Annotated in this window: 117 protein-coding genes (2 of these 117 running past the window's edge); 2 read left to right on the top strand and 115 right to left on the bottom strand. The window is 43.1% G+C overall.

The window, feature by feature from the left end; genetic code table 11:
• The 90 genes from NST56_RS09535 to NST56_RS09090 all read right to left on the bottom strand — a co-directional run.
• On the bottom strand, window positions 1–238 hold the beginning of the coding sequence (locus tag NST56_RS09535) for a pitrilysin family protein (RefSeq protein WP_339181497.1). It extends 1049 nt beyond the left edge of the window; only the first 238 of its 1287 coding nucleotides appear in the window; its start codon is at window positions 236–238; its stop codon lies off the left edge, out of view.
• Window positions 235–1512 carry a pitrilysin family protein gene (locus NST56_RS09530; RefSeq protein WP_229150186.1) on the bottom strand — a complete coding sequence of 426 codons (1278 nt, stop codon included), beginning with the start codon at window positions 1510–1512 and terminating at the stop codon, window positions 235–237. The genes NST56_RS09535 and NST56_RS09530 overlap by 4 nt, the downstream gene beginning before the upstream one ends.
• A 255-nt stretch (window positions 1513–1767) precedes the next feature.
• Window positions 1768–2976 (bottom strand): bacillibactin exporter BcbE, encoded by a 1209-nt coding sequence (gene bcbE, locus NST56_RS09525; RefSeq protein WP_229150195.1) that lies wholly within the window; start codon window positions 2974–2976, stop codon window positions 1768–1770.
• Window positions 2977–3109: 133 nt separating this feature from the next.
• The gene (locus tag NST56_RS09520) at window positions 3110–3835 is read right to left on the bottom strand and encodes a GntR family transcriptional regulator (RefSeq protein WP_010334301.1); all 726 of its coding nucleotides are present in this window, start codon (window positions 3833–3835) and stop codon (window positions 3110–3112) included.
• Window positions 3836–3968: 133 nt separating this feature from the next.
• Window positions 3969–6338, bottom strand: coding sequence for a DNA translocase FtsK (locus NST56_RS09515; RefSeq protein WP_339181493.1), 2370 nt, complete (start codon window positions 6336–6338; stop codon window positions 3969–3971).
• Between the two features lie 130 nt (window positions 6339–6468).
• Entirely contained in the window at window positions 6469–6681 is a 213-nt protein-coding gene (gene tepJ / locus NST56_RS09510; RefSeq protein WP_029441271.1) for a TepA modulator TepJ, read from the bottom strand.
• On the bottom strand, window positions 6678–7415 hold the full coding sequence (gene tepA / locus NST56_RS09505) for a translocation-enhancing protein TepA (RefSeq protein ID WP_268446164.1): 738 nt from the start codon (window positions 7413–7415) through the stop codon (window positions 6678–6680). Before tepA ends, tepJ begins: the two co-directional genes overlap by 4 nt.
• 115 nt (window positions 7416–7530) lie before the next feature.
• Window positions 7531–9198, bottom strand: a complete 1668-nt coding sequence (gene rnjB / locus NST56_RS09500) for a ribonuclease J2 (protein ID WP_010334297.1) — start codon at window positions 9196–9198, stop codon at window positions 7531–7533.
• Window positions 9199–9375: 177 nt separating this feature from the next.
• Complete coding sequence (dapA, locus tag NST56_RS09495; protein WP_010334296.1) at window positions 9376–10248, bottom strand: 4-hydroxy-tetrahydrodipicolinate synthase; 873 nt, start codon at window positions 10246–10248, stop codon at window positions 9376–9378.
• Window positions 10249–10278: 30 nt separating this feature from the next.
• The gene (gene dapG / locus NST56_RS09490) at window positions 10279–11493 is read right to left on the bottom strand and encodes an aspartate kinase (protein ID WP_010334295.1); all 1215 of its coding nucleotides are present in this window, start codon (window positions 11491–11493) and stop codon (window positions 10279–10281) included.
• A 91-nt stretch (window positions 11494–11584) separates the two neighbouring features.
• On the bottom strand, window positions 11585–12625 hold the full coding sequence (asd, locus tag NST56_RS09485; protein ID WP_010334294.1) for an aspartate-semialdehyde dehydrogenase: 1041 nt from the start codon (window positions 12623–12625) through the stop codon (window positions 11585–11587).
• A gap of 125 nt (window positions 12626–12750) precedes the next feature.
• Window positions 12751–13353: a dipicolinate synthase subunit B gene (gene dpaB, locus NST56_RS09480; protein WP_029441269.1), complete on the bottom strand. Its 603-nt coding sequence runs from the start codon at window positions 13351–13353 to the stop codon at window positions 12751–12753.
• Window positions 13354–13355: 2 nt separating this feature from the next.
• Window positions 13356–14249 (bottom strand): dipicolinic acid synthetase subunit A, encoded by an 894-nt coding sequence (gene dpaA, locus NST56_RS09475; protein WP_029441268.1) that lies wholly within the window; start codon window positions 14247–14249, stop codon window positions 13356–13358.
• Between the two features lie 191 nt (window positions 14250–14440).
• Window positions 14441–14698, bottom strand: a complete 258-nt coding sequence (locus tag NST56_RS09470) for a YlmC/YmxH family sporulation protein (RefSeq protein ID WP_010334291.1) — start codon at window positions 14696–14698, stop codon at window positions 14441–14443.
• 77 nt (window positions 14699–14775) lie between these two features.
• Window positions 14776–16005, bottom strand: coding sequence for a pitrilysin family protein (locus NST56_RS09465; protein WP_010334290.1), 1230 nt, complete (start codon window positions 16003–16005; stop codon window positions 14776–14778).
• Between the two features lie 38 nt (window positions 16006–16043).
• Window positions 16044–17003: a polysaccharide deacetylase family protein gene (locus tag NST56_RS09460; protein ID WP_326227045.1), complete on the bottom strand. Its 960-nt coding sequence runs from the start codon at window positions 17001–17003 to the stop codon at window positions 16044–16046.
• Between the two features lie 116 nt (window positions 17004–17119).
• A complete protein-coding gene (gene pnp, locus NST56_RS09455; protein ID WP_268505710.1) occupies window positions 17120–19237 on the bottom strand; it encodes a polyribonucleotide nucleotidyltransferase in 2118 nt (705 codons plus the stop codon).
• Between the two features lie 171 nt (window positions 19238–19408).
• Window positions 19409–19678, bottom strand: coding sequence for a 30S ribosomal protein S15 (gene rpsO / locus NST56_RS09450; protein ID WP_003154182.1), 270 nt, complete (start codon window positions 19676–19678; stop codon window positions 19409–19411).
• A gap of 156 nt (window positions 19679–19834) precedes the next feature.
• Window positions 19835–20785 (bottom strand): bifunctional riboflavin kinase/FAD synthetase, encoded by a 951-nt coding sequence (gene ribF, locus NST56_RS09445; RefSeq protein WP_326227044.1) that lies wholly within the window; start codon window positions 20783–20785, stop codon window positions 19835–19837.
• An 18-nt stretch (window positions 20786–20803) separates the two neighbouring features.
• Window positions 20804–21733: a tRNA pseudouridine(55) synthase TruB gene (gene truB / locus NST56_RS09440; RefSeq protein ID WP_326227043.1), complete on the bottom strand. Its 930-nt coding sequence runs from the start codon at window positions 21731–21733 to the stop codon at window positions 20804–20806.
• 84 nt (window positions 21734–21817) lie between these two features.
• Window positions 21818–22171, bottom strand: coding sequence for a 30S ribosome-binding factor RbfA (gene rbfA, locus NST56_RS09435; protein ID WP_010334286.1), 354 nt, complete (start codon window positions 22169–22171; stop codon window positions 21818–21820).
• Window positions 22172–22187: 16 nt separating this feature from the next.
• Complete coding sequence (locus tag NST56_RS09430; protein ID WP_003220950.1) at window positions 22188–22466, bottom strand: DUF503 domain-containing protein; 279 nt, start codon at window positions 22464–22466, stop codon at window positions 22188–22190.
• Window positions 22463–24613: a translation initiation factor IF-2 gene (gene infB / locus NST56_RS09425; RefSeq protein WP_010334285.1), complete on the bottom strand. Its 2151-nt coding sequence runs from the start codon at window positions 24611–24613 to the stop codon at window positions 22463–22465. Before infB ends, NST56_RS09430 begins: the two co-directional genes overlap by 4 nt.
• Window positions 24614–24632: 19 nt before the next feature.
• A complete protein-coding gene (locus NST56_RS09420; RefSeq protein ID WP_010334284.1) occupies window positions 24633–24935 on the bottom strand; it encodes a YlxQ family RNA-binding protein in 303 nt (100 codons plus the stop codon).
• Between the two features lies 1 nt (window position 24936).
• Window positions 24937–25212, bottom strand: coding sequence for a glucose-induced regulator RulR (gene rulR / locus NST56_RS09415; protein WP_010334283.1), 276 nt, complete (start codon window positions 25210–25212; stop codon window positions 24937–24939).
• Window positions 25213–25225: 13 nt separating this feature from the next.
• Window positions 25226–26344 (bottom strand): transcription termination factor NusA, encoded by a 1119-nt coding sequence (gene nusA / locus NST56_RS09410; protein WP_010334282.1) that lies wholly within the window; start codon window positions 26342–26344, stop codon window positions 25226–25228.
• A 33-nt stretch (window positions 26345–26377) separates the two neighbouring features.
• The gene (rimP, locus tag NST56_RS09405) at window positions 26378–26848 is read right to left on the bottom strand and encodes a ribosome maturation factor RimP (protein WP_010334281.1); all 471 of its coding nucleotides are present in this window, start codon (window positions 26846–26848) and stop codon (window positions 26378–26380) included.
• Between the two features lie 332 nt (window positions 26849–27180).
• A complete protein-coding gene (locus NST56_RS09400) occupies window positions 27181–31494 on the bottom strand; it encodes a PolC-type DNA polymerase III (RefSeq protein WP_339181482.1) in 4314 nt (1437 codons plus the stop codon).
• 109 nt (window positions 31495–31603) lie between these two features.
• Entirely contained in the window at window positions 31604–33298 is a 1695-nt protein-coding gene (gene proS / locus NST56_RS09395; RefSeq protein WP_029441266.1) for a proline--tRNA ligase, read from the bottom strand.
• A gap of 32 nt (window positions 33299–33330) precedes the next feature.
• On the bottom strand, window positions 33331–34599 hold the full coding sequence (gene rseP, locus NST56_RS09390; protein ID WP_339181480.1) for an RIP metalloprotease RseP: 1269 nt from the start codon (window positions 34597–34599) through the stop codon (window positions 33331–33333).
• A 6-nt stretch (window positions 34600–34605) separates the two neighbouring features.
• A complete protein-coding gene (gene dxr / locus NST56_RS09385; RefSeq protein WP_010334278.1) occupies window positions 34606–35757 on the bottom strand; it encodes a 1-deoxy-D-xylulose-5-phosphate reductoisomerase in 1152 nt (383 codons plus the stop codon).
• Window positions 35758–35817: 60 nt separating this feature from the next.
• The gene (cdsA, locus tag NST56_RS09380) at window positions 35818–36627 is read right to left on the bottom strand and encodes a phosphatidate cytidylyltransferase (RefSeq protein WP_168747846.1); all 810 of its coding nucleotides are present in this window, start codon (window positions 36625–36627) and stop codon (window positions 35818–35820) included.
• 3 nt (window positions 36628–36630) lie between these two features.
• Window positions 36631–37413, bottom strand: coding sequence for an isoprenyl transferase (locus NST56_RS09375; protein WP_339181476.1), 783 nt, complete (start codon window positions 37411–37413; stop codon window positions 36631–36633).
• Between the two features lie 129 nt (window positions 37414–37542).
• Window positions 37543–38100 (bottom strand): ribosome recycling factor, encoded by a 558-nt coding sequence (frr, locus tag NST56_RS09370; RefSeq protein ID WP_010334276.1) that lies wholly within the window; start codon window positions 38098–38100, stop codon window positions 37543–37545.
• 1 nt (window position 38101) lies between these two features.
• A complete protein-coding gene (gene pyrH / locus NST56_RS09365; RefSeq protein ID WP_010334275.1) occupies window positions 38102–38824 on the bottom strand; it encodes a UMP kinase in 723 nt (240 codons plus the stop codon).
• A 145-nt stretch (window positions 38825–38969) separates the two neighbouring features.
• On the bottom strand, window positions 38970–39851 hold the full coding sequence (tsf, locus tag NST56_RS09360) for a translation elongation factor Ts (protein ID WP_029441263.1): 882 nt from the start codon (window positions 39849–39851) through the stop codon (window positions 38970–38972).
• Window positions 39852–39950: 99 nt separating this feature from the next.
• Window positions 39951–40691, bottom strand: coding sequence for a 30S ribosomal protein S2 (gene rpsB / locus NST56_RS09355; protein ID WP_010334272.1), 741 nt, complete (start codon window positions 40689–40691; stop codon window positions 39951–39953).
• 143 nt (window positions 40692–40834) lie between these two features.
• Entirely contained in the window at window positions 40835–41338 is a 504-nt protein-coding gene (locus NST56_RS09350) for a Swarming motility protein SwrB (protein WP_339181471.1), read from the bottom strand.
• Between the two features lie 29 nt (window positions 41339–41367).
• Complete coding sequence (gene sigD / locus NST56_RS09345) at window positions 41368–42132, bottom strand: RNA polymerase sigma-28 factor SigD (RefSeq protein WP_010334270.1); 765 nt, start codon at window positions 42130–42132, stop codon at window positions 41368–41370.
• Window positions 42133–42154: 22 nt separating this feature from the next.
• The gene (cheD, locus tag NST56_RS09340; RefSeq protein WP_024121416.1) at window positions 42155–42655 is read right to left on the bottom strand and encodes a chemoreceptor glutamine deamidase CheD; all 501 of its coding nucleotides are present in this window, start codon (window positions 42653–42655) and stop codon (window positions 42155–42157) included.
• Window positions 42652–43281 (bottom strand): CheY-P phosphatase CheC, encoded by a 630-nt coding sequence (gene cheC / locus NST56_RS09335; protein WP_024121415.1) that lies wholly within the window; start codon window positions 43279–43281, stop codon window positions 42652–42654. Before cheC ends, cheD begins: the two co-directional genes overlap by 4 nt.
• Before the next feature lie 18 nt (window positions 43282–43299).
• Window positions 43300–43770, bottom strand: a complete 471-nt coding sequence (cheW, locus tag NST56_RS09330; RefSeq protein WP_339181467.1) for a chemotaxis protein CheW — start codon at window positions 43768–43770, stop codon at window positions 43300–43302.
• A gap of 21 nt (window positions 43771–43791) precedes the next feature.
• Window positions 43792–45810, bottom strand: a complete 2019-nt coding sequence (gene cheA, locus NST56_RS09325; RefSeq protein WP_268449590.1) for a chemotaxis protein CheA — start codon at window positions 45808–45810, stop codon at window positions 43792–43794.
• A 5-nt stretch (window positions 45811–45815) separates the two neighbouring features.
• Complete coding sequence (gene cheB, locus NST56_RS09320) at window positions 45816–46889, bottom strand: protein-glutamate O-methylesterase CheB (protein ID WP_339181464.1); 1074 nt, start codon at window positions 46887–46889, stop codon at window positions 45816–45818.
• Between the two features lies 1 nt (window position 46890).
• On the bottom strand, window positions 46891–47787 hold the full coding sequence (locus NST56_RS09315; protein ID WP_339181461.1) for a MinD/ParA family protein: 897 nt from the start codon (window positions 47785–47787) through the stop codon (window positions 46891–46893).
• On the bottom strand, window positions 47778–48875 hold the full coding sequence (locus tag NST56_RS09310; RefSeq protein ID WP_268446184.1) for a flagellar biosynthesis protein FlhF: 1098 nt from the start codon (window positions 48873–48875) through the stop codon (window positions 47778–47780). The genes NST56_RS09315 and NST56_RS09310 overlap by 10 nt, the downstream gene beginning before the upstream one ends.
• Window positions 48875–50908 carry a flagellar biosynthesis protein FlhA gene (flhA, locus tag NST56_RS09305; protein ID WP_268505696.1) on the bottom strand — a complete coding sequence of 678 codons (2034 nt, stop codon included), beginning with the start codon at window positions 50906–50908 and terminating at the stop codon, window positions 48875–48877. Before flhA ends, NST56_RS09310 begins: the two co-directional genes overlap by 1 nt.
• A 32-nt stretch (window positions 50909–50940) precedes the next feature.
• Window positions 50941–52023 (bottom strand): flagellar biosynthesis protein FlhB, encoded by a 1083-nt coding sequence (gene flhB, locus NST56_RS09300; RefSeq protein WP_168747832.1) that lies wholly within the window; start codon window positions 52021–52023, stop codon window positions 50941–50943.
• Window positions 52023–52802: a flagellar biosynthetic protein FliR gene (gene fliR, locus NST56_RS09295; protein WP_168747830.1), complete on the bottom strand. Its 780-nt coding sequence runs from the start codon at window positions 52800–52802 to the stop codon at window positions 52023–52025. The genes flhB and fliR overlap by 1 nt, the downstream gene beginning before the upstream one ends.
• A gap of 7 nt (window positions 52803–52809) precedes the next feature.
• Complete coding sequence (gene fliQ / locus NST56_RS09290) at window positions 52810–53079, bottom strand: flagellar biosynthesis protein FliQ (protein ID WP_010334259.1); 270 nt, start codon at window positions 53077–53079, stop codon at window positions 52810–52812.
• A 14-nt stretch (window positions 53080–53093) separates the two neighbouring features.
• Complete coding sequence (gene fliP / locus NST56_RS09285) at window positions 53094–53759, bottom strand: flagellar type III secretion system pore protein FliP (RefSeq protein WP_010334258.1); 666 nt, start codon at window positions 53757–53759, stop codon at window positions 53094–53096.
• Entirely contained in the window at window positions 53752–54411 is a 660-nt protein-coding gene (gene fliZ / locus NST56_RS09280) for a flagella biosynthesis regulatory protein FliZ (RefSeq protein WP_010334257.1), read from the bottom strand. The genes fliP and fliZ overlap by 8 nt, the downstream gene beginning before the upstream one ends.
• Before the next feature lie 14 nt (window positions 54412–54425).
• Window positions 54426–54788: a chemotaxis protein CheY gene (gene cheY, locus NST56_RS09275; protein WP_010334256.1), complete on the bottom strand. Its 363-nt coding sequence runs from the start codon at window positions 54786–54788 to the stop codon at window positions 54426–54428.
• Window positions 54789–54814: 26 nt separating this feature from the next.
• Entirely contained in the window at window positions 54815–55948 is a 1134-nt protein-coding gene (gene fliY, locus NST56_RS09270) for a flagellar motor switch phosphatase FliY (protein ID WP_339181456.1), read from the bottom strand.
• Window positions 55938–56936 (bottom strand): flagellar motor switch protein FliM, encoded by a 999-nt coding sequence (fliM, locus tag NST56_RS09265; protein ID WP_339181453.1) that lies wholly within the window; start codon window positions 56934–56936, stop codon window positions 55938–55940. Before fliM ends, fliY begins: the two co-directional genes overlap by 11 nt.
• Before the next feature lie 33 nt (window positions 56937–56969).
• A complete protein-coding gene (fliL, locus tag NST56_RS09260) occupies window positions 56970–57392 on the bottom strand; it encodes a flagellar basal body-associated protein FliL (protein ID WP_024121403.1) in 423 nt (140 codons plus the stop codon).
• Window positions 57389–57604: a flagellar FlbD family protein gene (locus NST56_RS09255; protein WP_010334253.1), complete on the bottom strand. Its 216-nt coding sequence runs from the start codon at window positions 57602–57604 to the stop codon at window positions 57389–57391. Before NST56_RS09255 ends, fliL begins: the two co-directional genes overlap by 4 nt.
• 39 nt (window positions 57605–57643) lie before the next feature.
• On the bottom strand, window positions 57644–58438 hold the full coding sequence (gene flgG, locus NST56_RS09250) for a flagellar basal body rod protein FlgG (RefSeq protein ID WP_029441260.1): 795 nt from the start codon (window positions 58436–58438) through the stop codon (window positions 57644–57646).
• A gap of 21 nt (window positions 58439–58459) precedes the next feature.
• Window positions 58460–58885 (bottom strand): flagellar hook assembly protein FlgD, encoded by a 426-nt coding sequence (gene flgD, locus NST56_RS09245; RefSeq protein WP_010334252.1) that lies wholly within the window; start codon window positions 58883–58885, stop codon window positions 58460–58462.
• Window positions 58882–60348, bottom strand: coding sequence for a flagellar hook-length control protein FliK (locus NST56_RS09240; RefSeq protein ID WP_268446189.1), 1467 nt, complete (start codon window positions 60346–60348; stop codon window positions 58882–58884). The genes flgD and NST56_RS09240 overlap by 4 nt, the downstream gene beginning before the upstream one ends.
• A gap of 11 nt (window positions 60349–60359) precedes the next feature.
• Window positions 60360–60974 carry a MotE family protein gene (locus NST56_RS09235; RefSeq protein ID WP_268446190.1) on the bottom strand — a complete coding sequence of 205 codons (615 nt, stop codon included), beginning with the start codon at window positions 60972–60974 and terminating at the stop codon, window positions 60360–60362.
• Between the two features lie 11 nt (window positions 60975–60985).
• Window positions 60986–61429 (bottom strand): flagellar export protein FliJ, encoded by a 444-nt coding sequence (gene fliJ, locus NST56_RS09230; RefSeq protein WP_010334249.1) that lies wholly within the window; start codon window positions 61427–61429, stop codon window positions 60986–60988.
• A gap of 3 nt (window positions 61430–61432) precedes the next feature.
• Window positions 61433–62749, bottom strand: coding sequence for a flagellar protein export ATPase FliI (fliI, locus tag NST56_RS09225; protein ID WP_326217431.1), 1317 nt, complete (start codon window positions 62747–62749; stop codon window positions 61433–61435).
• Window positions 62746–63498, bottom strand: coding sequence for a flagellar assembly protein FliH (fliH, locus tag NST56_RS09220; RefSeq protein ID WP_168747821.1), 753 nt, complete (start codon window positions 63496–63498; stop codon window positions 62746–62748). The genes fliI and fliH overlap by 4 nt, the downstream gene beginning before the upstream one ends.
• Window positions 63491–64507, bottom strand: coding sequence for a flagellar motor switch protein FliG (fliG, locus tag NST56_RS09215; RefSeq protein WP_003231981.1), 1017 nt, complete (start codon window positions 64505–64507; stop codon window positions 63491–63493). Before fliG ends, fliH begins: the two co-directional genes overlap by 8 nt.
• 12 nt (window positions 64508–64519) lie before the next feature.
• Window positions 64520–66130, bottom strand: a complete 1611-nt coding sequence (gene fliF / locus NST56_RS09210; protein ID WP_010334246.1) for a flagellar basal-body MS-ring/collar protein FliF — start codon at window positions 66128–66130, stop codon at window positions 64520–64522.
• Window positions 66131–66175: 45 nt separating this feature from the next.
• Window positions 66176–66496: a flagellar hook-basal body complex protein FliE gene (fliE, locus tag NST56_RS09205; RefSeq protein WP_029441259.1), complete on the bottom strand. Its 321-nt coding sequence runs from the start codon at window positions 66494–66496 to the stop codon at window positions 66176–66178.
• 10 nt (window positions 66497–66506) lie between these two features.
• On the bottom strand, window positions 66507–66959 hold the full coding sequence (gene flgC / locus NST56_RS09200; RefSeq protein ID WP_010334245.1) for a flagellar basal body rod protein FlgC: 453 nt from the start codon (window positions 66957–66959) through the stop codon (window positions 66507–66509).
• Window positions 66959–67348 (bottom strand): flagellar basal body rod protein FlgB, encoded by a 390-nt coding sequence (gene flgB, locus NST56_RS09195; RefSeq protein WP_229150052.1) that lies wholly within the window; start codon window positions 67346–67348, stop codon window positions 66959–66961. The genes flgC and flgB overlap by 1 nt, the downstream gene beginning before the upstream one ends.
• A gap of 382 nt (window positions 67349–67730) precedes the next feature.
• Window positions 67731–68510 (bottom strand): GTP-sensing pleiotropic transcriptional regulator CodY, encoded by a 780-nt coding sequence (gene codY / locus NST56_RS09190; RefSeq protein ID WP_003220850.1) that lies wholly within the window; start codon window positions 68508–68510, stop codon window positions 67731–67733.
• A gap of 38 nt (window positions 68511–68548) precedes the next feature.
• Complete coding sequence (gene hslU / locus NST56_RS09185; RefSeq protein ID WP_339182134.1) at window positions 68549–69961, bottom strand: HslU--HslV peptidase ATPase subunit; 1413 nt, start codon at window positions 69959–69961, stop codon at window positions 68549–68551.
• 7 nt (window positions 69962–69968) lie between these two features.
• The gene (gene clpQ / locus NST56_RS09180) at window positions 69969–70514 is read right to left on the bottom strand and encodes an ATP-dependent protease subunit ClpQ (RefSeq protein ID WP_010334241.1); all 546 of its coding nucleotides are present in this window, start codon (window positions 70512–70514) and stop codon (window positions 69969–69971) included.
• Window positions 70515–70526: 12 nt separating this feature from the next.
• Window positions 70527–71441, bottom strand: a complete 915-nt coding sequence (xerC, locus tag NST56_RS09175; RefSeq protein WP_229150057.1) for a tyrosine recombinase XerC — start codon at window positions 71439–71441, stop codon at window positions 70527–70529.
• Between the two features lie 67 nt (window positions 71442–71508).
• Window positions 71509–72816, bottom strand: a complete 1308-nt coding sequence (trmFO, locus tag NST56_RS09170; RefSeq protein ID WP_010334239.1) for an FADH(2)-oxidizing methylenetetrahydrofolate--tRNA-(uracil(54)-C(5))-methyltransferase TrmFO — start codon at window positions 72814–72816, stop codon at window positions 71509–71511.
• A 75-nt stretch (window positions 72817–72891) separates the two neighbouring features.
• Window positions 72892–74967 (bottom strand): type I DNA topoisomerase, encoded by a 2076-nt coding sequence (gene topA, locus NST56_RS09165; protein WP_029441257.1) that lies wholly within the window; start codon window positions 74965–74967, stop codon window positions 72892–72894.
• 190 nt (window positions 74968–75157) lie between these two features.
• A complete protein-coding gene (gene dprA, locus NST56_RS09160) occupies window positions 75158–76057 on the bottom strand; it encodes a DNA-processing protein DprA (protein WP_268471242.1) in 900 nt (299 codons plus the stop codon).
• Between the two features lie 60 nt (window positions 76058–76117).
• Window positions 76118–77020 (bottom strand): succinate--CoA ligase subunit alpha, encoded by a 903-nt coding sequence (gene sucD / locus NST56_RS09155; protein ID WP_010334236.1) that lies wholly within the window; start codon window positions 77018–77020, stop codon window positions 76118–76120.
• A 28-nt stretch (window positions 77021–77048) separates the two neighbouring features.
• Window positions 77049–78206: an ADP-forming succinate--CoA ligase subunit beta gene (gene sucC / locus NST56_RS09150; RefSeq protein WP_010334235.1), complete on the bottom strand. Its 1158-nt coding sequence runs from the start codon at window positions 78204–78206 to the stop codon at window positions 77049–77051.
• 173 nt (window positions 78207–78379) lie between these two features.
• Window positions 78380–78661 carry a FlhB-like flagellar biosynthesis protein gene (locus tag NST56_RS09145; protein ID WP_010334234.1) on the bottom strand — a complete coding sequence of 94 codons (282 nt, stop codon included), beginning with the start codon at window positions 78659–78661 and terminating at the stop codon, window positions 78380–78382.
• Window positions 78658–80388, bottom strand: coding sequence for a hypothetical protein (locus NST56_RS09140; protein ID WP_339181444.1), 1731 nt, complete (start codon window positions 80386–80388; stop codon window positions 78658–78660). Before NST56_RS09140 ends, NST56_RS09145 begins: the two co-directional genes overlap by 4 nt.
• Window positions 80389–80417: 29 nt before the next feature.
• Window positions 80418–81185 carry a ribonuclease HII gene (locus tag NST56_RS09135; RefSeq protein WP_168747810.1) on the bottom strand — a complete coding sequence of 256 codons (768 nt, stop codon included), beginning with the start codon at window positions 81183–81185 and terminating at the stop codon, window positions 80418–80420.
• A gap of 70 nt (window positions 81186–81255) precedes the next feature.
• Window positions 81256–82104, bottom strand: coding sequence for a ribosome biogenesis GTPase YlqF (gene ylqF / locus NST56_RS09130; protein WP_010334231.1), 849 nt, complete (start codon window positions 82102–82104; stop codon window positions 81256–81258).
• A 144-nt stretch (window positions 82105–82248) separates the two neighbouring features.
• Entirely contained in the window at window positions 82249–82596 is a 348-nt protein-coding gene (rplS, locus tag NST56_RS09125) for a 50S ribosomal protein L19 (RefSeq protein ID WP_010334229.1), read from the bottom strand.
• 139 nt (window positions 82597–82735) lie between these two features.
• Window positions 82736–83467, bottom strand: a complete 732-nt coding sequence (gene trmD, locus NST56_RS09120; RefSeq protein ID WP_010334228.1) for a tRNA (guanosine(37)-N1)-methyltransferase TrmD — start codon at window positions 83465–83467, stop codon at window positions 82736–82738.
• The gene (gene rimM, locus NST56_RS09115; protein WP_010334227.1) at window positions 83464–83988 is read right to left on the bottom strand and encodes a ribosome maturation factor RimM; all 525 of its coding nucleotides are present in this window, start codon (window positions 83986–83988) and stop codon (window positions 83464–83466) included. Before rimM ends, trmD begins: the two co-directional genes overlap by 4 nt.
• A gap of 4 nt (window positions 83989–83992) precedes the next feature.
• Entirely contained in the window at window positions 83993–84379 is a 387-nt protein-coding gene (locus tag NST56_RS09110) for a YlqD family protein (RefSeq protein ID WP_268450196.1), read from the bottom strand.
• A 121-nt stretch (window positions 84380–84500) separates the two neighbouring features.
• Window positions 84501–84746, bottom strand: coding sequence for a KH domain-containing protein (locus NST56_RS09105; RefSeq protein WP_024121381.1), 246 nt, complete (start codon window positions 84744–84746; stop codon window positions 84501–84503).
• Window positions 84746–85018 carry a 30S ribosomal protein S16 gene (gene rpsP, locus NST56_RS09100; RefSeq protein WP_003220815.1) on the bottom strand — a complete coding sequence of 91 codons (273 nt, stop codon included), beginning with the start codon at window positions 85016–85018 and terminating at the stop codon, window positions 84746–84748. The genes NST56_RS09105 and rpsP overlap by 1 nt, the downstream gene beginning before the upstream one ends.
• Before the next feature lie 105 nt (window positions 85019–85123).
• Window positions 85124–86464 (bottom strand): signal recognition particle protein, encoded by a 1341-nt coding sequence (gene ffh, locus NST56_RS09095; protein WP_024121380.1) that lies wholly within the window; start codon window positions 86462–86464, stop codon window positions 85124–85126.
• Window positions 86465–86477: 13 nt separating this feature from the next.
• Window positions 86478–86810, bottom strand: coding sequence for a putative DNA-binding protein (locus NST56_RS09090; protein ID WP_003238590.1), 333 nt, complete (start codon window positions 86808–86810; stop codon window positions 86478–86480).
• 178 nt (window positions 86811–86988) lie between these two features.
• Here NST56_RS09090 and NST56_RS09085 point away from each other — a divergent pair, with 178 nt between their 5' ends.
• Window positions 86989–87474, top strand: coding sequence for an Ig-like domain-containing protein (locus NST56_RS09085; RefSeq protein ID WP_339181439.1), 486 nt, complete (start codon window positions 86989–86991; stop codon window positions 87472–87474).
• 60 nt (window positions 87475–87534) lie between these two features.
• On the opposite strand, the gene ftsY is transcribed toward NST56_RS09085, so the two are convergent.
• The 13 genes from ftsY to NST56_RS09020 all read right to left on the bottom strand — a co-directional run bounded on the left by ftsY (window position 87535) and on the right by NST56_RS09020 (window position 102596).
• Entirely contained in the window at window positions 87535–88524 is a 990-nt protein-coding gene (ftsY, locus tag NST56_RS09080) for a signal recognition particle-docking protein FtsY (RefSeq protein ID WP_044155917.1), read from the bottom strand.
• A 19-nt stretch (window positions 88525–88543) separates the two neighbouring features.
• On the bottom strand, window positions 88544–92104 hold the full coding sequence (gene smc / locus NST56_RS09075; RefSeq protein ID WP_339181435.1) for a chromosome segregation protein SMC: 3561 nt from the start codon (window positions 92102–92104) through the stop codon (window positions 88544–88546).
• A gap of 100 nt (window positions 92105–92204) precedes the next feature.
• The gene (gene rncS, locus NST56_RS09070; RefSeq protein ID WP_010334220.1) at window positions 92205–92954 is read right to left on the bottom strand and encodes a ribonuclease III; all 750 of its coding nucleotides are present in this window, start codon (window positions 92952–92954) and stop codon (window positions 92205–92207) included.
• Between the two features lie 139 nt (window positions 92955–93093).
• Window positions 93094–93327, bottom strand: a complete 234-nt coding sequence (acpP, locus tag NST56_RS09065; RefSeq protein ID WP_003154310.1) for an acyl carrier protein — start codon at window positions 93325–93327, stop codon at window positions 93094–93096.
• 84 nt (window positions 93328–93411) lie between these two features.
• Window positions 93412–94152, bottom strand: a complete 741-nt coding sequence (gene fabG, locus NST56_RS09060) for a 3-oxoacyl-[acyl-carrier-protein] reductase (RefSeq protein WP_339181433.1) — start codon at window positions 94150–94152, stop codon at window positions 93412–93414.
• Window positions 94145–95098, bottom strand: a complete 954-nt coding sequence (gene fabD, locus NST56_RS09055) for an ACP S-malonyltransferase (RefSeq protein WP_339181432.1) — start codon at window positions 95096–95098, stop codon at window positions 94145–94147. The genes fabG and fabD overlap by 8 nt, the downstream gene beginning before the upstream one ends.
• Before the next feature lie 18 nt (window positions 95099–95116).
• On the bottom strand, window positions 95117–96118 hold the full coding sequence (gene plsX, locus NST56_RS09050) for a phosphate acyltransferase PlsX (RefSeq protein WP_168747801.1): 1002 nt from the start codon (window positions 96116–96118) through the stop codon (window positions 95117–95119).
• Between the two features lie 13 nt (window positions 96119–96131).
• Complete coding sequence (fapR, locus tag NST56_RS09045; RefSeq protein ID WP_029441255.1) at window positions 96132–96698, bottom strand: transcription factor FapR; 567 nt, start codon at window positions 96696–96698, stop codon at window positions 96132–96134.
• Window positions 96699–96805: 107 nt separating this feature from the next.
• Window positions 96806–98854, bottom strand: coding sequence for an ATP-dependent DNA helicase RecG (recG, locus tag NST56_RS09040; RefSeq protein WP_010334214.1), 2049 nt, complete (start codon window positions 98852–98854; stop codon window positions 96806–96808).
• Window positions 98832–99734 carry an L-serine ammonia-lyase, iron-sulfur-dependent, subunit alpha gene (gene sdaAA, locus NST56_RS09035; protein ID WP_029441254.1) on the bottom strand — a complete coding sequence of 301 codons (903 nt, stop codon included), beginning with the start codon at window positions 99732–99734 and terminating at the stop codon, window positions 98832–98834. Before sdaAA ends, recG begins: the two co-directional genes overlap by 23 nt.
• A gap of 23 nt (window positions 99735–99757) precedes the next feature.
• Window positions 99758–100420: an L-serine ammonia-lyase, iron-sulfur-dependent subunit beta gene (gene sdaAB / locus NST56_RS09030; protein WP_010334213.1), complete on the bottom strand. Its 663-nt coding sequence runs from the start codon at window positions 100418–100420 to the stop codon at window positions 99758–99760.
• 139 nt (window positions 100421–100559) lie between these two features.
• Window positions 100560–102218: a DAK2 domain-containing protein gene (locus NST56_RS09025; protein WP_339181429.1), complete on the bottom strand. Its 1659-nt coding sequence runs from the start codon at window positions 102216–102218 to the stop codon at window positions 100560–100562.
• 15 nt (window positions 102219–102233) lie between these two features.
• Window positions 102234–102596: an Asp23/Gls24 family envelope stress response protein gene (locus NST56_RS09020; RefSeq protein WP_010334211.1), complete on the bottom strand. Its 363-nt coding sequence runs from the start codon at window positions 102594–102596 to the stop codon at window positions 102234–102236.
• 278 nt (window positions 102597–102874) lie between these two features.
• Here NST56_RS09020 and rpmB point away from each other — a divergent pair, with 278 nt between their 5' ends.
• The gene (rpmB, locus tag NST56_RS09015; protein ID WP_003221548.1) at window positions 102875–103063 is read left to right on the top strand and encodes a 50S ribosomal protein L28; all 189 of its coding nucleotides are present in this window, start codon (window positions 102875–102877) and stop codon (window positions 103061–103063) included.
• Window positions 103064–103135: 72 nt separating this feature from the next.
• On the opposite strand, the gene spoVM is transcribed toward rpmB, so the two are convergent.
• The 12 genes from spoVM to coaBC all read right to left on the bottom strand — a co-directional run.
• A complete protein-coding gene (spoVM, locus tag NST56_RS09010; protein WP_003221545.1) occupies window positions 103136–103216 on the bottom strand; it encodes a stage V sporulation protein SpoVM in 81 nt (26 codons plus the stop codon).
• Between the two features lie 83 nt (window positions 103217–103299).
• Window positions 103300–103944, bottom strand: coding sequence for a thiamine diphosphokinase (locus tag NST56_RS09005; protein WP_268450174.1), 645 nt, complete (start codon window positions 103942–103944; stop codon window positions 103300–103302).
• Between the two features lie 74 nt (window positions 103945–104018).
• Window positions 104019–104672: a ribulose-phosphate 3-epimerase gene (gene rpe / locus NST56_RS09000; RefSeq protein WP_339181425.1), complete on the bottom strand. Its 654-nt coding sequence runs from the start codon at window positions 104670–104672 to the stop codon at window positions 104019–104021.
• Window positions 104673–104675: 3 nt separating this feature from the next.
• Complete coding sequence (gene rsgA, locus NST56_RS08995) at window positions 104676–105578, bottom strand: ribosome small subunit-dependent GTPase A (RefSeq protein WP_339181424.1); 903 nt, start codon at window positions 105576–105578, stop codon at window positions 104676–104678.
• 14 nt (window positions 105579–105592) lie between these two features.
• Window positions 105593–107539 carry a Stk1 family PASTA domain-containing Ser/Thr kinase gene (gene pknB, locus NST56_RS08990; RefSeq protein ID WP_339181423.1) on the bottom strand — a complete coding sequence of 649 codons (1947 nt, stop codon included), beginning with the start codon at window positions 107537–107539 and terminating at the stop codon, window positions 105593–105595.
• Window positions 107533–108297, bottom strand: a complete 765-nt coding sequence (gene prpC / locus NST56_RS08985; RefSeq protein ID WP_010334207.1) for a protein-serine/threonine phosphatase PrpC — start codon at window positions 108295–108297, stop codon at window positions 107533–107535. Before prpC ends, pknB begins: the two co-directional genes overlap by 7 nt.
• Window positions 108298–108303: 6 nt before the next feature.
• Window positions 108304–109395, bottom strand: coding sequence for a 23S rRNA (adenine(2503)-C(2))-methyltransferase RlmN (gene rlmN / locus NST56_RS08980; protein ID WP_339181421.1), 1092 nt, complete (start codon window positions 109393–109395; stop codon window positions 108304–108306).
• A gap of 3 nt (window positions 109396–109398) precedes the next feature.
• On the bottom strand, window positions 109399–110742 hold the full coding sequence (rsmB, locus tag NST56_RS08975) for a 16S rRNA (cytosine(967)-C(5))-methyltransferase RsmB (RefSeq protein WP_339181420.1): 1344 nt from the start codon (window positions 110740–110742) through the stop codon (window positions 109399–109401).
• The gene (gene fmt / locus NST56_RS08970; RefSeq protein WP_268505657.1) at window positions 110729–111682 is read right to left on the bottom strand and encodes a methionyl-tRNA formyltransferase; all 954 of its coding nucleotides are present in this window, start codon (window positions 111680–111682) and stop codon (window positions 110729–110731) included. Before fmt ends, rsmB begins: the two co-directional genes overlap by 14 nt.
• Before the next feature lie 4 nt (window positions 111683–111686).
• Window positions 111687–112169: a peptide deformylase gene (gene def / locus NST56_RS08965; RefSeq protein ID WP_339181418.1), complete on the bottom strand. Its 483-nt coding sequence runs from the start codon at window positions 112167–112169 to the stop codon at window positions 111687–111689.
• A 26-nt stretch (window positions 112170–112195) separates the two neighbouring features.
• Window positions 112196–114613, bottom strand: a complete 2418-nt coding sequence (gene priA / locus NST56_RS08960; protein ID WP_339181416.1) for a primosomal protein N' — start codon at window positions 114611–114613, stop codon at window positions 112196–112198.
• A protein-coding gene (coaBC, locus tag NST56_RS08955; protein ID WP_339181413.1) for a bifunctional phosphopantothenoylcysteine decarboxylase/phosphopantothenate--cysteine ligase CoaBC crosses the window boundary here: on the bottom strand, window positions 114610–115343 show its 3' portion. It continues 487 nt past the right edge of the window; the window shows 734 of its 1221 coding nt (coding positions 488–1221); the start codon falls outside the window, past its right edge; it ends in the stop codon at window positions 114610–114612. The genes priA and coaBC overlap by 4 nt, the downstream gene beginning before the upstream one ends.

Raw genomic sequence — 115343 nt, 5'->3', positions numbered from 1 at the left:
CATCAGCTTTTTCAAACAGCTTATGTTCAAGAAAATGGGCAATCCCATCGGGGACATGAACCATCTCGTCTTTTCCAAGAGGGACAAACTGATTATCGATAGACCCGTACTTTGTTGTGAATACCGCATACGTCTTGTTGAAGCCTTTTTTCGGCAAAACGTATACGTCTAGGCCGTTTGACATTTTTTCATGATACAGCGTCTCCTGAAGCTGTTCAAATTCGATTGGTTTTATCAAGATGCACCCTCCGTCCCTTTTAAGAAGTAAGTCGTATCAAGCTGAATTTTTTCGCCGACTTTTATGATATCCTCTTTTGTCACCCGCTCAATATTGGCAAGGAAATCTTCGATCGGAATATCGACTTGGGCAGCGGCCTGCTGATATAAAAATTCAGATAAACCATACGCAGTATCAATGGTTTCCAGCACCTGATTCCGAATCATGGCTTTCGTCTGAGAGATGTCTTCCTCACTGAACTCCCCGTTTTTCATAGCCTGAAATTGCTCGGCAATAATAGAAACGGCTTGTTTGTAGTTTTTTACTTCTATTCCTGACATCACCATTAATAAGCCTTTAAAGCTATCGATACGGGAGGCTGCGTAATAAGCGAGACTGGCTTTTTCCCGAACATTAATGAAAAGCTTGGAATGAGAAAAGCCGCCGAACATTCCGTTAAAAACTTGTAAAGCTGAATAATCCTGATCCGTAAAAGTAATATTGGTCCGATAGCCAATATTCAGCTTGCCTTGTTTGACGTCTTCTTCATCAATGACTTCTTTAGGCTCAGGTTGTTCAGAATGGTTGTTCACAAATGTTTCCAGAGCGCGTTCCTCTGTGTGAAAATATTGATCAATAGCAGCTTGCACTTGTTTCCTGTCAACATCGCCGACGACATATAGATCAAGCTGGTCTTTTTGGATCGCGTTTCGGTATGTTTCATATAATTGATCGGCCGTAATGGCATCAACATCGTCGATCTCTCCATTAACGTGCAGCGAGTAAGGTTCATTTTTACACATTTCCTGTATAAGCCTTAGATTAGAGTAACGCATTTTATCATCATAAACCGCTTGAATTCTCTGCTTCAGCGTTCGTTTTTCTTGATCCACATATTGCGATTGAAAAACGCCTGCTTCTAAAGCAGGTGAAAAGACGATTTCTGCGAGAAGCTGGAGCCCTTTTTCAAGGAGAGGCGTCTGATCTTTTAAATATTTTTCATTCGGAATTTCAAGTCTGAATGTAATCACATGCTGTTCACCTTTTTTCGAGAGATCAGCCGAAACAGACGTGCCGTACAGTTCATCCAGATAAGAACGTAAATCTGCAGTTTTCGGACGGCTTTCTGTTCCGCGAAGCAGCACATGCGGGAACAGCGCTCTTTTCGTAACTTGCTCCTTTGTTAAGGGCGCCAGCATTTTAAAGATAAGCGAGACGGTTTTAAATTTTTCTGTTTCTACAATATGTGCGGTTAAACCGCCGTGCTTTGTTTTGACTTCATTGACATATGACATGTGAAACCTCCTTCGTTCATTTCTTATTAGTATGTATTATGACCAAATTTCAGCATTCGCAGAAACACTCTTTCATGTAATTATAGCAACTGTAGGATTTATAAGGAAACAATAACCTCTTGCGTATTAATTGTTCTTCCGCTGTTTATGCTGTCATGATCCTTGTTGCCTCTTCATGCTTTTACGAAATGCGAATCAATTACTTGTCTTACACAAGTTTTCTGCCGATTTTTCTCAGCAAAAAAAGACGGTTTGTCAAACCGTCCCTAAGTTTTTTTCTTCTTCACTTTTTTTAGCATCTACATTAAAGAGCACCAGAAATAAAGAAATAATCCCGCAAAACGCAGAGAGAATGAAGATAAGCCAGCTTGCATTAGACATCAATGCCGCAAACACAGGCGGCCCGAGAGCTACTCCAATAAAGCGCATACTATTGTAAAATGAAGAAATTGTTCCGCATTCCTCACTTTCAATCCCTTCCGTTATCAGCGCATCTAAAGCAGGAAGCGCCATTCCGATTCCAATTCCCCCAAAACTTAAAAAGATAAACAAAAAATAAAAACTGTGGTTCCACCACAAGCCGATAAAAGACAGGCTTAACATAATCATCCCTGTAACGACGCAAAATTTCATTCTTCCCTTATCTTTGCCGATCTTTTTACCCGCTATAAAAGAACTGCTGGACAGGAATAAAAGAGGTATCGCCAGCAGCCCGCCTTTGGCCACTCCGTCAATTGTATATTTATTCTCTAGCGTATCTGATAAGTAAAATAATACGCCAAATAATAAAAACATAATGACGCATCCAATAATAAAAACTGTGTAGAGCCAGCGTCCATCCTGTTTAAAGATTTTCCGCACATTCTTGAGGAACTCTGAAATTGTAGGTGCATCCTCATCTTCTTCAGGCTTCTCCACCAAAAACAATACAAGCAAAAAGCTGATCAAACAGAAAAACGGAATAAACCAAAACGGGACGAACCAGTACCAGGATGCAAGTAAAGCGCCCAGTATGGGACTCAGCACTTTTCCCGAGGTGTTAGCGGTTTCAATATCGCCAAGACCGGCACTGACCTTTTCATCATCTCCCTTAAACAGATCGCCGATAAACGGCATGACGATGGGTGCTGCCCCTGCTGATCCGATGCCTTGAAGAACCCGTCCAGCCAAGATCATAGCATAAGGATTGTCTATATATGTCGAAGCAAAAGCAGCCACAGCTCCCCCTATTCCCGCAATAAGAAGGCATGGGAGCAGCACTTTTTTTCTGCCAAATCTATCCGACAGGTACCCCGCGATCGGAATGCAAATGATCGCTACCACCGAATATACAGTGATAATTAATGATACTTGAAATGAATTGACCGACAGCTTTTTCTCCATCATCGGAAGCACGGGAATCAGCATGGAGTTCCCTAATGTCATAACAAGCGGTACGGAAGCCAAAGCAATAATATTTTTCATTCCTATTTTTTCTTTCAACATTTTCACCCATTCACTTTGTCATCCTTTATATCTTGCGTTAACCACATTGAAAGTATGTACAAAGAAACATAAACCAGGCAATAAAAAAACAGACACATCACAGGCGTCTGTTTTAGAATCGTTTACGCAAAACATGGAATCTGAATTTGTCTGCTCTGAAATAATTTAATGAATAAAGCACCGGTTTATCATGCTGATCATAATGCGTTTGTTTTAACAGTAAAAGAGCTGTTTCCGGATCACATTCCAGCACTGGAGAAATCGTATCATGATAGCCGATCGGCTCAATATCGGTTACGGCATAGCTGATGACAGAGCCTGAATTTTTCTCAAGCAGGTCAAACATAGACTCTTGCTGGTGAGAAAAAGAATCCGGCAGTATATCCATCGGAATTTTGTCAATACAATACACAATCGGCTGTCCATTTGCCGTTCTGACACGTTCAAGATAAAAAACTTCCTGGCCTGATGTCAGATGAAATCTCTTGATATCATCATCAGTCGGCATAAGCACTTGAGATGAAAGAAAGATTGTTCCTGGGATCATATTAGCCTGTTCAATCATTTTGGTTACACTGTTCAGCTGTTCAATGCCCGAAAGAAATAACGGCTTAGAATGGACAAAAGTTCCTACACCATGCCTTCTGATAATCACATGCTCTTCTTCCAATATCCGTAGTGCTTCACGCAAAGTTGCCCGGCTGACACCAAGCTTTTTGGAAAGCTCAAATTCTGAAGGGAGCTTTTCTTTCTCAGTGTAGATTCCATTTTTAATATCCTCTTTAATTCGTTCAATCACTTTTAAATACAAGTGCCGATTATCAGCTTTTGTAGACATGTTTCCCCTCCGTAAACCACCTTCAATAAAAATTATTGAACAATTGGGACAACTATATCATGTTTTGTCGAAAAAATAAACAGCAAGGTGTACAGTTTACATAATGTTATTATTGTTACCGAGCTCTCTTCCTCTAAGAAGAGAGCTCATCATGTTTTTCTTTTGATATTAAGACTTCCCTTGGTTTGCTGCCTTCATACGGGCCAACTACGCCGCGTTCTTCCATTGCATCTATCAGACGTGCCGCTCTTGTATACCCGATTCTGAACCGTCTTTGCAGCATCGATACGGATGCAGTCTGCATGCCGACAATTAATTCGACGGCTTCATCATAGAGGTCATCGGTAACCTCAGTATGTGTTTCCGTTATTTCCTCAGGAATCATTTCTTCCTGATATTGAGCTTTTTGCTGCGTAATGACATGATCCACGACCTGCTCTACTTCTTCGTCTGACAAAAATGCTCCTTGTACGCGGACAGGTTTATTAGCCCCTACAGGTAAAAACAGCATATCTCCGCGTCCCAGAAGCTTCTCAGCGCCCCCCATATCCAGAATGGTCCTTGAATCCGTCTGTGAAGAGACACTGAATGCGATTCGTGACGGAATATTTGCCTTGATGACCCCTGTAATGACGTCAACTGACGGGCGCTGTGTCGCAATAATAAGATGGATGCCGGCAGCCCGCGCCATTTGGGACAATCTCGTAATCGAGTCTTCAACATCAGATGAAGCTACCATCATAAGATCAGCTAGCTCGTCCACAATAACCACGATATACGGCAGCTCTGGCTGTTTTGCCTCTCCCTCATTATTGGAGCGTTTAATATAATCATTGTACCCTTCAATATTTCTAGTTCCTGTATGAGAAAACAGTTCGTACCGCCGTTCCATTTCATTGACAACTTTTTTCAAAGCTTGTGAAGCTTTTTTCGGATCAGTTACCACCGGAGCAAGCAAATGCGGAATTCCATTGTACACATTCAGCTCAACCATTTTTGGGTCAATCATCATCATTTTCACTTCATGCGGTTTAGCGCGCATCAAAATACTTGTGATAATGCCGTTGACACAGACACTTTTTCCGCTCCCGGTCGCGCCTGCGACAAGCAAATGAGGCATTTTGTTTAATTCAGCAAGCACGGCTTCGCCCGAAATATTACGGCCAAGTCCGATTAACAGTTTTGCATCAGGTCGGTCATTAAGTTTTGACTCAAGCACTTCCTTCAGCGATACCATAGCCACTTCCGCGTTTGGAACTTCTATCCCAATGGCAGATTTACCTGGAATAGGCGCCTCAATCCTGATGTCTTTTGCAGCTAACGCAAGCGCTAAATCGTCACTTAGGTTGACTATTTTACTGACCTTTACTCCGACATCCGGATACACTTCATATTTCGTGACAGCCGGCCCCAGATGAACCTGTGTCACTTTTGCCTTTACGCCGAAGCTTTGGAAGGTGCGTTCGAGCTTCCTCGCATTTTCATAAATATTTTTTTTATCAGCCTGCTGGCCGGTATGCATTGGATCGGCTAATAAATCTAATGACGGCATCTGATAATCTTTATTTTCAAGTTCTGTAAAGGTCATTGGCGGAGCAACTGCCGTTTCATTATGGTCAGCCTCGGACTGATTTTCCTGAAGCGGTTCTGTGACCGGTTCAATTTGTTTTTCTGCAGCTGCCGGAGCCTCTTCCGATTCATTCCGGTCTGAAAAGCTTGAGATAATCGGCTCTGAATGAATGAGAGGCGATACCATCTCCTGCTCCTCTTCTTCAGCAGTGGGCTCTGGCTCCATTTGCTGTTTTCTGCGAGCCGGCTTTTGTTTTTTGCTGGTATTGGCTTTCGCCTTTTTCGATGATTTCATATTTGTTTTGACTGATTTCATGTCATCAATAAAAGCAAACCATTGTTCTTTGATGAAACGGCCGATCGGGCTCATCCACTTTTTCAGCGTTTCTTGAAGAGAGCGCCCTGTGACCAGAATCAATCCGATCAAAATCATTACAATCGCCATAATTTGAGAACCAGTAGATGCAAACAAAAAGTGTGAAGCCGCAAACAGAAGCGCCCCGATCATCCCCCCGCCTAAATCAGGTGAAGCAGAGCTCCCATTCATGTCCATTAAAAATAATTCCCATGTATTGCGGATCACGCTGGCAGACTCAATAGACCCTCTGTTCGTCAAATTTTTAAACAGCTGCACATGAGAAAGCAGCAATATGCTTGCAATGATGCAGTACAGCCCCGCCTTTCGTCTCGTTAAAAGACTCGGCGTTTTTTTCTTCCAAAATAGTGAAACCCCTAAAACAAACAAGCCTAACAAGCATAAAATAAACCACTCACCAGCGAAAAAACGGAACAAGTAGATAAAGGTTTGTCCCACTACACCAAGCTGCAAAATGGCGATAATTGAGATAGCAATGCACAGCAATCCGTTTAATTCGTATTTTATGTTGAGCTGTTTTGCCTGTTTTTTTCTCGATTTTCTTTTTTTCTTTGCCACACTCATCACCTTACTGCGTTAAAAAATGTAAGTTCATACATAATGAAGAAAGCAGCCGTTAACTGGCTGCATTTTTTCTGTAGGATTCCCCTATTATAGCATATTTTGCCCTTAAAAAAGGGGAGGAATCTTATACGTTTAATTTTAGCTTTTGTCCCGGAGAAATATCCGGATGCAGAAAGTGCATGGGGTTTGTACTCATGACTTGTATAACCTCTGCTTCATTGCCTTTCATCTCGACAAGAAGCGGAACACCCCTATACTCGATTTGCTCGTGAGCACTTGGCTGTTGGTTCTGTTCCGCGAAAACAATTTCCTGCGGCATCACGGTATATAAAATCATTGAATCATCCGTCCTTCTTCTTCTCTCGCTTCCTCGATCAGCTCATTTAATTTATTGATCGCTTGGCCGACTCCGCCGACGTGATCAATCAGGCCATACTCGACGGCATCCTTGCCGACGACATTTGTTCCAATATCGCGTGTTAAGTTTCCTTTTGAAAACATTAGCTCTTTAAACTTATCTTCATTTACATTTGAATGGCTTGTTACAAATTTAACGACTCTTTCTTGCATCTTATCCAAGTACTCAAAGGTTTGAGGCACACCGATCACCAGTCCCGTCAGCCGAACGGGATGAATCGTCATGGTAGCTGTTTCAGCGATATAGCTGTAATCACAAGATACCGCAATTGGCACACCGATGGAATGTCCTCCGCCAAGTACGATGGAGACGGTCGGTTTTGACAAGGATGCGAGCATTTCAGCAATCGCAAGACCTGCTTCCACATCTCCGCCGACTGTATTTAATATAATAAGCAAACCTTCAATTTTTGGATTCTGCTCAATGGCAACGATTTGCGGGATTACATGTTCATATTTTGTTGTTTTGTTTTGCGGAGGCAGCTGAACATGGCCTTCTATTTGTCCGATAATGGTCAGACAATGGATATTTGTATCTTGCGGGAGCTGCGGAAGTGTCGTTTCCCCTAGCTGCTGTATTTTATTCATAATGCTGTCTTTCGCATCATTTTTTTCAGGACGTTCTTCTTGTGTATTTTCCATACGATGATCCATTTCGCTTTCACCCTTTCCGAGTTTCTCTTTGTATTATGAACAAAGATCTTCGATTCAATCCCGGCATAATAGGCAAAAAAATAAAGACCGGAGCAGCTCCGGTCTTACGTTTCCATTAGACTTCCATAATAATTGGGATGATCATCGGTTTACGTTTTGTTTTTTCATATAGGAATTGGTTCAAAGCATCTCGCATTGCCTGCTTAAGCGTTGACCATTCAACATTTGATGTTTCAGTTGCTTCAGTCACGATAGAGCGTACAAGCTCAGTAGCCTGTACGATAAGGCCTTCAGACTCCCTTACATAAACAAACCCGCGTGTGATAATCTCAGGACCTGATACAAGATGTTTCTTTTGTTTATCAAGTGTAATGACAACAATCAGTATGCCGTCTTGTGAAAGTAAGCGGCGGTCTCTCAGCACAATATTTCCGATGTCGCCTACACCTAAACCGTCGATTAAAATATTGCCGTATGGCACTTTATCACCGATCTTTACGTTTTGGCCGCGGAACTCGACAACGTCTCCTTTTTCAATTAAGAAGATATCACTGCGCTTCATACCGATTTCTTCAGCGATTTTTGAATGAGCCTTTTGCATTCTGTATTCGCCGTTTACAGGAATTAAATATTTTGGTTTAAGCAGATTGATCATCAGCTTTAACTCTTCCTGTGAGCCGTGTCCAGATACATGCACACGCTTTTGGGCAAAAATGACTTGTGCGCCGGCTCTGGCAAGCAAATCTACTGTTTTAGAATAAATGAGTTCCTGTCCAGGGATCGGTGTGGATGCAATTACAACTGTATCCCCTTCTTCGATATTCAGCTGCTTGTGGGCTTTGTTTCCCATTCTTGTCAGAGCAGCCAACGGTTCACCATGGCTGCCGGCAGTTACAATAGCTACTTCACGCTTCGGATATTTTTTGACGTCCTGAACCGAAATAAACAGTTCATCATCTGCTTCAATATATCCAAGCTTTCTTGCCAGCTGAAGGATCGATTGAAGGTTTTTTCCGGCAACTGCAATCTTTCTGCCATTTTGAGCCGCTGCATGAATGACTTGCTGAATCCGGTTAATATTGGATGCGAAAACAGCAATGATTACCCGGTTCTCTGAATTGTAAAGCGCGTCTGAAATCTCTCCGCTGACAGCAGCTTCCGAAGGGGTGTAACCCGGACGTTCTGCATTTGCACTGTCAGAAAGCAGAGCAAGTACGCCGCTGTTGCCGATTTTGGCAATCTCGCCAATGTCGCACGATTGATTAAGTGCGGGTGTTTGGTCAAATTTGAAGTCTCCCGTGCATACAATAGATCCAAGTGATGTTTTTAAACTAACGCCTACTGAATCAGGGATACTGTGGATCGTATTAAAGAACGATACCTTTGTTGATTCAAATGTAATGACAGATTTTGAGTGAATTTCTCTTAAATCAGCTTTTCGGTTATGTCCGTATTGCTTTAATTTTTCTCTTAACAGTGCAAGCGTCAGCTTTGTTCCGTATACAGGAACAGACAGCTTGTTTAACAAGTAAAAAACGCCGCCGATATTCTCATCATGCCCATGTGTTAAAAAGATAGCCTTGACGCGGTCAGATCGTTCAATCAAATATGATATGTCAGGAATCACCACATCAATACCAAGCATTTCATTTTCTGGATGCATAAGGCCGGCATCAACGACAAATATGTCTGAATCAATTTCGATGACATAAAGGTTCTTCCCAATTTCTCCGACACCGCCAAGGGCGATAATTCTAACGTTTTCTGTATTTTTCTTTTTCAAAATCTATATCCTCCTAGTCTCATACCCGTCCATCATCACTTGTTCCTATTATAACTGAAAGTAATTTTAGAAAACAAGATAAAGCAGAAGGTTTAGGGAAAACCAATATGTATAAGAAACGGTCAAACTCAGGTGGAATGAGAATGACCGCGTTTGTTTCACTGTATGAAATTTTTCTTACAGTTCGCTGATCGCGCTGCTTAAGCTCAGACGTTCATCTTCGTTTAACGGGATAAGAGGAAGACGCACTGAACCGACATCAAGGCCTTTCAGCTGAAGAGCTGTTTTCACAGGAGCCGGGTTAGGCGCTTTAAACAGTTCCTTCATAATCGGCAGGAGTTTCTGGTGAATCAGTGCCGCGTTAGCTGTTTGCCCATTTGTATAATTTTTGATCATTTGCTGCATATCAGAGCCTACGATATGGCTTGCGACTGAAACGACACCTCTTCCTCCTACTGACAGAACAGGAAGCGTCAAGGCGTCATCCCCAGAATAAACGGAGAAATCTTCAGGCGTTTCCGCAACAATTTTTGTAATCGCCTCGAGGTCTCCGCTCGCTTCTTTAATCGCAACAACATTCGGAACATCTGCCGCCAAACGGATAGTCGTCTCAGGAGCAAGAGAAGCAACGGTGCGGCCCGGCACATTGTACAGCATAACTGGAAGAGACGTTTCAGAAGCAACAGCTTTAAAATGCTGGTACATGCCTTCTTGTGAAGGTTTATTATAATACGGTGTAACGAGCATGACCGCGTCTACGCCCGCTTCCTCAGCTTTTTTTGTGAGCTTAATGGAATCTTTCGTGTTGTTGCTTCCAGTACCCGCAATAACGGGCACTCGGCCGTTCACTTCTTTGACTGTATATTCAAATAGCGCTATTTTTTCTTCTGTTGAAAGGGTTGGAGATTCTCCTGTCGTTCCCGCTACAACTAAAGAATCTGTTCCGTTTTTCAACAAGTAGTCAATCAGTGTAGACAATTTTTGAAAGTCTACATTCCCTTTATTGTCAAAAGGTGTAATCATAGCTGTAGACACATTTCCGAAATTCATTTTTTTCACCTCATCATGATTCAATCACATTTACTTAGAAAGTTCAAACACTTCATGCAAAGCGTTTACAGCAGGAACCATGTCCTTTTCATGGACAAGCACCCAGATGGTCGTGTGGCTGTCCGCCGACTGCAGAATAGGAATCTCTTTCTCTGATAGGGCTGTCACAATTTTAGACGTTACACCCGGGACGCCCATGATACCGGCACCGACTGCCGAAACTTTTGCGCAGTCTCTCGTCACCATCGGGTCATAACCCATATCCATTAAGATGCGCTGAGCTGTTTCCGTCTTGTTCCCAGCCACCGTATAAACAATTTCACTAGGTGTAATGTTAAAGAAATCAACGCTGATTCCTGCATTCGCCATCGCTTTAAAAACTTCAGTCTGAACGTTATACTGACCGAGTTTTGAAGGCACTTTGAACTGTGTGACATCTTTGACATGGGCAATTCCCGTAATCAGCCGTTCAAAAACATCACTGCCGACATTGGAAGAATGATGTGAAGTCACCAATGTGCCTTTATCTTTAGAATATGTTGAGCGGACGCGGATCGGAACCTTAGCCTGCATCGCAATTTCCACAGCTCGCGGATGAATCACTTTCGCTCCCTGGTACGCCAAATTGCAGATTTCCGTATATGTTACCACAGGAAGCGGTTTCGCGTTTTCCACTACTCTCGGATCTGCAGTCATCACACCTTCAACATCTGTGAAAATATCGATGTATTCAGCGTCAATTGCCGCCCCAAGTGCGGCTGCAGACGTATCGCTGCCCCCTCTTCCGATCGTTGTTGTATCGCCCTTTTCAGTAGCGCCTTGGAATCCAGCGACGACTACCGCGTCATGATTCGCAAGCACACTGAACAAACGCTCAGGCTTCATTTCAAGGATTTTTGCATTTGTATGCTGGTCATTTGTTAAGAAGCCGGCCTGAGCCCCAGTCAGCGCAGATGCTTTTACACCGTTATCCAGCAGCATGCTCGTAAAGACGACAGAAGAAATCGTCTCTCCACATGATAAAAGCAAATCCTGCTCTCTTGGGGAAATCGCAGACTGATCGCCGTAAAGCAGTCCCAACAGAGAGTCAGTTGCGTACGGATCACCCTTCCTGCCCATCGCAGAAACGACAACGACAACCTTATATCCTTCACTGATTGCTTCTTTAATGTGCTCTAAAGCCAGTTTACGGCCTTTGTCATCCTTTACAGATGTCCCGCCAAACTTTTGAACAATTATCTTCACTGTTTTCACTCCAAATTATTCGGACGTAACAGAAGAGAGCAGGCGATTTGCGCCTTACTCTCTTCTATTCGCACTTGGGAAATTCTCTCTTTTATACGAGGTTTAGTTTTTTCAGGCTTTCTGCAATTTGAACAGAGTTCCATGCGGCGCCTTTTAATAGGTTATCAGAAACTACCCATAAATGAAAACCGTTTGCTCTGTCCAAGTCTTTGCGGATGCGGCCTACAAACACATCGTTTTTGCCGACTGCATCGGCAGGCATTGGATAAAGCTGCTGGCTCGGGTCGTCCTGAAGTGTAATGCCAGGAGCTTCTTTTAATAGATTTTTAATATCTTCCACAGTAGCGTCATCTCGGTCTACCTCGATGTAAACGGACTCTGAATGGCCGGTTTCAATCGGAAGTCTCACACATGTAGCCGCTACTTGAAGCTCAGGCATGTGCATGATTTTTTTCGTTTCATTTATCATTTTCATTTCCTCAAACGTATAGCCGTTATCTTGGAATTTATCAATTTGCGGAATCGCATTGAAAGCGATTTGATAGTGTTTTTCATCACCTTTTACAGGCATAATCTCTGGTTTGATTTCTTCGTTGTTTAAAATCGCCTCTGTTTGGCTGTGCAGCTCTTTTACAGCTTCATTTCCCGCTCCTGATACCGCTTGGTAAGTTGATACGATAACTTTGTTTAAGCCGTAAGCTTTGCGGATCGGTTCCAGCGCAGCCACCATTTGAATTGTAGAGCAGTTAGGATTGGCAATAATGCCGTTGTGTTCATGCAAGTCCGCCTCGTTGACTTCAGGCACAACAAGCGGCGTATTTTCGTCCATACGGAACGCACTTGTATTATCTATAACAATAGCTCCGCGTTTTACAGCTTCGGGTGCCAATGCCTGCGATACGCTTCCGCCGGCGCTGAACAAAGCAATATCTACTCCTTCAAAGCTCTCGGGAGAAGCTTCCTGTACAGTCAGCTCTTGGCCTTTAAATGTGACTTGGGTACCCGCAGAGCGTTTTGAAGATAGCAATGTAAGTGTATCCATTTCAAAATTTCTGTCTTCAAGTGTTTTAAGCATTTGTTGTCCTACAGCTCCTGTCGCTCCGACAACAGCTACGTGTAAACCTCTTCCCATCTGTAAAACTCCTTCCGCCAATCAGCTTCATTGAATTGATTTGACTATAATTTTACGTTTTATTTTACCATAGAATATGCGGGTGATGACCGAAATTTTTTGTTTAGGAAAGATTTTCTGTATATTTAGTCATTTCCCTGATAATTATCAACGAGAATCGGCTGAAGCTGCTGATGCATCAGGGCCTTTTCAACAGTTTGAGGAAGCAGATCCATTTTGGCAACCATTGAATTCGGTTTTTTGTATGGATCATCTTGCCCAAAAGGAATGAAGAAGATATTTTTGGTAGACATAAGCCTCATTAGGTTGGTGCCATTTAAACCGAGAGCGTCATTTGTTGAGATACCGAGAACGACCGGCCGATTGTTTCTGATTGTTGCTTTTGCAGCCATCAGTACTGGGCTGTCTGTCATGGCGTTGGCCAGCTTGCTCATCGAGTTTCCGGTTAAAGGAGCTATTACCATGCAGTCCAATGGCAGCTTTGGCCCGAGGGGTTCAGCCTTTACAATTGAATCAATTACCTCATATCCGGTAAGATCTTCAATTTTTTTAACCCATTCCGCTCCTTCTCCAAAGCGTGTATCTGTGGATTTTACGGTAAATGTGACAACCGGCCGGACTTCCGCTCCTTCATTGACTAGCGCCTCAATTTGCGGAAACACCGCTTCATATGTGCAATGCGAGCCGGTCAGTCCAAATCCGATTCTTTTCCCTTTTAGTGACGACATTCTTATTTCCCCTCCTCAGCATGTAATTCAGCCAAAAGCTTGCTCAAGACATTGGCGAGGATCTGCCCGGCTGTTTTAGGAGCGACAATCCCCGGCAAACCAGGGGCAAGGAGTGCCTTAATCCCTTGTTTTTCAGCATATTTAAAATCGGTTCCACCGGGACGTGAAGCCAGATCCAATATTAAGGTTTTCGGTGTCATGCAAGAAAGCACAGTTTGATTCAAAATCATGCTCGGTATGGTATTAATACAAATATCTATATCTTTGACATGCTCTTTGAGTTCATCAGTGTGAAACGGGACGAGCCCCATTTCGGTGATGCGCGCCAGATGCGCTGAACTTCTTGCGCCTACCTTTACATTCGCCCCAAGCGCGGCAAATGTACGGGCGATCGTCATTCCGGTACGCCCTAGCCCGAGAACGGCCACCTGAGATCCGTGTATCGTATAATCTGTGTGCTGAATGGCCAGCATAATGGTTCCTTCTACTGTCGGAATAGAATTATATATCGCAATGTCATCCCGCTCAAACAGCTTAACAAGTTTTCTGTTTGCTTGAGCTGCAATGTTTTCTAAATAGGCGTTAGAAATCCCTGAGAAAATGACACAGTGTGCAGGCGTTTGGTCGAGGTGCTCCTGTTTTAAAACAACTTCTTCATTTGAAAATACGGTTGATACGACACCTTCTCCTGTTGTTGCAGACACAGGAAGAATGATACTGTCTATTTGCTGATAAGGAATTTCATCAATGTTGCATTTTACAGCTCCGGTAAAACCGTGATCCAATTGGTCAAAACCGACGAGATAGATGTCAGTCTGCTGTTCAGTGAGCTTTCTAATAATTTCGAGCTGCCTTGCGTCACCGCCGATAACTGCAATTTTCAATCCGGTTAACATGTTAAACGTTCACCTTCTTTGTATATACTGGATCCCTAGTTGTTAAGCTCCCCTTCATCTTATGATCAAAAGGAAATAGCGGTGAATTAAAACATACGCTTTTTTCACACAAAAAAACATCGGCTGAGTCAGCCGATGTTTGGATGTTTTCATGAGAGCCCATAACCTGCAGAGTTGGGCCTTTTCTATAGTTACTCTTGGTGAGGAGAAATCTCCTCAGGGACATCTAAAATGATCATATCTGATCCGATCTTTTGAATATGATTCCAGGGGACACGAATGTCTTGACCGTGTTTTCTCAAACCAAACCATTTGACCGTCGGAATGAGAAGCGCTGTGATCTGACCATCCTGTTCATTGATTTCTAAATCGGTCTGACCCAGTACTCCCAGCCGTTCAGCTCTTTTGATGTCGACAATTTCCTTCCCTGATAATTCACTGAGCCGCATCTCTGTCACCCCCTTGTACTATGTATGATCAAAAGGATAAAAAAATGCCTGCTCCGTTTTGGGGCAGGCATTTCAGTTTATGATGGCATATTGCCGGAAGGGCTGATAAGAGCCAGAGAATAGTCATTCGTAAACATTTGTCTGGCAAGACCGTTGACGCGTTCTAAGTTTACAGCGTTTAATTCATTAATAATTTCGTCTAATGTTTTGTGTTTTCCGAGCAGCAGTTCATTTTTACCGTTTCGGCTCATTTTGCTGTTCGTGCTTTCTAAGCTCAGCATCAAGCTTCCCTTCATTTGCTCCTTGCTGTTTTCCAGCTCTTTCACCGTTATGCCGTCGCGTTTTAATGTCGCAAGGGTTTCTTGAATGGTTTCTGACAGCTGCTGAAGCTGATTTGCACCTGTTCCGCCATAAATGGTGAGCATGCCGCTGTCCTCATATGAGCTGTGATAGCTGTAAACAGAATAAGCGAGTCCTTTATCTTCACGAACATCTTGGAACAGGCGGCTGCTCATGCTGCCTCCGAGCACATTATTAAGGACGATCAAATCATAAATCTTTTCATGACCGACTTCCAGCCCTTTAAATCCTAGACATAAATGGGCTTGTTCTGTTTCTTTTTTTCTTGTGAGTTTTTCTGTATGGAATCCAGGCTTCTGAAGACCTGTCGCTTTGCCTTTTGCCTCGTATGATCCGAACCATTTTTCTACATCTTTTATAAAGCTTTCTGAAATATTACCCGCTACAGAAATAACGACACGGTCCGGCGTATAATAATCATGCATGTATTGTCTGAGAGAGTCGCCGTTAAAGGAATCAAGCGTTTCTTCTGTGCCTAGAATCGGATAGCCTAAAGAATGATTCCCGTACGTGGCTTTGCTCAGTAAATCATGGACAATATCATCGGGCGCGTCTTCGTACATTTTTATTTCTTCGTAAACCACATTTTTTTCTTTTTTCAGCTCGTTTTCATCAAAAGTTGAATGAAAAAACATATCTGCTAATACGTCAAGTGCGTAATTCGCATGCTCATCAAGCACCTTTGCATAATAGCAGGTATATTCCTTTGAGGTAAACGCATTGACCTGACCGCCAATACGATCAAAAGATTCTGCTATCTCACGTGCAGATCTTGTGCTCGTCCCTTTGAAGAACATATGCTCCAAAAAGTGGGAAATCCCATTTATCTCCGGCGTTTCGTGCCGCGAGCCTGTACCAATCCAAACGCCGATCGCAACAGAACGGACTGTCGGGTTATTTTCAAGCACAACTCTTACACCATTTTGACATGTATATCGTTTAATCAAATTTGTTCCTCCTATTCAAAGACTAGCTGCCTGCCCTGTTACTTCAACAGTCTTGTTTCATCCATTAGTTCAGTGACTGTTCCAAGCGCATATCCTTTCTCTTTTATCTTTGTAATCAGCGCTTCAAGACTTTCCGCCGTGGGATCTGTCGGATGCATTAAAATCATGGCACCATTATGTATCTTGCTTAACACCCGTGTTTGAAGTGCAGACGGAGCCGGTTTTTGCCAGTCAATTGTATCAACTGTCCACATCACTGTTCCCATATGTTTGTCAGCTGCAATGTCAACAACCGCTTTTCTGAAACTCCCGCTTGGCGGAGCGAACCATTTTGGCTTGACACCGAGCGTTTTTTCTATCTGCTCATTCGTCTTGTCGAGCTGTTCGGAAATTCTTCCTGTTGTCAGTTTGCTCATATCCGGATGATTGTATGAATGATTTCCGATTTCATGTCCTTCTTCCGCAATCTTTTTAGCCAACTGTTCATTGTGTTTCACCCAATTGCCTTCCAAAAAAAACGTTGCCTTCACTTTATGCTTTTGAAGTACAGGGAGCATTCTTTCCAAATATTCGTTTCCCCATGCCACATTAATTAAAAAAGCCACCATCGGTTTTTCAGGATTCCCTTTGTAAATAGGCTCTGGCTGAAGAGACTCAAGATGAACGCTTGGTTTTACTTGATTGTACACTAAATCGTTTTCCCGAAACTCACCGTGCTTTTTCATTTTTTTATAGGATTTTTCAATATTCACCTTTAAACCATTGTAACCGGGAATGCTTTTCCACACCTTATCTATTCTTGCATTCTGAGGCTTTACTTCATAATCTGGCGCCTTTTGAAGCAATTCTTCATATAACGGGTCTTTGGACGCCGAGACGGTCACCGTATCTTGTTTCATTGCCCCTATATAATCAAGTGTGTGCGGATTTTTCATCATCTCAAATGAAACAAAAAAAAGAAATAGAAAAACGGCAAACGGTACAAATTTTTTGTACATGTTTTGTCCCCCCTCACCTCACATTATGAAGGAGAAGGACAAGGTAGAACCCGCTTGCTTTTTAAAGCGTCAAAATAAAGAAGCCGGGGTCTCCCAGGCTCCTTTTATGTTTTCATTTAAGATTTTTGTTCTTCTTTTTCTTTCTCTTCACGGAGCACAGCTTTACGAGACAAGTTGACCCGTCCTTGCTTATCGATTTCAGTAACTTTCACAAGAATCTCATCTCCGATTTTGACAACATCTTCAACTTTTCCTACGCGGTCAAGCGCAAGCTCTGAAATGTGCACCAAACCGTCTTTTCCGCTGAAAATTTCAACGAACGCACCGAATTTTTCGATTCGTTTTACTTTACCTAAGTAAAGCTGACCGACTTCAACCTCTCTGACGAGGTCTTCGATGATTTTCTTCGCTTTTTGGTTGCTGCTTTCAACTGTCGAAGAAATAAAGATTGTACCATCCTGCTCGATATCAATTTTAACACCGGTCTCTTCGATGATTTTATTGATTTGTTTTCCGCTAGGTCCGATGACATCGCGGATTTTATCAGGATTGATCGCCATTGTTAAAATCTTAGGCGCATATTGGGAAAGCTCTTTTCTTGATTCGCTTAATGTAGCAAGCATACTGTTGAGGATTTCCATTCTTCCTTTTTTCGCCTGCTGAAGCGCTTCTTCAAGAATCTCTCTGGAAAGGCCATCAATTTTAATGTCCATTTGCAGCGCCGTTACACCCTTTGCAGTTCCGGCAACTTTAAAGTCCATGTCTCCAAGCGCATCTTCCATGCCTTGAATATCAGTTAAAACCGTATAGTGTTCGCCTGATTTGACAAGTCCCATTGCAATACCTGCGACTGGTGCTTTGATTGGTACACCGGCATCCATCATTGCAAGTGTGCTTGCGCAAATACTTGCTTGAGACGTAGAACCGTTTGATTCAAGCACTTCTGATACAAGACGGACAGTGTAAGGGAAGTCTTTTTCAGACGGAATAACTGGCTCAAGCGCACGCTCACCCAGTGCTCCGTGTCCGATTTCACGGCGTCCCGGTCCACGCATTGGTCCTGTTTCCCCAACGCTGAATTGCGGGAAGTTGTAATGGTGCATAAACCGTTTCGATTCTTCGACACCTAAACCATCAAGGATCTGCACATCCCCGAGAGCACCTAACGTACAAACGCTGAGAGCCTGAGTCTGTCCTCTTGTGAACAATCCGGAACCGTGTGTTCTCGGCAAGAGGCCGACCTCAGAAGAAAGCGGGCGAATTTGATCGACTCCGCGGCCGTCAGGTCTTACCTTTTCTTCAGTAATCAGGCGGCGCACTTCATTTTTGACAAGCTTGGACAAAATTTGTTTGACTTGCTTGATTGTTTCTTCATCATGCTCATCTTCCTCGAATTTTGCTACCACTGTGTTTTTCACTTCAGTAATTGCATCTTCGCGCGCATGCTTTTCATGAACTTGGATTGCTTTCAGCAGATCTTCTTCTGCTAAAGCCTTTACCTTTTCATTCAGCTCTTCGTCAATTTCATAGAGCTTAATTTCTGACTTTTCTTTGCCGATAGCTGCAACAATTTCTTCTTGGAATGCAATCAGGCGTTTAATCTCATCATGGCCGAACATAATCGCTTCTAGCATCGTTTCCTCAGGAACTTCGTCTGCTCCCGCTTCCACCATGTTAATTGCATCTTTAGTTCCGGCAACGACAAGATTGATATCACTTTTCTCAAGCTGATCAACCGTCGGGTTAATAACAAATTGATTATCAATGCGTCCGACAGTTACCCCTGCAATCGGTCCTTCAAACGGGATGTCCGATACAGAAAGTGCAAGCGATGAACCGAACATAGCAGCCATTTCTGAAGAGCAGTCTTGGTCAACACTCATGACGATGCTGATGACTTGAACTTCATTACGGAATCCATCGGCGAACAAAGGCCGGATCGGACGGTCGATTAAACGGCTCGCCAATACTGCTTTTTCACTTGGACGTCCTTCTCTTTTAATAAACCCGCCAGGTATTTTACCTACCGCATATAGTCTTTCCTCGTAGTTTACAGTAAGCGGGAAGAAATCAAGCGGTTTCGGTTCTTTTGAAGCGGTTGCTGTACTGAGTACTGCTGTGTCGCCGTAGCGGACCATAACAGCACCGTTTGCCTGTTTGGCAAGCTGGCCGGTTTCAACAGTAAGCGTTCTTCCGGCCCAATCTATGGTAAAGACATGTTTTTCTTGTCCCATACGATTACGAACTCCTCTCTTCGTTGTGTGAAATAATCAATTACTCCTATTATGAACGAAATGGATTGAACATATCAATGTCAAAGTAGTATGTAAAAGGATTTCAATGATTGTTATAAAAATTTTCGCTTTAATACGATAAAAAAGCGGGAATCCTCCCGCTTTTTACGATTATCGACGTAAGCCTAGTTTGTTAATTAACTCACGGTAACGAGTTACGTCTTTATTACGCAGATACGTAAGAAGATTACGACGCTTACCTACCATTTTAAGAAGACCGCGACGTGAATGGTGGTCTTTCTTGTGTGTACGTAAATGCTCGTTCAAGTTGTTAATTGAATCAGTTAGGATAGCGATCTGAACTTCTGGAGATCCAGTATCAGATTCGTGTGTTTTAAACTCACTGATGAGTTGGTTTTTACGCTCTTGAGTAATTGCCATCCTGTTTCACCTCCAAATCATATTTAGCCCCAGTTACCTAGCAACCGTCGGTGACTTCGGATTGCCAAGCAAAGGTTTTAAGACTACGAAGACTATCATACTAAAAATCGAGCCTATATGCAAATATTTTAGATTAAAATTTGTGTGCGCTGCATGTTATTTCCGCAAATTGCTGAAATAACGGATCGCTTCCTGCTTATCTTTCTCAATTTGCTCTGTTAGTTCTTGAATGCCGTTGAACTTGCGCTCGCTCCGAATTCGTTTATACCATTCAATTTTTATAGCGGCTCCGTATACATCTTGATCAAAATCAAATAAATTGACCTCAATCGAAGGCTGTTCCGGACGTTTTTCATAAAACGTCGGCTTATAGCCGATATTGCAAACGCCGTTGTAAAGCTCGCCGTTTATTTCCGCCTTGACGGCATATACACCGGTCGGCGGGACAATATAGCTGTTATTTAAGCCGACATTGGCAGTCGGAAACCCGATTGTCCGCCCTCTTTTATCTCCGTGAATGACAATTCCTTTAATAAAGTAGGGCTGTCCAAGCAAAACATTGGCCAGTTCAACGTCTCCGTTTTGAAGTGCATTCCGAATATAGCTGGAACTGATTTTTTTATCCTGCTCCGTCAATTTTTCTACCATCGTACAATCAGCTTTTCCATCTAAATCAAGCGGCATCGTTTCCATTGTTCCTTTGCCGTATTTGCCGTACGTAAAGTCAAAGCCTGCCACTGCATGCTGTACATTAAGGCCTAAAATGTACTGATCAACAAACTGCTTTGGAGTCAGAGAAGCAAACTCTTCATTAAATTTAACGACATACAGAATCTCCGTGCCTAATTGTTCAATTTGGCTGATTTTATCTTCAAGAGGAGTAATCAGATCCTTTGGTTCCTGATCCCTGCCCAGCACATGAGAGGGATGGGGGTGAAAGGTCATCACGGCTAATGTCATATTTCTTTCTTCAGCTATCTGTTTAGCTGTGCCGATTACCTTTTGATGCCCTAGATGAACGCCGTCAAAATAACCTAACGCCATCACAGATTCTGGCTGCTCCTCTTTTATTAAATGATGCGGATGTGTAATATGTATCGTCTTCACAGAACGGTCACCTTTTTTCTATTGTTCGCTTTTTTGCATCAATACTTTTGCCGGCTTTAACAGCCCGTGTTTTGTAGGATGGGGGAAATAAATCGCCAGACAGCTTCCGGATTCCGTATAGACTGCGATACGGTCGTCGCTTGTCAGATCCGAGAATTGTTCAGGTGTTTCAAGCAAAGCCCCATTTTCTACTTTCTTAGCTAATGTATCACTTATGATCCATTTCGGCAAATGATTGAGCGCACGTTCAATAGAGACTGTATGCTCTGTTATAGTTCCGGATTCGGCTTGAGCTTCCAGCTCTTCGAACGTAAAGCATTCATCAAGGGAAAAGTCACCGGACGCCGTACGGATCAAATGAGACATATGAGCCGGATATCCGAGCTTTTCGCCAATCATAACCGCCAGTGTCCGCACATATGTTCCTTTTGAACATGTTACCGTAAACCGGAAACTCGCTGTCTCTCCATTATGTTTAACCCCTGTTGTGAGCGCAATGTCTTCAATGGTAATAAGACGTTTTGGCCGTTCTACTTCAAGTCCCGCTCTTGCATACTCATATAATTTTTTGCCGTTTACCTTTACTGCTGAATACATCGGGGGAATTTGTTCTTGTTTTCCCTTTAAGCTGTTTAACACCTTTTCTACTTTTGCTTCATCAATAGTTTGAACTACTGGCTTTGTATCAACGGGTTCTCCGGTTTGATCCTCTGTCGTCGTTGAAATGCCAAGCGTAATTTCAGCATCATATGTTTTAGATTTCTCAGTTAAATATTCAACAATTTTTGTTGCCCGGCCTACACAAATCGGAAGCACACCTGATACCTCAGGATCGAGCGTTCCCGTGTGTCCGACTTTTTTTGTTTTAAGCAGCTTCCGGATCTTCATGACACAATCATGCGATGTCATGCCTACCGGTTTATGTAAAAGGAGAACTCCGTTAACCATATGCCTTTCACTCCTTCTGTTGTGTAAATTTTCTTTAAAACGCAGAAAAGAGGACAGACGACGAACGCCTATCCTCTTCATTTGTTATTCAGACGGGTTCTCTGAATTCAATTGGTGAATCAATGTTTCGATTCGGTTTCCGTAATCAATTGATTCATCGAACTCAAATTCAATCTCAGGCGTTTTACGAAGTCTGATGCGACTGCCGATTTCAGAGCGTATAAACCCTTTCGCCTTAGCCAGTCCTTTCAGCGCTTCTTCCCGTTTTTTCTCGTCTCCGAGAACGGAAATATACACCTTTGCAATTTGCAAATCACCTGATACACGTACATCTGTTACTGTCAGAAAACCAATTCTCGGATCCTTCAGCTTTCGGCTGATAATATCACCGAGCTCTTTTTTCATTTGCTCGCCAACACGGTTTGCTCTCATACTCAATTCAATCACCTCTAAGTTAAAACCACTCTGTTCTAGTGATCGTCCGTTCAATTTCAGGAAAAGAATCGATAAACGCAAGAACACGCTGCAATTCTTTTTCTGTTTGAACGCGAGAGGAAGAAACAGCGGCGATTCCAAAGCTGGTTCTTTGCCATGTGTCCTGATAGCCAATCTCCGAAATCGAAACATTGAACTTATTTTGAACCCTGGTTAAGATCCGCTTTAGAACGGCACGCTTTTCTTTTAACGATCCTGCATCATAAATGATGCATTCACATTCCGCAAATCCGATCACGTTCTTTCAATTTCTTGCATGACAAACGCTTCAAGGATGTCACCTTCACGAATGTCATTGTATTTCTTAATCGTTATACCACATTCGTAGCCTTGTGAAACTTCTTTCACATCGTCTTTAAAGCGTTTCAGAACGTCCACTTCGCCTTCGAAGATTACGACGCCGTCACGAATTAAACGGAGACCGCTATTGCGCGTGATTGTTCCTTCAGTAACATATCCGCCGGCAATCGTACCGATTTTTGATACTTTGAATGTTTGGCGCACTTCTACTTGACCAATTACTTTTTCTTCATATTCAGGATCAAGCATACCTTTCATAGCTGCTTCAATCTCGTCAATTACTTTGTAAATAATACGGTGAAGACGAATATCTACGTTTTCAGCTTCAGCCGTACTCTTAGCATTACCGTCCGGTCTCACATTAAACCCGATAACAATTGCATTGGAAGCAGATGCTAAAATAATGTCAGATTCTGTGATTGCACCAACGCCTGTGTGGATGATTTTCACTTTAACACCTTCAACTTCAATTTTTTGAAGTGCGGCTGTTAAAGCTTCGGCAGATCCTTGAACGTCAGCTTTTACGATAAGGTTGATGTCTTTTACATCACCTTGTTTAATTTGCTCGAATAAGTCGTCAAGACTCAGCTTTGCTTTATCGCTGCGCTGCTCTTCAAGCTGTTTGGAAGCACGGGCTTCTCCAACAGAACGAGCTGTTTTTTCGTCTTTAAAGACAAGGAATTGATCTCCTGCTTGAGGCACGTCATTTAGACCAGTAATTTCAACCGGTGTAGACGGGCCCGCTGTTTTTACACGGCGTCCGATATCATTGACCATTGCACGGACACGGCCAAATGTATTGCCGACTACGATCGGATCACCGACATGCAGTGTTCCAGTCTGTACGAGCAATGTCGCAACTGACCCTCTGCCTTTATCCAGTTCTGCTTCGATAACAGTTCCTTTTGCCTGGCGGTTCGGGTTCGCTTTCAGTTCCTCTACCTCACTGACAAGCAAAATCATTTCAATAAGTTCATCAATGCCTTTTCCAGTTAAAGCGGAAAGCGGCACAAAAATCGTTTCTCCGCCCCAAGCTTCAGGCACTAGTCCGTATTCCGTCAGTTCTTGCATGACACGGTCAGGGTTCGCAGCTTCTTTATCAATTTTATTTACAGCAACGATGATCGGTACTTCAGCTGCTTTCGCGTGATTGATCGCCTCTACTGTTTGCGGCATTACACCGTCATCCGCAGCAACAACTAGGATCGTAATATCGGTTACTTCCGCACCGCGTGCACGCATGGTTGTAAATGCGGCGTGACCCGGCGTATCCAAGAAAGTGATTTTCTTGCCGTTTTCTTCGATTTGGTAGGCTCCGATATGCTGAGTGATTCCGCCAGCTTCCCCTTCAACAACCTTTGTTTTACGGATGCTGTCAAGAAGCGTTGTTTTCCCATGGTCAACGTGACCCATGATTGTAACGACAGGAGGACGAATTTCAAGATCCTCTTCTTTATCAGGCTCTTCGTATTTCTCTAATTCAGTTTCTTCAAGGACAATAACTTCTTCAGTTTCAACACCGTATTCTGATGCAATCAGTTCGATTGTGTCTTTATCGAGCTCTTGGTTAATGGTCGCCATAACACCAAGAAGCATCAGTTTTTTGATGAGTTCAGAAGGCTCTTTGCCTAGCTCTTCTGCCAGTGCGCCAACTGTTAAAGTGCCTGAGAACGTAATTTTTTCAGGAAGCTCTTTTTTCGGCTTCACAGGCTTTTGCTGATGTTGGTTTCTGTTGTTGTTATTGTTGCGTTTATTTTTTTTGTTGTTGTTATTCTTCTTGTTTTTGTTAAATTGATTATTCTGCACGTCATTCTTCTTTCCGTCTCGAATTTTATTTGGTTGATTTCCAGCAGACTGCTGATTTACCCCTTGCGGCTGTTTGTTTTTGTTCGTTTCCGCAGGCTTTTGAGATTTAACGGCTGCGCCGCCTTTTTTAAATTTGGCATCAAGCTGTTTAATGGCCTTTTCTTCAAGCATGGCCATATGATTATTCACTTCTAAATCCATGTTCTTCAGTGCGGTCAAAATTTCCTTACTTGAAACATTTAACGCTTTTGCATATTCGTATACTCTCATTTTAGCCATTCGTTCACCCCCAAAAATATTAATCGAGCAAGCTGATTAGCTTATTCGCAAAACCTTGGTCAGTGACGGCGACAACGACACGGGATTCTTTACCGATAGAGCGGCCAAGAACCGCGCGATTCGCGACTTTTTTATAAGGAACTTTATAATAATTGCACTTGTCGGTTACTTTCTTTGCTGTGTTAGATGATGCATCCTCTGTAAGCAGGACAAGCTTCGCACGCGCATTCCTGACTTCTTTAATAACCAAGTCTTCGCCTGACACGACCTTACGAGCTCGATTGGCCAGACCCAGCAAGGGAAACCATTCCATTCCAGACATTTTATTTTTTCACCTTTTCCGCCAGTTCCAGCAATTCTTCGAAAATCTGGTCATCGATTTGTGATTGAAATTGATTTTGCAAAGTGTTTTTCTTTTTTGCTGCTAAGATGCACTCTTTATCCAGCGTTAAATAAGCACCCCGCCCGTTCTTTTTCCCGGTCGGATCTACTGAGATTTCGCCTTCTTTTGAACGAACAACTCGGATTAGTTCCTTTTTAGGCTTCATTTCACCAGTCACCACACACTTGCGTAACGGGATTTTTTTGTGTTTATTCACCTAAGGTCACCTCTTATTCATCCGATTCAGCAGTTTCAGGCTCCGTAAAGAGCGGCTCTTCGTCGTCTTCTTCAAGTTCTCTCGGATAGATTCCAAGCTCTCTTGCGTCTGTTTCGCTCTTAATATCAATCTTCCAGCCTGTCAATTTAGCAGCTAAGCGTGCGTTTTGTCCTCTTTTGCCAATCGCCAGAGACAGCTGGTAATCAGGAACAATAACAGTTGTCGCTTTTTCTTCTTCATTCACGATGACATCCAGCACTTTCGAAGGGCTGAGCGCATTCGCGACAAATTCTACAGGGTCATTCGACCAGTTGACAATGTCAATTTTTTCACCTTTTAATTCATTGACAATCGCCTGAACACGCTGGCCTTTAGGACCGACGCAAGAGCCTACCGGATCCACATCAGGATCATCTGTGCGGACAGAAATTTTCGAACGGTCGCCTGCTTCTCTGGCAACAGATTTCAGCTCCACAGTTCCATCATAAATTTCTGGCACTTCGATTTCAAATAAACGCTTTAAGAGGCCTGGGTGTGTTCTTGACACATAAATCTGCGGGCCTTTCGTCGTTTTTTCTACTTTTGTGATATACACCTTAATGCGGTCATGAGGCTTATAGCTTTCATTCGGCATTTGCTCATTAACCGGCAGCAAGGCTTCAATTTTTCCTAAAGACACATAGATAAACTTGTTGTCCAGGCGCTGGACGATACCTGTCATGATGTCTTCTTCACGGTCAATAAACTCAGAATAGATCACACCGCGTTCAGCTTCGCGCACACGCTGTGTCACGACCTGCTTCGCTGTTTGGGCTGCAATGCGTCCGAAATCCTTAGGCGTTACTTCAATCTCTACAACATCGCCCACCATATATTCCGGATGGATGCTTTGCGCCTCTTCGATTGAGATCTCCAGTCTTTGATCATATACCTCATCAACGACATCTTTTCTTGCGAATACACGGATTGAACCTGTTTCACGGTTCAAATCCACCCGTACATTTTGCGCCTGATTAAAATTGCGCTTATAAGCAGAAATTAAAGCAGCTTCGATTGCTTCAATGATAATTTCTTTGCTGATGCCTTTTTCTTTCTCAAGAATGGTGAGAGCATCTAATAATTCACTGCTCATGTTAACGGTCTCCCCCCTTAAAACTTATATTCATTAGAATGTTACAGCTAATCTTGCGTTAGCTATTTTTTCATACGGAATATCGATCCGTTTCTTTCTTGTTTTGATTGTCATCTCAACTGTCACTGTTTGTCCATCAAATTCAGCCAGCTCTCCTTCAAACACTTTTACGCCGTCAATCGGCTCATAGGTCTTAATGTATACATTTTTCCCTAGTGATTTTTCAAAATCGGCTTTTTTCTTTAATGGACGCTCAGCTCCCGGGGATGAAACCTCAAGAAAGTAATTTTGGCTGATTGGGTCTGCCTCATCAAGCTTCTCGCTTAGAGCTTCGCTTACTTTGGCACATTCCTCAATATCCACACCGTCATCGGAATCAATAAACACGCGAAGGAACCAGCTTTGACCCTCTTTGACGAATTCAATGTCAACGAGTTCAAGCTGAAGGCTGTCTACGATTGGCTGAGCCATTTCTTGAACGGTGTCAGTCACTTTTTTGCTCATGTTCTTCCTCCTTGTGCTGTCGATATCATATTCACTCGTCACTCTGCATAAAAACCCTGCTTCAAAAGAGCAGGGGCTTTAAAGTAAACGATGAACATGTCGAGACAAAATTGTCTTGTTCAATACAAAAGAGCGGGTTTCCCCACTCTTTGCCTCGGTAATCGTTAGCATTTCCAATAAAACTATACCATAACCATATTTTTATTGCAAATGGATATACGTTTACCTTTACGCTGTTAAGCTGATCACAGGGGCTCTCATCATACGATTGCACTTTTGCCGCACATGTATGCATAAAAGCAGAATTTCTTAAGAAATTCTGCTTTTATATGCTAAAACAGCGATAATTGGTTTTGATCCGGCAATGACTCCAAACAGCCGTGACGATCTAAATACTCTAAAATCGTTTTTGATACTTTCCCTCTCTTTTGCAAATCTTCTTTTGAGAGAAATTCTCCTTCTTCACGGGCCTTTACAATATTTAGAGCGGCGTTCGTACCTAAACCAGGAATAGAATTAAACGGCGGGATCAGACTGTTGCCGTCAATAATAAATTCCGTTGCACTGGAGCGGTATAAATCGACTTTTTGGAACGAATAGCCTCTTTCACACATTTCCAGCGCTAACTCTAATACTGTGAGAAGGTTTTTTTCCTTCGGTGACGCATCAAGCCCTTTGGAGTTGATATCCTCCATTACAGCTTTGATTGCTGTGGAGCCTTTGATCATCGTATCGATATCAAAGTCGTCTGCACGAACGGTAAAATAAGCCGCATAATACAGTAGCGCGTGATGCACTTTAAAGTAAGCAATGCGGACTGCCATTAATACATAAGCCGCGGCATGGGCTTTCGGGAACATGTATTTAATCTTTTTGCAGGAATCGATATACCAGTCTGGGACATTGTTATTTTTCATTTCTTCTTCCCATTCAGGCGTTAAACCTTTTCCTTTACGCACAAATTCCATGATTTTAAACGCCAGTGACGGCTCGAGGCCTTGATAGATTAAATAAACCATAATGTCATCACGGCAGCCGATCACCTCACTCAGCTCACAAATATTATTGTGAATGAGTTCTTGGGCATTGCCGAGCCATACATCTGTTCCGTGAGACAGCCCTGAAATCTGAACGAGCTCAGAAAATGTTGTCGGCTTTGTGTCTTCAAGCATTTGCCGGACAAAGCGGGTTCCGAATTCAGGGATTCCCAAGGTGCCCGTTTTACATCCTATCTGTTCCTGAGTGACACCGAGTGATTCGGTTCCTTGGAAGATTTTCATTACTTCAGGGTCATCCGTCGGAATCGTTTTCGGATCAATGCCGCTTAAATCTTGGAGCATACGGATTACCGTCGGATCATCGTGCCCCAGAATATCAAGCTTCAGCAGGTTGTCATGAATGGAATGGAAGTCAAAATGCGTCGTTTTCCATTCAGAACCTGTCGCATCTGCCGGAAACTGAATCGGAGAGAAATCATAAATATCCATATAATCAGGAACTACGATAATACCGCCAGGGTGCTGTCCGGTCGTCCGTTTTACACCTGTACAGCCCTGCACAAGCCGGTCGATTTCGGCGCCGCGCATATGGAGATTATTGTCGCCGGCATAGCCTTTTACATAACCGTAGGCTGTTTTTTCTGCAACCGTACCGATCGTTCCGGCACGATATACGTTGTCTTCTCCGAACAATACTTTTGTATAATTGTGGGCCTGCGGCTGATATTCCCCAGAGAAGTTCAAATCGATATCAGGTACTTTATCTCCTTTAAATCCCAGGAACGTTTCAAACGGAATATCGTGCCCGTCTTTTTTCAAAGGCGTTTTGCAATGAGGACACATTTTGTCAGGCAGATCAAAACCTGAGCCGACAGATCCGTCATTAAAGAACTCAGAATGCTGGCATTCAGAACATATATAGTGCGGCGGCAGCGGGTTCACCTCTGTGATCTCAGTAAGTGTCGCAACTAAAGAAGAACCTACCGATCCCCGTGATCCTACCAGATACCCGTCATCTAGAGATCTCTTCACGAGTTTATGAGAGATCAAATAAATAACAGCAAAGCCGTGGCCGATGATACTTTTTAATTCTTTTTCAATACGCGCTTCAACAATTTCAGGGAGCTGCTCTCCGTAAATGCTTCGTGCACGCTGATAGCTCATTTCCCTGATCTCTTCATCAGCGCCTTCGATTTTCGGCGTATATAGGTCATCTTTAATCGGCTTGATGTCTTCGATTAAAGATGCAACCTTTTGTGTGTTGGTTACAACGATTTCCTTCGCTTTTTCTTCCCCTAAGAAGGAAAAAGCTTCAAGCATTTCATCTGTCGTTCTGAAATGCACTTTCGGAAGTTCATGTCTGTTCAGCGGATTCGCGCCGCCCTGTGAGGATACTAAAATCTTTCTGTAAATTTTGTCCTCATCATTCAAATAATGAACATTTCCTGTTGCAACAACAGGTTTATTAAGCTTTTCACCGAGTTTGGTGATATTCGTTATGATTTCTTTCAGCGATTTTTCATCGCGAACCAGTTCTAGCTCAAGCAAGTGGCGGTATACCTCAGGCGGTTGAACCTCGAGATAATCGTAGAATGACGCAACATCTTCCACCTCTTCCGGCGACTTTTGCATCATGCCTTCAAAAACCTCTCCTCTGTCGCAGGCGGAACCGATCAGAAGGCCTTCCCTGTATTTCTCAAGCTGAGATCTCGGAATACGCGGCACTCTGTAAAAATAATGAATATGAGAAAGTGAAACGAGCTTAAATAAGTTTTTCAAGCCTGTGCTGTTCACCGCCAGCACCGTTGCATGATAGGGTCTTGACCTTTGATAAGCGTTGGATTGACCCATATTTTCATTCAGCTGATCATGATACTGAATACCCTTTTCAGCAGCATCCTCCAGCATTTTCATAAGCAAATAAGCGGTCGCCTCGGTATCATAGATCGCACGGTGGTGCTGTGTAAGTTCAATGTTAAACTTTTTACATAGTGTGTTCAGACGGTGATTCTTAAATTCCGGATAAAGGAAACGGCCGAGCTCCAGCGTATCAATGACAGGGTTTTTTGCTTTCTCGACTTGGAGAAGCTTTTTGAAAGCAACGTTTAAAAATCCCATATCGAAGCTTGCATTATGGGCAACGAGAATGTCATCGCCAATCCATTCTCTGAAATCTCTTATCACGTCTATTACATCCGGCGCGTCGACCAGCATATCATCAGTGATGCCTGTCAGTTCAATGATAGTCGCTGAAAGCGGACGATGCGGGTTGGCAAATGACTCAAATTTATCAATGATCTCCCCGCCTTTCACTTTTACAGCCGCCAGTTCAATAATTGTATCGTACACAGCGGATAGTCCGGTTGTCTCGACGTCAAAGACAACATAGGTTTCTTCATCAAGCAAACGGTGTGCGGGATTATAGGCAATCGGCACCCCGTCATCCACGATATTTGCTTCCATTCCATAAATCATTTTAATTCCATGTTTTTGGGCAGCAGAATACGCATCTGGGAAGGATTGAACGACAGCATGGTCAGTCAAAGCGATCGCCTCATGCCCCCATTTTTTCGCCTGTTCGACAAGCTTTCCGATGCCTGTTACAGCATCCATTTGGCTCATTGGGGAATGCAGATGCAACTCTACCCTTTTTTCTCCTTCAGGCGCTGTATCCTCACGGGCTTTTGCTTTTATTTCATTTACATCGTTTGCAATCATGACCAAATCTCGGACAAAGGTGTCGTTTTGAATGCTTCCGCGCGCTTTTACCCACATACCTTTTTTCAGAGACTTCATGAGGGCCGCATCTTCTTTTTCTCTTGCAAACATTTTAATTAAGATACTATTTGTATAGTCAGTAATTTTAAAGATGCACAGCGTGCGCCCGCTTTTCAGTTCTCTGGTTTCCACATCAAACACATAACCCTGAACCGTAATTCTCCGTTCCTCGTCCATTATGCTGTCAAGTGTTCTGATTTCCTCGTTATCTTTAATTTGATAGCCGATGACAAGGGGTCCTGAAGGAACTTGATCTTCATCACTTTCTTTATCTTTCTTTTCCATTTCAATTAACGCCTGCATTGCCCGCTCTTGGTCTTCAGCTAGCTTTTGCTCCCGAAACTTTTGTACTTCTTGATCAGATACAAATATTTCAGCATCAAGCTGAAAATCTGGAAACCCAAATTGACGGTATCCCGCTTGAATCATCGCACTGTATTTGTTCTTAAGAGCAGATGCTTCTGTATCCGTTTTTGTTTTGACAATCAGTTTGTTGCCCTTCAGCTTCGGTTTTTGCTGGCTTAAGAGACTGATAATCGGCGGTGAAATACCTTGCAGCTCTTCAATGCAGCGTGTCCAATAATCCTGCACGAGACCTTCGTCAACCTCGGCATCATGCACTGCGATTGAGGACGTCACTTTTGCAATATGGGCAAACGATTGAGTCAGCCTCATGGTTAACATGTTATATATTTGATAAGGCAGCAAAGTTTTAAATTTAAAATGAAAATGCCAAGACTTAGACGCTTTGTGTATCGTCAGCTTTTCAATCTCGCCATCTTCAAAGTATGTCATGAAGGTATCATCTGTCATATTAATCTGCTGCAGAAGAATTTGAAACTGCCTTCTGTTTACTGATAACTGTTCCATTAAGACAGTATTCCCCCCTTAAAAACATCATAAGTGAAGGTACCTCAGGCAATGAGGTACCTTCTATTATTTCTATTTTAACATGTTTTTTGATAAATCGTTATGGTGTTTACTGCTTGCTGATAAAAGCAGATAACTCATCAACAGAAACTTCTGTTGACTCACCCGTTTTGCGGATTTTAACCTCTACAATTCCTTCATCAGCCCGTTTGCCGACAGTAATACGGATTGGAAGACCGATTAGATCCGAGTCAGCAAATTTTACGCCGGCGCGTTCCGCCCGATCGTCATACAGCACTTCATAGCCTTTCGCTTTTAAATCAGCGTACAGCTTTTCAGCCAATTCTCTTTGCGCATCGTTTTTGATATTCAATGCAAGAATATGAAGATCATACGGCGCCACGCTTTTTGGCCATATTAAACCTTTTTCGTCGTGATGCTGTTCAGCAATGGCAGAAAGGGTTCTGGAAACACCGATTCCGTAACAGCCCATCAGCATTGGCTGCGCTCGTCCGTTTTCATCTAAATATGTCGCATTCATCGCTTCAGAATAACGAGTTCCAAGCTTAAAGACTTGTCCGACTTCGATTCCTTCTGCAAAACGGATCGTGCCTTTACCGTCTGGTGACGGATCGCCTTCCTTAATAAAACGAAGATCTGCAAATTCTTTAATTTGCGCATCCCGGTTTACGTTGACATTTTTATAATGATACTCTTCTTCATTCGCACCGGCAACAGCATTAACCATTGCTTTAACAGCGACATCTGCATAGACGTCAATCTCTTGATTCACACCGATAGGTCCGACAAAGCCTGGCTCTGTTCCAAGCTGCTGAACGACCTCTTCATGAGAAGCAAGTTCCACAACCTCTGCATGCAGGAGATTCTTCACTTTAATATCATTTACTTCGTGATCCCCTCTAACAAGCACCAGAACAAAACGGTCATCCGCTTTAAACAATACCGATTTAATGCAGGCTTCAGCCGAAACCTGTAAAAATGCAGTCAGCTCATCGATCGTTTTCACATTAGGAGTGTGCACTTTTTCTAAAGCGATAGGCTCTTCATTTGAAGGGACTTCCTGATAAAGAACTTCAGCCATTTCGATATTGGCTGCATATTGGGATTCATCAGAGTACGCAATGGTATCCTCTCCGATTTCAGAAAGCGCCATAAACTCATGTGTATCTTTTCCACCCATGGCGCCTGAGTCAGCGATAACAGGTCTTACATTAATGCCGCAGCGGGCGAAAACATTAGAATACGCGTTGTACATTTTTTGATATGTTTCATCCAAGCTCTCTTCGGAAGCATGGAAAGAATAAGCATCCTTCATAATGAATTCGCGGCCTCTTAATAAACCGAAGCGCGGGCGTTTTTCATCCCTGAACTTAGACTGGATTTGGTACAGAGTCAGAGGGAGACGCTTATAGGATTTAACCTCATCGCGAACGAGTGAAGTGATCACTTCTTCATGCGTTGCCCCTAAAGCAAATTCACGGCCGTGACGATCTTTAAGTCTCATCAGTTCAGGACCGTACGTATACCATCTGCCTGATTCCTGCCATGTCTCAGCCTGCTGCAGCGCGGGCATAAGCATTTCTACAGCGTCGATTTTTTCCATTTCCTCACGGACAATCTGCTGAATGTTTTGAATAACCTTATACGCAAGAGGCATATAGCTGTATACCCCGCTCGTATTCTGTCTGATAAATCCTGCTCTTAGAAGAAGCTGATGACTTTTCGCTTCGGCATCAGCTGGTACTTCACGGAGCGTAGGAATAAGCGTCAAGCTTTGTCTCATTTCTTCGCACCTCTGATTGATTTACTTTTCATTTACAAAAACAGCCGCTGGATATCGTTCCATGTAACGACCAGCATAAGAAGCATTAGGAAAGCGACTCCGATAAACACCACAAAGGCTTCTTTATCTCTGTTGATCGGTTTGCCCCGAATCGCTTCTATAAATAGAAACAACAGTCTTCCCCCGTCAAGAGCCGGAATCGGAAGCAGGTTGACGATACCAAGGTTAATACTTAAAAACGCAGCAAACTGGAATAAATTAATGATTCCCGTCTTTGCCACTTGGTCTGTCATATCGTATATGCCGACAGGACCTGAGAGCATATCAATTTTAAATTGTCCTGTCACTAATTTACTGAGATTCGTTAATATCGCTTTTGTAACATCAACAGTTGATGTTGCACCGTAAGCAACGGCTGAGAGAACGCCTTTCTCAGTCGGCGCGTATGAACCAAAGCGGCCGATTGTTTTTTTGTTCTCGTCTTTAACGGCTTCCGGAGTAACTGAAATGTGGAGCGTTTTGTTATCTCTTTTTACCTCAACGTCAATTTCTTTATCCGGGTTTTCTTTTACCGCAGAGACAATGTCGGTCCAGGACCTCATCTTCTCTCCGTTAATGCTTTGAATGTAATCTCCTTCTTTTAGCCCTGCTTCGGCCGCCCGTCCGTTGTCTGTCAGCTGTCCAAGCATAGGCTCATTTGACGGAACACCCTGAATCAGCCCAAGCATCACTAAAATGACATAAGCCAATATGAAATTCATAATCGGACCGGCGGCAATCGCCTTAATTCGCTGCCACACAGGTTTGGAACCAAATTGGCGGTTATACGGCGCGATCTGCACTTCTTCTCCGTCTACAATGAAAAAGGAGGTTTCACTCACAGTAAAGCTGGAAAGCTCATCCTCTTTCCCCTGTTCATAGCCGGTGATCTTCATGTCATGCTCTAGGTCCGCCGTTTCCACCTCGATGATTAAAGCATCCGGGTATTTTTCCTTTTGATTGATGATGACTTTTTCAACCTGATCCTCTTTGTTAAAAAGAAGCCCGATCGTGTAGCCGGGTTTCACCTCAATCATTTCCGGATCCTCTCCGGCCATGCGGACAAATCCGCCGACCGGAAGAAGTCTGATCGTATACACCGTTTCATTTTTTTTGAACGAAAAGATTTTTGGACCAAAGCCGATCGCAAATTCACGGCACAAAATTCCCGCTCTTTGGGCTAACAGCAAATGGCCCAGTTCATGGAAGAAAACGAGCGTTCCGAAAATAATGATAAACGCTATAACTGTATTCACGAACATACCACCTTATGTGAGTATTGAATTGACGTATCCCCGGGTATCTTTGTCCACTTCCTGAATGTCTGCCAAGCTAGGCTTTTGAATAAGCTGATGGCGGTTTAATGCCTTTTCGATACAGTCTTCAATCGCCAAAAACGATATCTTGCCGGCTAAAAAGGCGGCGACAGCCACTTCATTTGCCGCGTTTAGCACAGTCGGCATTGTTCCTCCTATTTTACCTGATTCAAAGGCAAATTGTAAGCAGCGGAACCTGGCAAAGTCAGCTTTCTCAAAATGAAGACTGCCGATTTCCCACAGCTCGAGTCTTTTGGCGTCTGGCAATGGCAATCGGTCGGGATAGGTGAGCGCATATTGAATCGGAACCCTCATATCCGGAGTGCCAAGCTGTGCAATCACACTTTTGTCATGAAACTCTACCATGGAATGGATGATACTCTCCTTATGTAAGACCACATCGATTTGTTCATATGGAATATCGAAAAGCCAATGCGCCTCAATCACCTCTAATCCCTTATTCATCATTGTAGCCGAATCAATCGTGATTTTTGCACCCATTGACCAATTCGGGTGCTGTAATGCATCTTCAATTGTAACTGATTCGAGCTGCTCCCGCGTCTTGTCCCGAAAACTTCCGCCGGATGCCGTAATGATGAGGCGATCAATGTTTTTAGCCTGTTCGCCTTGTAGCGCTTGAAAAATGGCTGAATGCTCACTGTCAACGGGCAGCAGCGGAACATTGTATTTCTTAGCATGTTCTTTAACTATATGCCCGGCAGTGACAAGAGTTTCCTTATTTGCAAGCGCAATTGTTTTTTTCTGTTCGATCGCCTTTAAGGTAGGGATGAGACCGACACTTCCAAGCAAGGCATTGACAACAATATCGACTTCCTCCATAACTGCCGCTTCAATCAGGCCTTCTTCTCCAAGCCCGATTTGGCAATCAAATGCAAAAGAAACTTGTTTTAATTTGTGATATGTATCCAGATCACCGACAGATACAAACTTCGGCTGAAAGGCCTCTATCATCGGCACGGCCTTATCAATATTTTTGCCGAACGACATAGATATCAGCTGAAATTGGTCTTGGTGCGTACGCAATACATCAAGAGTCTGTTCGCCGATTGATCCTGTTGCTCCTAAAAGACAAATATTTTTCAAAGTGCCACTACTCCTATTCTTTTTGCTGCATAATCAGTCTCATATTCATATTAGACTTTTTTATGAAAAAAGGGCAAGCAGAAAGTACAAGAAAGGCATGACAAACAAAAAACTGTCAAAACGGTCTAGCACCCCGCCATGCCCGGGAAGAATCTTCCCAGAATCCTTTACCTCGTAATGTCTTTTCAGAGCGGATTCTACTAAATCCCCAATCTGTCCGAAAACAGACAAAAACAGCGTGATCAAAAGCAGATAGAAATATGGGATCGGCAGGTTTGCGACAAGCTGAAAAATTGTCGAGAGTACAAGTGCAATGACAATTCCGCCTACAAATCCCTCAACTGTTTTATTAGGGCTGATTTCAGGCCACAGTTTTCGTTTACCAAGCGACTTCCCGACAAAATATGCACCGGAATCAGTCGACCAAATCACGACACAGGCATAAAAGATGTATGTCAGCCCGTGCTGATCAAGGTTTCTGATTTCAATAAAATAATGAAAACACATTCCGATGTAAATCGTTGCAAGGGTAATAAAGCCGACTTCATCAAAGGTAAAAGTGTTCTTTACCAATACTGTGTACGTCAATAAAATAAGTACTGCGAACAAAGCCGCTTCAATTTTCGAGATACCAATCGCTTCAAAAAAAGAATACTGGCTTGGCATTAAGAACATCCACAATAATAAAAGACTGATCAATCCCGGCAGTGACACAAGCTTAAGTTTTTTCATCCGCAAAAGCTCAAAAAGCGCTACACTGCCCATTGCATAAACTAATATGGTGAACGGCAATTCCCCGACAATAACTAAAAATAAAAATACAATTGCTGCCAGAACACCTGTCAAAATTCTTTGTTTCATGTCCACCATCCTCTAAATTCCGCCAAACCTCCGGCCCCGTTGCTGATATTCTCCTAACGCCTGCAAGAAATGATTTTCTTTAAAGTCAGGCCACAGGACGTCAGTAAAGACAAATTCACTGTAGGCAACCTGCCAAAGCATAAAGTTGCTTAGTCTAATCTCGCCGCTCGTTCGGATTAAAAGTTCAGGATCCTGCAAAGATTCAGTCATTAAATGTTTAGAAAAAAGCGATTCATCAATGTCTTCTATATTCAAAGAACCCTCCTTGACTTTTTCCGCGAGTGTTTTTGCAGCAGTGACAATTTCAGTACGTCCCCCATAGTTGAGAGCAAAATTAAGAATCAACCCGTCATTTTGCGCCGTATCCTTTACAGCCTTTTCAATCGCACGCATTGTGTGCGGCGGCAAGGCTGATTCATCTCCTATAATCCGGACCTGCACATTCTCCTCAACAAGCTCCGGGAGATACGTATTTAAAAATTCTTCAGGAAGCTTCATCAAAAAATCAACTTCCATTTTCGGCCGCTTCCAGTTTTCTGTTGAAAATGCGTACAAAGTCAGTACTTTGACACCCAATTCGTTAGAAAGCTTTGTCGTCCTTTTAACCACCTTCATTCCTTCATGGTGGCCTGCAATTCGGGGAAGAGAGCGTTTTTTAGCCCAACGGCCATTTCCATCCATTATAATGGCGATGTGTTCGGGGATTTCTCCCTTAAGTATGTCTTCTTTTGTATAGCGTTCTAAGTTGGAAGCCGCAGTTTGCTGGTTCTTCCAATTTTTGAGTATGTTGAGCATGAGATTCCTCCGTCACCCAAAAAGGTTGCATTCCCTGCTGATAACGATGTAATCAACAGTATTAACAAAAAAACCCCCTGTAAACATGAGAGGGTCTTTTCACTATTATCTATTGTACATAGTTTTTCATTAAACTTCCATGATTTCTTTTTCTTTGTCTTTTGTGACACTGTCAATTTTTGACACATATTCATCTGTCAGTTTTTGAACATCTTCAGTGGAAGCACGCAGTTCGTCTTCAGTGATGTCTCCGCTTTTCTCAAGTTTTTTGAGATCATCGTTCGCATCACGGCGTACATTTCGCACAGCCACTTTCGCGTCTTCAGCATATTTTTTTACAACTTTGACTAATTCTTTACGTCTTTCTTCTGTTAACGCAGGAATCGCAATGCGAATCATATTGCCGTCACTCGTTGGCGTTAAGCCTAAATCCGCTTTTAAAATTGCTTTTTCGATATCACCGATTGCTGACTTGTCGTATGGTGTTATAACCAGCATACGAGCTTCAGGCACGTTAATAGAAGACAGCTGATTTAAAGGTGTCTGTGCTCCGTAATATTCAACTGTTACTTTATCTAATAAAGATGGGTTCGCACGGCCTGCTCGTACAGTAGCCAGTTCACGCTGATAAGCAGCAATTGCTTTTTCCATTTTTTCTTTCGTTTGTGTTAATACTTCTTTTGACACGTTATTTCCCCCTCACGATCGTTCCGATTGATTCGCCTGTCACAGCGCGTTTAATATTTCCTTCTTCCATAATAGAAAAGACGATTAGCGGAATGTCATTATCCATGCATAAAGATGATGCTGTTGAATCCATAACTTCCAAACCGTCTTTTAAAACGTCAAGGTAAGAAAGCGATTCATATTTAACAGCTGATTCATCTTTTCTAGGGTCAGCATTATACACACCGTCAACATTGTTTTTAGCCATTAAAATAACGTCTGCTTCAATTTCAGCAGCCCGCAGTGCAGCTGTCGTATCAGTTGAGAAGTATGGGTTCCCTGTGCCCGCAGCAAAAATCACGACACGTTTTTTCTCTAAGTGGCGTATCGCTTTTCTTCTGATGTATGGTTCAGCAACTTGTCTCATTTCAATGGATGTTTGCACTCTGGACTGGATTCCGAGTGTTTCTAAGCTGTCTTGAAGAGCAAGCGAGTTCATCACTGTGGCCAGCATTCCCATATAGTCAGCAGTTGCACGGTCCATGCCCAGGTCACTTCCTGTTTTTCCGCGCCATAAGTTGCCGCCGCCTACTACAACAGCCACTTCGACTTCAAGCTCAGCGATTTCTTTCACTTGCTTTGCAATGGATTGAATGACAGTAGGGTTAATTCCGTTACCCTGTTCCCCTGCCAATGCTTCACCGCTAAGCTTTAATACGATACGTTTGTATTTTGGTTTTTCCATAATAACCTCCAAGTGTAAACATTGCCGTTTTCTATTATGCAAGAGAAAAAAAGGTTTGTAAATATAGTTTTAAAAATAGGGAACACAAAGTGTGTCCCCTATACTGCCTGAAAAGACGCGACTTGATCGCGAAATCTTTTCACCATTATTTTTTCACTTGGTTCATTACTTCTTCAGCAAAGTTTTCTTGACGTTTTTCGATACCTTCTCCAACTTCATAGCGAACGAAAGTTTCAACAGTTGCGTTTTTCGCTGCAACAACTTGTTTCACTTTTTCATCTGGGTTTTTAACGAATGCTTGGTCTAAAAGACAAATTTCTTCGAAGAATTTGTTCAGACGGCCTTCAACCATTTTCGCTACGATGTTTTCAGGTTTTCCTTCTTGAAGAGCTTGCTGAGTTAAGATTTGACGCTCATGGTCTGTTTCTTCTGCTGATACTTGGTCACGAGAAATGTAACGAGGGTTAACCGCAGCAACATGCATTGCGATATCTTTTGCAGTTTCTTCGTCAGTTGTACCGTTAAGAACAGTTAATACGCCGATGCGTCCGCCCATGTGAAGGTAAGCACCGAATGCAGAGCTGTCGTCTTTTGTAAGAACAGCAAAGCGGCGAAGAGTGATTTTCTCACCGATTTTAGCTACTGCACTTGTAATGTACTCTTCTACAGTAGATCCGTTGTCCATTTTTTGTCCCATTGCTTCTTCAACATCTGCAGGAGTGTTTGCAAGAAGGTGGTCAGCTAATGTGTTAAGAAGCTCTATGAAGCCTTCGTTTTTCGCAACGAAATCAGTTTCAGAGTTTACTTCTAAAATAACACCTTTGTTGCCGTCAGTTTTAATAAGAGTTGAACCTTCTGCTGCGATACGGTCAGCTTTCTTCGCTGCTTTTGCAATTCCTTTTTCTCTAAGAAGGTCAATTGCTTTGTCCATATCTCCATCAGTTTCAGTTAACGCTTTTTTACAATCCATCATACCCGCGCCAGTTTTTTGACGCAGTTCTTTTACTTGCTGTGCAGTAATAGCCATTTGTATTCCTCCTTATATGTTTAAACAAGATATGTATCATTACATTTTTCTTGAAAAAAGGTGATAAAAGGCAGTCCCTCTTATCACCTTTTGAATAGGTTACGCAGTTGTTGTTTCTGTTTCTGGTGCAGTATCTTCAGCAACTTCCGCTTCTTCTTCGCCTTGCTTCGCTTCTAAGATTGCATCTGCCATTTTAGAAGTTAGAAGTTTAACAGCGCGGATAGCGTCATCGTTCGCAGGAATTACAACATCGATTTCATCAGGATCACAGTTAGTATCTACAATTCCGATGATAGGGATGTTTAATTTGCGAGCTTCAGCAACAGCGATGCGCTCTTTACGAGGATCGATGATGAATAATGCATCAGGAAGATCCTTCATTTCTTTAATTCCGCCTAGGAATTTTTCAAGACGCTCTAATTCTTTTTTCAATTGAACGACTTCTTTTTTAGGAAGTACTTCAAACGTACCGTTTTCTTGCATTTTTTCAATGTCTTTAAGACGTTTAATACGTTTTTGGATTGTTTCAAAGTTTGTTAATGTACCGCCCAACCAGCGTTGGTTGACATAGTACATGCCAGAGCGTTGAGCTTCTTCTTTAACAGAATCTTGAGCTTGTTTTTTTGTTCCAACGAAAAGGATTCTTCCGCCTTCAGCAGCAAGATTTTTAGTGAAGTTGTAAGCTTCCTCTACTTTTTTGACTGTTTTTTGAAGGTCAATGATGTAAATTCCGTTACGCTCCGTGAAAATATAACGCTTCATTTTTGGGTTCCAACGGCGTGTTTGGTGACCGAAGTGAACACCAGCTTCAAGCAATTGCTTCATAGAAATGACTGACATGTTATTTCCTCCTAATATAATGGTTTTTTTCCTCCGCTTAGGTCATTTTTGTGCAGAACTGCCGCCTGCAGCACCCTCTGCATAAATCGTTAAGCGTGTGTATTTAACACCAAGACATAATATAACACAGCTTTATGCGACAATCAAGAATCCTTTACAGCTTTGGAGCGAAATTTTAAAAATAGCTCGATTTCTGTCTTTCCGCTCTTCAATTTCTGAGCAATTTCACTAGCTGAATATCCCTGCTCATGTAATGCCATAACTTGATCTTCAAATGATCGGGCATCGCTGTTTACGTTCTCTTCCGTCCTCTCAACCTCATTGATGAGACCTTCAATATGCTCGGGAAGAGTGTTATCTTCTTCCTGAACAGCATTCCGCTCTGAATGTTGTTCTGCGTGCAGATGCTCCGTCTTCTGTTTTTCTTCAGTTTGACTAGAAACTGCATCCAAGTTGTCTATCAACTTCTCATTTTCTTCTTTTAATTCAAGAAGAAATGCCGCAAGTGTGTTCTCCGTCTCTTCCAGCATCTTCTTTTGCTGTTTTTCTGTTTCTTTCACAGCTGCGAGCCTCATATACAGGATAATGACAGCGTACAGAAGAACGCCGTGAAGCGTGAAGCTTAAAAGCCATAATAGTGTTGACATGTTTTTCACTCGCTAATCATGAGAATTCTTTATTGAATTACTTTTTCCAGCAGATTCTTTAATTTAAATAGTGCCTTTGAATGTATTTGTGATATACGGGACGTAGAAAGATTCAATACCTGTCCGATTTCTGTCAATGTCAATTCCTCTTTATAGAACAAACTGACAACAAGCTGTTCTTTCTCAGAGAGTTCGTGAATCTTGTCCGCAAGCTGCGCAATCAGTTCATCTTTCATGATCTTTTCTTCCGGCGGGACATTTTTGTCATCTCTGATCATGACCTGGATGTTTTCCCCGTCATCCTGATCATGAAGCTTTTCGTCAATTGACAGCAGGTTTGCAAAAAAACCTTCATTCATTGTTGACACTACATCCTGTTCCGTCATTCCGAGTTCCTCTGCAATTTCTGCGGGCGATACATTCCGAAGATAGCGCTGTTCAAGCTTTTCAATCGCCGCTTCTACCTTCTTTGTTTTTTCACGCGAGGTTCTGGGCAGCCAATCCTCTTTACGAAGCCCGTCAATAATTGCACCGCGAATTCTAAACGAGGCGTAGGTATCAAATTTTAAGTCCCGGCTAGGGTCAAATTTTTCAAGGGCATCATATAAACCAAGCATACCAAGGCTCATAAGATCGTCTTTATGCACCGATTTTGGCAGTCCGACAGAAATTCTGCCTACATGATATGTGACAAGCGGCATATAACGGCGCATTAAATCATCACCGGCCTTAGGATCTTTCCACTCTTTCCAGCGCGACCAAAGCACCTGATCTTCATAATTCAAGGATTGCATTGTTATCCCCCTAATACCTTAATTAAATCGTTTTTTCACCTTGTTTAACAGTTCGAATATGCAGCATGCAGGACTTCGGTTCGAATTCTATCGTCCGGCCGCTTGAGCCGCCCGTATCTTCACTGATAATCGGAATATTATATAATGAAAGCTGTTCCTTTATCGCTAAGACATTTCTCGGTCCGATCTTCATCAAATCATTCGTCATTTTAAATTTAAACATCTCTGATCCGCCGGCAAGCTTTGCTTTTAACGCAAACTTTCGGCAGCCCGCTTCTACCAGCATATCAATCGTAGCTTTTACAGCGGTATCGGCATATTTTGCCCGATTGAGTTCAGCTGTTTTTGATAGCGTCGAATCCGGCAGCATGACATGAACAAGCCCCGCCGTTTGCTTTTCTTTATCGTAAAGCACCAGCCCCACACACGACCCTAAACCAGACGTGCGGATCGAATCCGGGAAGCGGGCAATCTTCACGTCCGCAATTCCAACCTTTACAACAGCAGCCTCAGTCGTACTCATAATGAAGCACCCAAGGCGACAAAGAGCTTTTCAAATGAATCATAGTCCGGCAGCATAAACATATGCGCTTTTAGCTCCTGCTGATGGCTCTGATCAAAAATTGACGTATCAACAACAATTGCATGTTCCCCAACCTGACTGAGCTCCATCAGACCTTCACTGATGACAGCACCGAACATGTCCAGTGAAACTTCTGGAACACTCGGGTAAAGCTGGAGTTTCGTCAAATCAGCCAATGCCGTTAAATATGATCCTGCTAAAATATTGCCCAGTTCATGCAAAGCGGAAGAACTCATATGATCTTCACCCAGATTTTCAATATCAAAATCCGGGTTGCCGATCAGCTCTCTGATAAACTGCTCCGCCTGATAAAAAGGCATTATAAAGAACATCGAGCCCGTCAAATCGCCTTCCATCCTTAAAAAAATGCTGGCGACCGGCATTTCTGCTCCGCCGAAAAAGTCTACAAGTTCATCAAACGATAATAACTTTGCAAACGGGACTTCCATATCAATCTTTCTATTTAACAGCTGGGCCATTGCAGAAGCAGAGTGGCCGGCTCCGATATTGCCGACTTCCCGCAAAATGTCCATCTGCTCTTCTTTGATTCCATTAAAAATACTCATGTCATAACCCCTTTAAGATTAAGCTTGATCGGGCACAGCGGACTGAGATGATTCTTTATCCAAAACCGCATTTGCATCAATAATATTTAAGAGCCTGTTCTCTTGTTTTACAATCTGTTTGATCGACACATACGTGTCTTTTTGAACACTTTCTGGAGCGGACTCTATTTCACTTTCCTGTACTGTTATGACATCATTTGCTTCATCCACTATCCAGCCGACTTCAATATCACGATAAGCAATAATGATAATTCGTGTTTCATCGGTAATTTTATACTCAGGCAAGCTGAGACGCTTTCTTAAATCAATAACTGGAGTCACCACGCCGCGCAAATTGATCACTCCGCAAATATAAGGCTCAACCCCTGGCACTCTCGTCGGCTTTTGCCATTTCTCAATTGATTTCACCTGAGTGACAGAAATGGCATATTCTTTGCCGTTTACCATAAAGACAATCATTTTTTCGCCTGTTTTAATTTCTGCAGTCATGTGAGACACCTCCTCGTATGGTTAAATAATCAGTGCGTTACAATCGATAATGAGCGCTACTTCTCCGTCTCCTAAAATAGTAGCTCCGGAAATTGCAAAGACGTTTGTTAAATAATCTCCGAGTGATTTCAGCACAACTTCCTGCTGGCCAATAAAGGAGTCCACCACAAATGCAGTAGGTTTGTCGCCTTTTTTCACGACAATGATATGGAGCTGTTCCGCATCTTGTCTAGTATCTTCTATTTTAAACTCTTCTTTTAAATAAACGACAGGGACAATATGGCCTCTAAAATCGATGACTTCACGGTCATGCGTTTGCAGAATGTCTTTTCTATCGATAACGGCCGTTTCAATTATAGAAGAAATCGGAATCGCAAATGTCTCTTCTTCTAATTTGATCAGCAGAACTGAAATAATGGACAATGTAAGCGGAAGCTGGATGCTGAATAGTGATCCTTGTCCTTCTGCAGATTTCACACTGACTGAACCGCCGAGTGATTCGAGTTTGTTTTTTACAACATCGAGTCCGACGCCCCGTCCGGAAATATCCGAAATTTGATCAGCTGTAGAGAACCCCGGAGCAAATATCAATTCATAAATTTCATTGTCTTCTAATGTTTCAGCTTCTCTTTCTGTAATGACACCGCGCTCAAGCGCTTTTTCAAGGATTTTTTTGCGATTAAGGCCTGCTCCGTCATCCTCCACTTCAATAAAGACGTGATTTCCGCTGTGATAAGCTTTCAGCACAACTTTTCCAGACTCAGGTTTTCCTTTTTGCAAACGCGTTTCCGGAGACTCAATTCCATGGTCAATACTGTTTCTGATTAAGTGAACGAGCGGATCTCCAATTTCATCAATTACTGTTCGATCAAGTTCTGTTTCCGCGCCGATGATGGAGAGTTCGATTTTTTTATTCAGCTCTTTTTGAAGCTGGCGAATCATTCTCGGGAAACGGTTAAAAACGGTTTCAACCGGAACCATTCTCATGTTGAGAATAATCGACTGCAAATCGCCGGAAATTCTCGTCATTCGCTCTACTGTTTCAGTCAATTCATTGTGCTCAAGCTCTTTTGCAATCTGCTCAAGACGCCCGCGGTCAATGACAAGCTCTTCAAACAGGTTCATTAAAGAATCAAGTCTGTCAATATTGACACGAATTGTTTTAGATCCGCCGGCTGTATGCTTCGACTGTTCATCGTTTTTAGCAGGCTGCTTTTGTTTGTCCTGCTTAACAGGTGTCTGTGCAGCAGCTGGTATATCCGCCTGAGGCTCTTCCGGTTTTTCAGCTGGTTGTAAAGGCGAGCCCTGAATAATTTCAACATGCTCAACCTCTGAAACTCCGTTGATGATCTGTTCAACGTCTTCAGCCGTTTGATTCGTTAAGAAGCAAACCTGGAAGTCAGTGCCGAAATCTTCCGTCTCAAGCACTTCCGCACTCGGTATTGTTTTGGCTACCTCTCCGATTTCATTTAGCTTTTCAAAAACCATATATACACGGACTGCTTTTAACATACAGTCTTCTTTCAGAGAAATTGTAATTTCATACCGTTTGAAACCCTGCTCCTCTGCTTCTTCTATTACTGTTCGTTCAAACTCATCATATTCCCAGTCAGATGCTGAACCCTTCGCTTCAGCAGGTTCCGCTGAAGCAGCAGTCTCAGCATGCACACCGTTCACGTCAAGCTTTGCGCTCACTTCAGAGATGTCTCTTTTACCATCCCCGCCGTCAATAATAGACTGAACCATTGCTTCCAGATGATCCAAGGCTTCAAACAAGATATCCATCCAGTCTGATGTAACTGCCATATCTCCGTTTCGAAAAGCATCCAATACATTTTCAAGCAAATGGGTTAAATGGGCTAAATCCGTATAACCCATTGTTGCACTCATTCCTTTTAGTGTATGGGCAGCCCTAAATATATCGTGGATGAGCTGAAGATCTGTCGGGTCTTTCTCTAAAAGGAGAAGCTTTTCATTACATGTTTGTAAATGTTCTTTACTTTCATCAATAAAGACATCTAAATATTGATTCATATCCATTTGAATCACACCCTCTCTTTTTTCACACAGCTTGTGATGGATGCTGCGATATCTTCCACATGTTTAATTTCATGAACGAGGCCCGCCTTAACGGCTGCTTTCGGCATCCCAAATACAACACAAGATTCTTCAGACTCTGCAATGGTTTTCACATTGCCGGACGCAAGCATGTCCTTAAGACCGGCAGTACCGTCACTGCCCATTCCAGTCATAATGACAGCTACTTTTTCATAGTCTGCAAGTTTGCCGACAGAACGGAACAAGTAGTCTGCTGATGGTTTATGACGGCTTGGTGTATCGTGATTATCAAGCACGATTTTAAGGCTGCCGCTGTTTTTGATAACGGATATGTTTTTTCCCCCCGGAGCTATGTACACACAGCCGTTAATAGCTGCTTCGCCATCTTTTGCTTCCTTTACATGAATGTCAGACAGATGGTTCAGCCGATCAGCCAGAGAAGCAGTAAAGCCTTCAGGCATGTGCTGTACAACGACTACAGGCGCGTTTAAATCTTTAGGAAGCTTTGGTATTACCTTTTGAAGCGCCCTTGGGCCGCCCGTTGACGTGCCGATACAAACAATATGTCTGCTTGGACCAGATTTTGGCTGACTCCATACTGGCTTAGCGATGGGTTTAGGTTTAGGCTCAGGCCGAATGACCGTCGGAGCCGCAGCTTTTTGTTGAGTAGAACGTCCAGCCTCGATGACCCGCTCAACTAATTGTTCTTTAATTTTGTATAAATCTAAAGATATAGAACCAGATGGCTTTGTGATAAAATCAAAGGCTCCTATCTCTAAACAGTTAATCGTGCACTCTTTTCCTTGCTGGGTCTGACTTGAAACCATAATAACCGGCAGCTGATAAATCTCAATAATTTTCCGTAGTGTGTCTGTTCCATTCATCACCGGCATTTCAATATCAAGTGTAATAACATCCGGTTTCAGCAACTCTATCTTTTTAAGTGCCTCTTCTCCGTTTCTCGCAGTTCCGATTACTTCTATCTGCTTTTCCTCGGTTAGAAAATCACTTATCATTTTTCTCATAAATGCCGAATCATCAACTACAAGCACACGAATCAAATTAAGCCCTCCTCATTAAAAAAGAAGATAATTTCTCAATAAATGTCTGTTTTTCTTCTTTGTGTCTAGTTTCTTCTCTTTCAAACAAGGCGTCCGCTAAGAGACGGACTGACCGGCTGGCTTTTGCCTGAGGACTTTTTAATAAAAAAGGAACCTGTTCGACAACTGCTTCGCTCACGATCACGTCGTCAGGGACTGAACCGGCAAACTGAACCGCTTCGCCTAAAAACATCTGAATGGTCCGGGAAAAGCGGGTAAAAGCGTCAAGCCCTTCCTTTTGACCACGGCACCGATTGACTGCTACTTTCATTGAAAGCTGATTTCCTGTCAGAGCGAGATGTTTGACAGCGCTGTATGCATCCATAATGGCTGTAGGCTCCGGGGTTGTTATGATCAAAATGTCTTCTGCTGATAAAATAAAAGGCAGCTGGTCTTTTGATAAGCCCGCCCCCATGTCAAACAGTACATAATCGAACTGACTTAACGCATGAGAAAGCTCATTAGCAAAAAAGGGCCATTTTTCCTGGTCCAGCTGAAACATCACATCCAGCCCAGTTCCGCCAGATATATACCGTAGACCCTTTGGCCCTGTAGATATGGATTGCATAAAAGGCTTGCGCTCAGTTAGAACATCAATAATCGTGGCGGAGGATGAGTTTCCCATTAATATATCAATGTTCCCCATTCCGATATCAAGATCAATAAGCAGTACCTTCTTACCTTTATCCTGCAGCGCAAGAGCCATATTTAAAGTGATGTTGGATTTTCCGACACCGCCCTTGCCGCTGATGACTGCAAGTGTTTTAGCTTTCTGTTCAAAAACAATCGGCAGATCGCGCTGACGCTTCTTCATTTTCGCCCGTAAAGTTGCTGCTTGGTCAAATCTGTTCATCTGCACAGCATCCCTACAAACTCCCGCGGCGAGACTGTCTGTATATCCTCCGGCACATTCTGACCGTTTGTGATAAACCCGGCGCCTATCTTCGATTCTGCCAGTATACTGAATACAGAGCCTAATGAAGCAGTCTCATCTATTTTAGTAAAGATAAACTGATTGACAGGAACAGATGAAAAACGTCTGACAACTTGTTTCATATCTTCATACTTTGCAGTCGCTGACAAAACGAGAAATGACTGAATGCTGCTTTCAAAAGGAATCGTCTCTTTCAGTTCATCAATATATTGCTGTTCTCTGAAGTTTCTGCCTGCTGTATCGATAAATACATGATCATATTCAGCAAATAATTCTTTCGCCCGCTGAAATTCCTCTTTTGTATAACAAACTTCCAGAGGAGCCTGCAGCAGCTCGGCATATGTTTTCAACTGTTCAACAGCTGCAATCCGGTAAGTATCTGTTGTAATAAAAGCAATTTTTTTCTGTTTTTCAAGCAGAGAAGACGCTGCTAGTTTTGCAAGCGTTGTTGTTTTTCCCGCACCCGTCGAACCAAACAGCACGATATATTTCGAATGAATGGGCTCCTGCCACTTGTTTGCTGGAGGAAGTGCCTCGCACAGAATATCCTGAAGTTTACCGACCACATTTTCTTCCGTCAGTCCGCCCGATTCAACAGAGAATTGCAGTATTTTTTTCATAGTACTGGTCTTAATTGATTCATTAACACCGGTTTCATCCAAAAGCAGTTCAGCTTTTCTGAGCGATTCAGGAAGTACGGATTGATAAGCTGAAAAATCGCCTGGCTCAGATTGAGCAGGCATTTGAGGGGTTATCCTCTCCTCTATTTTCGGACTGCTGACAGGTGATTTTGACGTTTGTTTCGGCTCTGCTGCCTTTTCAGCTGTCTTTTTCTCGAGAAAATCTTGATCCAATACAGCAATTACTTCAACAGCCGGTTTTTTTAAAAGCCCGAACCATTTTCGCTTATTGATTTTTTTAGAATTTAGTATAACTGCTTCATTGCCTAGTTCTTTTCGGATAAGAAGTGCCGCTTCTTGCATTGAAGCAGCAGTAAATTTTTTGATTTTCATTAAATATCCACCACTCCAATGCTTTGAACTTCGACATTAGCCTCAAGCTCGTTATAAGAAAGAACAGGGAGATCTGGAAAATATCGTTCCAGAAGCTGTTTCACATACATCCTTACAGGCGGCGAGCAAAGAAGGATCGCAGTTTCTTGCCGTATTGAGAGCTGTTCGGCTTCTTTTGCAACAGAGCGCACAATACTTTCCGACACATCAGGTTCAAGCGACAAATAGTTCCCATGTTCTGTTTGCTGTACGCCGTCAGCAATTGCCTTTTCTACACGGCCCGAACAAGTGATAACTTTTAACACTTCATTTTCTTTGGCAAACTGGGCAGTAATTTGCTTAGCAAGCGCCTGCCTTGTATACTCTGTCAAAAGATCAGAGTCTGTTGTCAGTTTTCCATAATCGGCAAGCGTTTCAAAAATGGTTACCAAATTGCGGATTGAAACTTTTTCTTTTAACAGCTTAGCTAGCACTTTCTGAATATCTCCGACAGATAATGGATTTGGCGTAACCTCTTCCACCAGGACCGGATACGTTTCTTTCAAATGATCAATCAGCTGTTTCGTCTCCTGTCTGCCGATTAATTCATGAGCATGCTGCTTAATTTTCTCTGTAATATGTGTTGAAACAACTGAAGCCGGATCTACAACTGTATAGCCCAACATGTCAGCTTCATCCTTCACCGATTCACCAATCCATTTGGCTGGAAGTCCAAACGACGGTTCTACTGTCTCGATCCCTTCAATCAAGTCGTCTTCAGGCGCAGGCGACATTGCTAGATAATGATCTAGTAATAGCTCGCCTTTCGCTACTTCATTTCCTTTAATTTTCAATCGATATTCATTGGGCTGCAAAGCAATATTGTCTCTGATACGCACGACAGGAATGACAAGCCCAAGTTCCAGCGCCAGCTGACGGCGTATCATCACAATCCGGTCTAATAAATCCCCGCCCTGATTAGCATCCGCCAACGGAATCAGGCCATAGCCAAACTCGAATTCTATCGGATCTATATGCAAGAGCTGTACAACACTTTCGGGGCTTTTGAGCTCGTCAACTTCAGCCTCTTCCTCAAGAATCTCATCCACTTCTTCTTTTTCCTTGCCTGTTTTAGATAGCGTATAACCGCCAAAAGCAAGCAGACCTGCAAGCGGCCCTGTTAGGAAAATACCAATCGGAGTAAACAAGCCAAGAAGCAGAATGGTTGCTGCTGTAACATATAAGAGCTTTGGATAAGCGAACAGCTGGCCTGTGATGTCATGACCTAAGTTTCCTTCGGAGGCTGCTCTTGTCACGACAATACCTGTAGCTGTAGAAATTAAAAGTGCCGGAATTTGCGATACAATTCCATCCCCTACAGTCAGCATCGTAAAATGAGAGGCTGCCTCTTGTATCGCCATGCCTTGCTGCAGCATACCGATAATGATTCCGAAAATGATATTGATCATGACAATAATAATTCCGGCAATTGCATCACCTTTCACAAATTTGCTGGCACCGTCCATCGCACCGTAAAAGTCTGCTTCTCGAGCTACTTTTTCACGGCGGTGTTTCGCTTCCTGTTCATTGATCATGCCTGCATTTAAATCTGCATCAATACTCATCTGCTTCCCCGGCATTGCATCAAGCGTAAATCTTGCCGCAACCTCGGAAACACGTTCCGCGCCCTTTGTAATGACGATAAACTGAATAATAATTAAGATAATAAATACAACAAGTCCGACTAAAACATTTCCGCCGACAACGAAGTTACCGAAGGTCTCAACAACCTTCCCTCCTTCACCGTGCGAAAGGATCGAACGCGTCGTGGACACATTCAAGCCCAGACGAAATAAGGTCAAAAGCAGCAGCAGAGACGGAAAAATCGAAAACTGCAGCGGTTCTTGCATATTCATTGTGGTGAGAAGCACGATCAACGCAAGAGAAATATTAATAATGATCAAAATACTTAACAGCCATGGAGGAAATGGTATCACCAGCATTGCCACAATGAGGACAACACTTATTAAAACGGATAAATCTCTTGTTGACATGCTGTTTTTTCTCTCCTTTTGAATCATAAAATTCAATTTACTTTTTGTTTCGTTTTAAATACGTAAGCCAGGATTTCTGCCAAGACTTTAAAAAACTCTTCAGGCACTGCCTGATCAATTTCAACCTGATCATATAACGCACGGGCAAGCGGCCTGTTTTCTACCATCATGACATCATGCTCTTTAGCAATCTTTCTTATTTTTAATGCAAGGTGGTCAACACCTTTTGCAACAATGTAAGGTGCGTCCATTTTTTCTTCGTCATATTTAAGTGCGATCGCATAGTGAGTCGGGTTTGTGATAATGACATCAGCTTTCGGCACTTCCTGCATCATCCGCCTCATTGCCATTTCCCGCTGTCTTTGCTTAATTTTAGACTTAATAATCGGGTCTCCCTCAGATTTTTTGTACTCATCTTTTATATCCTGCTTTGACATTTTGATATTTTTCTCATAGTCAAATCTCTGATATAAATAATCGAGTCCGGCAAGAATCAACAAAGCCCCTGCTCCGCTCAGCCCCATCCACAGGGTGAGTTTTGAAACAAAGGAAAGCGCTTCTTCAGGTGTCAAAAGCGGGAGACGGAGAATTTCTCCATAGTGCACCCAAAGCACAACAAACGCCGCAAACCCGACTACAGCAATTTTCAAAACCGATTTAAGCAGTTCTACAATCGCCCTCATGCTGTATATCCGTTTAAAGCCTTTTATCGGATCCAATTTTTCAAGCTTAGGCTGGATCACTTCCGTAGAAAATAAAAATCCAACCTGCATATAGTTGCTTACAACTCCTGCAACAAGAGCGACGAGCAGAATCGGAGCAAGTACGATGCCAGTATCCTTTAATAAGCTGATAAACAGGGTATGTACATTTGATTCTGAGAGCTTCATTGTGAGTGACTCCGTGTAAAATGTCTCTATAAATGACAGCAGCCTGTCTCTCATATACGGGCCGATCGCAATAAACGAAAGGAAGATGACTAATAATGAAACGGCGGTATTCACATCAGAGCTTTTTGCAACCTGCCCTTTTTTTCTAGTATCCTTCCGTTTTTTCGGAGTGGCTTTCTCGGTCTTCTCTCCCGCAAAAAATTGGAGGTCAATTCTTAGCTTCATTAAGAAACACCGACCAATGCTAAAAGATTCCGCATCGTTTCAATCGTTAAGCCGAAAACATTCCGAACAACGACGAAGATAACGGACATACACACGATGAGCATGATAAAACTGACAGCGATCTTTAAAGGCAGACCGACAACAAATACATTTAATTGCGGAACCGCCCGGGCTACGATGCCTAATGCAAGATCCACAAGAAACAAACTGGCCACAACCGGTGCCGACATTTGAAATGCGATAATAAACATTGCATTAAAGCTTTTGGCGATAAGATAAGCAAACTTTTCATCGCCAAAATTCGGAAATGCCTGATCAACTGAAATATACTGAAAGCTGTAGTAAATACCGTCCAGCAGCAAATGATGCGCATTGACACTCAGCATAAACAAAAGAGCCATCGTATAGATAAACTGGCCAATCAATGGACTCTGTGCGCCCGTTTGCGGATCGATAACGTTCGCAATTGAAAAACCCATCTGAAAATCAATAAACGAACCGGCTATCTGAACAGCAGCAATCATCATATAAGCAATCAAACCAAGACACAGCCCCACCAAAGCTTCTTTAAACGCCAGCAGCATATATTGCTCGTCAACCTCCATAGACGGGGGTTTATCAATCGTGCTGAAACATATGACTGCAAGAAAAAAAGCAAATCCGACACGATGTACAGCCGGTACGTTTCGGTGGCCGTATAACGGGACCGTTACAAAAAAAGCAGAGATTCTAATAAAAACCAATAAAAAAGCAGGAAATAAATCAATAATTGAATTCATCACTGTATTACCCTGCAAATCGATTTAAATTAGAAAACAGCTCTGTTGTGAACGAAAGGATCGTCGACAGCATCCATGGCCCGAAAAAAATTAGTGCCAACAGGACTGCCACGATTTTGGGAATAAACGCCAAAGTCTGTTCCTGGATTTGAGTTGTGGCCTGAAAGATGCTGACGATTAATCCGACCAATAAAGCAATCGCAAGCAGAGGCGCGCTGATCATCAGCGTTACATATACAGCTTTTTCCGCCATAGAAATTACAAATTCTGAATTCACGTTTAGCACCTACCCTAAAAGCTCTGAAGCAAAGATTTCACAATTAAATACCAGCCGTCTACTAAAACAAAAAGTAAAATTTTAAAGGGCAGAGAAATCATAACTGGAGGGAGCATCATCATCCCCATTGACATCAGAACGCTCGCCACTACCATATCAATAATTAAAAAGGGGATAAAAATCATAAAGCCTATTTGAAACGCTGTTTTGAGCTCCGAAATGGCAAAAGCGGGAACCATCGTTGTAAGAGGAATATCTTTTAACGATTCGGGTTTATCCATTTTCGCGTAATTCATAAACAGTGCCAAATCCTTCTGCCTTGTATGCTTACTCATAAATTCTTTAATCGGTTCCTCAGCTTTTGTATACGCTTCTTCCAAACTGATTTTATTGTCCATCAATGGTGTCAGCGCTTCTTTATTAATCTCTGAAAAAGTGGGAGCCATTATAAAAAACGTTAAAAATAGCGCAAGGCCGATAAGGACCTGATTTGGCGGCATTGATTGCGTCGCCAGTGAAGTTCTGACAAAAGACAGAACGATGACGATGCGGGTAAAACAAGTCATAAGAATCAATATTCCAGGCGCCACTGAAAATACAGTTAACAATAATAGTAGTTTAACCGTTGAACTGACGTTATCCGGATCGCTTGAACTGAAAATATTTATAAACTCATTCATGATGACGTGGGCCTTTCTTTTTTCCTTCTGAACGGTTTTGTTTTAGCTCTTCAAGCTGCTCTTTTAATGCTTTTGAAAATGAAGTCAGCTTTTGCTGCGGCTGATTCTCAGAACCCTTTAGGGGTTTCGCAAGCTTTTGCCATTCTATTTTGCTTGACATCGCCTCTTCATGCTGACTGAGAATGTCTTCGATTTCCTTTTCATCCTCAATTTCTTTAAGAAGCTGGATTGTCTCTCCTACCCCAACGACGAGAACACTGTTGCCGACTTTAATCAATTGGATAGATCGGTTTTGGCCAACCGATGTTCCGCCGATATTTTCGACATATTGAAAAGGCTTTAGCAGCCGGTTTCTTTTGTTCATAAGCTTAACAAGCCCGTAAATCAGCGCGATGACAAACAATAAAGCGAAAATCATCTTCACAAAATCAAAGGCTGAAACAGAAGGAGCAGCAGCTCCCTCCGTCTCATCAGCAGTTTGTGTCGTTTTTTCTTTCTTTTGCTCTGACTTATCTGCGGTCTTTTCATCTTTCTTTTGAAACCATTCGTTTACAGTTGAATCTTCAGATGCCGCGGCATCAGCAGCAAGCGGATGTACACTGAATAAAATGAAAAAACATATAAAAGCAATGAAATATTGACTCTTTTTCAACAGTCGTACACCCTTTAGCTTAATGTTTTGTTGATTGCTTCAAGCACACGGTCTGCCTGGAAAGGTTTTACGATAAAATCCTTAGCGCCTGCTTGAATAGCATCGATAACCATTGATTGCTGTCCCATGGCAGAGCACATAATGATTTTAGCTTGTGCATCAATTTGTTTAATTTCTTTTAGTGCAGTAATACCGTCCATTTCTGGCATTGTGATATCCATTGTAACTAAATCAGGAGAATGCTCTTTAAATTTTTCTACAGCCTGAGCGCCATTTTCGGCTTCTGCTACTACGTCAAAACCGTTTTTCACCAAAATATCTTTGATCATCATTCTCATAAATGCTGCGTCATCTACAATTAAAATTCTATGTGCCATAATTTTTTCTCTCTCCTCGTGTTTCTTTATTTTAAATTATTAATGCGTTCTGCCTGGCTTAAAATGTCAGTGACCCTTACTCCGAAGTTTTCCTCAATGACCACGACTTCGCCTTTGGCAACGATACGCTGATTCACTAAAATATCTACCGGCTCACCGGCTAATTTATCAAGCTCAATAATACTTCCGGCTGAAAGCTCTAAAATTTCCTTTACGCTTCTTTTCGTTCTGCCGAGTTCAACAGTGATCGAAAGCGGGATATCCAAAAGCATATCCAGATTGTTGATAGGAGCTTGTGTGCTCTCATTCGGATCAAATGATGAAAATTCCACTGGTGAAACTTGAACAGGCGCGGCTTTCTTCGGTTTCCCCTGCCTTTTAGCCGGCGCATGCTGCTGTTCTATGTGCGGCTCAGGCGTTACAGGCTCTTGCGGCTGTTCATATGTAACGTCAGAATCCTGCGTTGTTTCTTCAGCTGGACTTTCCGTGGTCGTCATAAGACTCGAAATCAAATCTTTAGCAAATGTCAGCGGGTAAAGCTGCATGATGTTAGAGTCTATTAACTCGCCCACCTTCAAGCGGAAAGAAACTTTAACCAGCATTTCATCAGCAGGAATACGGTCTGTTCCTTTTTCTTCATTTACATCAAGCAGTTCTACACGCGGGGGTGAAATATCAATTTTTTTACTGAATACAGTAGACATTGACGTTGCTGCCGACCCCATCATTTGGTTCATCGCTTCTTGAACCGCGCTCAAATGAATCTCTCCAAGTGAAGGATCTGCCCCTTTCCCGTCTCCCCCGATCATTAGGTCCGCAATAATAGCCGCGTCACTTTGTTCGACGACTAGCAGGTTGCTGCCGCTGAAACCTTCCGTATAATTCACTTCAATTGCTACATACGGTTCAGGAAACGCATCACTGATTTTACTTCTTGGGATGACAGTTACGTTTGGAGTCGTAATATCAACTTTTTGATTCAAAAGCGTGGATAAAGCTGTCGCTGAACTGCCGAATGAAATATTTCCGATTTCACCGATCGCATCACGCTCCATGTCCGATAAGTCATGCACTTCCGGAGCCTCAGGCTCGTCCGGTGTGCTGCTCGTGCCATTAAGAAGCGCGTCAATCTCATCTTGAGATAATCTGTTATTCTCCATCTTGTTCACCTCTTATGTCGTGGTCTAAAATTTGCACTGCCTGTTTTCGATTCACCCGGCCGGCTTGTCCTAAAAATTTCGGCTTATCTCCGACCAATACAGTAAGAGGATCTGTTACTGATTTGTTCAAAGTTATGCAGTCTCCGACTTCTAAACTTAAAAACTCTTCTATTGTCAGTTCAGATGTGCCGAGTTCGGCCACGACAGGTATTTGTGCTGTCATGATACGTTTTTCAAGCGACTTTGTTTCCTCAGGTTTCGGTTCATTTCTTTCTGATTGCATCCAATAATGGACCGAAAGCTTTGGTATGAGCGGCTCGAGGACGATATGCGGGATACAAAGATTAATGACACCGCTGATTTCCCCGATTTGGGTATTGAGTGAAATAACAACAACCGTTTCATTAGGAGATACCATCTGAACAAATTGCGGATTCACTTCAAACTCAGTCATTTCGGGTTCAATATCAGCTATGGACTGCCAAGCTTCTTTATAATTTCCCAGTGCATTTTCAAATAAATTAGAAATAATTTTCGTTTCAATTTCTGTTAAACTATCAACCTTATTATGACTGATCCCGATGCCACCCATCACACGATCCATCATCGTATAGGCAATCGTCGGGTTGACCTCCATCATAATTCTGCCTTCCATCGGATGGACATCGAATAAATTAAGAATCGTCATATTCGGTATGGATCTGATAAATTCCTCGTATGGAACCTGATCAACAGAGCTGACCGATATATGGATATACGTTCTGAGCTGAGCAGAAAAGTGAGTTGTAAGAAGTCTTGCAAAATTGTCATGAATTCTTGTTAAACTGCGGATTTGGTCTTTAGAAAACCGCAGCGCGCGTTTGAAATCATAAACCTTTACTTTTTTCTCTTTTTCTTCTTTTTTCAGCTCTTCAGCATCCATTTCACCCGTTGATATTGCAGAAAGCAGTGCATCTATTTCATTTTGGGAGAGAACTTCTCCTGACATTTTCCTCACCTCCGTATTCTGTCAAATTATGCTTTATTGCAGATTAAAAGAGGTAATATACACTTTTTCTACTTTTCCTTCTTGGAGGTAGCTATTTACTTTATCTTTTAGTTCCTTCTTAAAGGTTTCTTTTCCCTTGTCTCCCTCAATCTCATCAGCATTCGTATCAGCCAGCAGTGATATAACAGCATCTTTCACTTGAAAATCACGTTTTTCAAGCTCTTCTTTTGATTTATCAGAGTCAGTTTCAAGTTTAATCGCTAAGCGAATAATGTTATCGGACTTTAAATTCGTTGTGATTTCTGCTACATCAACAGAAGATGCAACGATTTCATCAATACTTCGTTTTGCCTCACTTTTTTCGGACTTTCCGCCTAAAACAAAATAAGCCGCCGCCCCGAGAGCACCAATTACGATTAGAATAATGAGTAAAATGATCAATAATTTTTTCTTCATTCCGGTTCCTCTATTCCATGGTCCATTGAAAATATTTGTATTTTTTGATAGAAAGACACAATCTTCTCCAGAACAGCTTCTTCATCTTCTTTTACTACAAACTTCTTACCGTTCGACAGTGTGATTGTAGTATCCGGAAAGCATTCAATCTGTTCAATAAATAACGCATTCAGCGTAAAGGGCTGCCCATTTAAACGGGTTACTTTAATCATAAAACAGCGGAGAAGCGATTACTCGCCTCCCCTCCCTCCTTAACGTTTAAGGTTAACCAGCTCTTGAAGGATTTCATCCGATGTTGTAATAATCTTGGAGTTTGATTGGAACCCGCGCTGAGCAACAATCATTTCAGTAAACTCGTCAGTTAAATCAACGTTAGACATTTCTATAAATCCTGACTTCAAGGCACCTGTACCGCCATCACCAGGCTGATTAGCTGCACTAGCAGTTCCAGAGTTCAAAGATTCACGATATAAGTTGCTTCCGATTTTATCTAAACCGTCACTGTTTGCAAAAGTAACAACTCCAATCTGGCCGCCATCTTGCGGTTTACCGCCAGCATCAACAATTGATACTTTTCCATCAGATCCGATGCTAAAGCTTTGAGCATCAAGAGGAATTTTTATTGTTCCTCCGGTCATATTTAATACATGGTAGCCGTCACCAGTCACCAATGTTCCGGTATTATCTAAATAGAAGTTTCCGGCTCTTGTGTAAGCCGTTCCATCACCTGTATCAATTTGAAAATAACCGTCGCCGTCAATCGCTAAATCAAGCGTTCTTCCTGTGCTTTGTGTTGCGCTTGTTGAATGAATGGTATCAATTGTGCCAGATGATGAACCTAAACCGATCTGCTTAGAGTTAGTTCCGCCGATTGTTGCACCAGCAGCAGAACCGCCGGCAATCGTTTGACTCACCATATCTTTAAAGGTAACCCGACTCTTTTTGAATCCCACTGTATTTACGTTGGCAATATTGTTGCCGATAACATCAAGTTTAGTTTGAAAGTTTTTCATACCGCTGATTCCAGAATAAAGTGAACGTAACATAATATATTCCCCCAGATGTTTTTATTTAGAAGACTGTCCCACAGACATGACATTCGCCGGACTGATCTCGGTCCCATCATCAAGAACGAGATAATATTTTCCTTGAGAATGTTTAACAGAGCTTACTGTGCCTGTTTTATCTGTTGCACTTTTACCATCAGTCCAAGATACTTCTTTTCCCATCCAATCAACATACGTTGTAAACGGATCTTGGTTTTCAACGAATTTCGTCATCGTCGTATTCAGATTCATCATCTGTTCCAGACTTGAAAAAGTTGCCATCTGGCTGATAAATTCTTTGTCATCAACCGGATTAAGCGGATCTTGGTTTTGGACTTGAGTCATTAATATTTTTAAGAACTCGTCTTTTCCCAAGCTGCTGTTGCTTCCAGGCGCAGTGCTGCTTTTTTTTTCAGGCAATTTATATTCTGAGCTTATTGATGTCATTCTTCTTCCTCCAATTCAACCATTGACACTTCATCAAGCAAGTCTCCAAACTCGTTTGATTGCTTTTTCTGTCTTTGCTGCTTCTGACCCTCTTGCTGCTGTTTCTGTTCATCAGCAAGCTGGCCATATATCGGCTGGTCACCGCTTTGAATCGGCAAAGTAAAACGGTCAACTTGGACAGCCATATTGGGCAGTGATTGCTTCAGCTGAGGCAGATGTTGTTCGAGCAGCTCTTTTGCAGATTGGCTGGATGCAATGATTTTACTCTGGAACATTCCATTTTCATTTGTCAGCTTAATTGTGACAAATCCTAAATGTTCAGGGTTCAGCCGAATTGTAAAGCTGCCGGTTGATCTCCCAAAGGGTGTATATTTCATCTGCTTCCATGCACTGATCACTTGATCAGCAACCGTTTTTGTTTCTGCTGTATGTAAATCAGATGAGAGCTGCAAATCGAGTGTCTGAACTCCTCCGGTGCTCCGGTAGCCTGAAAACATCATTTGAATTCCTGACTTACTATCTATTGGCTGAATACTCACAGAGGAGTCTGTCGTACTTTTATTACCTGGCGTTGGAGCGTCCGGTGTAAGGGCACGTTTTGCGACATCTTGTGATGATTCGGATGATTTCGATAACAAGAAAGCTTTCAGCTGACTTTCAGTCATATTCCATTCCTTCGTCCCTTTTTGAGGAAGCAATGACATCTGTTCCATTAAGCTTTGAAAACTTTTCAGCTCTGACTTTGACATCGTATAAAGCTTTGAACTTGACTCATCTTTTGTAAATATCTGCTGTTTAAGATCCTGAATAAGCTGTTCAGATATGCCCTTTTTTTCTAATGCAGAAAGAAATTCATCTCCATTTTTGTAGACAGTATGAGCTTGATTATCACGGTCAGTCATTTTATTTCCTTCTAAAAGCTGACTGATAAGCATTTGGATATAGATAAGCGCTTTATCAACTTCTGCTGATGCCTCATGTTCCTGAACTCCTTGCTCTCTATCAGACTTGAGTTCATCAGTAGCGGCATCACCAGCTGAATTCTTTGCAGTCAGAGCCGTTTTATCTTCAGAAATGATTTTTCCAGCAAGTATTTGTCCCATATGCAGTTGATCAGTTTCGTCAGCCAATTTTAATTCAACTGCTTGCAGTAGGCTCTGTAATATTTGCTGAGCGGATTCATCCAGTTGCTTTCCTGTTAGTTTACTTAACGTTTGCAGAAGATCGGCTTTTTGCTTGTCTTGATTTGCAGGAGTTGCTTTTAGCCACCCACTGATCTTTTTACATGCATCTTTCAAAAGCTGATCGTCAGTCAGAGTCCCTTTTCCTTGTGATGAAGGTTCTTTCGAGCCGGCTTCAGACATAAGCCAATTTTGAAAAACTCCCTGGCTATTTTTGATTGTTTTAGCAGCTGTCCCTGCTGTAGTTTGCAGCCGAGGTCCGGCTAATTCAAGCAGCTTCACCTTTATTCCCCCTATTCTTGGCTGGCAGCAATTTTTTCTGTATATGTTGCCGCTTGCTCAGGAGTCATTTTTGCCAAAATTTCAGCAAGCTGCTTTTTGCTCAGTCCATTCAATATTTTCAGCGCTTCTTTCTCCTTTAATTGGGCAATGATTTTAGCAGCCTTTCCGCTGTCCATGCTTTTATAAACACTGATGACTTTATCATTAGAAGCTGTACCAGAACTTGATGATTCTTCTGAGTTATCCTTTGATGTCTTTTTTTGGTCTTCCGCTGTTTTTTCAAGAGAACGGATCTTTTGATTCAGCCTGTCAATTTCAGATTTGCTTGTTTCTAAATCTTTATTCAAAATACTGATCTCACTTTTTTGATCCTTAATGGTTTTTTCCAGAGCCGCCGTATTACTGTTATTCTTAGCTGTTGATGATGTATCTTTTTTATCTTCGGTCTCAGGAACCAATTCTTTAAGCACTGGCGTTTTGGCTGCAGCTTCCTGTATCGGCTTTAAGACATTGACACCAGCCGCCCAGAGAACAATCCCCCCTGCTATAAGCAGAAAAATCAGCGGAAGGATAATGATCAGCAACACCGATCGGAATTTACCTGATTCTTTCTTTTTGCCGGACATTACATTCGCTCCTAATGGCCTTGAATCATAAACTGCTTGATCGAGATATCGTCCATTTCTTTCATCTCTGCAGCTTTGTCTTCAAGAGCAAACATTTTAAACTGTTTTTCACGCATCTTTTCAAACTTCTTCACTTCAATATTTTTTTCTGTTAACACTTCTTGCTTTTGATTCATTTGATTCCTTTTCATAATGACAAGCTTTTGGTAGTGATAAATTGTGTTTTCAAGATTTGAGACAAATTGCTGATAATGCCTCATCTCTTGAACGCTCATCCCGCTTTTCAGTTTGTTTTCTTTATTCTGTTCAAGCAATTCCTTTTTGCTCATGTTCTCATATAGTTTCTCCGCTACAGTTTCGAATTCAGAAACTGATTGCTGATACTCAGATAAAGACTGGTCTTTCTCGTTCTCTTTTAGTTCCAGCAGCTTTTGGAATCTAAATTGATAGGCCACGTTCTATTCCTCATTTCCTGTCAAACTAGTTAATGCTGCAATGCTTTCTTCCAATGATGCTGATTCTTCTGTTCCCTGCTTCAGAAATTGAATAAGCTGCGGATAAAATTGTATCGCCTCATCAATTTCTCTTGAGGATCCTCTTTTGTAAGCTCCAATATTAATGAGGTCTTCAGAATTTTGATACGTTGATAAAAGTTCACGGAATTTATTCGCTGCGTCTAAGTGCTGTTTTGTCGAGATGTTTGACATCACCCTGCTGATGCTTTTTAGCACATTGACGGCAGGAAACTGGCCTTTATTAGCAAGAGCCCTGTCTAACACAATGTGTCCGTCTAAAATTCCGCGTACCGTATCAGCAATAGGTTCATTCATGTCATCTCCGTCTACTAACACTGTATAAAACGCTGTGATTGTTCCGTGTTCATTTGCACCTGTTCTCTCTAACAACCGAGGTAAAATAGCGAACACAGAGGGTGTATATCCTTTTGTCGTCGGGGGCTCTCCAGCGGCAAGTCCGATCTCCCTCTGAGCCATCGCCACCCTTGTGACAGAATCCATCATAAACATGACATTTTGGCCTTTATCACGAAAGTACTCAGCAATGGCTGTCGCCGTATATGCGGCTTTCAACCTCATTAATGCAGGCTGATCTGAGGTAGCAACGACTACAATTGACCGCTTCAGTCCCTCTTCTCCCAGATCTTTTTCAATAAACTCCCGAACCTCTCGACCGCGTTCTCCGACAAGTGCAATTACGTTCAAGTCAGCTTCGGTCTGTTTAGCGATCATTCCCATTAATGTGCTTTTTCCGACGCCGCTCCCTGCGAAAATACCAATCCGCTGGCCTTTTCCGACAGTCAGCAGACTGTCAATAGACCTGACTCCAACACCCATCTTTTCACGGATAGGCGGACGTTTCATCGGGTTAGGCGGTGATTGCTCCGTTGATACAGGCGAAAGTCCTTTTGGCAAAATTTTTCCGTCGAGCGGTTCGCCAAACGCATCAATGACTTGTCCGATCAGACCGGCTCCTACCTTTATACGAAGAGATTCACCGGTGGCTTCAACAATGCTCCCGGGTGCAATGCTTGCGGCCTCTAAATAGGGCATTAACAGAATATTTTCTTCCTGAAAGCCAACAACTTCAGCTTTGATGACTTTACCTGATTGACCCTTTGCGTAAATCAGGCATAGATCGCCAATTGAGCTTGCCGGCCCCTTTGATTCAATCATCAGGCCGATTACCCGTTTCACTTTTCCATAACGCTTATACGAGTCTGTCATTTCTATGCAATCTATCAGACTCTGTGTCTTCATAGATCCGCACCTGCTTCCAGTGCTGTAAGGAGCTTATGCTTCAGTTGCACCAGCTGGGTATCAATGCTTGCATCTACTCTGCCAAAAGGAGTTTCTATATAACATGATCCTTTTTCAGCTTTTTCGTCGGCGTATAAACCAAGCCGGCATTCTTTGTATAGAAGCTGCTGAATTTCGTCTTTATGCTGAAAAACTGTTTCATAGTAATAAGGATCTACATATATTGATATATCGTCATATTCCTTTACTTCGTTTACCACCTGTTTCACAAGCAGGATAAAGGCCTCTTTATCATCAGATTTTTGCTGCCATACTTTTTTAGCTAACGCAACGGCAAGCTCAACGATTTCTCCGGAGGCATCTTCAAGTTTATCCTCTACAGCTTTTCTGGACATTTCCATTATGCTGGTTGCTTGACTGATCAGCTCAGCATACTGTTGTAAGGCTTCAGTTTTCCCTAATGCCACACCTTTTTCGAATCCTTCTGCTTTCGCTTCTTCAATAAGCTGCTGTTTTTCAGCCGCCCAATCATTTTTTTCCTGCTCAATTTGACGGCGGATATCTTCCATCTGGCTGTTCGCTTGCTCGGAAATCCGATTAGCTTCTTCTTTGACCCGGGCCATTAAAGCTTCCGGATTTTCTTCATTCTGTAAAAGATGTGAATGATCGATCCGAACCTCTTGTAAAGAAAGCTTCCTTCTTTCCTGCTGTGGGGAAAAAGATGATTCTTGTTTAATGATATTAGACAATAATATCGTCTCCTCCGCCTCTTGCTATCACAATTTCACCGGCTTCTTCAAGCTTTCTGACGATGCTTACAATTCTTGATTGAGCCTCTTCTACATCCTTCAAACGTACAGGGCCCATAAATTCCATTTCTTCTTTGAATGTTTCAACCATACGCTGTGACATATTGTTGAATACAATTTCTTTGACTTCCTCGCTTGCCACCTTTAATGAAAGGAGCAGATCGTCGTTTTCAACATCGCGAATAACCCTCTGAATTGCGCGGTTATCAAGTGTAACAATGTCCTCAAAGACAAACATCCGCTTCTTGATCTCTTCAGCAAGATCAGGATCCTGAATTTCCAAGGAATCCAATATCGTCTTTTCTGTTCCTCTGTCTACACCGTTTAAGACTTCAACAACAGCTTCGATTCCGCCGGTTTGTGTATAGTCCTGAGTGAATGCGGAGGATAATTTCTGTTCCAGAATCCGTTCTACCTCATTAATAATTTCAGGTGACGTTCTGTCCATTACCGCAATCCTTCTTGCGACTTCTGCCTGAACCTCAGGATTCAGCTCGGATAAAATTTGTCCGGCCTGCACAGGGTCAAGGTAAGACAAGATTAAAGCCATCGTTTGCGGATGCTCTTGTTGAATGAAATTTAAAATTTGTTCTGGCTCTGCTTTTCTGGCAAAGTCAAATGGTTTAACTTGCAGAGAAGAAGTCAGCCTGTTTAGTATGTTTTCAGCCTTATCTTCTCCCAGCGCCTTCTCAAGAACTTGTCGGGCATAGCTTAAACCGCCCTGAGAAATATAATCTTGGGCAATCGCTATATTATGAAATTCCTCTATAATTTCATCCTTTTTTTGATGATCGACACTTCTAACTCCTGATATTTCAAGAGTAAGCCTTTCAATTTCTTCATCGGTTAAATGCTTATATACAGAAGCTGACACATCTAAACCTAAGGAAATCATGAGAATGGCTGCTTTTTGTTTTCCTGTAAGCTTATCTTGATCACGTCTCGCCATTTCTAATCCCTCCTAATCCTCGGCCAGCCAGCTTCTCAGCAGTTTTGCAAAGTCTTCAGGCTTATCTTTCGCCATCTTTTCAAGCTGTTTTCGTCTGACTGTTTCCTCTGTTTCATTTTCCTCTTCATTTATATCAGGCAAATTGATAGGCTCCTGAGGCACTTCGTACGTGTATTCCTCAAATTCATCCTCTTGAGCGCGTTTCTTTCTGATAAACATAATGATCAGAATGATGATGACTGCGATCAAAACGCCCCCAACGATATATACCCACATTGGGATACCGGAGGATTTTTCCGTATCAGTATCAAGACTTACTTTTCCATCAAAAGGCTGAACGGAGACAACAATTTTATTACTGATATCTTCATCAGAAAGGTTCTGGTTCTGTGTTTCATCCTTATTCAATGATGTTCTGACAACAGTTGAAAGAATTTTTTGTATATCATCCTGTCTTTCGGTTGATAGCGACGCCGTGTTTTTGGCATCAGGCGGCTCTACCATTACTTGAATCCCTAAATCCCTTACCTTATAAGGGCTTTCAGCTATTTCTTTATGGATTCGGTTAACCTCATAATTGATTTTATTACTGCTTTTTTCGTAGTTCCCACTTTCGGTATTTTCGCCGTCAGCTTGATAGTTTGTTACATCTTCATCCCCGGTTCCGGCAGTTCCGCCATTAGCTGCGCCGTCTCCCTGATATGTTTCCGATACTTTTTCAGCACTAACCGCAATGCCTTCCATGTTTTCTTTGTCAACAGGCTCGACGATGTCTTCTGTCCGTTTTTCTTTTGTAAAGTCAATATCGGCCGTGACAGAAACTACAACTTTGTCCTGCCCCATCATCGTTCCAAGCAATGACTGAACATGTTTTTGAATGTCTTTTTCAACTTGGGATTTAATTCCCTGCTGTGAAGAATAACTATCAGCGTAGGACCCTGCACCGCTGTCTGTTTTGTCGTAGTATGTAGAGTTCTGGTCCATGATGACGATATTATCTTCTTTTAAGTTCGGCACACTTTTTGATACCAGATGATACAATCCGTTGATCTGGCTTTGATCTAGTGTGTATCCAGGCTGAATTTGCAGAACGATTGAAGCAGATGCTGCTGATTGCTCTTCACCGACAAAGACAGCGTCTTTCGGAAGGTTAATCATTACTTTTGAATTTTTGATACCGTCCATTTCATTAATCAGATTGGACAGTTCCGTTTGTGTGGCTTTGACTTTCACCATATCAAATTCATTATCTGTTAAACCAAAGCCGGCGTTCTGTCCAAAAAATGAGTAATCAATTGATCCGGTTTTAGGAAGCCCTTCTGCAGCCAGCTGAACTTTCAGTGAATCAACCTGATCTTCCGGAACCTTAATGACCGTACCGCCATTTGAAAGTTCGCTAGGCACCTTTTTCGCATCCAGTTCTTCTTTGATCTGTCCGGCTTCTTCAGCTGACAAATCTTTGTACAGCGGCGCCATTTTCTGATTAGAAGAAAAAATACTGATAATAATGGCAAGAATGATAATTGCCGCTAAAGCACCAATCATTAAAATCTTTTGTAATTTAGATCTATTTTTCCAAAACTCACTCGTTTTGTTTTTCATTTGCATTAGAGTACGATTCATGTTAACCCCCGGTCATTCCACTCTTTCTCTTTCTCGTCAGACCCCCTACATTTGCATTCTCATAATCTCCTGGTATGCTTCCACAGCTTTGTTGCGGAACTCAGTTGCAGCAGTCAGAGAGATGCTTGCTTTTTGAGCGGCGATCATGACCTCATCAAGATTCACATCTTTCCCTGCAGCCAAGGCATTAGTCATATTGTCAGAAGCTACTTGGGACTCATTTAACGAACTTATAGAGTTTTTTAAAAGCTCCGAAAAGCTAGTTTGATTTGAAGAATCTGTTTTTTGGCTATTGTTTACTTGATTTGTTGCATTTTGAGTGTTTTGAGTATTTTGAACCTGAAAAGGAGAAATTTTATTGATCACATTCATCACCTTACTTTCCGATTTCTAGAGCCTTCATCAGCATTCCCTTTGAGGCATTCATCGCTGTGACATTGGCCTCGTATGATCTCGTACTGCTGACAAGGTCAACCATTTCTTTTAATGGATCAACATTTGGCTTTTGCACATATCCTTCAGCGTTTGCATCAGGATTGGTCGGATCATAGACCAGATTAAAATCAGAGTTATCCTCAGTGATTTTTGTAACCTTTACCCCATTTCCGACATTGCCGCTGCCGCTCATTTTAGAATTCAAAATCGATGAGAACGATTCACCTTTTGACTGAAGCGAAACCATTTTCCTTCTGTAAGGCAACCACTCACCGTTTACCTGCTTGGCTCTTGTCGTATCCATATTCGCCAAGTTAGACGATACAACATCCATTCTGAGGCGCTGAGCAGTTAAAGCTGATGCTGAAACATTTAAGCTTTGAAAAGCTGTCATTACTTTCCTCCTGTTAGTACGGTCTTCAGAGAATTGAATTTTCCGTTCATTCTTTCAACTAAAGCTTGATAGTTAATCTGATTTTCTGCTAGTTCTGTCATCTCTTTGTCAACGTCAACGTTATTTCCGTTTTGCTGAAAAGATGTATCTCCGCTCGTTACAATTGAATAATTTGAATCAGCATCAGAAAAATCAACATGCCGATAGTCTGTTTTTATAGATTCGAGACGAGAGGATTCTTGATCTAATAAATTTTGGAAAGAGACTTTTTTCGCCTTATAGTTCGGTGTATCTATATTAGCAATATTATTGGTTATGACTTTTTGCTTAATATTCGCTCTGCCCAAGGCATTTTCAAGATTTTGTATCGTTCCAGAAAATAGGCTCAAATCCACTTACCTCCATTTCAGTTTTTTTCACCCTCAATATCCTTGTCGAGATTTGTAAAACCATATGCTTATTGTAAGAAATAACAGGCATAAAGTCTATGAAGTTCGTGTAAAAAAATGTCCTCATATATATCTATTTTACAAATAGGTACATAGTCCTAGATTATTTGAACTACGTTTTTTACATTAATATAAGGCTGAAAATAGCTTAATTTCTGTATTTCCCCATTCATTTATCGTCTTTTTTCTGTTTTTATGAAGAAAATCATCAATTTTATTAACATATTACAGAGAAAGACTTTTCGCCCAGGAAATAAAGCTTATTGATTTCCTTTATTTGAATGCAAAAAAGAACCCCTCTTTTAAGGGGTTCTTCTGTTCATTAATGCGATTTCAGATTTTCTAATTCAATCAGGAATTTGTTGTTCAGCACTTTGATATAAGTACCCTTCATGCCTAATGATCTTGACTCAATTACCCCAGCACTTTCAAGCTTTCTGAGTGCGTTAACAATAACTGAGCGAGTAATGCCGACACGGTCTGCAATCTTACTTGCAACAAGAAGGCCCTCGTTTCCGTCAAGCTCTTCAAAGATGTGTTCAATTGCTTCAAGCTCACTATAAGAAAGAGAGCTGATTGCCATTTGTACGACTGCTTTGCTTCTTGCTTCTTCTTCAATTTCTTCTGCTTTTTCTCTCAGAATTTCCATTCCGACAACTGTAGCGCCGTATTCAGCAAGAATTAAATCATCATCATTAAACTGATCCTGTAAACGTGAAAGAATGAGTGTACCTAATCTTTCTCCGCCTCCGATGATCGGCACAATTGTTGTTAAACCAGCTTGGAACAAGTCTCTGTTTTCAACAGGAAAAGCAGTATACTCACTATTGATATCCAGGTTAGAAGATGTTTCAGGGACGTTGAACAGATTCTTCGTATATTCCTCTGGGAATTGGCGATCCTCAAGCATTTTTTTCATGCGGTCATTTTCAATTTGCTGGTTGATAGAGTACCCGAGAAGTTTTCCTCTGCGGCTCACAACGAAAATATTGGAATCAATTACATCCCGAAGCGTTTCCGCCATTTCTTTAAAGTTAACCGGTTTCCCTGCCGCAGCTTGCAGCATGGAGTTAATAATTCTTGTTTTTTGTAATAAAGCCATGATAAATGATCCTCCTAAACATTCCTCTTATTAAATTTTCACAATATAAATTGACTTAAATCTTTGTTTTTAGCTATCGTTCCGAGCTTTTCTTCCACATACTGCGGTGTAATCGTTATTTTCTCCATTGTTACATCCGGGGCTTCAAAAGAAAGATCTTCTAACAGACGTTCGAGTATTGTATGAAGGCGTCTCGCACCGATATTATCTGTTTCCTGATTCACATGATAGGCGACTTCAGCAATCTTATGAATAGCTTCGTCAGAAAATTCAAGAGATATACCTTCTGTCTGTAATAATGCCTGATATTGTTTTAAGAGCGCGTTATCGGGTTCAACTAAGATTCTCACGAAATCGTCAACCGTCAGTTTGCTCAGTTCTACACGAATTGGAAAACGCCCTTGCAGTTCAGGAATCAGATCAGACGGTTTGGCCATATGAAATGCTCCCGCTGCGATAAACAATACATGGTCTGTTTTAACTGAACCGTATTTAGTGACAACGGTAGAACCCTCAACGATTGGGAGAATATCACGCTGAACACCTTCTCTTGATACATCAGCTGAAGATGACGCGCCACCGTTTTTTGCAATTTTATCAATCTCGTCGATAAAGATAATTCCGCTCTCTTCTGCCCTATGGACAGCTTCCTGGCTGATTTCATCCATATCAATGAGTTTGCTTGCTTCTTCATTCGTCAAGACTTTTCTGGCTTCTCTGACTGTCATTTTACGGCGTTTCTTTTTCTTTGGCATCAATCCGCTCAGTGCATCCTGCATATTCATGCCCATCTGCTCCATACCCGAGCCCTGCAGCATGTCAAACATAGAAGGCTGCTGCTCTTCAACTTCTACAGTAACATAGTGGTCCTCCAGCTCTCCTAATGCCAGCTGATGAGCCATGCGTTTTCTTTTTTCTTCAATGTTTGCTTCTTCCTGGCTTTCCGTTTCGTCTTCACCATTTGGCTGGCTGCCGCCAAAAAACATTTCAAACGGGTTTTTAACGCCTGATTGTTTTTTCTTCCCTGGGACTAACAGGCGCACAATGCGTTTGTTTGCATTTTCTTCAGCCTGCTCCTTCACTTCATTGATTTTTTCTTCTTTTATAAGACGAACAGAAGTTTCCACAAGGTCTCTGACCATTGATTCAACGTCTCTGCCTACATAGCCGACTTCTGTAAATTTTGTTGCTTCAATTTTGATAAATGGCGCACCTGAAAGCTTAGCGATTCGTCTGGCAATTTCAGTTTTCCCTACCCCGGTAGGCCCCATCATTAAAATGTTTTTCGGAACGACCTCGTCTTTCAGCTTTTCATCCAGAAGACTTCTTCTATAGCGGTTTCTTAATGCCACGGCGACAGCTTTTTTCGCGTCTTGCTGACCGACGATGTATTGGTCTAACCGATCTACAATCTGTCTTGGTGTTAACGGTGTTTTTTCCATGCGCCTCAAGTCCTTTCTATTCAAGCTCTTCCAGTATGATTTGATCGTTCGTGTATACACAAATTTCGCCCGCTGTTTCCAGCGCAGCTCTAGCAATCTCACTTGCAGTCATGCTGTCACCGGCATGCTTTTTCAGCGCTCTTCCGGCTGCCAAAGCGTAGTTGCCGCCTGATCCAATTGCCAGAATGCCGTCATCCGGTTCGATAACCTCACCAGTTCCCGATACGAGAAGCAAGGTATCTTGATTCATAACGATCAGCATGGCTTCAAGCTTTCTAAGCACTTTGTCGCTTCGCCATTCCTTTGCAAGCTCAACAGCAGCCCGTTTTAAGTTGCCATTATATTCTTCAAGTTTCGCTTCGAACTTTTCGAATAGAGTGAAAGCGTCTGCAACAGATCCCGCAAATCCTGCGAGAACCTTGCCGTTAAACAGTTTTCTTACTTTTCTCGCAGTATGTTTCATTACAACAGCCTGACCAAATGTAACTTGACCGTCTCCGGACATTGCGCTTCGTCCCTGATGCTGTACTGCAAAGATTGTAGTCGCATGAAAAGATGACATAAAGGGCCTCCTTTAATTTTTCTTAAAAGCTCTTGGATGGTGAGACATATATGTGTTTCTCAGCATTTCCTTCGAAACGTGCGTGTATATCTGTGTCGAAGACAGATTAGAATGCCCGAGCAGTTCTTGAACGCTCCTCAAATCTGCTCCTTCGTTTAACAGATGAGTGGCGAACGTATGTCGAAGCATATGCGGATGGATATGTAAAGTGCCGGACGCTTTTTTGACAAGCCCGCTTAAAATGTGCCTAATGCCTCGGGCTGTAAGCGGTCCGCCTCTTTGATTCACGAATAATAGATCATGAGGTTCTTTTGCTTTTTTCAGCAAGCACTGTCTTCCGCTATTCATATATAACTTCAACGCTTCGCGGGCGTAAGACCCAAAAGGGATATAACGCTGCTTCTTGCCTTTCCCGTGAACAAGCACAGTGTCCATAAATAAATCAAGATCATGAATCGTTATGGAAGAGCATTCACTGACCCTCATTCCGGTGGCATAGAGAAGCTCTAATAGCGCTTGATCCCTCATGCCGGTTGGCTGGCTTATATCTGAAACTTCAAACAGTTCCTCAAGCTCTTTTTGATATAGAAACTTCGGTATCCGTTTCTCTTGTTTCGGCAGATGAACAAGCTGGAACGGATTATCATCAACAAGCTTTTCCCGCATCAGAAATTTGTAAAAACTTCTCAATGCAGAAATTTTTTTACTAATTGTTCTTCTTGATAAACCCTTTTCATAGGCTTCCGTCAAAAAAATTCTAGTATCTTGATATGCAGCTTCTTCAAATCCATTTATACCTTGAACACGCAGGAAAGTCTCGAATTCTTCAATTGAATCCACATAATTCACAATAGTATATTGTGAATAATTTTTTTCAATTTGTAAATATTCAACGAATAAGTTTACGAAATTCTTAACATTCTCCATGCCAAATACCTCCCCAGGAAGGGCTTTTAAATGGTATCACAAATCGTGTTCAAGTTGCAATCAATACCTAAATTGTTTTCGAAATTGTTTGAATTGTCTCGATCGCCCGATTTGCGTACTGTTCATTACGCTCTTTTTTATTTTTAATTTTAACAGGCAATTCTTTTAAAAGCCCAAAGTTTGCGTTCATCGGCTGGAAGTTCTTCTGGTTTGTTGTTGTAATATAGTGAGCCATACTGCCTATTGCTGTTTCCTGAGGAAAAGTGACAAGCTCTTCTCCTAAAACAAGTTTAGCCGCATTAATACCTGCTACAAGTCCAGAAGCAGCAGATTCCACATATCCTTCTACTCCCGTCATTTGTCCTGCGAAGAACAAATCGTTCCGTTTTTTAAATTGGTAAGTCGGCTTTAACAAGCTTGGAGAATTAATGAATGTATTTCTGTGCATAACGCCGTATCTGACGATTTCCACATTTTCAAGTCCGGGAATCAATTTGAGGACTTCCTTTTGGTCTCCCCATTTTAAATGAGTTTGGAATCCTACAATATTATAGAGAGTTCCCGCCGCATCATCCTGTCTAAGCTGAACGACTGCATATGGACGTTTTCCGGTAACAGGATGCTCTAATCCCACTGGCTTCATCGGTCCGAAAAGCATTGTTTTCTTTCCTCGTTTTGCCATTACTTCAATCGGCATGCAGCCTTCAAAGAAAATCTCTTTTTCAAATTCTTTTAACGGCACAGTTTCCGCCGAAGTCAAAGCTTCATGAAATCGGTCAAACTCTTCTTCTGTCATCGGGCAGTTTAGATAAGCCGCTTCTCCTTTGTCATAACGGGACTTCAAATACACTTTATCCATATCAAGGCTGTCTTTCTCTACGATAGGCGCCGCTGCATCATAGAAGTATAAATAGTCTTCTCCAGTAAGCTCTTTTAACTGTGCAGACAATGATTCTGAAGTTAACGGACCAGTTGCGATAATTGTTGGTCCTTCCGGTATTTCTGTTACTTCTTCATTAATAACAGTAACGTTGGGATGGTTTTTCACCCGGTTTGTCACACTTGCCGCAAATTCGTGCCGGTCTACCGCGAGTGCGCCGCCGGCAGGCACTGAGCATTCGTCAGCCGCAGCGATAATTGCTGAATCAAGCGCACGCATTTCTTCTTTTAATACACCTACAGCGTTAGCAAGTGTATTGGAGCGTAAAGAGTTGCTGCATACCAGTTCTGCAAATTTATCAGTATGATGGGCAGGCGTCTGTTTGACTGGGCGCATTTCATATAATCTGACTTGAATCCCCCGTTTGGCAAGCTGCCATGCCGCTTCACTGCCTGCAAGTCCGGCTCCGATTACATTCACTGTTTGTTGGTTCATCTTTCACATCTCCTAGTTTATTATTCATTGTCTTCTTTTAACACACAAAGAAGGTGAGCAAGACCCTGCTCACCGCTACTTCTGTGGTTCTTCCTTATAATCGCATTCCACGCATTGGACTTGTATGCCTTTTTTGAGCTTTTTCTCAACAAGCATTTTTCCGCATTTCGGACATTTTCGTTCAATTGGTTTGTCCCAGGAAACGAATTCACAGTCCGGATAACGGTCACAGCCGTAAAAAATCCGTTTCTTTTTCGATTTTCGCTCAACAATATTTCCTTCTCCGCAGCTCGGGCACTTCACACCGATTTGTTTGACAATCGGCTTTGTATTCCGGCAATCGGGGAAATTGGAGCAAGCTAGGAATTTACCGTATCGGCCCATTTTATACACCATAGGAGAACTGCACAATTCACAATCTTCTCCGGCATATTCAGGCTCAATTTCAACTTCCTTCATTTCTGATTCGGCTTTTTTCACGCGCTTTTCAAAATCGGTATAGAAGTTATCAATAATCTGTACCCATTCTATATTGCCTTCCTCAACATTATCAAGGTCTTTTTCCATTTTTGCCGTAAACTCAACGTTAATGATTTCAGGGAAAAATTCCATGATCAGTTCAAGCACGATCTGCCCTAATTCTGTGGGAACAAACCGTTTATTATCCAGGCCAACGTACCCGCGCCGCTGAATCGTATCAAGCGTCGGAGCATAAGTGGAAGGACGGCCGATACCGAGTTCTTCAAGCGTTTTAACCAAGCGGGCCTCAGTATAGCGCGGAGGCGGCTGGGTAAAATGCTGTTCCGGTTCTATATCCTTAGATAAAACAGTGTCTCCCTCTTGCAGGTCAGGCAGCATCCGGTCTTTTTCTTCCAATTGATCGTCTTTGCCTTCAACATACACTTTCATAAACCCGGAAAACTTGACTTTACTTCCGTTTGCACGAAAAGTCAAACCGTTGTTTGTCAAATCAACACTCATTGTATCTAACACAGCAGATGCCATTTGGCTGGCAACAAAACGCTCCCAAATTAATTTATACAGTCTCAGCTGATCTCTGCCAAGGACTGCTTTTAATTCGCTTGGTTTTCTGAGAACCGACGTCGGGCGGATCGCTTCGTGGGCATCCTGAGCATTTTCATTCTTTTTAGCGGGCTTTCTTTTGCCGCCTAAGTACTCTTTTCCGTACGTTTGATCAATAAACGCTGCCGCTTCATCAACTGCTGTATTGGAAATACGGGTTGAATCCGTTCTCATATACGTGATCAGACCGACAGTTCCTTCTTTTCCTAGATCAATTCCTTCATATAATTGCTGCGCAATCATCATCGTTTTCTTCGCTCTGAAATTGAGCTTGCGCGCTGCTTCCTGCTGAAGGGTTGAAGTTGTAAAAGGCAAGGCCGGATTGCGTTTCCGTTCCTTTTTAGTTACTTTTTCAACTGTATACTTATTGCCTTTGAGCTGAGAAAGTATGTCTTTTACATCCGCTTCGCTCTTTAAAGGAAGTTTTTTTCCGTTTTTACCGAAAAAGCTCGCTTCAAACGTCTCCTGTCCTTTTAAGAACGTGCCGTCTATTGTCCAATATTCCTCTGGCTTAAAGTCGTTAATTTCCTTTTCACGATCAATAATTAAACGGAGGGCAACAGATTGAACACGGCCAGCGCTGAGCCCTTTTTTAACTTTTTTCCAAAGAATTGGGCTGATTTTATATCCGACGAGCCTGTCTAATATACGTCTCGCCTGCTGTGCATCCACCAAATCCATATTGATCATGCGGGGATGCTTAAATGATTCTTTAATTGCGTCTTTCGTAATTTCGTTAAACACAACACGGCAGTCTGAATTAAGATCCAGGTCAAGGCTGTGGGCCAAGTGCCATGCAATCGCTTCCCCTTCTCTGTCGGGGTCGGCTGCGAGATAAACTTTTTTCGCTTTTTTGGCAGCCGTTTTCAGCTCTTTTAATACCGGACCTTTACCTCGAATGGTTATATATTTCGGTTCGAAATTTTGTTCTATGTCAACTCCCATTTGACTTTTTGGAAGATCCCGGACATGTCCCATTGATGCTTTCACTTTATATTTTTTACCTAAGTAACGTTCAATCGTTTTCGCCTTAGCGGGCGATTCCACGATGACTAGATAATCAGACATTTTCATCCCCCTCAAGAGGTGTTCTCTCTCTTCAAGTATTTCAAATTTTATTTTATATTTGCAGCTGTCTTTATTTGGCTTTCAACATTTCATTCTTTATGATGAACGTCATTATTTAAATAGAAAACAATATGCAACTTTAAATCCTCACTATTATTAAATATTACAATGCTGTTTGTCAAACGATAATTCAAAAGGGTTCCGTATATTGAACGTTTCTCTCAGGAAGCTCTGCATAAATATCCTCTGCTGACCATATGGCTTTAGCCCCCTCTTGGATCAATTTTATAGGACCTCCGGCGTAAGGATCAAATACAGAACCGGGTACGGCAAATACTTCTCTCCCTTGTTCCAGCGCTTGGTATGCGGTAATCAAAGAACCGCTTTTCTCTTTGCCCTGCACAACAATAATGCCCTCACTTAACCCGCTGATGATACGGTTTCTCATAGGGAAATGCCATTTTTGGGGTTTGGTTTCAGGTGGATGCTCTGACAGAAGAAGATGGTGTTTAGCCATGTATTCTGCTAATTGAAGATTTTCTCGAGGATAAATGTTCTGAAATCCGCCTGCGATGACTCCGATTGTCCGCCCCTTCGCCTTAATACTTGCCGCATGGGACAATCCGTCAATCCCAGACGCCAGCCCGCTGACAATCACCCACTTTTTATGGCAAAGCTCTATTGTAAGATGATTGACAACCTGGATTCCATAGGCTGTCGGATGCCGCGTACCTACAATTCCTATTTTACGCCCTTGAGAAAGAAGGGATATATCACCTTTTGCAAACAGCACGGGAGGCGGATCATAAATGGTTTTCAGCCAGAATGGATATTGACCTGAGGATATTGGGATGACTTCAATGCCTTGCTGATGGTATACAGAGAGTAAATGCTGAAGTTTGGGATATTGTTCTTCTATTTTATTTTTTAATGCCGCAGTCTTTACTTTGCCTTGTGAAGCGGTTTCTAATGCGCATGAAGGGTTTGACAGTGACATTAATGGATCAGCTTTCCACCATTTTAATAGAAGAGAAGGGGATAATAATTGATTGATTCTGCAAGTGATTAAACAGGCAGCGGCCTGATCCAATATGAGGACCTCCTTTTGACAGCAAAAGCAGGAACAGCCAAGATGGCTGTCCCTTCTCTATTAATGTGTTTTGCACGTTTCAAATAAATTCTTCTCTTTCAACACTTTAATTAATGTTTCTCCCATGACAGAAGGTGTCTCTGCAACTTCGATTCCGCATTCGTTAAGTGTTTTGATTTTTTCATCAGCAGTGCCTTTTCCGCCGGAAATGATGGCGCCTGCATGTCCCATGCGCTTCCCTGGAGGTGCTGTTTTGCCGCCAATGAATCCGACTACCGGTTTTGTCATGTTGGCTTTTACCCACTCAGCAGCTTCCTCTTCAGCTGTACCGCCGATTTCGCCGATCATGATGACAGCGTGTGTATCAGGATCTTCGTTAAACGCTTTTAAAACGTCAATGAAGTTGGTTCCATTTACAGGATCGCCGCCGATCCCAACGGCTGTAGACTGTCCTACACCCGCTTCTGACAGCTGATGCACTGCTTCGTATGTTAATGTTCCTGAACGCGATACAACGCCTACATGACCCTTTTTATGGATATATCCGGGCATAATGCCGATTTTACATTCTTCAGGCGTGATGACGCCAGGGCAGTTCGGTCCTATTAATCTCGTTTTCTTGCCTTCCATGAAACGTTTCACTTTTACCATGTCTAGAACCGGGATATGCTCTGTGATGCAAATGACCAGATCAAGCTCCGCATCTACCGCTTCCATAATAGCATCAGCCGCAAAAGGTGCCGGAACGTAGATAACAGACGCATTTGCGCCAGTCGTATGAACTGCATCAGCCACTGTATTAAATACAGGTACCCCTTCCACTTCTGTTCCGCCTTTCCCAGGTGTCACACCGCCCACGATATTTGTGCCGTATTCAAGCATCTGCTTCGTATGGAATAAAGCGGTAGAACCTGTAATCCCTTGTACAATAACTCTTGTATCTTTATTGATAAAAACACTCATTATTTGGTCCCCTGCCTTTCATTCTTTCCTATACTAAAGATACGATTTTCTGCGCGCCGTCAGCCATGGATTCCGCAGATGTAATATTTAATCCTGATTCACTAAGGATTTTCTTCCCTAGATCCACGTTTGTTCCTTCAAGACGGACGACAAGCGGCAATGTTAAACCGACTTGTCTTGTCGCTTCAACAACCCCTTCTGCGATAACATCACATTTCATAATGCCGCCGAAAATGTTGACGAAAATCCCTTTAACATTTTGGTCAGAAAGAATGATTTTAAATGCTTCCGTGACTTTTTCTGCGGTTGCGCCGCCCCCCACATCAAGGAAGTTGGCCGGCTCTCCTCCATAATGTTTAATGATATCCATCGTGGACATCGCAAGCCCTGCGCCGTTTACCATGCATCCGATATTTCCATCAAGGGAAATGTAGCTCAGATCGTATTTAGACGCTTCAATTTCTTTTGGATCTTCTTCATCCAAATCTCTATATTCCATAATATCTTTTTGTCTGTATAATGCATTGCTGTCAAAATTTAATTTCGCATCAAGTGCCATCACATTCCCGTCTCCTGTTACAACGAGAGGGTTGATTTCGGCAATTGAGCAGTCTTTCTCCACAAACGCTTTGTATAGTCCAAGCATAAATTTAGCAGCTTTCCCAACAAGCTCTTTTGGAATATTAATAGCGAATGCAATTTCTCTAGCTTGATAGCCTTGGAGGCCAACAGCCGGATCAATGACAGCCTTTTTGATTTTTTCCGGTGTTTTCTCTGCTACTTCTTCAATTTCTGTTCCGCCTTCTTCAGAGGCCATCAGAACAATTCTTGAAGTGGCACGGTCAAGCACTAATCCCACATAGTATTCCTTTTTAATATCGCAGCCTTCTTCAATAAGTAAGCGTTTTATTACTTGTCCGTCCGGACCCGTCTGATGCGTAACGAGGGTCTTACCTAAAAGTTCTTCGGCATACGCTCTTACTTCTTCTAATGATTTTGCTATTTTTACCCCACCAGCTTTGCCTCGACCGCCAGCATGAATTTGAGCCTTTACGACATAAACCGAGCTGGATAAGCTCTTTGCTTTTTCAACTGCTTCTTCTGCTGTAAAAGCCACTTTACCTTCAGGAACAGATACCCCATATTTTCTGAGGACTTCTTTTCCCTGGTACTCATGGATATTCATTTCCCATCCTCCTAACTTATGTAACAAAACTAAAAATAGACTGCGCTTTCATTCTATATAATACTGGAAGAATTGTCTAGAGTTCGATGCAAAATCTTAAAATCCTTCTAAACATTCAAACTTTTATTTTATTAAAAACATAAATTTCAAGCGGAGAATGGGGAATATTTCGGCTATTTTTTATTTTTTACACTTTCGTCCAATCTGTAAATGAAAGAAAAAATCTCGGCTACCGTTTCATAAAGAGCTTCCGGGATCTGGTCATCCACAGTCAAATGGCGCATTAATTCGACAAGGGTCCGATCTTCTTGGATCGGGACCCCCGCCTTTTTAGCTTCTTTGATAATGTTGTCAGCAACATAGCCCTTTCCGGTTGCAATTACTCTTGGCGCCTTATCTTTTTTTTCATCATAATGGAGAGCTACGGCTTTCCTTAAAGGCGTTTGCTCGTTCATATTTTCACATCCACTTCCTGATCACTGATGCTTGTTATGTATTGATCAATTGTAGCCATTTCATCAGATCGAAGGCGCTTTTTAGCGTTAACTCCTGAAAGACTGTAGCCCATTTCTTTGAGCGATTGCTTGAGGGTGGGCACCATTGGATCGATGGCAGGCTGAAGCTCAAAATCCGTCTCAATTGTAATCGTCATGACTTGCTGCTGTATCAGGCAGTCAACAACCGTTTCTTTTAACGTATCCAATTGCAGTAAAAACAGGAGCCGGCAATGGGAAGGATCGAGCTTTCCATCCGCTTCTTTTTTTCCTTTAAAAAGAACAGTCATGTCCTGAACCCCCGATTTTGAAAACATCGGAAATGACATCACAATTTGGCTGTATGAAGGATGATCCTGCTGCATGAGAAGCTGACCGTTCAATTTATGAAAGAGCTGATCCGCTTCCTGTTTGACAGGTTCCGCTAACTCATGTGACGCTCTGGCGGCATGCAGAGCCATCTTGACTGATTGAATATCATCAGGCAGCACTGCGGTGCCTTGTTCAAACGCTTTAATAAATGCAAGCTCATCTCGCGCGCCTATTGCCATTTTTACTTTGGATAAAAAGGAAAGAACATCTGCCTTATCCGTTAAATTAGGAGCTGTCTGCTGAACAGCCTTTAAAAATACATCGGCTTCTTGATCCGTGACTCGTGCGGCCTGCAAAACAGAAGCTGCTGCCTCGGGCTTATTTTGACTAGAGGAAACAACAGCCTTTATCCAATTCGCTGCTTCTTTTACGATTGAATTGCCGTTTTTATCCGCAGCTTCCGTCAGTTTGGCCAGCAGCCTTCCTGCTTCTTTCATTGGAATGTCTGAGACAGTTTTAGCAGCACCGTCTCGTATGTTTCGCTGCTGCTCCTGCGGGTTTACAGGTGCCCAGTTTGCCTTTCCTGCGGAGCCGTCTGCTGCACTAAGCTCCCGGTTTCCGGCAGTACTGACTGAAGAGGCAGATCTGGTATGATCCGTTAACGAGAAAAGCTTCTCGATAAGACGTTCTGCATGGATATCTGTTTCGCTATTAAATAGTGCTGTAACGGCTTCTCTTAGCTTTGTCAGCGCCTGGCTCGGCTGAGGATTTTCATGAATAGCCTGAATCAGCTGAGATAAGTGCTGATGCAGCGGTACAGGCGATTTGACAGCATGAACTCCGCTCAAAACATCGGGATGAACGGGGAGATCTCGCTTTAAGGTAAATAAAACTGTTTCAATGGCTTTTTTTGTGTCTGACGCAGGCAGCGTGTTCATCCAGCGGACAGCTGTTTTGATATCATTTTCTGTGATGGGTGTTTTGCTTTTCAGCATTGCGCCTGCCATCATAAGGGAGGCGTTTGACGGCTTCACTGAAATAGCGTTCAGAAGCTTGCCCGCTGCATCCTGAATTGTTTTGGGATTTTGGTCAAAGCTTTGAACGACCTGGAGACGGCCTGTCTGTTCCGCTGGTTTTTTTTCGTAGGAAAACCAGTAATACGCCTGAGGACGAAGCTGGGTTTCAAGTTTGCCTTGAATCGTTTGATTCCCTACTTGGATCAGTGCATGCTGGTCCCCTAATAAACGAAGTACTTTTCCTAAAAGGAGACGCTTTACGGCATTTGATTCGTCGGTTGTATGTGATGTTTCCTGCGGAGCTGCAGTGTTACCAAAAAGGTTTTTGAGCGCCTGCTGTACATCATTTCGTATGTTCATTTCAAAAAGGTGCCTCCTTGTTCATTAGATTATCTGTAAGATTGAACAGGAGCGAAAGTTTTCCGGTGTAAATCGGTCGGCCCGTAGGCTGCGAGCGCTTCAAGATGCTCTTTTGTCCCATAGCCTTTATTTTTTTCAAAGCCGTACTGCGGATACTTTTCTGCATATGCGCTCATCATCCGGTCCCTCGTCACTTTCGCAATACACGCACCTGCAGCGATAGATACGCTTTTGGCATCGCCTTTTATAATTGAAGACTGAGACGTATCGAGCGGCAGTGTCATCGCGTCAACGAGCAAATAATCGGGTGTATCGGACAAATCGCGGATTGCTTCGACCATTGCCAATTTTGAGGCTTCATAAATATTGATCTCATCAATAACAGCTGCTTCTACAATTCCTATACCGACTGCCACAGCTTCTTTCATAATGAGATCGTAATATTCCTCACGCTTCTTTTCTGTAAGCTTTTTTGAGTCTGTGAGTCCAAGTATTTCGCATTCCTCAGGAAGGATGACTGCGCTGGCGACAACCGGTCCTGCCAATGGGCCCCGGCCTACTTCGTCTACTCCTGCAATAAAACGAAACCCCTTGTTTCTCGCAAGCCTTTCATAGGAGGTCATATTTATCCACTGTTCTTTTAACGCTTTTTCCTTCGCGTGCTTTTTCAGCCATTGCTCTACAAGCGCTTGTACGCTTTTTCTCGGATCATTTTCACACTGGACAAGAAATGGGTCCTGGTCATCTTTTACCCCTTGCAGACGGTCTCTAATGTCTTTTACGGTTAATGTATTCACTTTCTCTTCTCCCTTACTGTATGTATCGGTCGGGTCAGGAAAAAATAAAGACCCGCATTTCTGCGGGTCTTTACATCGTCGGCTGTTCGAATGACAGCCTCCCGAACTTTTCTGTGCGGATATCACGAATAATCACTTCAGTCGTTTTATCGTAGTTAATAAGCCCCCCGCTCATGAGGCAGCCGCGTTTTTCACCTATCGCATCAAACAGCTCCGCGATGTCTTCGGGTATCTCATCGAGCCCGTAGCGCTCTTTAAGCCGTTCAGGATAATGTTCTTCGAGAAAACGGAGGCCAAACACGGCTACATCCTGTAGATTGATAATCGAGTCTTTAATAGCCCCCGTGACTGCTAGCCTCAACCCGACAAGCTCGTCCTCAAATTTAGGCCATAGAATCCCCGGAGTGTCTAAAAGCTCTAATTCTTTTCCGACTTTGACCCATTGCTGAGATGTTGTGATACCCGGTCTGTCTCCGGTTTTCGCAATATTTTTCTTTGCCAGCCGGTTGATAAGCGTTGATTTTCCGACGTTCGGAATGCCGATGATCAGCGCCCGGATCGCCCTTGGCTTCACACCTTTTGCCCTCATCCGGTCAAATTTCTCCTGCAGGATATCTTTTGAAGCCGGAACGATTTGATTTAATCCTTGGCCGTTTACAGAATTAATGGACAGAGAGCGGATTCCTTGGTTCTCAAAGTGCTCTTTCCACTGCTGTGTAACTGCCGCATCTGCTTTGTCAGCTTTATTTAACAGCATAATCCTCGGCTTATTTTTTAAGATGTCTTCAATCATTGGGTTTCTTGAGGACATCGGAATTCTGGCATCTACCAATTCATATACGATATCGATTAATTTTAATTTTTCGGTTACTTCCCGTCTTGCCTTTGCCATATGGCCAGGGAACCACTGGATTGTCATGTGACACGAACACCGCCTTTATCTTCTGAGTGTGCAAGATTCTTAGTTGTTCTTTATGTATTTTACGATGCCTGACCGGCATTTTCAAATTCTATATAAAAAAAGAGCTTGTTACTGGTAACAAGCTCTTTTCGTTCGTTATCATTATCGTCTGATTTCTTTAATACGAGCCGCTTTTCCGCGAAGTTCACGTAGGTAGTAAAGCTTAGCACGGCGTACTTTACCGTAACGTACAACTTCGATTTTCGCGATTTTTGGTGTGTGTACAGGGAAAGTACGTTCAACGCCAACACCGTAAGAAATCTTACGAACTGTGAACGTTTCGCTGATTCCACCACCACGACGCTTAATCACAACACCTTCAAAAATCTGGATACGCTCACGGTTACCCTCAACAACTTTTACGTGTACACGTAAAGTGTCACCAGGACGGAACGTAGGAAGATCAGTACGAAGCTGTTCTTTTGTGATATCTTCAATTAGTTTTTGCATCGTTTTCAACTCCTTCCAACAGATGCTCTTGGCCACAAAACCCGGCACAGCGGAACATCGTTTTCAAGCTTTCAACGGATAAGCCCGCTCAAGCCACAAGTAGTATCTTACCACAATTTCATAGCCTATGCAATAAAATCTATTCTTTTTCCCATTCAGAAATCCATTTTCTTTCTTGCTCTGTAAGCGGATAGTCTTTCAGGAGATCCGGGCGTCTTAAATAGGTTCTTCTGATCGATTCTTTATTCCGCCATTCTTTGATTTTAGCATGGTTTCCTGATAGAAGTGTTTCAGGCACTTTTAAACCTTTATAATCTGCCGGTCTTGTATAATGCGGATGCTCCAAGAGCCCCGTACTGAACGAATCCTCTATGTGGGAAGCCTCTTTGCCAAGCACTCCCGGAAGCAGCCTGACAACACTGTCAGCAATCATCATCGCAGGCAGCTCACCGCCTGTCAGAACGAAGTCGCCAATTGATATTTCATCGGTCACCAAATGCTCACGGATTCGCTCATCATAGCCTTCATAATGGCCGCAGATAAACAGCAAATGCTCTTCCTTTGCCAATTCCTCGGCTTTTTTTTGAGTGAAACGCTCACCTTGCGGGCAAACGAGGATAACGCGCGGCGGACTGTCTGCTTTTGAGGTCAGATCCTCAACCGCGTCAAAAACAGGCTGAGGCTTCAGCACCATACCTGCTCCGCCTCCGTAAGGATAATCATCCACTGTATTATGCTTGTTATCAGAATACTCCCGGAAATTGACGATCTGGAACTGCACTGCTTCTTTTTCTTGGGCTTTTTGAAGAATGGATGAACCGAGCACCCCTTCAAACATGTCAGGAAACAGCGTCAAAAAATCGATTTTCATTCGTCTATTAATCCTTCCATGAGTTGAATCTCAATTTTCTTTTCGCTGACATCAATCTGTTTGACGACTGATTCAATGTAAGGGATCAGCGCGTCTTTTTTACCTTTACGCTCGATTACCCATACATCATTGGCTCCCGGTGTTAAAATTTCTTTCACCTTTCCGATCAGTTCGCCTTCTTCAGTAAAAACTTCACAGCCGATAATTTCGTGGAAATAAAATTCTCCCTCATTCAATTCACCCAAATCCTCTTCCGGAACTTTGATGATGGCGTTTTTCAGTTCCTCTACTTCATTCAGGCTTTGTCTTTCTTTAAACTGCAGCAGATGAAATTGCTTATGCAGCCTGTACGTGTTTACCGTTACCTCTATCGGTTCTTGGCGGCCGTCCATAAACAAATACAGCGTGTTGCCCGGCTTGTACCGTTCTTCGGCAAAATCCGTTTTTGAAATGACCCGCACCTCGCCTTTAATTCCGTGGGTATTTACAATTTTACCGACATTAAACCATCGCTTTGTCATATGATCACCTCTGGCGAATTTCAATTACTGTTCCGTCTTTTATGACGATGGTGTTTGCTGCTGTTTTCTCATGCCAGTCATCCCCGACTTTAATGGTCAGCAGCGCATCGATTTCCTTTTCTTTCATTTCACTGCCAAGCGGTAATGTATGTACTTGGGTAATTTGAAAATCGATCATTTTCATATTATCTTTTCGTTTTTCTATTGCCTTTTTAAATTGCTCAATTACATCTGGGTTCTGCTGTTCTTTTTCATGTTTTCTAAGCTGAAAATAGAGCTGGCTGCATTCTCGTTCAAGCATTTGCTTCTTTTCTGTGAAAGTAGATAACAGCTTTTCTTTGCTGTGCTCGGTTAAGACTTGCATAACGGCTACACGGTGAATAATTTGCATCGCACCAAGCTCCCTGCTTTTAAAACTTTTTCAAGACCAGACGTTTCTATCTTGTCTTATCTTCTATCAGTTTACCCGTTTTTTGCGTGTAAAAAAAGGGGAGGTGCCGGCCCTCTCCCTTTTAGTCAAATATTTCAAATTGAACTTTCTTAGAAGACTGTGCGCCAGCTGCAAATACAGCTGTTCGAATCGCTTTTGCAGTCCGGCCTTGCTTACCGATAACTTTACCGGTATCTGACTTATGAACAGATAAGCGCAGCGCAATCTTTTGATCGGTTTCTTCTCTTATGACCCGAATGTCATCTGGATGATCAACAAGCGGTGTCACAATCGTGACAATCAAATCTTCCAAGTGTTGATCAGTCATTACTTGCCTTGTTTAGCGTTGTGGAATTTTTCCATGATTCCTTGGCTAGAGAACAAGTTGCGAACTGTATCAGATGGTTTCGCTCCAGTTTGAAGCCATTTAAGAGCAAGCTCTTCATCGATTTTTACTTCCGCTGGTTTTGCAACCGGGTTGTAAGTGCCGACTGTTTCGATGAAACGGCCGTCACGCGGTGAACGAGAATCTGCTACAACAATACGATAGAAAGGAGATTTTTTTGCTCCCATACGTTTTAAACGAATTTTTACTGCCATTTTACTAGCACCTCCGAAAATATTTCAACAAGATAGTATATTAACAATGATAAAAGTGTTTGTAAAGTGTTTTTTCTTAACAACGGTTTTATCATGTATAACCGATTACATAAAAGGTAACTTAAATCCTTTTTTCTTTCCTTTTGACATGTTTGTCATTTGCTTCATCATTTTTTTCATTTCGTCAAACTGCTTAAGCAGACGGTTGACTTCCTGTACGGACGTCCCGCTTCCTTTTGCAATCCGCTTGCGCCGGCTGGCATTAATGATATCCGGCTGTTCTTTTTCAAGAACAGTCATCGATTTAATGATCGCTTCCACATGATTCAGCTGCTTTTCATCAACTTGAATATTTTTCAAGCCTTTCATCTTACCTGCACCCGGCATCATTTGCAGAAGCTCATCCAGAGGCCCCATGTTTCTGACCTGCCCGAGCTGCTCGAGAAAATCGTCCAATGTGAAGCTCATTGTTCTCATTTTTTGTTCCAGCTCTTTGGCCTTGTCTTCATCGACGGTTGCCTGAGCTTTTTCAATCAATGTTAACACGTCACCCATGCCGAGAATCCTTGATGCCATGCGTTCAGGATGGAAAGCCTCTAATGCATCAAGCTTTTCGCCTAAACCGGCGAATTTAATCGGCGTGTTTGTCACCGCACGAATGGAAAGTGCGGCACCCCCGCGCGTGTCTCCATCAAGCTTCGTTAACACAACACCGGTTAAACCGAGCTGTTCGTTAAAGCTTTTGGCTACATTCACGGCATCCTGCCCGGTCATTGAATCGACAACCAGAAAGATTTCTTCCGGATTCGCGATTTCTTTCACTTGGGTCAGTTCATCCATAAGCTCATGGTCGATATGCAAACGGCCTGCTGTGTCCAAAATGACATAATCATAGTGTTCTTCCTTGGCTTTTTCAATAGCCTGCTTGGCTATTTCTACAGGGCTGACCTGATCACCAAGGGAAAAAACAGGCATGTCGAGCTGCTTGCCGAGCGTTTCCAGCTGCTTAATTGCAGCAGGACGGTAAATATCGGCAGCAACCAGCATCGGTTTGCGATTGTGCTTTTTGCGCAGCAGATTTGCAAGTTTACCGCTTGTTGTCGTTTTACCGGCACCCTGGAGACCAACCATCATAATAACAGTTGGCGGCCGCTTCGCGACGGCAATTTTGCTTTCTTCGCCGCCCATCAGCTCTGTCAGTTCCTCTTTAACGACTTTAATGACCTGTTGGCCGGGCGTCAGGCTTTTCATGACGTCTTGGCCTACAGCCCGTTCACTTACTTTTTTCACAAAATCCTTTACTACTTTAAAGTTAACGTCAGCCTCAAGCAGCGCAAGACGAACCTCACGCATCATTTCTTTTACATCTTGTTCGCTGACTTTCCCTTTTCCGCGGATTTTAGAAATCGTCTGCTGCAGTCGGTCGGCTAATCCTTCAAATGCCATAGTTTGCCGCCTCCTAATCTAATTTCTCAAGCGCTTCAATCAGAGCTGTAATTTCTTCCTCTTCTTTAGAACCGGAAGCAAGCTCCTTCAGCTTATTAAACATCTCTTTACGCTCCTGAAACTTTTTCAAAAGGAGCAGCTTTTCTTCATATTGTTCAAGCATCGCTTCTGTTCGTTTGATGTTATCATAAACAGCTTGTCTTGAAACCTCATATTCTTCGGCTATTTCGCCAAGGGAGAAATCGTCCAAATAATAAAGAGACATATAGCTCTTCTGTTTAGACGTCAACAACGACTGATAAAAATCAAACAGATAATTCATTCTCGTTGTCTTTTCGAGCGACATATGAGCTCTCCCCTTTGTTAAGTCAAATCCCTTTACGATAACTTAGTTTACATGGTTTTAATGTGAGTGTCAAGTTTTTATCTTGTCAAAGGAATGATAACTTTTTCCAATATTAACTAAACAACATCCGAATTATTCCGATATTTTATATGAACCATATTTAAAAGGAGGATTTCACATGAAAAAAATCGGTTTATTGTTTATGTTATGCTTGGCTGCCGTGTTACCATTTATTTTTCCCGCCCAGCAAGCAGCTGCGGCCGGAGTCCCTTATAAGGCCTCCATCTCAAATATTAGCACGGACGGAGGCGTGTACGGCAAAATCAATTACGGACAGGGCCAATTTTGGCGAGTTAAGTACAATATTACGATAAGCGGTACATTGCTCGACGAAAATGGAGTGCCAGTGCCAAACACACCAGTCAGCTTCGAAGCAGATACGAAAGTCGGGAATACAACAAAGACAGCTGCAGGAACAACCGATGAAAACGGAAAGTTTGACATTCCAATGTATTTAGGACCTGCCGCTGGCTACTACACGTATTACACATCTGTTTCCGTTCATTACTACGACATCATCCCATTCAGGGTTTATTCCGGTGATGCGAGATTGCTATCCACTGATAACAGCCTTTATCATTTCGCCTATCAAGTGAGACGATAACAAAAACAGCCCCCTAGGGTTTTGGGGGCTGTCTGTCTATAATCGGTGAACCCAAAAATATTAATCCTCCGCTTTTTCCACTAAATCTGAAAAGAGGCCGTATACGTAAGATTCAGCGTCAAACTCCTGAAGATCATCAACTTTTTCTCCTAATCCGACTAATTTAACCGGGATATGAAGCTCGTTGCGAATCGCAAGGACAATACCGCCTTTTGCAGTGCCGTCAAGTTTTGTTAAAGCAATTCCTGTTACGTTTGTTGCTTTCGAGAACTCCTTCGCCTGCGCCATTGCGTTTTGGCCAGTCGTGGCATCAAGGGCGAGCAGCACCTCATGAGGCGCTTCCGGCACTTCTCTTTCGATAACACGCTTCACCTTTTCGAGCTCCTTCATCAGGTTTACCTTGTTTTGAAGACGCCCTGCCGTATCACAAATTAACACATCAGCTTCTCTCGCTTTGGCAGCGTGAACAGCATCATAGATGACAGCCGCAGGATCGCTGCCGGCCGCCTGTTTAATGACAGGCACACCAGTACGTTCTCCCCATACTTCAAGCTGTTCAATCGCTCCTGCTCTGAAAGTGTCTCCGGCAGCAAGTACAACAGACTTTCCTTCTTGCTTTAGTTTATGAGCAAGCTTTCCGATCGTTGTCGTTTTGCCGACTCCATTTACGCCGACTAGAAGAATGACATTTAAACGCCCTTCCTGAATGTTCAGCTCAGATATTTGTTCGTCTCCGCTGTTATAAATCTCCACCAGCTTTTCAGAAATAACAGACTGCACTTCCTGCGGATCTTGAATATTTCTGCGCTTCACTTCTTTTTTGAGCTCGTCTATCAGCTCCATAACCGTTGTAAAACCGACATCAGCACTGATCAGAACCTCTTCAAGCTCTTCGAAGAAGTCCTCATCAATTTTACGGTAACGGGACACGAGATCATTCACTTTATTTTGAAAGGAGTTTCTCGTTTTTTCAAGGCCGTCCTTAAATTTTTCAGATACGGAATCTGTCTGCTTTGTGATTTTCTCTTTTAATTTTTTAAAAAAACTCATCTTATAACCTCTTTCCTCGTTACTGAACGAATTCTTTTGTCTCTTCCAGCTTCACTGAGATGACCTTAGAAACACCTGACTCCGGCATTGTCACGCCGTAAAGCACATCGGCTTCCTCCATAGTGCCTTTTCTGTGGGTAATCACAATAAACTGGGTATCGGCGCTGTATTTTTTCAAATACTGCGCAAACCGGAACACATTTGCTTCGTCAAGTGCTGCTTCTACCTCGTCAAGAACACAAAAAGGCACAGGGCGTACCTTTAAAATTGAGAATAAGAGCGCAATAGCAGTAAGCGCACGCTCTCCGCCAGACAAAAGGTTTAAGTTTTGCAGTTTTTTTCCCGGCGGCTGCGCGATAATTTCTACTCCGGAATGCAGCAGATCATTCGGATCGGTAAGCCTTAATTCCGCTCGCCCTCCTCCGAATAAGGAGCGGAAGACTTGATCAAAGTGTGAGCGGATTTGGACGAATGTGTCGTTAAAGCGTTTCGTCATCTCTTCGTCCATTTCCTCAATCACTTGAAACAGGGTATTTTTTGCTTCTGTTAAATCTTCTTTTTGCTCTGACAAGAATTGATAGCGTTCGTTAACCCTCTCAAACTCATCTATGCTTCCGAGGTTTACCGTTCCAAGCTCTTCTATTGCGAGTTTAATCAGCTTCACGCGCTTTCGTGCTTCCTCAGGATCTGTTTCAAGCTGGTATTTCTCTTTGGCTCCCTCAAAGGACAAGCTGTATTCTTCCCGCAAGTATTGCAGCAAATTATCAAGCTCGACTTCCATTCGGCCTAGTTTTACTTCTTCGTCTTTTAAGAGCGTTGTTTTTTGTTTATACAGGCGCTTCATTTCTTTCAGCTCGCGCTCATACGTATCAAGCCCCTGCTGAAGTTTGATCCTCTGGTCGCGCCTTAACGCAATCAATTCAATTGTTTTTGTTTTGTCATTTAATTTATGTTTTGCGGCCTCTTCCAGTTTTTCTTCGCCGCTTGTGCTTGATGACATTTCTGACGTTAAGAAGCTTAGGTCCTCTTTCGCCTCTTTTAAAGCAAGCTCTGTTTCTTGGAGCTCTTTCTTTAATCTAGCGAGGTTGTCCTCTTCGCTCTGACATGCTTGCTCTTTTTTCGCTGCTGCGATCTTCAGCTCAGTCAGCTCATTGGAGAGAGACTCTTTTGTAGAGGACTGTGTCTGTTTTTGTTTTGTCAGTCTTTCAATATCCTCTTCAAGCTGTTTCATTCTTTCAGATACGGAAGAAAGCTTTTCTTCCAGCTCGCGTTTGCGCGCTTTCTTCTCTCGATCGCTATCTGACAGAGCTGATTTTTCTTGATCATAGAGCTCTAAGTGAGTATTGATATTCTTCTCAGCAACTTGAAGCTCATACAGCTGGCCTTTCACATCCTGCTGCTTCACTCTTAAGCCTTCCCCGGCCTCTCTTAAATCAGCCAGTTTTTTCTCCATCTCCTGAATGGATTGCTTAAGGGTTTTGACCTCTTGTTCAAGCTGCGCTGTTTTTTCTTCCATCTCAGCCAGCCGCTGGGTGACATCCTCAAGTTCCCGGCTTCTTCCTAACAGGGAGTTGTTTTTCTTTTTAACGGCGCCCCCCGTCATTGAACCTCCAGGATTTACGACATCGCCCTCGAGAGTTACGATTCGGTACCGGTGCCCAAGCAGCTTCGCAAGCTCGTTTGCGCCTTTTAAATGCTCTGTAATCAAAACGGTGCCGAGCAGGTTTTGAATGATACGGCGATACGCGGGATCAAATGTGACAAGATCACTGGCAACCCCGAGAAATGACGGATGCTGCTTCGCAGTTGCCACGTCCCTGCTTTGAAGCTGACGGTCTTTGATGACAGAAAGCGGCAGAAATGTCGCCCGGCCGAACGAATTCTGTTTCAAATATTGAATTGCTTTACGGGCGGACTGTTCATCCTCGGTCACAACATGCTGTGCTGAAGCTCCGAGTGCTATTTCAATAGCCGTTTCATACTTTTGTTCTGTTGACATCAGCTCAAGGACAGCCCCGCGAATTCCGCCAAGCCGCTCTTTCGCTTTCAGCACCTCTTTAACACCCTGATAAAAGCCGGAAAAATCTCCCTGCATTGTCTCAAGCATGTCTTTTTTCGACCTCGCCTGCTGGACGTATTGGTATGCTTGGTAAAGAGCAGATTCATTTTTCTCATACTGACGCTTTTTCTGTTCGTATTTAACCTGCATTTCTCGATACGTGCCGACTTGGCTGTGAATCTCCTGCTCTATGCGGGCAAACTCGGTTTCACATGCAGCTTTTTGGGCGGTAATATCGCGCCGTTCCTGCAGATGCTTTTCATTATTATCAGCCAGCCTCTGTTGGATAACTGCTGATTGGGACATCTGGTCATCGAGCAGCTGGAGCTCATTGCGAATCGATGCCTGGCTGTTTAACAGCTCAAAGTAATCGCTTTTCAGCTGCTCAATTTTCTCTTCGACATTTTCATTGTGAAGACTGAGAGCCTGCTGCTTTTCCTTCACCTGTGCTTTTAAATCTTTGACTTCTGTCTGAAGCGCTTCAAAGACAGCTTCCTGCTTCGCAAGATCTTCTTTCAGCACAGCTTCTTTTTGCTGAAACTGTACGATGGCTTCTTCAAGCTGTTCGCGGTTTTGCACAGCGTTTTTTTTGCGTTCTTTCAGTACTTCTTTGCGCCCCTCCAGCTTTTCAAGCTCCTCACTTGTCACAAGCAAGACTTGCTGGAGCTCGTTCACTGATTCATCGAGCGCTTGAATTTTGTCGCGCGCATCTTCAATTTTCGCTTCTTTTGCTGATATAGCAGACGATTCAGCAAGCTCTTCTTCCTTTGCGGCTTGCACTTTCTCCTGAAGGCTTGACCATTTGGCGTGCAGTTCTTCAATATCATAAGCGGTCAGCGCAATTTCAACGTGCTCAAGCTCTTTCTTTTTCTCCAGGTAGTCTTTCGCGATTGAGGCCTGTATTTTAAGAGGTTCAACCTGACCTTCCAGCTCATGTAAAATATCTTCTACCCGATTTAAATTATCCTGGGTTTCAAACAGCTTGTTTTCTGCTTTTTTCTTTCTCGTTTTGTATTTGAGCACCCCGGCTGCTTCTTCAAAGATACTGCGGCGGTCCTCCGCTTTGCTGCTCAGGATTTCTTCCACTTTCCCTTGGCTGATAATCGAAAATGCTTCTTTTCCAAGTCCTGAGTCCATAAATAAATCAATAATATCTTTTAAGCGGCACGGCTGATTGTTAATTAAGAATTCACTCTCGCCAGATCTGTACACACGCCTTGTGACACTGACCTCGTGGAAGTCAATCGGCAAAAAATGATCGTCATTATCAAGCGTAAGCGTAACTTCGGCAAGATTTAACCGTTTTCTCGAATCACTGCCGGCAAAAATAATATCTTCCATTTTTCCGCCGCGAAGGGAACGTGCTGATTGTTCTCCAAGAACCCAGCGAATAGCGTCTGTGATATTGCTTTTTCCGCTTCCGTTCGGGCCGACAACCGCAGTGACGCCTTTTACAAAATCAACGGAAATCCGTTCTGCAAATGATTTAAATCCTATAACGTCTAAACGTTTGAGGAACATAGCGATCCTCCTTATGTAATAAGTATTTCAATTTTATCATAAACATGGATGAAATAAGACGGCAAACATACTGAAATCCCCCTTATAGCTTAGGGGGATTTTATTGTTTCGTATGGTGTTTTTGCAATTTAGCTAGAGCTTCCTGAGCTGCGTGCTGTTCGGCTTCTTTCTTTGAACGGCCGTTTCCGACTCCGAGTGGTTCACCTTTTAGAGATACGATGGCTTCGAATTCACGGTTATGGGCAGGTCCTTTTTCGTTGGATATTTTATACTCCAGCGAGCCTTTGCCGTCACGCTGCACGTATTCCTGCAGCTGGCTTTTAAAATCCATCACATGAGAAAAAGCACCATCGTTTATTTTAGGGAACACATAGACTTTTAAGAAACTTTCGACCGGCTCTAATCCCTGGTCAAGATACAAGGCTCCGATAAATGCTTCGAAGACATCCGCCAAAAGCGCAGGACGTTTTCTGCCGCCTGTCATTTCCTCGCCTTTCCCCAATAGGACAAGATCGCCGAATGACAGTTCGTGAGCCAATGAAACGAGAGACGGTTCGCATACAATTGCGGCTCTCAATTTCGTCAAATCTCCTTCACTCATAGCCGGATACTTGGCAAATAAGAATCTGGAGATCGTCAGTTCCAAAACAGCGTCACCTAAAAATTCAAGCCTTTCATTATCTTCATACGGCTTTTTCCGATGCTCATTCACATAAGATGAATGTGTAAATGCTTGATACAAAAGCTTTTCATTTTGAAAGTGAACCGAGATCCGTTCTTGAAACTCTTTAAATTGTTCTATTTTTTTATAGAACTTTTTCTTATCTTTGTAATGTGAGTGTTTTGACATAGTAACCTCCATAGGCACATCAGGTTCACCGCGCTTCTCTGACTAAACCGGATACAGCGCGCGTAAAAGCGGCATGCTGTAATAACTGCACGAATAAAGGGCTAAAGCCCCGCGTTTCGGCGGGACTTTTAGCATCAGCTTATTGCTGGTTTTGTATGTAGTTCACAGCGTCGCCGACTGTTGCAATCTTTTCAGCATCTTCGTCAGAAATTTCCATATCAAACTCGTCTTCAAGTTCCATAACAAGCTCAACTACATCTAGGGAATCAGCACCTAAGTCTTCCTTGAAAGAAGCTTCAAGTTTGACGTCTGCTTCATCAACGCCAAGGCGATCTACGATGATTTTCGTTACACGCTCTAATGTATCTGCCATAGCAATTCACCTCCCCTCAAGTATTATAGTGGATTCGTTTTTAAAAAACTAGAGTAACTATGATGAAATTTTCAAGAAAAAAACTTACATGACCATTCCGCCGTCAATATGAAGGGTCTGGCCTGTCATATAACGCGCTCCCTCTGAAGCTAGAAACGTCACGACGCTGCTGACATCGCTGGGATCGCCAAAGCGAGCGAGCGGAATTTGTTTCAGCATGTCATCTTGAACATCTTTTGCAAGCTTATCTGTCATATCAGTTGAGATAAATCCAGGTGCAATCGCATTAACGGTGATATTTCGGCTTGCGAGCTCTTTAGCTGAAGATTTCGTTAAGCCGATCACACCTGCTTTTGCAGCCACGTAGTTGGCTTGTCCAGGATTTCCGCTGACGCCGACAATAGATGATACGTTAATAATCCGGCCTGAACGCTGCTTCATCATTTGTCTTGTGACAGCTTTCGTACAGTTGAAAACACCCTTCAGGTTAATGTTAATGACATCATCCCACTCATCTTCTTTCATTCTCATGATGAGATTGTCTTTTGTGATTCCGGCGTTGTTCACTAGAATGTCGACCGTAGAGAAAACAGAAATCGCTTCTTTTATCATGTTTTGTACATCTTCAGGATTTGATACATCGGCTTTGACAGCAATTGCTTTTCTGCCCATTGATTTGATTTCATCTACAACTTCATTTGCTTTCGCTTCGCTGCCTGAGTAGTTAACGACAACATTTGCACCGTTTTTGGCCAAGTCAAGGGCGATTGAACGGCCGATTCCACGGGATGCGCCAGTGACAACAGCTGTTTTTTCATTAAGCATTCTCATTCTCCTCCTTAAGCGTTTGAATTGCCAGTTCAATCGTTTCCGGGTCTGATACGGCAATGGTTTTTAAGCGTCTGTTTACTTTTTTCACAAGGCCTGAAAGCACTTTGCCGGGACCGATTTCAATAAACGTCGTAACACCCTCTGCAATCAGCTTGTTAACAGTTTCCTCAAAACGAACCGGGGAGTACAGCTGCTCAATGAGTTTTTCTTTAATCTCTTCCTTATCTGTCATCACATCTGCAGAAACATTTGAGATCACCGGCACATCTGCGTTTTTCAGTTCACAGGAGTCCAAAACTTCTTTCAGCTTTTCAGCGGCAGGCTTCATCAGTTCAGAATGGAACGGACCGCTTACGTCAAGCGGAATCGCTCGTTTAGCGCCGTTCTCTTTAGCCTGTTCAGATGCAAGCTCTACTCCTTTTGACGTTCCGGAAATAACAATCTGTCCGGGACAGTTGAGGTTGGCAAGCTGCACAAGGTGGCCGTCCTCAGTGACTTTATCGGTTACTTGTTTCAACGCGTTTGCATCCATGCCGAGAATAGCAGCCATCGCTCCTTCTCCGGCCGGCACCGCTTCGTTCATGAACTCACCGCGTTTTCTGACAGTATAAACAGCGTCTTTAAAGCTCATTGCGCCAGCCGCCACCAGTGCAGAATATTCTCCAAGGCTGTGTCCGGCTGTGAAATCAGGTGTAATGCCTGATTCTTTAAATTTCTCAAGCACAGCAATGCTAGTCGTCAGCAAAGCAGGCTGCGCATTGTATGTAAGCGTTAATTCTTTGGCATCACCTTCAAAAATCAATGAGCTGAGCTTTGTTTCCAATGTTTCGTCAGCTTCATCAAACAGACGTTTTGCAGCAGGCACCTGCTCATAAAGCTCTTTTCCCATGCCGATAAATTGTGATCCCTGACCAGGGAATAAAAATGCAATCTTACTCATGATGTTAAAACCTCCAGACTATTCATCTGTTTTTTCTTCTTCTTTTACTTCTTCTTGGATGAGCGCAGCCACATTTTGGCTGACCATCTCTCTGGCTTGGCGGATCGCATGGTAAACCGCACGGGCATCAGACGAGCCGTGTGCCTTGATTACCGGCGCTTTCAAACCGAAAAGGCTTGCTCCGCCGTATTCGGAATAATCCATTTTCATTTTCATTTCTTTCATCTTCGGCTTCAGCACAGCTGCCGCAAGCTTAGATGTAAAGTTTGACGTGAGCGCTTCTCTCATCATTTTAAAAATGGACATCGCAGAGCCTTCAAGCGTTTTGAGTGTAACATTCCCGGTAAATCCGTCCGTTACTACGACATCTGCTACATCGTCTAAAAGGTCACGCGCTTCCACGTTTCCGATAAAGTTGATGTTTGCCTTTTTTAATAATTGGAACGCCTGCTTCGTCAGTTCGTTTCCTTTTTTATCTTCTGTTCCGACATTCAAAAGTCCGACTCTCGGTGAAGTCACACCCCGGACTTGCTGGGAATAAACAGAACCCATAATGGCATATTGAACGAGATGCTCAGGTTTGGCATCTACATTGGCGCCGACATCAAGGAGCAGAAATCCTCCGCCTGAAACAGTCGGCAGTGTCGGTGCAAGCGCAGGGCGGTCAATTCCTTTAATTCTTCCCACAATAAACAGGCCGGCTGTCATTAGCGCGCCGGTATTTCCTGCTGAAATGCAGGCGTCAGCTCTGCCTTCCGCAACTTCCTGCGCCATCAGGACCATAGAAGAGTTCTTTTTTCTCCGCACGGCGCGGACCGGTTCGTCCGTAGGCTCAATCACTTCATCTGCGTGCAGCACCGTGATGCGATCTGATGATGTTGTTAAATATGATTCTATTGTAGTCTTGTCACCGACAAGTGTAATATGAAGATCATCAAATGACTCTATCCCCTTCATAACTCCGTCAATAACAGCTTTGGGAGCGTGGTCTCCTCCCATTGCATCTACAGCTATTCTCATGCATGCTCCACCTTTATGAATGTTTTGAACGGTACATGTCAAAATGTCCAGAAAAAACAATTTCCTCTGCAACATAGCTGTTCACTTCGACAACCGTTCTTCCTTTTTCTTTATCAACCGCCGTTACTTTCGCTTTCGCAACGACGCGTTCACCCTGCTTTACCTGCCTGGTAAAGCGGATGTCTGCACTTGCAGTAAGCGCCAATTCGTCATCTATAATGGCAACGGCCAAGGAATTCGCTTGAGCAAATAAATGGTGTCCTCTCGCTATTTGATTCCGGCTGAATACATGCTCCTGTTTTATCTCTAAAATAGAAATCGCCTGATCATCCAGCTCAAGGTCAATAATTTCTCCGATGACTTCGTCTAATGACAGGGACTTCACTTCATCTTCAAGCGTTTTCTCTGCCACGTTCTTAATTCTTTCTCTCAGCTCCGGTATGGAAAGCTCCAAGCGGTCCAAACGAATCGTCTGAATGCTTACTCCGAATTTACCCGCTAATTCTTCATCTGTAATAAATGGGGTTGCTTTGATCGTCTGCTGAAGTAATTCCTGGCGTTCTTTCTTATTTCTTCTCATATCTAAACACCGTCCGGACAATTAAGACTAGGTACTAATAGTAGTATATAATTTCATAGATTGGAATGCAATGATTGTTTCTGGCTGAACACCAAAAACTTCTTACCTCAGCTCAATTTTTCCCCATCCATGACTCCGCTTTTCAGCAAATGCTCTCTTAGCGCCCCATATTCAGGGTCCTTCCAGAACACTTCCGAAGCCACAAGATTTGCAGCGTCCTGCCTTGCCGTTTCAAGCGCTCTGTAATCATGAACCATGTCCGCCACCTTAAACTCAGGCATTCCGCTTTGTTTTTTTCCAAAGAAATCCCCTGGGCCTCTCAGTTCCAAATCCTTTTCAGACAGTTCAAAGCCGTCATTGGTTTCCGACATGATTCTCATACGTTCTTTTCCTGTTTCTGATTTCGGATCAGCCATAAGAATGCAGTAGGATTGATGTTCGCCGCGGCCGACACGGCCGCGCAGCTGATGAAGCTGGGACAAGCCAAAGCGATCTGCGTCGTAAATGACCATAATCGTTGCATTCGGGACATTCACCCCGACTTCAACAACAGTGGTTGATACGAGAATTTGACACGTATTCGCGCTGAATTCCCTCATCACCTGATCTTTTTCATCGGGATGCAGTTTTCCGTGCATAAGGCCGACGTTCCATGTTCCTCGAAACACCTCAGAAAGCATATTGTATACGTCTATGGCATTTTGCACATCAAGCTTGTCTGATTCTTCGATCAGCGGACAGATAATATACGCCTGTCTGCCCTGCTTTAATTCTTTTTCGACGAATGCCAGAATGCGGTCCAGCATGTCATGCTTCACCCAATAGGTTTCGATTTTTTTGCGCCCCGCCGGCATTTCATCAATGACGGAGACATCCATTTCACCAAAAACAGTGATCGCTAGGGTTCTCGGAATCGGAGTGGCTGTCATAAAGAGAACATCGGGATCCTGCCCTTTGTTCCGAAGCTTCTTCCGCTGTTCAACTCCAAATCGATGCTGCTCATCCGTGATGACAAGACTTAGCGCTTTAAACTCGACCTCATCCTGAATTAAAGCGTGGGTTCCTACAAGGATATCAATCTCTCCCTCAGCAAGCCGCTCAAGCAATTCTCTTCGGCGCTTTCCTTTTACAGAGCTTGTCAGAAGGGCGACATTGATATCCCACTTTTCAAACAGTGAAACAAGCGAATCAGCATGCTGTTCAGCCAGAATTTCTGTCGGAACCATAAGCGCTCCCTGATAGCCGGATAAGATTGCGGCATAAAGCGCGATGGCAGCGATTGCCGTTTTTCCTGATCCGACGTCCCCTTGAAGAAGGCGGTTCATTCTGTATGGAGAAGACATGTCTGCTGTTATTTCGCGAAGCACGCGGGACTGGGCGTTGGTGAGGGGAAACGGGAGGCTTTTGACAAATTTCATGAGTTCTTCGTTTGAAAAACGCTGCCGTATCCCTTGTGACTGCTCTCTTTCCGCCTTTCGGAACGCTTGCATTTTCAACTGAAATAATAAAAATTCTTCGTAAACGAACCGCCGCCTGGCCAGCTTTAATGCCTCTCTTGTTTCTGGCTGGTGCATCGCTTTTAACGCCTGATGATAGTCCGGCAGCTTATAGCGGATTTTAAGATTTTCCGGAAGAGGATCAGGTATTGAGTCCGCATATTGGGTCAGCCCGTGCTGAATAAAACGTCTCATCATTTTGACGGTGACATTTTCTTTTACGGAATAGACTGGTTCAATGCTCTTATCCTCTTGATGCGGCCCATTTTTCAATTCCTGAACAGAAATGGTCTGACGGTGCTTGTCCCATTTACCGGAAATCGTCACGACAGATCCCAGCGAAATCTTTTTCTTTAAATAAGGACGATTAAAACAAACGGCGGTGATTAAATAATGGCCGACAAGAAGGCGAAATGTCAGCCTGTTTCGTTTTTTTCCGTAATAGGTAAGAGAAGGCTCTGAATGAACCTTCCCTTCAACTGTGACTCTTTCATCATGCTTTACTTCTTCTAAATCCCTCAGCTCGTAGTCATCATAGCGATAAGGGAAATAATTCAGAAGATCAGAAATGTCATAAATACCGAGTTCATTTAATGTTTTTTCTGTTTCCGGCCCAATGCCCTTAATGTTGGCTATACTAGTTTGCTGATGTTGTTTCACTTGAACCCAGCGCTCCTCCGAATATTTTTTTCTCTAATTCTCTTCCCGTCGGGGTTGCCGCTAAACCGCCCTGGCCTGTTTCTCTAAGTGCAGTGGGCATCGTTTGGCCGATTTTATACATTGCATCGATGACCTCGTCACATGGAATCCGGCTTGTAATGCCTGCCAATGCCATATCAGCAGCAATCATCGCGTTGGAAGCGCCCATTGCATTCCGCTTCACACAAGGCACTTCAACAAGACCCGCAACAGGATCGCACACAAGGCCGAGCATATTTTTTAATGTAATAGCCATGGCCTCCGCACTTTGCTCAGGTGTACCGCCTGCCATTTCAACAATTGCCGCAGCTGCCATGCCCGAGGCAGATCCTACCTCTGCCTGACACCCGCCGGCAGCACCGGAAATACTTGCATTATTTGCTACGACAAATCCGAAAGCTCCGGCCGTAAATAAAAAGCGGATCATTTGTTCTCTTGTCGGGTTCAGCTTCTCTTTCACGGCAAATAACGTACCCGGCACTACACCCGCAGATCCAGCAGTCGGTGTTGCACAGATTGTTCCCATGGCTGCATTTACTTCATTTGTTGCGACAGCTTTCGATACTGCATCTAAAATCAGCGGTCCCGATAAGCTTTTTCCAGATCGAATATAGGCTTGCATTTTAACTGCATCGCCGCCGGTCAGGCCTGTTTGACTCGTAACCCCTTCAAGCCCTTTTTGAACCGCCGCTTCCATAACAGTCAGATTGTGATCCATCTGCTGAAAAATCTCTTCTTTTGTTTTTTCTGTTACTTCCATCTCTTGAGCGATCATTACATCAGAGATCAATATCTGCTTTTCTTTGGTAATTTCAATTAATTCCTTTACATTACGAAACATAACTGGCTCCTCCTGACCCTTCGCTAGTCAGCAATCTTTGTCACTTGAATAATGTTCGGCAGCTTCGACAGCTCGTCGAGAACGTGGTCGTCAATATTCTGATCGACCTCTATTGTCATCAGCGCAAGCTGCCCAATATCCTTGCGGGCAACTTCCATATGGCCAACGTTGATTGAGAATTTCGCAAGGACATTGGCAACACCTGCAATGGTGCCAAACTTGTCATTATGAACAACTAGAATGGCAGGGTGGTTTCCAGACAGACGGAGCTCAAAGCCGTTTAATTCTGTGATTTCAATTTTTCCTCCGCCTATTGAAATTCCTGTCAGTTCAAGTTCTCCCTTACCATCAGAAATACTGATTCGAGCTGTGTTCGGATGAACCGGAACAGCGTCTTCGACTCGAAACTCTATATCAATTCCTTTATCTTCTGCAATTTGTATAGCGGTTTTAATCCGTTCGTCAAATGTATCAAAATCAAGCAGACCGCCGATGATCGCCACATCTGTGCCGTGACCCTTATATGTTTCAGCAAAAGAGCCGTAAAAGGACACAACGATGCGCTCAGGCTCCCTGCCAAATAAACTTCTGGCCACTCTCCCGATTCTCGCCGCTCCTGCTGTATGCGAACTGGACGGACCGATCATAACCGGGCCGATAATATCAAAAACGCTTCTGTATTTCATGCTATTCCTCCTTATGAAACAGAGCTTATAAGCGGCTTTGCTTCTAGACTAATTGATCGGATATAAAATGGCAAGCGGGCGCGTTACAGCGCTGCCGCACTTAAAAGCAGACATAAGAATAGAAGGGCAATTTGCCCTTCTATTCTGCAGAAACGATATACGAATACAGCGGCTGTTTTCCGTTGTGGATTTCAACCTCAATCTCCTCGTACTTTTCACTGAGATACGCTTCAAGCTCCTCAGCTTCTTCCTGGGATGCATCCTCACCATATAGGATAGTGACAATTTCGTCCTCTTCTCCGATCATTTCTGACAGCAGCATTTTCGCGGCTGACAGCTGATCTTCAGCAGTGCCGATAATCGTTCCATTCAGAATTCCCATAAAGTCGCCTTTTTTAATGTCTTTGCCGTCAATATGAGTATCTCTGACTGAGTATGTCACCTGTCCGCTTTTTACTTGCTGAATCGCACTTAGCATATTGGCTTCATTTGCTTCAGGTTCTTGATCCGGATTAAATGCCAGCAGTGCTGACATCCCTTGCGGAACCGTTTTGGCAGGAATGACAAAAACCCTATCACCCATCACACTTGCAGCTTGATTGGCAGCCATGATAATGTTGGAGTTATTCGGTAAGATAAACACAGCTTCAGCATTTACAGACCTTACAGCTTCGACAATATCCTCAGTGCTCGGATTCAACGTCTGGCCGCCTTCAATCACAACGGAAGCGCCAATGCTTTTGAATAGATCAGAAATGCCTTCTCCCATTGCAACAGTCACAATGCCGTACGGCTGCTTTGCCGCTTTCTCACTGTGAGCAGGCTCGCTGTCCTGGCTGATGATGGAAGTGTGCTGCTCTCTCATGTTTTCAATTTTGATTTTTATTAATTCACCGTAGTTTTGGGCATAGTTTAACACGTTTCCCGGCTCTTCTGCATGAATATGAACCTTCGCCAGAGACTCGTCTGCAATAACCAAAAGAGAATCCCCAAATTGGCTGAGGTCATTTCTGAATGTGCCTTCATCGAATTCTCTTTTATTCTGATCGAGCCTTACCATCACTTCTGTACAGAAACCGAATTCAATATCTTCCGTGTTCATCATACTCTGCGCGCTCTTATGATGCTCCGCGCTAACCATGTCATCAAGTGACGGGAGAACGGTTTTCTCAGGAACGGTCTCTCCTTTTAATGAAGCGAGAAAGCCTTCATACACACAAAGCAGGCCTTTGCCCCCGCTGTCAACGACACCAACTTCCTTCAAGACAGGCAGCAATTCTGGTGTCCGGTTTAAGGATGCCTCAGCTTCCTTTGTCACAGAAGTCATCAGCGCAATGATATCGGTTTCTTTTTCCGCCAAGGCCACCGCTTGTTTCGCAGCATCTTTTGCAACAGTTAAAATGGTACCCTCCACAGGTTTCATGACAGCTTTGTAAGCCATATCCACACCGGCTTGCAGCGCGGCGGCAAACTCTTTTGCATTAATTTCTTTTTTTGTTTCGATGCTTTTACTGAATCCTCGGAACAATTGGGACAGGATGACTCCTGAATTCCCTCTTGCCCCCATGAGCAATCCTTTAGATAACGCGGAGCCCACTTTACCGATATCACTTGTCTCCAAATGCTCCACTTCTCTTGCCCCGGAAGTCATCGACAGGTTCATGTTTGTTCCCGTATCACCGTCCGGCACCGGAAACACGTTGAGCGCGTCAACCGCACTCGCGTTTTGAGACAGATTCTGTGCTCCTGCAAGAATCATCTCGGCAAAGATTTTGCCGTCTAATGTTCTGATAGACAATCCTACTCCTCCTAACTACGGGTTCGTCACTCGTACCCCTTGGACATAAATATTGACAGAATCCACTGCAAGTCCGACTGTTTGATTTACTGTGTACTTTACTTTTGTTTGGACGTTATGTGCCACTTCAGAAATTTTTGTGCCGTAGCTGACAATGATATACATGTCAATATGTATCTGTTCTGCTTCTTGGCGAACTTGAACACCTCTGCTGAAATTCTCTTTCCGAAGGATTTCAGTCAGTCCGTCTTTAATTTGGTTTTTAGAGGCCATTCCAACAATGCCGTAACAGTCAATCGCAGCTCCTCCGGCAACCATTGCAATGACATCATTCGATATATCAATTTGCCCGTATTTCGTTCTTAATTCAATGGACACACTAGTTCCTCCTTCGAATGCATAGAGTTACAGCTATTCTACTATATGAACTCCATTATGAAAAGAAAAGACGCGGCAATCGCTGCACGTCTCTTTACATATACTATAGCGCCGCTGTTTGTGCAAGATGTCAAGTGAATTTTCTTGAAAGATGATGAAACAATAGTTGCAAACGTTTTTTAGCTGTGGTAAATTATTTAAAGTATCCATATCGAAAGCATCTAAGAACATATGAAAGTGAAAAAGTAGATGTTTTGTGCAAGTGAGGAGGGAAACAAATGGCACGTAAATGCGTTATCACAGGTAAAAAAACAACAGCTGGGAATAACCGTTCTCACGCAATGAACGCTTCTAAGCGCACTTGGGGCGCGAATCTTCAAAAGGTTCGTATCCTTGTGAACGGAAAACCTAAAAAAGTATATGTATCTGCTCGAGCTTTGAAATCCGGTAAAGTTGAGCGTGTATAACAAAATGAACGCCTGCCCTGATATGTGGCAGGCGTTTTTATGTGGTGAAAGAGGGCTGTGAACCCCTGGGCTTTAATCTTTTCTAAATGAGCCCAGCATCGCCCGGACAATTCCTCCTAAAAACTTCGGCAATTTAATGGTGTAAAATTTCATTTTTGTCCCCTCCTATAAGTCCCGTAACCGCCTGTTCATCACTTTAAGGTTCATTAATTTCAACAAATGAGTGAAAGCACAAGCTAATCCGTGCTTCTTACCATTATTAATATGCCTTTCGCAAACGAAAAAGTACCTCGTGAATGAATGAGTTCGTTACTAATACATAGTGTTGAACCAAGCGTAATATGACACTTATTTAGCGGATATTTAAAACCGATGAGAGTCAGCTCATCCACTTCTTCTGTAAATGGAATGAAGGAGATATATCGTTTGTTTTGATCGATAAGAAGAGAATATTCGCCTGGAGAGAACATCTGAATATCATTCTGTTTGTCTATAAGCTTCATTTTCGAAGTTGTTTTTACTCCTCTGTACAGCAGCTGAATATTTCCTAAAAAGTGATCTGCTCTGCCGCCTGTAATACCGAAGATCTGAATCATATCCGGCTGCTTGTCCAGGGCCCAATCAAGAGCAAGGTCTAAGTCAGTTTGATCTTTTTCTGCCTGATACACATGGAGAGCGGGCGCGGCTTTTTCGATTTGCCGGCGTTCATGCTCTGTAATGCTGTCAAAATCTCCGAAGGCTTCATCAGGAATGATACCGGCATTTAAAAGCGTGACCGTTCCTTTGTCAACCCCGACCCAGATCGTGTCATCAGCCATATAATCAGTCAGGTCAGGGATTAAATCTTTTGGGCCTCCTGCAACGATATTGATTTTTCTCATCTCTTTTTCCTTTCTGCTTCTGGATACAGGAAAAAGAGCTCAGGCTAGATGCGCCCGGCTCTTTTTCGTGCTGCTCATTTGCTTCCCCTTATCTCAGAAATAGCTTTTTCGCGGTCAGTTTGGCCATAAACAGCAGAACCGGCAACAAGTAAGTTTGCGCCCGCTTCGATGACTAGCGGGGCTGTTTCTTTGTTGACGCCGCCGTCCACTTCAATCAGCAGATCATGTTTCCCTTTTTCCTCTGCCATACGTTTCACTTCTTTTATTTTCGGAAGAACAGAATGTATAAATTTCTGTCCGCCGAAACCAGGGTTCACCGTCATTAAGAGAACAAGATCAAGTTCTTCAAAAATATGCTCAATTATCTGAACAGGTGTATGCGGATTCAGGACAACTCCGGCTTTTACACCCTGCTCTTTTATAAGCTGGATTGTCCCGTGAAGGTGCGGACAGGCTTCAGCATGTACAGACAGGATATCAGCACCAGCTTTTGCGAAAGCCGGGATATAACGATCCGGCTCTTCAATCATTAAATGTACATCCAGCGGCAGTTTCGTCACCGGACGAATGGCTTCTACAATCAGCGGTCCAATCGTGATATTCGGGACAAAATGGCCGTCCATGACATCAACATGAATGTAATCGGCTCCGCCTTTTTCTACATCTTGAATTTCTTTGCCTAAAGCGGCAAAATCAGCGGAAAGAATAGAAGGTGCAATCTTTACCATGATCTAATACCTCGGCTTTCTGTCTTTGATCTCTGTGATAAATTCAACATAATGGTCGTAGCGGTACTGCTTTAATTCCCCTTCTTCAACGGCTTGTTTGACTGCACATTTCGGCTCTTTCAAATGCAGACATCCTCTGAATTTGCATGATGCGCTTTTTTCTCTGATGTCAGGGAAAGTGAAGCCCAGCTCTCCTTCTTCAATGTCTGTAAACTCAAGAGAGCTGAAACCCGGCGTATCCGCAACCAGACCTCCGGACGTGTGTATAAGCTCCACGTGGCGGGTTGTGTGCTTCCCACGGCCTAAATGCTCGGAAATTTCGTTTGTTCTCAAACCCAGCTCCGGGCTGATCGCGTTGAGAAGCGAGGATTTCCCAACCCCCGACTGGCCGGCAAAGACTGTTGTTTTGTCGCGGAAATGCGGGATGATCTCCGTTAAGCTGCCTTGGTCCATAGAAGAGGTAAGATATACGTCATAGCCAATGTTCCGGTAGTCTTCAGCATACGCTTGAATGCGTTTTTGTGTATGTTGATCTTCAATTAAATCCATTTTTGTAATACAAATAATCGGCTGGATGTCATTCGCTTCTACGAGAACCAAGAAACGGTCGAGCAATGCTGTGCTGAAAGATGGCTGCACCGCCGAGAAAACAAGCACCGCTTGATCAACGTTGCAGATCGGCGGCCTGATAAGTTCATTGGTTCTTTCTTTAATCTCTAATAGATATCCTTCTTTATTATTTTCAGCTTGATAAACAACATAATCACCGACCAAAGGGGTGATTTTATTTTTTCTGAAAATACCTCTTCCTCTGCATTGTATAACTTTTTCATTATTTGAACCCTCTGATTCATCCAGTACGTAATAAAAGCCGCTTAGCGCTTTAATAATTTTGCCCTCAGGCATATTTTCCCTCCTTGTTATTCATCTTTCGGATACTCAATTGTTTTGTAGCTGACGACTTTATTATTTACCATCACTTGATAGTACCCTTTTTGGCCAGGTTCAATCTTCAATTCGATCGTCCGTTCTACGGGCTCTTTAATCTTAAAATGTTCGTAAGTGTCAGAAATGCTGTGATCCGCGTCGTCAATCGCGATTTGCACCTCAAGCTCGTCCCCTTCGTTTTCCGGCTCATATGGAATCTTGACTTTTTCTTTCACTGTTTTGGCCGGTTTTTTCTCAGGTCCGAGAGAGAATGTCACTTCGACCTCATTTCCCGGCTTTAGCGCCGTTCCCGCTGCCGGTTTTTGTTTGACAACCTGTCCTTCCGGAACGTCATCTGAGTACGCTTCTTTTTCCACCAGTTTGAGCCCGTTATCTTCCAGATATCCTGAGGCCGCTTCTTTACTGTATGTTTTTAAGTCTCTGAGCGTAATATCTTCCGGCCCGATGCTGACTGTGAGCTTAATTTGATCTTCGTCCGGCACAAGCTCGGTCCCTGCTGACGGATTCTGATCTATGACAGTGCCGGCGTCTTTCTCATCATTTACTTCATCCACCGTTACATTTTTAAAGCCCTGTTCCTTTAACACTTTTTTTGCCTTGTCGACTGATTGCCCCGTCACATCACCGATCTGCTTTTTTGCTTTACCTGTGCTCTTATAAAGCGTAACCGTTGCTCCTTCTTTAACAGTGGACTCGGCTTTAGGATCGGTTTTGACCATCAGGCCTTCTTCGATCTTCTCATCTGAGATTTCCAATACGTCTGAATCTACCTGCAAACCTTCTTTTTCTAGAAGATCTGCCGCTTTTTCATATTCCATCCCTGCTACTTCAGGTATTTTGACATCCTTAGGCATAAAAAGAGAAGGAAAAACAGTGACGGCTAGAACTCCTGCCGTGATAAAAACCAGGCATATGGTGAGCAGTATCCACGGCCATTTTTTTCTCTTTGCTTTTTTCTTTGTTTGGGTTTCTTGAGGAAATGTCATGTCAGCTTCTTTATCATGAGAAGCTTTTGCAAGCTCTTCATCCTTAATAATCGGAATCGCTTTCGTCATTTCTTCATCATCTTGAATCGTAAATTTCTTCTCGTTGAGCCTGTCAGCGTCAAAAGCTGTTCGAATATCTTCTTCCATATCTTCAGCAGTTTCATAGCGGTGAAAAGGATCTTTGGCGGTTGCCTTTAATATGATGTTTTCAACGCTTTGGGGTACTGAGGGATTCCACCTTTTCGCTGAAGGGGTTTCAGCCTGAAGATGCTTTAAGGCGATGCTGACAGCCGATTCTCCATCAAATGGGATTCGGCCGGTTAACAGCTCAAATAAGACAATCCCAAGCGCATAAATATCTGATTTTTTTGTGGCCAGGCCGCCCCGCGCCTGTTCGGGGGATAAATAATGGACTGAGCCCAGCACAGAATTGGTGTGGGTGATTGTTGTCGAAGTCAGTGCAGTCGCAATTCCAAAATCCGTTACTTTGATATTGCCCATATGATCAATCAAAATGTTATGCGGTTTAATATCCCTGTGGACAATATGATTTTGGTGGGCATGGGCAATGGCTGAAACAATTTGCTCCATGATGCTGAGCGCTTCTTTGGGGTGAAGCGGCCCGTTTGCTGTTATGTATTCTTTTAGCGTCATGCCCTCTACGTATTCCATGACAATATAGTAAATATCATCTTCCTCGCCCAAATCATAAATGCTGACAATATTCGGGTGATCAAGGCTTGAGGCCGAATGGGCTTCTCTACGAAAACGCCTAATAAACTCATTGTCATTCACATAGTCAAACCGCAGGATTTTGATTGCGACTTCACGATCAAGAATAATGTCCTCAGCTAAATAAACGTTGGCCATTCCCCCGCCGCCTATGACACGGAGAATCTGGTAACGCCCGCTGATTCGCTTGCCGATTAGCACTGATCTTCACCCTCTTCAACATGTAAAGCAAGCTCAAGCAACACTGCTGTAATATTGTCTTCCCCGCCATTCTCATTGGCTTTGTCCACAAGCAGGTTTACTTTTTCCTGAGGAGCTGAATCGCTTTGCAGGATGTCTTTTAATTCAGTGACTTCCACTTTATTCGTCAGTCCATCAGAACATAAAAGGAGTTTGTCTCCGGGTTCAATTTCAAAAGAACGTGCGTCAATACTGACGGATTGATCTGTTCCGAGCGCCTTCGTCAGCACATTTTTGCGTGGATGATGCTCAGCATCTTCTCTTGAGATTTCGCCGGTGCGAACCAGTTCATTCACCAGAGAATGATCCTCTGTCACCTGAACGAAGAGATCGTCCTGGAGCAAATAGCATCTGCTGTCGCCTATATGGGCAACGGAAACCGTTTTACCTGTAAAAAGAGCGCATACAATGGTTGTTCCCATGCCTTGGCATTCTTCGTGCGCTTGGGCATGATCGTAAATCTTGCTGTTTACCGCGAGAATCTGTTCAATGAGCCACTTTTCACATTCTGACGGCGCCGCAGGAATCGTATCTGACTCATTCCATTTCTCTCCCATGGCTTTCACAGCCATCTTGCTTGCAACATCTCCAGCAAGATGGCCGCCCATGCCATCAGCGACAACCGCTAATACAAAATCGTCTTTCCCCTTAAAAATACCCGCATCATCTTCATTATGCTGGCGGATTTTCCCTGTATCTGTTTTTAAGGCTGTTAACAACCCTCATCACCTCGTCTCGTCTTGACGCTCCTTCGCGCGAAGCTGACCGCAGGCTGCGTCAATGTCATGGCCTTGCTCTCTTCGAATCGTGACATTTACTCCGCGGGATTTCAACGTTTTCTCAAAAGCAAAAATCTGCTCACGCGGTGTGCGGACGTAATCCCGTTCAGGCACATAGTTTACCGGAATCAAGTTCACGTGGCATTTTACGCCTTCCAGCAAGTCTGCAAGCTCTTCAGCGTGCTCAACCTGGTCATTTACGCCACCGAACAGACCGTATTCAAAGCTGATCCGGCGTCCCGTTTTATTAATGTAATATTTAACGGCTTCCATTAAATCAGGGAGCTTGTACGCTCTGTTAATCGGCATCAAACGGCTTCTGATTTCTGTATTTGGCGCGTGCAGAGAAATCGCAAAGTTAATCTGCATTTGCTGATCAGCGAATTCGTAAATTTTCGGGATGATTCCGCTGGTAGAAACAGTAATATGGCGAGCGCCGATATTCAGTCCCTTATCATGGTTAATGATTTTTAAAAAGGCAAGCATTTCGTTAAAGTTATCAAATGGTTCGCCGATTCCCATGATAACGACAGAGCTGACGCGTTCATCCGTTTCATCTAGCGCTTTTTGAACTTTCACCACTTGAGCGACAATTTCACCTGCTTCAAGATTTCGTTTTAAACCGCCGAGCGTTGACGCACAGAATGTGCAGCCAATGCGGCAGCCGACTTGTGTCGTTACACATACAGAATTACCATACTCGTGTCTCATTAAAACAGTTTCGATTGTATAACCATCGTGAAGCTCGAATAAAAACTTCATCGTACCGTCTTGAGAAGTTTGTTTAACAGCCGTTTTCAGCGTCGTTAATACAAAATGAGTGTTTAATTTCTCACGCAGTTCCTTTGATAGGTTTGTCATTTCATCAAAAGAAGTTACTCGTTTTTCGTATAGCCATTCAAAAATCTGTGCCGCGCGGAACGGTTTCTCCCCGTTGTCTGTCAGCCATTGTTTGATTTCGTCTAATTCAAAAGAATAAATCGAAGGACGTTCTGTCCGCAATTCTTTTCTGATCTTTGTTTTTTTAAATTCTGTCATTGCTTATCCCTTCTTTCTCATGCTGCAAATAAAGAAACCATCTGTTCCGAAATAATGCGGAAGGATTTGAAGCCTTCCATCCCGAACAAAGGGTCTCGCCTTTTCGGGCAGCCGCTTTTCAAGAGACAAATCGGGTTCAAAATCAGGATGTTCTTGTATAAACGCATGGATAACTTCTTCATTTTCTATCCGATCCATTGTACACGTACTGTAGACAAGAGTGCCACCTTTTTTTACTAATGGCGCAATTTCCCTTAAGATAGACAGCTGGATTTCAGCAAGCCGGGAGCTGTCATTCGGGGTTTTGGTGTATTTCATATCCGGCTTTCTTCTGATCACGCCAAAGCCTGAGCAAGGAGCGTCTACCAAAATACGGTCAAACTGTTCACTTTCAAATGTTTCTCCGGCTTTTCTCGCGTCCATTGTTTTCGCATCAATAATGGAAAGGCCAAGCCGTTCTGACGCTTCTTTGATCAGCTTCACCTTGTGTTTGTGAAGATCAAGCGATGTCACACTTCCCTTGTTCTCCATTAATTCAGCGATATGGGCTGACTTCCCGCCCGGCGCTGCGCACGCATCAAGCACCGTTTCACCTGGCTTAGGGTCAAGAGCCCTGGCAACCAGCATGGAGCTTTCATCCTGGATGGACACTTCGCCTGTCTGGAAGAAGTGAGTTCCGGCAATAGTTCCCTTTACAAGCTTCACAGCGTCCTCGGCGAGATCACCTTTTTCCGCTTCGATTCCTTCAGCTGCCATTTGATCAAGTATCTCCGCTCTGTCCGTTTTCATTTGGTTGACACGCAGCGTTTGCTTAGGCGGAATGAGATGGATGCGGCAAATCTTTTCAGCCGCATCAAATCCGTATGCGGCTACCCACTCTTTCACGAGCCATTCGGGATGGCTTGTTTCTGTCGCAAGCCCGAGGACAGGATCTTCGATGGCGTCAAAGGAAGGGACTCCTTCGCGCTGAATAGAGCGAAGCACGCCGTTGACAAATGAGGCAATGCCTTTATGTCCGCGGTTTTTAGCAATCTCTACCGCTTCATGGATGACTGCCCGGTCGGGAATTTTCTCTAAATATTCCATTTGATATAAGGACAGGCGGAGAAGCTGGATAACCCACGGCTTCACCTTTTGAGGCTTGTTGATAAACGGCTTGAGCATATAATCCAGCGCGATTTTGTTTTGCAATGTACCGTACACCAGTTCAGTCAAAAGCCCGCGGTCTTGATCGCTCAGTTTATTAGATTTAATAACCGATTTCAGGAGCAGGTTACTGTATGACTGATTTTGTTCTAATTTGACCAGCGCCTCCAGCGCAATATCGCGAACGCTATTTGTTTTCATTGTGCACTCCTAACATATCACCTGTCTCAACATGAGCGCCACGGACAAAGTCTTCGCCTCGCATGCGTTTTTTGCCGGCAGGCTGCAGCTCCGTTAATAACAGTGCCGTATCGTTTCCTGTGGCGACGATGATTCCTTCTTTTTTAATAGCAATGACTGTGCCGGGTTCAGCTTTTGCCGGCGCAGCTGTTTTCTTCGCTGCCCACACTTTCAGATTTTGACCATTTAAAGTCGTATAGGCAACAGGCCATGGGTTTAAACCTCGAACTTGGTTATAAAGCTCTTCTCCCGCTCTGGACCAGTCAATCAGCTCTTGTTCTCTTTTAATGTTTGGCGCATACGTCGCTTTCTCGTCATCCTGCTTTTCAGGTGATATGTCGCCGGCTATGACTTGAGGAACTGTTTCAGACAAAAGCTTTGCGCCAGCAACGCTTAATTTATCGTGCAGGGTTCCGACATTGTCGGTTTCTTCAATGTCTACTTCCACTTTTGAAATCATATCGCCTGCATCTAATTTTTCCACCATGTACATAATGGTAACTCCGGTTTTTTTCTTACCTTCGAGAATGGAATAATGGATAGGGGCCCCGCCTCTCAGTTCAGGCAAAAGAGACGCATGAACATTAATGCATCCGTACTTAGGGCTGTCGAGTAGCTCTTTAGGCAGAATTTGCCCAAATGCTGCCGTCACAATAAGATCCGGCTGTAACGCCAGCACCTTTTCTATTTCTTCTGTCAGTCTGACTTTTTCAGGCTGAAGAACCGGGATGCCGTGACGTAAAGCTTCTTCCTTTACAGGCGGAGGCGTGAGCACTTTTTTTCTGCCCTTCGGACGGTCAGGCTGCGTGACGACCCCCACTACTTCATATCCGTCATCTATCAGGGTTCTTAAAACAGGAACTGAAAAATCGGGTGTTCCCATAAACACGATTCTCGTCATCAAATCATCCTTCCATATCCGCTAGTTCATCTTCTGTATAATATTTGCTTATTTTTGATGTGAACAGCACGCCGTCCAAGTGGTCCATTTCATGCTGCACGGCTCTCGCGAAAAAGCCTCTCGCTTCAAGAATGAACGGTTTTCCTTGACGGTTATACGCCCGCACTTTCACATAATCGGCACGCGTGACCTCTCCATAGATGCCGGGAAAACTCAAGCATCCTTCAACTCCGGTTTGCTCGCCGCTTTGATCAAGAATTTCCGGATTCACAAGGTCAATTCTGCCGCTTTCCTCTCCGATATCAACAACAGCCGCTCTTTTTAAAGTACCGATTTGCGGCGCTGCCAGTCCGACTCCATCCATTTCAAGCATGGTATCGTACATATCATCAAGCAGTTTTTTTAGCTTTTTATCAAAAACAGTCACGGTTTCCGCAGGCGTTTCCAAAACCTCCGCGGGATGTGTGACGACCTTTTTCACTGCCAATTCATTACCCTCCAAGACGTGAGATCTTACATCATCATATAAGGATTCATATCAATTGAAATCATTACATGCTTTTGTTCAATTTCGCGTTTATAATGTTCCAGTATCTTCTTCAATAAAGCTGATATCTGGGTTTCCTGTTTGTATTTTATCACGCATTGATAGCGATATCTATCTTTGATCCTGGCGATCGGCGATGCGCTTGGACCGAGTATTTTCGTATCTGCCCCGCAGTTTGCTTTCAGAAAGTGTGCGATTTTCTCAGCCGTTACAGCCGCTTTCGCCACTTCCTCGTGAGAAACCGTCACAAGAGCCAAATAGTAATACGGCGGGTAAGATTGCTCCCTCCTGTGTGCCATTTCTTGCTGATAAAACGTTTCATAATCATGCGTTTTCGTCAGCTGGATGCTGTAATGGGACGGTGTGTACGTTTGAATAATGACATTGCCGGGTTTTTCATGTCTTCCCGCGCGGCCGCTGACTTGCGTTAGCAGCTGAAACGTTTTTTCGGCAGATCTGAAATCAGGAATGTGCAGTGTTGTGTCAGCGCTTAAGACTCCGACAAGTGTCACATTCGGAAAATCAAGCCCTTTCGCAATCATTTGCGTTCCAAGAAGTATATCTGCTTTGCCTTCTCCGAAAGCAGACAATAATTTTTCATGGGCACCTTTCCGAGAGGTCGTATCAACATCCATCCGTATGACTCTTGCATGTGGCAGCACCTTTGTTAATTCTTCTTCCACTCTTTGTGTTCCCGTTCCGAAAAAACGGATATGCTCGCTTCCGCATTCGGGACAAGTATGCGGAACAGGTTCTTCATGTCCGCAATAATGGCATTTCATCCTCTGGCCGGAACGGTGATACGTCATGGAGATGTCGCAGTGAGGGCATTGCGGAACATAACCGCAGTCCCTGCACATCACAAAGGAGGAATAGCCCCTTTTATTTAAAAACAGCACAGCCTGTTCACCCTTGGCAATGATTTCTTCAAGCTTTTCCATCAATTCTATTGAAAACATAGAGCGATTGCCGTTTCTGAGCTCCTCTCTCATATCCACAAGCGAAACCTCAGGCATCACTTGGTGATTGACGCGGTGTTTCAGCGAAAGCAGCTCGTACACTCCTTTTTGCGCCCGTGCATATGACTCTAGCGTCGGTGTAGCACTACCTAACACAACCGGACAGCGGTGGTGCTCCGCCCGCTTGATCGCTACTTCTTTTGCATGGTATCGCGGCATTTCCTCTTGTTTATAGGACGATTCATGCTCCTCATCGATGATAATCATCCCGAGATTTTCAAACGGGGTAAAAATAGCGGACCTCGCACCCACGACAAGCCGTACTTCCTTGCGGTGGATTTTGCGCCACTCGTCATACTTTTCACCAGTGGATAACCCGCTGTGCATCACGGCTACCTGAGAGCCAAAACGCCCTTTAAAGCGATGAACCATTTGCGGCGTTAACGATATTTCCGGTACAAGTACGATGGCTTCTTTTCCTTTCGCAAGCACTTTTTCAATCGACTGGAGATAAATTTCCGTTTTGCCGCTTCCCGTCACCCCGTGCAGGAGAAACACTTGATGTTCATTGTTGTCTATCGTCCGGCGTATCTGCAGAAAGGCCGCGCTCTGCTCGTCTGTCAGCGGCAGCGGTTCTGTTTTTTTGAACATTTTGTCCTGATAGGGGTCTCTGTAAACCTCTTCATAGGCTTCTTTCAGAAGCCCCTTTTGAATCAGGGTCTTGATGGTGGCCGAGCTTGCGTCTGTTTTTTTGCACAGGTCCGCAGCAGGTATTTTCGTGCCTTCCGGTTCCGTCATGAAAAAGTGCAGGATCGCCTGCTGTTTGGCCGCTTGTCGGGATAAACCCTCAGCCTGCTTGGAGAGCTCTTCTTTACTGGCATTGGCCTGAATATACCTGACCATTTTTTTGTTCGCTTTTTGCGCCACTTTATAAGTTACATCGATATGGCCCTTTTGAATCAACTTCTGGATGATTTTCAGCGTATCGTGATCAGGTATATCGGAATACAGCAAGCTCTTTGTTTCAGAAAACAGCCGTTCTACCTGCGGCGGGATATCCGCACCCTCCGCGATTTTCAGCTCTTTTTCGTATTTCGCTTTAAGTGCGGCAGGCAGCATCGCTTGAAGCGCCGTTATTTTAAAAGACAGCGTTTTGTCTGACAGCCATGCCGACAAATTCATCAGCTCTTCTGTCAAAACAGGCGTAAGATCTAATAAATCCTCCACTTCTTTAACAGATTTACCTGAAAGATCAGACGTTTCTTTGACAGCTGTCACAAACCCTTGAATTTTACGGGGGCCAAACGGAACAATGACCCTCATTCCCGTTTTGATCATACCTTTAAGATGGTCTGGGATTTTGTAATCAAACGGCCTGTCTATATTTTTGGTGCTGACATCTACGATGACTTCGGCAAAATTCATGAGGGCTCTCCGGTTTGTTTTAAGAGCGCTGCGATTTCTTCAAAAATGTCAAAAGAAACATCGAGCTTAGACATCTTCGGAAGCTCGCGTTTGCGCCCGTCTTTGAAAAAGAGCGTCACGATATTCGTATCAGCACCAAAACCGGCCCCTGCCGCTTTCACATCATTCGCCACAATCATGTCAAGATTTTTGGCAGAAAGCTTTTTGCGGGCGTAATGTTCCACATCTTGTGTCTCAGCAGCAAAACCGACTAACAGCTGATGCTGTTTTTTCTCGCCCAATTCTTTTAAGATATCGACTGTTCTTTTTAATTCAAGGGTCATTCCGTCGTCTTGCTTTTTCATTTTTTGGTCAAATACTGTTTTTGGCGTAAAATCGGCAACAGCAGCTGTTTTAATGACGACGTCGCTTCCCTCATACACAGAAAGCACTGCATCGCGCATGTCCGCAGCCGATTGGACCGGGATAAACTGTGAAAGCCCTTTAGGGACATCAAGCGAAACCGGCCCTGAGATCAAGGTCACGTTTGCACCGAGTCGCACCGCAGCCTCAGCTAATGCGTATCCCATTTTACCCGTCGATTTATTCGTGAAAAAACGTACAGGATCAACTGCCTCCCGTGTCGGGCCTGCTGTGATCACAACATGTTTCCCTTCTAAAGGCGCGTTTTTTTCCTCTGCAAAATGCTTTTCCGCAAGCTTCACGATGTTTTCGGGTTCTTCCAATCTTC

Source organism: Bacillus sp. FSL R5-0560, from assembly GCF_037966305.1.
GTDB lineage: Bacteria > Bacillota > Bacilli > Bacillales > Bacillaceae > Bacillus > Bacillus mojavensis.
Note: the sequence above shows the minus strand (reverse complement) of the source record. Positions and strands in the feature narration are given on the sequence as shown.

Excerpts from the sequence above, each read along its gene's own strand:
- fabD (WP_339181432.1), bottom strand. The coding sequence starts at position 95,098 with ATGAGTAAGATTGCATTTTTATTCCCTGGTCAGGGATCACAATTTATC.
- NST56_RS09140 (WP_339181444.1), bottom strand. The coding sequence starts at position 80,388 with ATGAACATACGAAATGATGTACAGCAGGCGCTCAAAAACCTTTTTGGT.
- rpsO (WP_003154182.1), bottom strand. The coding sequence starts at position 19,678 with ATGGCAATTACTCAAGAGCGTAAAAACCAACTCATCAGTGAGTTTAAA.
- dpaA (WP_029441268.1), bottom strand. The coding sequence starts at position 14,249 with ATGTTAACCGGATTGAAAATTGCAGTTATCGGCGGTGACGCAAGGCAG.
- rncS (WP_010334220.1), bottom strand. The coding sequence starts at position 92,954 with ATGTCAAAACACTCACATTACAAAGATAAGAAAAAGTTCTATAAAAAA.
- fliY (WP_339181456.1), bottom strand. The coding sequence starts at position 55,948 with ATGGAGAATAACAGATTATCTCAAGATGAGATTGACGCGCTTCTTAAT.
- plsX (WP_168747801.1), bottom strand. The coding sequence starts at position 96,118 with ATGAGAATAGCTGTAGATGCAATGGGAGGAGACCACGCTCCCAAAGCT.
- truB (WP_326227043.1), bottom strand. The coding sequence starts at position 21,733 with ATGGTTAACGGAGTTCTCCTTTTACATAAACCGGTAGGCATGACATCG.
- fliP (WP_010334258.1), bottom strand. The coding sequence starts at position 53,759 with ATGAATGAGTTTATAAATATTTTCAGTTCAAGCGATCCGGATAACGTC.
- rimM (WP_010334227.1), bottom strand. The coding sequence starts at position 83,988 with ATGACAAAGCGATGGTTTAATGTCGGTAAAATTGTAAATACCCACGGA.
- NST56_RS09090 (WP_003238590.1), bottom strand. The coding sequence starts at position 86,810 with ATGTCGCTCGAAAAGACAACGAGAATGAATTATCTGTTTGATTTTTAT.
- NST56_RS09145 (WP_010334234.1), bottom strand. The coding sequence starts at position 78,661 with ATGAACGAGCAAACGCCTTTAAGGAAAGCCGTAGCTCTCCATTATGAT.
- tepA (WP_268446164.1), bottom strand. The coding sequence starts at position 7,415 with ATGGATCATCGTATGGAAAATACACAAGAAGAACGTCCTGAAAAAAAT.
- tsf (WP_029441263.1), bottom strand. The coding sequence starts at position 39,851 with ATGGCTATTACTGCACAGCAAGTAAAAGAACTGCGTCAAAAAACTGGC.
- sigD (WP_010334270.1), bottom strand. The coding sequence starts at position 42,132 with ATGCAATCCTTGAATTATGAAGATCAGGTGCTTTGGTCGCGCTGGAAA.
- NST56_RS09470 (WP_010334291.1), bottom strand. The coding sequence starts at position 14,698 with ATGCGGCTCAGTGAATTATCAGGGAAGGAAATTGTCGACATCAAAAGA.
- fliF (WP_010334246.1), bottom strand. The coding sequence starts at position 66,130 with ATGAATCGTACTCTAATGCAAATGAAAAACAAAACGAGTGAGTTTTGG.
- nusA (WP_010334282.1), bottom strand. The coding sequence starts at position 26,344 with ATGAGCAGTGAATTATTAGATGCTCTCACCATTCTTGAGAAAGAAAAA.
- spoVM (WP_003221545.1), bottom strand. The coding sequence starts at position 103,216 with ATGAAATTTTACACCATTAAATTGCCGAAGTTTTTAGGAGGAATTGTC.
- trmFO (WP_010334239.1), bottom strand. The coding sequence starts at position 72,816 with ATGAACCAACAAACAGTGAATGTAATCGGAGCCGGACTTGCAGGCAGT.
- clpQ (WP_010334241.1), bottom strand. The coding sequence starts at position 70,514 with ATGTCATCTTTTCATGCGACTACAATCTTTGCAGTACAGCATCAGGGA.
- sucC (WP_010334235.1), bottom strand. The coding sequence starts at position 78,206 with ATGAATATCCATGAGTACCAGGGAAAAGAAGTCCTCAGAAAATATGGG.
- cheW (WP_339181467.1), bottom strand. The coding sequence starts at position 43,770 with ATGACTGCAGAAATTAAAACAGGCGAAAAAATGATTGTCTTTATGGTA.
- sdaAA (WP_029441254.1), bottom strand. The coding sequence starts at position 99,734 with ATGTTTCGTAATGTAAAGGAATTAATTGAAATTACCAAAGAAAAGCAG.
- smc (WP_339181435.1), bottom strand. The coding sequence starts at position 92,104 with ATGTTCCTCAAACGTTTAGACGTTATAGGATTTAAATCATTTGCAGAA.
- rpe (WP_339181425.1), bottom strand. The coding sequence starts at position 104,672 with ATGGTAAAGATTGCACCTTCTATTCTTTCCGCTGATTTTGCCGCTTTA.
- rplS (WP_010334229.1), bottom strand. The coding sequence starts at position 82,596 with ATGCAAAAACTAATTGAAGATATCACAAAAGAACAGCTTCGTACTGAT.
- fliM (WP_339181453.1), bottom strand. The coding sequence starts at position 56,936 with ATGTCAGGAGAAGTTCTCTCCCAAAATGAAATAGATGCACTGCTTTCT.
- rpsP (WP_003220815.1), bottom strand. The coding sequence starts at position 85,018 with ATGGCAGTAAAAATTCGTTTAAAACGTATGGGAGCAAAAAAATCTCCT.
- flhA (WP_268505696.1), bottom strand. The coding sequence starts at position 50,908 with ATGTCAACAAGAGATTTATCCGTTTTAATAAGTGTTGTCCTCATTGTG.
- NST56_RS09375 (WP_339181476.1), bottom strand. The coding sequence starts at position 37,413 with ATGCTCAACATACTCAAAAATTGGAAGAACCAGCAAACTGCGGCTTCC.
- NST56_RS09310 (WP_268446184.1), bottom strand. The coding sequence starts at position 48,875 with ATGAAAATCAAAAAATTTACTGCTGCTTCAATGCAAGAAGCGGCACTT.
- rsmB (WP_339181420.1), bottom strand. The coding sequence starts at position 110,742 with ATGAAAACAAATAGCGTTCGCGATATTGCGCTGGAGGCGCTGGTCAAA.
- rlmN (WP_339181421.1), bottom strand. The coding sequence starts at position 109,395 with ATGACAGAATTTAAAAAAACAAAGATCAGAAAAGAATTGCGGACAGAA.
- NST56_RS09400 (WP_339181482.1), bottom strand. The coding sequence starts at position 31,494 with ATGGAACAGTTATCAGTAAACAGAAGGCAGTTTCAAATTCTTCTGCAG.
- NST56_RS09460 (WP_326227045.1), bottom strand. The coding sequence starts at position 17,003 with ATGTACAAAAAATTTGTACCGTTTGCCGTTTTTCTATTTCTTTTTTTT.
- NST56_RS09530 (WP_229150186.1), bottom strand. The coding sequence starts at position 1,512 with ATGTCATATGTCAATGAAGTCAAAACAAAGCACGGCGGTTTAACCGCA.
- proS (WP_029441266.1), bottom strand. The coding sequence starts at position 33,298 with ATGAGACAAAGCTTGACGCTTATTCCTACGCTCCGTGAAGTACCAGCT.
- dpaB (WP_029441269.1), bottom strand. The coding sequence starts at position 13,353 with ATGTCGTCACTAAAAGGGAAAAGAATCGGATTTGGACTGACCGGCTCG.
- codY (WP_003220850.1), bottom strand. The coding sequence starts at position 68,510 with ATGGCTTTATTACAAAAAACAAGAATTATTAACTCCATGCTGCAAGCT.
- topA (WP_029441257.1), bottom strand. The coding sequence starts at position 74,967 with ATGTCTGATTATCTAGTCATCGTGGAATCGCCCGCTAAGGCGAAAACG.
- bcbE (WP_229150195.1), bottom strand. The coding sequence starts at position 2,976 with ATGAAAAATATTATTGCTTTGGCTTCCGTACCGCTTGTTATGACATTA.
- NST56_RS09110 (WP_268450196.1), bottom strand. The coding sequence starts at position 84,379 with ATGCAAATTATTCACCGTGTAGCCGTTATGCAAGTCTTAACCGAGCAC.
- sucD (WP_010334236.1), bottom strand. The coding sequence starts at position 77,020 with ATGAGTGTTTTTATCAATAAAGATACAAGAGTTATTGTACAAGGGATT.
- flgG (WP_029441260.1), bottom strand. The coding sequence starts at position 58,438 with ATGTTACGTTCACTTTATTCTGGAATCAGCGGTATGAAAAACTTTCAA.
- NST56_RS09255 (WP_010334253.1), bottom strand. The coding sequence starts at position 57,604 with ATGATTAAAGTAACCCGTTTAAATGGGCAGCCCTTTACGCTGAATGCG.
- NST56_RS09350 (WP_339181471.1), bottom strand. The coding sequence starts at position 41,338 with ATGTCAACACTATTATGGCTTTTAAGCTTCACGCTTCACGGCGTTCTT.
- cheY (WP_010334256.1), bottom strand. The coding sequence starts at position 54,788 with ATGGCACATAGAATTTTAATTGTAGATGACGCAGCATTTATGAGAATG.
- priA (WP_339181416.1), bottom strand. The coding sequence starts at position 114,613 with ATGAATTTTGCCGAAGTCATCGTAGATGTCAGCACCAAAAATATAGAC.
- pnp (WP_268505710.1), bottom strand. The coding sequence starts at position 19,237 with ATGGGACAAGAAAAACATGTCTTTACCATAGATTGGGCCGGAAGAACG.
- sdaAB (WP_010334213.1), bottom strand. The coding sequence starts at position 100,420 with ATGAAATACAGAAGCGTTTTTGATATTATCGGCCCGGTTATGATCGGT.
- xerC (WP_229150057.1), bottom strand. The coding sequence starts at position 71,441 with ATGGAGAATGTTAAGAATTTCGTAAACTTATTCGTTGAATATTTACAA.
- acpP (WP_003154310.1), bottom strand. The coding sequence starts at position 93,327 with ATGGCAGATACATTAGAGCGTGTAACGAAAATCATCGTAGATCGCCTT.
- dapA (WP_010334296.1), bottom strand. The coding sequence starts at position 10,248 with ATGAATTTCGGAAATGTGTCTACAGCTATGATTACACCTTTTGACAAT.
- rimP (WP_010334281.1), bottom strand. The coding sequence starts at position 26,848 with ATGAGCAAAAAAGTGACTGACACCGTTCAAGAAATGGCTCAGCCAATC.
- infB (WP_010334285.1), bottom strand. The coding sequence starts at position 24,613 with ATGGCTAAAATGAGAGTATACGAATATGCAAAAGCGTTAAATGTTTCA.
- rsgA (WP_339181424.1), bottom strand. The coding sequence starts at position 105,578 with ATGCCTGAGGGCAAAATTATTAAAGCGCTAAGCGGCTTTTATTACGTA.
- flgD (WP_010334252.1), bottom strand. The coding sequence starts at position 58,885 with ATGACATCAATAAGCTCAGAATATAAATTGCCTGAAAAAAAAAGCAGC.
- fmt (WP_268505657.1), bottom strand. The coding sequence starts at position 111,682 with ATGACGAGAATCGTGTTTATGGGAACACCCGATTTTTCAGTTCCTGTT.
- flgC (WP_010334245.1), bottom strand. The coding sequence starts at position 66,959 with ATGACAGCTTTTCAAAGCTTAAATGTTTCAGCATCAGCTTTAACTGCT.
- fliL (WP_024121403.1), bottom strand. The coding sequence starts at position 57,392 with ATGAAGAAAAAATTATTGATCATTTTACTCATTATTCTAATCGTAATT.
- NST56_RS09005 (WP_268450174.1), bottom strand. The coding sequence starts at position 103,944 with ATGAGAAAAATCAATATCGTTGCAGGAGGCCCAAAAGATTTAATCCCT.
- ffh (WP_024121380.1), bottom strand. The coding sequence starts at position 86,464 with ATGGCATTTGAAGGATTAGCCGACCGACTGCAGCAGACGATTTCTAAA.
- ftsY (WP_044155917.1), bottom strand. The coding sequence starts at position 88,524 with ATGAGTTTTTTTAAAAAATTAAAAGAGAAAATCACAAAGCAGACAGAT.
- fliI (WP_326217431.1), bottom strand. The coding sequence starts at position 62,749 with ATGAAGACACAGAGTCTGATAGATTGCATAGAAATGACAGACTCGTAT.
- rseP (WP_339181480.1), bottom strand. The coding sequence starts at position 34,599 with ATGTTCGTGAATACAGTTATAGCGTTTATCATTATTTTCGGAACGCTC.
- rpsB (WP_010334272.1), bottom strand. The coding sequence starts at position 40,691 with ATGTCAGTCATTTCTATGAAGCAATTGCTTGAAGCTGGTGTTCACTTC.
- pyrH (WP_010334275.1), bottom strand. The coding sequence starts at position 38,824 with ATGGAAAAACCAAAATACAAACGTATCGTATTAAAGCTTAGCGGTGAA.
- fabG (WP_339181433.1), bottom strand. The coding sequence starts at position 94,152 with ATGCTTAATGAAAAAACAGCTGTTGTCACTGGCGCATCCCGTGGAATC.
- fliR (WP_168747830.1), bottom strand. The coding sequence starts at position 52,802 with ATGAATTCAATTATTGATTTATTTCCTGCTTTTTTATTGGTTTTTATT.
- cheD (WP_024121416.1), bottom strand. The coding sequence starts at position 42,655 with ATGAGTACGACTGAGGCTGCTGTTGTAAAGGTTGGAATTGCGGACGTG.
- NST56_RS09085 (WP_339181439.1), top strand. The coding sequence starts at position 86,989 with ATGAAAAAAATCGGTTTATTGTTTATGTTATGCTTGGCTGCCGTGTTA.
- tepJ (WP_029441271.1), bottom strand. The coding sequence starts at position 6,681 with ATGATTTTATATACCGTGATGCCGCAGGAAATTGTTTTCGCGGAACAG.
- trmD (WP_010334228.1), bottom strand. The coding sequence starts at position 83,467 with ATGAAAATCGATTTTTTGACGCTGTTTCCTGACATGTTTGAAGGGGTG.
- flhB (WP_168747832.1), bottom strand. The coding sequence starts at position 52,023 with ATGAAGCTAAGAATTGACCTCCAATTTTTTGCGGGAGAGAAGACCGAG.
- fapR (WP_029441255.1), bottom strand. The coding sequence starts at position 96,698 with ATGAGAAGAAATAAGAAAGAACGCCAGGAATTACTTCAGCAGACGATC.
- rpmB (WP_003221548.1), top strand. The coding sequence starts at position 102,875 with ATGGCACGTAAATGCGTTATCACAGGTAAAAAAACAACAGCTGGGAAT.
- cdsA (WP_168747846.1), bottom strand. The coding sequence starts at position 36,627 with ATGGTGGACATGAAACAAAGAATTTTGACAGGTGTTCTGGCAGCAATT.
- cheA (WP_268449590.1), bottom strand. The coding sequence starts at position 45,810 with ATGGATATGAATCAATATTTAGATGTCTTTATTGATGAAAGTAAAGAA.
- asd (WP_010334294.1), bottom strand. The coding sequence starts at position 12,625 with ATGGGAAGAGGTTTACACGTAGCTGTTGTCGGAGCGACAGGAGCTGTA.
- NST56_RS09420 (WP_010334284.1), bottom strand. The coding sequence starts at position 24,935 with ATGTCTGGAATGGAATGGTTTCCCTTGCTGGGTCTGGCCAATCGAGCT.
- fliG (WP_003231981.1), bottom strand. The coding sequence starts at position 64,507 with ATGGCGAGACGTGATCAAGATAAGCTTACAGGAAAACAAAAAGCAGCC.
- ylqF (WP_010334231.1), bottom strand. The coding sequence starts at position 82,104 with ATGACAATCCAGTGGTTCCCTGGCCATATGGCAAAGGCAAGACGGGAA.
- cheC (WP_024121415.1), bottom strand. The coding sequence starts at position 43,281 with ATGAGTATTTTTAATGGAATCAAAGAAGAGCAGATGGACATTTTGCGG.
- NST56_RS09105 (WP_024121381.1), bottom strand. The coding sequence starts at position 84,746 with ATGACTGATCAACACTTGGAAGATTTGATTGTCACGATTGTGACACCG.
- NST56_RS09520 (WP_010334301.1), bottom strand. The coding sequence starts at position 3,835 with ATGTCTACAAAAGCTGATAATCGGCACTTGTATTTAAAAGTGATTGAA.
- NST56_RS09235 (WP_268446190.1), bottom strand. The coding sequence starts at position 60,974 with ATGTCCGGCAAAAAGAAAGAATCAGGTAAATTCCGATCGGTGTTGCTG.